This window comes from Imbroritus primus (assembly GCF_964332355.1).
Taxonomy (GTDB): Bacteria; Pseudomonadota; Gammaproteobacteria; order Burkholderiales; family Burkholderiaceae; genus Imbroritus; species Imbroritus primus.
In genome coordinates, this window is record NZ_OZ201294.1 from 226,533 (window position 1) to 318,117 (window position 91,585).

Consider the following 91,585-nt stretch of genomic DNA (forward strand, 5'->3'; position numbering starts at 1 on the left):
TCGGCATGCCGGCTTCGCCCAGGATGGAGGGGTTGACGAAAATGATGTAGGCCATCGTCAGGAAAGTGGTCAACCCGGCGAGTAGCTCGGTACGGATATCCGTATCGTGCGCCTTCAATTGAAACAGCCGCTCCAGTATCTGCATGATGACGCTTTCTCCCCTATCCCCCATCGCCATAAATATGCGCCCCGCGCAGCGGCAGTGGCGGAACCGGGATGGAAACGGTCACCCCGCACTCCATCCTGTCCCTGAAAGCCGTCTGCGCCGAGACGCGCCGGACGACCTACCACCACCGCGCAGCCGGTGCACGCCGCATCATACCGGAGAGCCGAGCGAATGTATGTTATCTAAACATCACTTATTGTCGCAGAACTGGGTACGCTCGGTGACCGTAAAGGCGTCGCGACGCAGAAACGGGTACGCCCCGCTCAGGCAGAACAGCGCGGCCGTCCGGACGTCACGGAGACATCACGCCGATTTTCCCGCTGCCGGCCATCCGATCACGCAGAAACAGGTACGCTTTTTCGCCATCCAGGCTGCCCGAAGGCCCGCAGAAACGGGTACGCCGTGAAATTTCCGACTCCCCGATACTGTCGCAGAAATGGGTACGGCTCTCGCACCCCCTCCAGCCCTCGCCCCTCGGCGTTTGGTACCCCATGCCTCCGAACACGCAGAAATGGGTACGCGCGCCACAGGAGTGAAACATCACGCACACCGGTGCATTTGCGGAAAGTGATGACTCGCATAATGTGACGAAGAATTGCATTCCACACCGTACCTATTTCTGCGTCACGCTGTATTCAGCCGCAGAAATAGGTACGCCTTGCTTGGAACGACCGGTCAGAACCACCGCAGAAATGGGTACGGTCGCTCTGCCCCCCAAGAGCACGCATGGCCCGCGGCCGGAGTCCACGCCGGACAGGGCCGGCACGATGTTCCGTTCGGCCATTCCTGTCAGTCGATCCGCTTTCCCTGGTTTGGTACGGCATCGCGGCGACGGGGCGTGGACGCAGAAACGGGTACGCATGCCAGGAGCCACAGCGCGCAGCGGGTTTGTCACACTGCGCATGCTGGGCGGAGACACGCGGAGGGCCACCATACCGTCCGCAGAAATGGGTACGCACCAAGCGCCGGAAAATCCGGGCAGCACGGGCGTCAGGCCGCGCCAGACAACGCAGAAACGGGTACGCCTTCCGGCGGACAAGGCTGTGCGTCCCTGCGGCGAGCCTGTGGACAAGTCTGTGGAAACCGCAGGTTATCCCCGCAGAATCTGGTTCAGCCCGGTCGCAGAATCGGGTTCGCCTATGCGCAGATTCGGGTTCGCCACAACGCAGAATCAGGTACGGGGCGCTGCAGAAACGGGTACGCAAAACAGCAATTAACCCTGCAAAATCATGGGATTGCGAGCGCTGTATACGGTTTACAAGTAGTTAACCACTAAAGGTATGTGTTAACCGGTAGTGAGGACCGGCTCAACGTGGACAACCGTACCGGTTGCCCACCCACGCCGGCCCGCGACGATCACGCAAGAGATCCAGCAATGATCAACCCCCAAGCAATGGCGCGGTTCTCGCCTGATCGTCAAAACCGTCAAGCGTACCCAATTCTGCGTGACAAGCCCTGAGGCTTCGCGTAAAAAGGCAAGGACTTCCATGACGGACCACCATGGCTACGAAACGATCTTCCACGGCTGATGCACTCGACCCGCAGGCTGTCGAGGCCACGTCGCCGGGTTCACGCATTATCGTGCCCGGCAAGACACCAGCGGTGCCTTCCGAGAAATTCCAGCGGCTGTTCGACGAGGCCCAGGCCATGGAACGCGAGGACGCATGGCAGACCGGCGAAGTGGGTTTTCTAAGCCGTGCCAGTGTCCAGGTCACCCTGCCCTACCGTGCACCCAAGGGCGCGCCGCCCGTGTGGACCCGGTCGAGCGGCAACGTCTCGCTGATGATCCAGCCAGGCTACTTCACCCAGCAACGCTCCGAAAAGGCCGCCAACGGCCGCCAGAAGCTGATTTCCGAAACTGTCTCGCTTGGTTACCCGTACGGCTCCTATCCGCGCCTGATGCTGGCGTGGATCGGCAAGGAAATCATGGCGAAAAAGAAGCGCGGCGAGTTCACCGGCACCATCGAGGATCGGCGCATTTCGCTCGGCAACTCCTTGTCCGAGTTCATGTACAACCTCGGCATTCCCATGGCCACCGGCGGCAAACGCGGCACCATGACACTGGTGCGGCAGCAGATGATCCGGCTGTTCTCCGCCACCATCGCCATCGTGCAGAACAAGTCCGCGCCCAACCACGAGCCACTGTCGCTCGATCGCGTCGGCTACTTGCTGGCCGACCAGCTGTCGACCTGGTGGGATCCCATGCAGCCCGGCCAGAGCGCAATGTTCGAGAGCTTCGTGGTGTTGTCCGAGCCGTTCTTCAATGAGCTGGTGAATCGTCCCGTGCCGGTCGACATGCGCGCGCTCAAGGCACTCAAACAGTCGCCGTTCGCGCTCGACGTGTACTCCTGGCTGACGTACCGCTTCTTCACCATCCAGCGCCGCACGGAAATCCCGTGGGAAGCCCTGCAGATGCAGTTCGGTACGGAAACCGAAAGCGAACGGAAATTCCGCGCGCTGTTCCGCAAGGCCCTCAAGGATGTGCTGATCGTGTACCCGGAAGCCAAGGTCGACGCCGATTCCTCCAAGGCGCTGATCCTGCAGCCATCACGCACCAGCGTGCGGAAATTGACCTGACGCCGGAGCCTGCCGTGGCTGTGGCGATGCGGTAGCCTGGTCTGGCCCGACGGATGATGGGCGAGCTGATATGCCCGGTGTTCATCGTCCTTCCGCAGTTTCTGCGGCTCGTGCGTCCCTGGTTCCCCGGTTTCCTCCCTTCTTCTCTTTCTCCTGCTTCACTGCGCTTTCGCCAGCCTGAGTCGATACAACCACCAGGTAGCTCAAGCATGTGGCATGTTGCCATGGGCGGTGCGCCGCCCGTCATTGCGCGTTGGAAAGCCAACTCCCATCCTCTTTTGCTGCAGGGCCTGTTCTTCTCCACTGACGTTCCAGTGACGTTGCGCACGATGGACACCGCTGATTCTGACATGTAGAAATTAAAATCAATAAATATTCTAATTTCAATCCACACTTTTCTGTTGTGCATGCGCGTCACTTTCAGCGCTGAAACCGTCTTTTTCTTGATGTAAAAAATCCATGTATATAAGATCCCGGAAATGATTGCGTCATTCTCGATCTATGCGCACTTTCAGCGCTGAAAGAAGGAGCCGTTATGCCAGCTCGAATCATCACCGTATTCAACCAAAAAGGCGGATGCGGCAAGACTACGTCCAGCATGCATCTGGCGGGAACATTGGGCTTGCGTGGATTTCGTACCATGCTGGTCGACATGGATGAACAGGGAACAGCGACCCGCTGGGCTTCTCAGGCGCCGGATGACGCGCCATTCCCTGCTTCCGTGATTGGTCTCGCGCCCTCGGGCGGGGCCATGCACCGCGAGGTCCGCAAGTTCGTTAACGATTACGATTTCATCGTGGTGGATTGCCCGCCGGCGGTGCACTCCCCTGCGCCGTCGAGCGCCTTGCTGATCTCCGACCTGGCGATCATCCCCGTAGTACCGTCGCCGCCAGACCTGTGGGCGGCGGTCGCCGCCAAGACGCTTGCGCAGCATGCGCAAGTACAGAACGAAACCCTGCAGATTCGTGTGTTGGCCAATATGGTGCAGCGTCGGGTGTCGCTCGCCAAGCAAGCAATTGAAATTCTTGGAGAGGATGCCGATTTCAAACTGATGGATGCCATGATTGGCTCACGTTCCGCTTTTCGTGAATGCCAGGCCATCGGTTGCACGGTCCATGGCATTGGTGGCGCGAAAGAAGCTGCCCAGGAAGTCGATGCTGTCGTCGATGAAGTGTTGGAATTGCTGGGAATGGAGGGGGCAAAACGTGGCAACTAAAGCAAAAAATCTGAAAGCAGGCATGCTTGCCGGCATGGTCGCTGAAAAAAGCCGTGCGACCGAACCACTGGATCGCTTTGCCCGGGCCGAACAAGTGATTGTCGAGCGTCCTGGTGGCCTCCTGGCGCCGCCCGTGGCCGCTTTGGCTCCTCAGGCGCCAGCCTCCGCACCTGCCCAGCCGCCGGCGGCTACCGGGGCCGATAGCCGCGCGGGGGCTGCTTCTACCTCCGTCGTAACCGCGGGTTTCAGCGCTGAAAGTCCAGCGTCGGGAACCGGGACGCGCCGCCTGGAGCGGATTCCGCTGGCTTGCCTGCTAGACAACCCCCTGAATGCCCGGCGCATCTATGATCCGGAGGTGGTGCAGGACCGCGCCGCCTCCATTGCCACTCACGGCCAGAAGACCCCTGGCCTGGCCACGCCGGTTCCGGGGCGCGCGGGCTATTACTACCTGATTGATGGCCACTACCGCAAGCGCGCGCTGCTCGCTGCGAACAAGACCGAGATGGAGTGTTTCGTCGAGATCGACGTCGGCGACCTGGATCTCTACCGGCTCTCGTTTCTGCTGAACGAACAGCGTTCCGGCCAGTCGGCGCTCGACAACGCGATTGCCTGGCGACAGTTGATCGATGAAAACAAAATTTCCAAAGAAGAAGAAATATCGGAATTGACTGGTATTTCCGCCGGAACGGTGAGCAAGACGCTCGCTTTGCTGCGGCTGCCGGACTCGGTGCTCGATGTCATGAAGGAAAAGCCGGCGGCCATCGGCATTGCCGCGGGCTATGAGCTGACGCTGTACTTCAAGCTGAAAGGGGAGGAGCCCACGCGTGAACTGGCGCAGCGCATCGTTAACGATGGCCTGTCGAGCCGCGAGGTGGAGGCGATTCGCCGCCAGGCGCAAGAGGGTCGGACGCGCAAGGTCAAGGAAATCAGCCGCCAGTACAAGATTCGCTCGGAGCAGGGCGAAGTGCTGGGAACCATCAAGGAGTGGGATTCAGGGCGGGTGGTGCTCGATATCCACGTGGCGGAGCGCGGCGCGCGAACCGAGCTGGTGTCGGCGCTAAAGGCGCGGTTTGCCGTCGATGGAAGCTGATCGAAGGCGTGTGGAGGGGGCAAGCGGGCACGCCGGCAGGGCCGGCGTGAAACAATTGCAAAAAACAGCTGTCTCTCGACATCCGCATGAATAAAGGGTTTCCCGGTGATATGCGGTATTGTTTCACGCGTTGGCGGGCGAAACTGCGTAATCTTTCCAGCCTGTCCGCCATCTGTCAGCCCCGGCACGAGCCGAAGCCGGCGATGTGTAATGAATGTGACAAAAATGGCGTAACTTTTACGTAAAGGTGACGCATGAGTTCCTCCGGAAGTGCAGTGGACCTGCTGCGGGTCGAGATCGAGCAGATGAAGGCGGACGGCGCACGCCGTGCCGAGTTGTCGTTGCATGCTTGCCAGCGGCTGTTTTTCGACGTCGGTGTACGGCCGACGGTCGCCAATGTGCGCGAGGCGACCGCAACCGGCAGCGCAGGCGATATTGCGCGTGACATCGAGGCGTTCTGGCAGCGGTTGCGCCAGCAGGGGCAGTGCGCTGTGGAGGGCGTACCCGCGCCGCTACAACGGCGTGCGGGCGAACTGGTCTCGGGGTTGTATGGTGCGGCGCTGGCCGAGGCGCGCAGTACCCATGCAACCGAGCTGGCTCGCGCCGAAGCGGCCGCGCAACATGCCATGGCACGGCAGTGGGAGCTGGAAAACGAAGTCGATGCCTTGCGTCGGCAGTGCGCGGAGCAGGGTGCGCGGCTTGCGTCCGGCAGTCTCGATGCACAGCGCGATGAAGCGCTACACAGCGTGCTCGCGCAATATGCCGAAGGAGAGAAGGCCGCATTGTCCGCGCAGTTGCAGGCGGCCCAGGCCGATAACGGCGTGCTGCGCGAGCAGGTTGCGGCGCTGCAGGCGGAACTGGCGAGCCGCGCCGTGGAATATGCCGCGCATCTCAAGGATGCGCTCGCTTCGGCGGAGGCGCGGGTCCGTCCCTTGCTGGTCGAGCTTGACAGCCTGCGTCAGCGGGTCGCGGCTGCCGACCGCGAGACACGCGAGGCGCCGCGGCGCGAATTCGAATGGATGCAGCAATTGAACCAGGCCCGCATGCTTGCGGCCCAGGCGCGCCAGGAAGTAGAGCAGGCGCGTGCCGAGGCAGAGCGTCTGCGCCAGGCGGCGTTGGCGAGTCGAACGGATACCGGGGGTGATGGCCGGCGTGAGAGCGTACCCCCGGCACTCGGCCATCTGGTGGCGAACCTGATCCGGCAGGGCGTGCTGTCACGGGAGACGGTCGGTCCGCTGGGCCGCGCGCTCGATGCCTATATCGACGCCGGCATGCCATGCCCGCAGTGCACCTCGGATGAAACCGATCTCGCCATGGTTGGCCAGCAGGTGGAGTTTACGTGTGCGGCCTGTGGCCATCAGTCTGGTGTACATGCCACGCGCGCACTGGCGCTCGTGCACTTCGTCGGGTGCGACGCGTTGGTCGGCTGATACAACCGCTTACGACCGTCTACCGCCTTTTTCCTCGCGCCGCTGCTCAGTCGTCGGGCGGTGTATCCAGCGGCGGATTACGTTGCGCGAGCGGCGCGAGCATGGCGGCGCCGATCTCATGCTGCCCGCCGGCTCGTAGTGCCTCACCTGCGCCGCGCACATCCTCGGCATCCTTGTTCTGGCTCAGCTTAAGCTTGCCGACCAACTGCGTGATCTCGATCTCGATGCCGACAATCGACGCGAGCATCGCATCGAGGTAATCCCGGGGGGCGTCGGTCATCTTCCACGGCTGTGGCTGCGCGGCCTCATGCGTGCGTGTGAGCCGGCCGACGACGCCACGTACGTATTTCTCGTCGTCGCGGATCGTGATGCGGCCGTGCGCATGCACGACCCGGTAGTTCCAGGTCGGAACCTGGCGATGCGCAACATGTTTGCTTGGGTACCAGTTCGGGGACACATAGGCGTCGCCGGCGCGAAAAATTACCAGCACTTCATCCCCATCGGTCACCGCTTGCCAAAGCGGATTGGCGCGCGCCACATGGGCGTGCAGCACGCCAGGCGCTTGCGCGCGCGTCTCCAGCGCGAACGGCAGGTGGTTGGCATCCAGTCCGCCGTCACCGCATGTCACCAGGCTGCCGAACGGATATTGCACGATCAGTTCGTGCAGTGCTGCGATGTCGTTTTCCGAGAAATGGGCAGGCAGATACATGATGACTCCGGATGGCTCGATGGCGTTGCTCACGTGCGCTGCGTGGTACGCATGCATTCCGGATGGTAGCAGTCCGGCCTGGCCAAGGGTGCGATGCGCCCGCCGGATGGCGGCGATAGCATTGCCAATGTGGCATCTCCCCGGCAGGCACGGCAGCGAGGGCATTTTCAGATTTGGCGGGCTCGACCAGTGGCGCCGGCCTGAGCCGGTGTAAAGATTGCATGACCCTTGTCATTTCCGGACGCTGCGGCGCGCGCTCTGCCTTGACGCGCCTGGCCGGATGACGCGCGGGCGCATGAAACCACGCGGATCTACCAGAAAGACGGCGCATTGGCGCGGCTCTTGCGTATCAGCAGTGAGAGCGGCGTGCATGGAAGTAACGCATGCCGGCCCCAACCACACTGAACAAGGAGTCCGCCCATGACCATGCAAAGACCCACCTATGGCACTGATTCCGCCAACCAGAATGCCAACCAGGGCGCTACCATCGTCGGCCAGACCGCTCCCAATATCTCCGGACCGGGGCCAGCCATCATGGCCGCCGATACGCTCGAGAACAACAAGGTCATCGGTCCGGCTGGCGAAGATCTCGGCAATATCGAGCACATCATGCTGGATGTCGGCAGCGGTCGGATCGCCTACGCCGTGCTGTCGTTCGGCGGCTTTCTCGGCATCGGTGAAAAGCTGTTTGCCGTACCGTGGAGTGCACTGACGCTGGATACGCGTCACAAGTGTTTCGTCCTCGGCATCGAGAAGAGCCGACTGAAGGATGCACCGGGATTCGACAAAGACCACTGGCCCGCGATGGCTGATGCGCGCTGGGCCACCAGCATCCACGACTATTACCAGGCCTCGCCGTACTGGAGCAGCACAGCGGCTGGGCGTGTGGTATCCGACCATCATTGAGCGCGTGCGTGCACGAGTGTTGGCCACGCGGTTTCGTCGGCGCGAAAACCGAACCTCCATCCGGGCATCTGGATAGATGTCGACCCCGGAAAGCAGCCACCTAACACTCAAGACGCCTGCAGGAAGCGCAAGGAGATCGTCATGCCACTCAAAGAAGGCAAAAGCCGCAAGACCATTAGCGGCAACATCGAGAAGCTCGTGCACGAGTACGACAGGGACGGGCATGTCGCCAACAGCCGGCCGGCATCACGCAAGCGTGCGGTGAAGCAGGCCGTCGCCATTGCGCTCAACAAGGCTGGCGTGAGCCGTAAGCAAAAGGCGGCTCGACGCAAGCGCCGCTGACGCGCGTCGGACCGTCCAGAAGTTTGAACAGGAGACCGTCATGTCACACATCATTGCCGGCCGCTTCAATACTTTCCCTGCGGCCCAGAAAGCAGCCCGCTCGTTACGGGCCCGCGGCTTTTCCACGAACAAGCTGTCGCTGTTCTTCGTCAACCCCGCCGGCCAGCACGCGCGCTTCCCGATCGGCGGCGATATGTATGCCGATGCCGGTGCGCGGCATGCCGGCAGCGGCGCCTTCACCGGCGTCATCGTCGGGGCGCTGGCCGGTGGTGCGCTTGGCGGGCTGGTGTATCTGTCCGGCGTCGTCAACAGCTTCCAGTATCCGGTGCTTGTGCCGCTCTTCGCGGCCGGCCTCGGGGCTTACCTGGGCTCGCTGGCCGGCGGCCTGCGGCGCACGCGCGATCCAGCCGTGGGGCGTGAGCGCGATGCCGGCGTGATGCTCGCCGTGCAAGTCGACGATGCCGGTACCCGAGGCACCGCAGCCGACGTGCTACGCGCCAGCGGTGCGATGGATATCGAGGATGCTGAAGGCGAGTGGCGCGCCGGTGAATGGCAGGACTTCGATCCACGGACCGGTCCGGAGCCCGGCGCCGCCAGGGCTGCGGTTGCCACCGCCCCCGCTCCCGCCACCGCTGCGGATGCTGCCCGTGCCACTACTGTAGCGCGCCACCAGACGGCAGAGGCGGAAGAAAGGGCAGGAATGGCCGAGCGCAGGCCAGGCCAACAGATGCGGCGCGACCAGCCGGGCGCTATCCGTGGCGATGCGGCTGGCGCGTTTCCGCCAGGTGTCGAAGGGGAGGCGCTGCGTGATCCCGGCAATGCCACGCCGGATGTGCCGCCAACCGACAACCGCAGTTGATCGAGCTGAGTTGCGCGGTGCGTGCCGCGCGCAGTTTCCGTGTAATGCGAACCAATGGAGGAACCCATCATGGCCAGCAATAAAACCGTATCCGTGCTGAATGATCTGATCGAAGTGTCGAAGGATGGCGAACAAGGCTTTCGCAAGGCCGCCGAAGACACCAAGACCGTGCAGCTGAAAAGCACTTTCCTGGAATGTGCCGACGATATTTCGCGCGGCATCGCCGAGTTGCAGTCGGCCGTCACCACGTTCGGCGGGCGGCCCGAAACCGGCGGCTCGGTGGCAGGCGCCCTGCATCGTGGCTGGATCGATATGAAATCAGCTGTGGTCGACCGTACCGATCTTGCCATCCTCGAAGAAGCGGAACGCGGAGAAGACGTCGCCAAGCGGCGCTATACCGATGCGCTCAATGAAGACGATATCGATCTCAGTGCGCGCAGTCTGATCGAGCGCCAGTATCAGGGCGTGTTGCGCAACCACGAGCGCGTGCGCGAACTGCGCAATCGCTATCGCACGCTTTGATGGCATCCCCGTCACCCACGGGCCTTCTTGAACAGGAGATCATCATGCGCTCGACTCGAACCTTTCGCACCATCCTCTTCGCCGCAACCCACGCGGCGGCGCTGGGCGGCCTATTGATGGCAGCCCCCGCGCAGGCCCTCGACACCCGCCTGCACGGCGGGAGCATCATCTTCGTGGCGGACAACTCCGCACCTGCCCAGCCTGGCGCGACCACGGCACCATCGGCAGGCAAGAGTGCCCAGCCCGTCAGCGACAGCGTCATCACCGTCAAGGTCAAGGCTGAACTCGCCGCGGCGAAGGGCCTGGAATCGCGTCACATTAGTGTCAAGACCGTCAACGGCACCGTGCATCTGACAGGCTCGGTGCCTACCGAGGCGCAGCGCACGCAGGCCATCCAGACCGTGCGTGGCATCGAAGGCGTGTCGTCGGTCTCCGATGGTCTGACGGTGGGCGGCAAGTCGTAGCGTCGCACTGCCGCCGGAATGCCTGCATGAGGACCTTCGCCTTGCCGGCGGAGGTCTTCATGTTCGGGTATCGGGCATGCCTGGTTCGGTGCCGGCGCTCGCGGGTACCAGTACGGCGACCGGCAGGTCCGCCAGCACGGCGGACAGCAACAGCGTTGGGCCCGGATGATGCGTGCCCGTCAGATAATCGACCCAGGCGCCGCCCGGCGCTGGCGGCACCGCCACGCAAGTATCCTCCCAGCGTCGCGCCGGCACGCATGGCTGCATACAATCTTCCAGCAGGCTGGCAGCCAGTCGCGTGCCGATGGCGATAGCCAGGTGCTGCCCATGCCCACGCACAAAAGCCAGCACGCGGGCAGCATGCGCTCCATCCGCTTCCAGCGGCTGCAGTGCACGGGTATCGAAGATTGCCGCATGGGTACGCCGCATTTCAAGCAAGGTGCGGATCAGCTGCTGTTTGATACGCCCGTCGCGCCAACCGGCTTGCAACCTCGCCCAGTCGGGCGCAATGCTCTGCTCCGCCGGCGCCGCGCTGTGGAACTGGATGCGCAACTGGTCATAATCGACCGCGCCGCGATTGTCCGGGTCGACCAGCGTGAAATCCCAGGTTTCCGTCCCTTGGTAGCGATCCGGCACACCTGGCAGGCAATGCTGCAGCCATGTCTGTGTCAGGCTGTTCAGCGCCCCCGCCACGCTGAGGCGCTGCGCCAGCGCGGCGATGTGGTCGAGGCCGCTGTCCTGCAATGCATTCAAACATGCATCCGCTGACGCCTCATATGCCAGATCGGGATGTGACCAGTCGCCATGCCGGCCCGCCTCGCGAATCGCCTTGCGCTGCCACGCGCGGATGCGCGCCAGAAAGGCGTCTCGCGCGTCCGTCTGCAACGTCGGGTCCGCCAGTTCCAGCGGCCACGCGCCCACGAGCGCCTGATACAGCATCAGCCGGTCCGCCTCGTCCGGTGCTTCGCCTGCCATCCTGCCGATGGAGTCTGCTTGCACGCTGCGGCGACCTTCCAGCCTCGCCACGTGGCTACGCCAAAGCTGCGGCAGCTCGCTGATCACGGCCAGCCGCATGCGCGTGTCCTCGCCGCGCTTGTGGTCGTGTGTGGCAGTGGCCAGCATGGCATGCGGAAAGCGCCGCGCGCGCGCCTGTGCGCGGGCCAGAAAGACATCGGGCGACAGCGCCGGTGCGCACGGTGACGTGCCCACTTCATTGCGGGAGAGCAAGGTACCGTCGCGGTAGAACAGCGTGTCTTCGATCGCCTTGGCAGAAACTGGCGGCATGGTTTGCTGCAGCCGCGCCTGCGCGGCACAGGCGGCGGGCTGGTCTGGACGCGCCTCCTGCAGGACGCGCACGATGAAGGCGAGGGCCGCCCAGTCATCGCGGCGCAGCCGGGTTCGCGCGGCGACCGCAGCTTGCCGCAATCGCCGGCGATCGGCGCAACGTCCGCGGCTTGCGGATCGTGCTGTGAAGTAAGTGCGATATACCTGCATCTGCGCCAGCAGTTCCGCCACGGCGCGCGCCAGGGCAGGGCCCGTCAGGTCGCGCGCCCTGGGGTCTTCACGCGCAGCGTGCTCCAGCGCACGAGTGGCACGCCGCCATTCCGTGACCAGCGCCTCGGTCACCAAGGCGTGCCGCGTCGCGACGATCTGCGCCGTGCCGCCGGGCCGCGTGCCCGAGCGGCTGGCCCACATGTCACGCAGGCGCTCGATGCCGTGCGCATCGTGCAGCACCGCGCCGATCTCGCTCATCGCATCGTAGCCGGTGGTGCCATCGACCTGCCAGTCCGCGGGCAGGTGTTCATCCTCGGCCAGGATTTTTTCCACCACGATCCATGGCCGCATGACGTCGCTGCCGGTACCGCTTTGCGCGCGCGGCGCCACGGCATCAAGGCGCGCCCGCAGCCGTCGGCAATAACCGGCGGGATCGGCCAGCCCATCCACATGGTCCACCCGCACGCCGTCGATCAGCCCCTGCCGCATCAGCGATAACACCAGCGCGTGCGTCGCCTCGAAGACCGCCTCGCGTTCGACGCACACGCCGACCAGTTCGCTCACCTCGAAGAAACGCCGCCAGTTCAGCATGTCGCGTGCCGTGCGCCACCACGCAACCCGATAGTGCTGCCGCTCGAGCAGCGCATGCAGCGCATTCCGGCCAGCGCGTGTGCGCGGATCGCAGGCCGCTTCGCGGGCGGCTGGCGACAGCGGCTCCAAGATGCCGAGACTGTCGTCCGCCAGTGGCAGCGGCACCTCGCCGCACATCACCGCGGGCCGCACGGCCTCATCGTGCACAAGGCGGAGCGTGCCGTGCCGCAATGCCTGCGGATACGGGCGTGCCAGGATGGGCAGCAGCACCTTGCCATGCAGCGCCGGTTCGGGTGGCTGCCAGTCGATATCAAAAAAAGAAGCGTAAGCACTGTGCCGGCCGTGTCGCAGCACGTCGCGCCACCACGCATTGTGGACCGGGCATGCGGCCATATGGTTGGGCACGATGTCAAGAATGAGGCCCAAACCATGCGCTCGCGCGGCATGGGCCAGCGCCCGGAACCCGGCCGGGCCCCCGAGTTCTGGATTGATGCGTTGAACGTCCGTCACGTCGTAGCCGTGCATGGAACCTGGGCGCGCGCAGAAGATCGGCGACAGATACAGATGGCTGATACCCAGCGCCGCATAATAGTCGAGCTGCGCCCGTGCATCGCTGAAGGTGAACCCGCGATGCAGTTGCAGCCGCAGCGTGGCACGCGGAATCATGGTGCCGTGCCGGGCGGCAGGGTCTGCCCGGTACGCAGCGCCGCGATACGGCGCTGCACATCGTCATTGGCGAATAGCGCAGCCACGGTCACCGGCATGCGCCGCCGCCAGTTGGGATGCTGTTCGACCGTGCCCGGCAGATTGGGTTGCTCGGAAAGCCCGAGCAGGTCTTCCAGGGGTGCGAGGCGCAACGGACCAGGCGTGCGCCCGAGGAATGCAAGGATCGCTTCGAGCGGGGCAGTGTCGGGCGGAGGTCCCGCATCGACCAGTCCCGCCCCGGCCAGCACGCGCCAGAGCCCGTTGCGGTCTGCCTCGCGCAAGCCGCGCAACTGCGGTTCGCTTTCATGCGGGGCGAGCAGGCCGAGGTGGATGCGCCAGTCAAGATCGCGGCCCTTCCACCAGCCCACGACCGTCGGCAGGTCGTGCGTCGTGGTCGTGGCAAGCGCATCGGCGGACCAGCGCGCTGGTGCGCGAAAGGCGGGCGCGGCATCCAGTGCGGCGGCTGGATGCGGCGGTACAGTGCCAGCGCTGCTGGGTGGAGCAGATGGCGCATCGGTTGCAGGCGTGGCCGCTGTTGCTTCGCGCTGGAACCACAGCACATCGATGCCGAGCATGCCAGCGTGTTGCCGCGCATGCTCGAAGCTGTGCGGCACCGTACCGAGATTCTCGCCGATGACGATGGCACGGTGCCGCCACGATTCCAGCGCGATCAGCCGCAGCAAGGTCTCGCGTGGATAACGCAGGTAAACGCCGCGGTCGGGCGGCAGTCCATCGGGCACGAGCCACATGCGCGCCAGGCCCAGCGCGTGGTCGATGCGCAGGCCGCCGGCATGGCGCAGCGCGGCGCGCAGAATCTCCAGGAAGGCGCGGTAGCCGTGGCGCGCCAAACCAGAGGGTGACAATGCCGATATCCCCCAGTTCTGTCCCAGCGGATTGACCTGATCGGGCGGTGCGCCCACGGCGATGCCGGTGAGGATCTCCTCGCGTCGCCACCAGGCATGGCTGCCGCGTCCATCGGTGCCAACCGCGAGATCGGCGATCAGGCCGATAGCCATACCGGCCGCGCGGGCGCGCGACTGCGCGCGGGCCAGACTGGCATCGGCCAGCCACTGCGCGAACAGCTGAAAGTCGATCTCGCCAGTGTGTGTCTCCAGGCAGGCGGCATCGCGCCAACAGTCGGCTGGCGGCCATGTCTCGGCCATGCCATGCTGTCGCGCGTCGCGCTGCATTGCCTCGAAGCAGGCATGGGCCAGTAGCGCATTCCCGTGATCTGCGCCGCGCTTGAGAAAATCCGCAAAGTCTTCGTGTGCCGCCGGCGTCAGGTAGTGGGCACGGCGCGCATGTAGCCAGCGCAGCACGGCATCGCGCGCCATGGCCACGGTCGGCCAGTCGATGCAGCTTGCCTCATCCAATGCCGCGAAGCGCGCTTCGAGACCGAGCGCATGGACTGCCGCGCGCCAGGCATCTTCACCCAAGCACGCGGCCGGGTCGGCATACAAGGGGTTGAGAAACAGGCGGCTCGAGGGCGCGTAAGGACTGTAGCGCTCGGGATGCTCCGTAAAGCCGGCATGCACCGGATTGATGGCCACGGCCGCCGCACCGTGCGCCGCAGCCTGCTCGCACAGTGTGGCGAGCGCGCCGAAGTCGCCGATGCCGCCGGGCCGTGCGCCGCGCAGGCTATAGACCTGCACGCCGATGCCCCATGCCGGCGAGGGATGTTGGATGTGCATGGCGCCTGACGCTGCGTGCAAGGCATCCGCCACGCCGAAGCAGCGGGGCGGGGCGACCGCCAGCACACACTCGACCGCCTGTCCGGTGGCGTCTGCGTGCACGGTGAGATGGTGGTAACCCCAGGGCAATGGCGCGTCCAGCCACCAATTGCCCGCGGCATCGCGGCGCAGTGCGCCATGCACATGCTGGCCGTCTTCGCGCACGATGTCGAACGTGATGCCGGTCGCGGCGGTGCCTGTCAACGCCGCAGGCACTGCCAGCGGTTGCCCCGCCACCGCGGTCACCAGGGCGGGTGGGTCGCACGACGCGTCCGCTGGCAACTGCGCCAGCATGCGCTGCAGGACTTCGTCATCGACGGTGCGCGGGCAGCCCTGCGCATCGTGCCAGTGCACCAGCAGGCCGGCCTGCCGCGCTTGCGTTTGCAATGGGGTAAGTGCTGTGGTGGTGCGAGTCATGCACGGACTCCCGTGAGCGGATGTGCGGTGTCCACCGTGGCGGCATCGTGCAGCCACGCCAGTAGCGTATATCCGTCCAGCCGTCCATCGCACAGCGCCGGATATGCAGGCTCCTGACTGGCGAACAGCAGGGTGCCCGGTTCGTTCACCGGCGTCACGGCAAGCGCCTCGCCCCCCAGATTCAGCCACAGTGACAAGGTACTGCCGTCGCCGAGGGGCCAGCTGACCTGCAGTGCGAGATCGGACAGGACCGTGGCCGTACCGGTGCGCGCACCCGCCAGGCGCGGCACCAGTTGCGTGTGGCGAAGCGCCAGCAGGCGTGTGTACCAGGCGGCCCAGTCGTTGTCGTCGAACACCGGACAGGCTGCCGCGAAGGTGTCGGGTGCATTGGGATCGGGCAGCGTCGCGTGCGCGCCGTCGGCCGCAGCGTCGTCTGCAAAGCCTGCCATGCCGGCAAATTCGCGCTGCCGGCCCGCGCGTACTGCTTCGGCGAGGGCTGGCGGATGATCGGTGAAATACCGGAACGGCGCCTTGCTGCCGCTCTCCTCACCCATGAAGAGCAAGGGAATCTGCGGAGCAAGACAGTGCAGCGCGACAGCGCAACGCAACGCACGCGGATCGGCAAGTTGCAACAGGCGTTCGCCGTGGGCACGGTTACCGATCTGGTCGTGGTTCTGCAGAAAGGAGACAAAGGATGTCGGCGGCAGGCCGGTGCTGAGCGTGCCGCGCAGCACGCCGCGATAGGCGGAGGCTTCGCCCTGGTAGGCAAAGCCCTCGGCCAGGGCGCGCGCCAAATGTGCAATCGGCGCGTGCATGCCACCGCTTGCACCCGCATAGTCGCCATAGTAGCCATGCGTTTCGCCGGTCAGCAGCACATGCAGCGCATGGTGGAAATCGTCGTTCCACTGCGCCGTGAAGCCATCGCGCAGCAGTGTCGCATCGTTGTTGTCGTTTTCCGCGATCAGATGGATGTGCCGCTCGCGCCCCGGACCTTCGTGTACTGCCTTGGCGACCTCGTGCAGCCAGCCGGCGTCTTCCATCGCATGCACCGCATCGAAACGCAGGCCATCGAGATGGAATGCTTCGAGCCAGTAGAGCACATTCTCGGTAAAGAAGCGGCGTACCTCCGGCTGGCGGAAATCGATGGCGGGACCCCACGGCGTGGGCCGGTCGGCGCGGAAAAAACAGCTTGCCAGCCGCGGCCAGACATTACCCTCGGGGCCGAAGTGGTTGTACACCACATCAAGCAGCACCATCATGCCGAGGCCGTGCGCGGTATCGATCAACGCGCGCAGCGCGTCCGGTGGACCGTAACTGCATTCCGGCGCGAATGGCAGGACGCCGTCGTAGCCCCAGTTGCGCGCTCCGGGAAATTCGGCCACCGGCATTAACTCAACCGCCGTGATGCCGAGCCGCGCGAGGCGTGGCAACTGCGCGGCCGCTGCCGAGAAGCCGCCGAGAATGCCGACATGCAGCTCATAGACCACCGCTTCATGCCATGGCCGCCCACGCCAGCCAGGATGACGCCATGTGTAGCGCTGTGGATCGACCACCACGCTGGGGCTGTGTACGTCGCCAGCCTGCGCACGCGAGGCGGGGTCCGGCAGCGTCGTGCCATCGCCCAGGCGGAACCAGTAGCGCGCCTCGGGACATGCCGGCGTGATGACTTCGTACCAGCCATCCTCGAGGGCGGTCATCGCCAACGGCCCCATGCCCAGCAATTCCAGCCGCACGGCAAGGCCCTGGGCGGCTGCCTCGGGCGCCCACAGGCGAAAGCGCACGCGCCCATCCTTCAGTCGGGTCGGGCCGAAGTGCCAGTCGTGCGTCATGCCGCCGGCTCCGTCTGGCCATCCGGTGCGCTTTCCGCCAGCAGCAGCGCCGCGGCATGCGCACCGAGCACATAGTGCTGGCCTTCTACGCGCCGGCCGCCGACGGGCTGGTTGTGCGCTGGTCCGCTCGTCTGTCCATGCCCTGGCCCTGCAATCTCTTGGCTGCTGTCCGCCAGCACGCGCCACGCCAAGGCCGGGGCGGGCAGCAGGAAGTCGACGGCCTCCTCTCCGGCGTTGAGCAGGAGCAGCGTCACCTGAGGCGCACCCGAGGGTGTGCGCGCCGCCCTTCGCATCACCAGCGTGCGGCCGGCCGGATCTGCCCACTGCTCATCGTTGAGCGGACCATGCCAGTCGAACCAGCTGAGATCGGGCAGGTCAGGCGCGATCGTCACATGGCCGTGGGCGAAGCGCGGTTCGGCGTAGGCCTGCAGCCGCGCGCGGATGGCCAGCAACTGCGCAACGTAGGCGGTGAGCGCCTGCCCCTCGGGCGAGGCCGCTGCCTGCCAGTCGAGCCACGAGAGAGCGTTGTCCTGACAGTAGGCGTTGTTGTTGCCGTGCTGCGTGCGGCCCCATTCGTCACCGGCCGTCAGCATTGGGGTCCCGTGCGCCAGCAGCAGCGTGGTCAGCAGCGCGCGCTGCACGCTGGCGCGCGTGGTGCGGATGGCAGGATCGTCCGTGGGACCTTCGATGTCGCCGTGCGGGCTCCAGTTGGCACTGGCGTTGTCGTCGGTGCCGTCGCGGTTGTCCTCGCCGTTGTCCTCGTTGTGCTTGCCGGCGTAGCTGACCAGATCGGCCAGCGTGAAGCCGTCGTGCGCCGTGATGAAGTTGACTGATGACCAGGGCTTGCGATGGCGATGATCGAACAGGTCGGCCGATCCGGCCAGCCGCGCGGCCAGCGCACCGCGCTGATGATCGTCGCCGCGCCAGAAGCGCCGCGCCGTATCGCGGAACTGGTCGTTCCACTCGGCAAAGCCAGGCGGATGGCGGCCCACCTGGTAACCGCCGGGACCCAGGTCCCACGGTTCGGAGATCAGCTTGACGCGTGCCAGTACGGGATCCTGCAGCAGGGCATCGAAAAAACCCGCGCCCGGATCGAAGCCATGCGCCTCGCGGCCCAGCGTACTGCCGAGATCGAAGCGGAAACCGTCCACATGGAACACCTCGACCCAATAGCGCAGCGAATCGAGCACCATCTGCAGCACGCGCGGATGCGCCAGGTCGAGCGTGTTGCCGCAGCCGGTATCGTTGATGTAGTAGCGCGCGTCGTCGGGCATCAGGCGGTAATAGCTGGCGTTATCGATGCCGCGCCACGACAGCGTGGGTCCCAGCTCATTGCCTTCGCAGGTATGGTTGTAAACCACGTCGAGCAGTACCTCGATGCCGGCCGCATGCAGGCGGCGGATTGCGACCTTCAGTTCGTTGCGCTGGTCGCCGGAAAGATAGGCAGGCTCGGGCGCGAAATAGGCCAGCGTGTTGTAGCCCCAGTAGTTACGCAAGCCGCGCTGCAGCAGCACGCGGTCCTGCAGGAACGCCTGGACCGGCAGCAGTTCCAGCGTGGTGATGCCGAGCCGCTGCAGGTGTGCCACAAAGCCCGGGTCGGCGAGCGCCGCGAAGGTGCCGCGCACATGCGGCAGCAGGTCTTCGCGCTGCATGCTGAGCCCCTTGAGGTGGGCCTCGTAGATCACGGTGCGCGCCCAGGGCGTGGCGGGGGGGCGGTCATCGCCCCAGTGGAAGCTGTCATCGACCACCACCGCCTTCGGCATCATCGGTGCACTGTCGCGGCGGTCGAACGACAGGTCGCCACGCGGACTCTGCAAGCGATAGCCGAACAGGCCGTCGCCCCATTGCAGCGGTTTGCTGAGCTGCCGCGCATACGGATCGAGCAGCAGCTTGTTCGGGTTGAAGCGGTGGCCATGCAAGGGCTCGTACGGCCCGTGGACGCGATAGCCATACTGCAGCCCCGGTTCGCCGGTCGGCAGGTAGCCGTGCCAGATCTCGTCCGTGCATTCCGGCAGCGGCAGGCGGCACAGTTCCTTGCGCCCATTGGCGGAGAACAGGCACAGCTCCACCCGGGTGGCGTGCGCCGAGAACAGCGCGAAGTTGATGCCGAGCCCGTCCCAGTGTGCCCCAAGGGGGTAGGGCAGGCCGGGCGACAGGCGATCGGGAAGTGTAAGGGGCACAGTGCGCTCCTGCGTCAGGCGGGGGTGAGGATAAGTGTCGCCAAGGGCGGCAGCGTCAGCGTTAGCGAGGCAGGCCAGCCATGTGATGGCTGCGCTACTGCCTGCGCGCCGCCCTGGTTGCCGAGATTGCTGCCGCCGTAGCACGCTGCATCGGTGTTCAGGCGTTCTTGCCACGGGCCGGCCTGCGGTACACCGACGCGGTAGCCGGGGCGTGGCACCGGCGTGAGATTGCTGATGGCGAGGACTGGCGCCTCGTTGGCTGCCGCAAGGCGCAGGAAGGCCAGTACGCTATTGTGCGAGTCGTCCCCGACCACCCAGCGGAACCCTTCCTGCACCGCATCCAGCCTGTGCAGCGCCGGCAGTTGTGCATATAGCCGGTTGAGGTCGCGTACCAGCGACTGCACGCCGGCATGGGCTGGCATATCGAGGAGTTGCCAGTCGAGCGCGGTGTCGTGATTCCACTCGCGTTCCTGCGCAAGTTCGCCGCCCATGAACAGCAGCTTCTTGCCCGGATGCGCCCACATGAACGCGAGATAAGCGCGCAGGTTGGCGAAGCGCTGCCACGTATCGCCCGGCATCTTGCCGAGCAGCGAGCCTTTGCCGTGCACCACCTCGTCGTGCGACAACGGCAGCACGAAAGCCTCGGACCATGCGTAGACCAGGCCGAACGTCATGTTGTGGTGATGCCAGGTGCGATGCACGGGGTCGTGCGCCATATAGCGCAGGGTGTCGTGCATCCAGCCCATGTTCCACTTGAAGGTGAAGCCCAGGCCGCCGCTGTCGGTGGGTGCTGTCACGCCGGGCCAGGCTGTCGATTCCTCGGCGATGGTCATGGCGCCCGGGCAGCGCGCCTGCACTTCGGTGTTCAGCGTACGCAGGAAATCGATGGCCTCGAGGTTCTCGCGTCCCCCATGGCGATTGGGAATCCATGCGTTCGGCGCGCGACTGTAGTCGCGGTACAGCATTGACGCCACCGCGTCCACGCGCAGGCCATCGATATGGAAATGCTCCAGCCAGTGCAGTGCGCTGGCCAGCAGAAAGCCGCGCACCTCGTTGCGGCCGAGGTTGTAGATCAGCGTGTTCCAGTCCTGGTGCAGGCCCTCGCGGGGGTCGGCATGTTCATACAAAGCGGTGCCATCAAAGCGCGCCAGGCCGTGCGGGTCGGTCGGAAAATGCGCTGGCACCCAGTCCAGGATCACGCCAAGGTTGGCAGCGTGGCAGCGATCGACGAATCGCGCGAATGCCTGCGGCGGGCCAAAGCGCGCGCTTGGCGCGAACAGCGAGAGCGGCTGGTAGCCCCACGAGCCGCCAAACGGATGCTCGGTGATCGGCAACAGTTCGAGATGCGTGAAGCCGAGATCCTGAACGTAAGGAATCAGGCGGTCGCCGAGCGCATCCCACGACAGCGTGCCGCCATCTGCCGTGCGCTGCCACGACCCGGCATGCACCTCGTAGATCGACAGCGGCTCGGCGTGCGGATCCTGCGCGGCGCGCCGCTGCATCCAGGCCGCGTCATGCCATGCAAAAGGCGGAGCGGTCTCGCCGGGGCGCGTGATCACCGACGCGGTGGCGGGCGGCATTTCCGTCATGCGCGCCAGCGGGTCGGCCTTGTCTGGCAGCAGCTCACCATACACAGCGCGTACGGCGAACTTGTAGCGGCAGCCGGGCCGCGCTCCCCAGGCTCCCGGTACGAACAGTTCCCACACGCCTGCGCCGTGACGCAGGCGCATGGGATGACGGGCTGCGTGCCATCCATTGAAATCGCCGAGTACGGCAACCGCGCTGGCATTGGGCGCCCACACCGCGAAGCGCACGCCGGGCACGCCGTCCACGCTCATCGCCTGCGCTCCCAGCGCTTGCGCCAGCTCGAAATGCCGGCCCTCGCCGAACAGGTGCAGATCCATGTCGCCAAGCAAGGTGGCGAACGCGTACGGATCGGGTCCGCGCTGCTGGCTGCCGTCGGACCAGGCGACGGTCAGGTCATAGCGGCGCGCGCCGGGCAGCTGCGAGGTCCGCCAGGCCGCATCCACGGCCGTGGGCAGCAACAGGCTGAACACATCGTTACGCCCGAGCTTCGTCATCGCCATGCGCGTGCCGCCGCACTCGACCCAGGCATGTGCAGCGCCGGGCAGGCATGCACGGATGCGAGTGCGTGTGCCTTCGCCATGATTTTCCTGCCGCGGACCGAGCAGCGCGAACGGATCTCCGTGCCGGCCCTGCAGCAGCGCGGCGAGGGTCGCCGTGTCGAGCGGGTCGGCCGGAGCGTCAGACATCGTCGTGCTCCGCGACATCTGTCAGCTTGCGTGCCAGGCGCGCCAGGCCGGCCAGTGGCAGGTCGATCCAGTGTTCCCGATTGGCGGCTTCGTAGCCGACCTCGTAGGCCGCGCGCTCCAGTTGGAACAGGTCCACCAGCGCATGGAACTGCTCCGGCGTGACCCATGCGTGCGGCGCCTCGGCCGCCGTCTCGAGATAGGCATTCAGGAAGCTCTCCGTGGCGACGCTGCGGAAGCAGGTCAGCAGCGCATCGCGGCGCTGCGCCAGGGCCGGCGGCAGGGCCGCGACCAGCGGTTCCTGGTGTGTGCCGAGCGTGGCTGCCGCATAGTCGAACGAACGCAGCATGCCCGCCACGTCGCGCAGCGGCGAAGTCTTGCGGCGCCGTTCGGCTAGCGGCTTGCCTGGCTCGCCTTCGAAATCGACGAGTGCGACATCGTTCTGCACGACCAGTGTCTGCCCCAGGTGAAAATCGCCATGCACACGGGTTTGCAGGCTGCCGGGCGCCGCCGCGGCGAGCACGCGCAGGCTCGCCGGCAACTGCGGGCGCAGCGCCTGCAGCAGCGCGATGTCCTCCGCCATGCGCGCGGCGTTCGGATGGTCGTCAAAGCGCGAACCGGCCAGCTGCGCGAGTGCGCCATCCACCGCGGCCACCACGGTATCGGCCCATCCATGTGTGTCGTTCTCCGTTACCGGCACCGGATCGAAGGCAGGGTCGTCGCTCGGCTGCGCGAGCACCGCATGCAGTTGTGCCAGTCGCTGTCCGAGCATGGCGGCGATCGGTACATAGCCGCCGAGCGCCTCGCGGCAACCTTCGTCGGACTCCAGTGCGGGCAGGACCTCGTCCAGCGTGCGCGCCAGGTAGTCGAGCGTCCATTGCCAGCCGTCACCCTGATTAAGCAGGTACGATTGCAGCAGCATCAGCGTATGCGGCGTGCCTTGGGGATCCACACGCACCACTTCACCGAGAAGTTGCGCACAACTGGCATAGCCATGGCGGGTGAGGTAGCGCGTCATTTCGGCTTCCGGATGGATGCCGCCGGTAATGCGCCGTACCAGCTTCAGGATGGCGACGTTGCCGTAGCTCAGCGAACTGTTGGACTGTTCCGCCGCGACCCACGCTACCGTCTCCGCGCCGGCAGCATCCAGTTGCGCCGGGTCGGCTTCGGCGCGGAAGAGGATCTGGCCATCTTCCGTGTCGATCGTGCGTTGCGTGCGGAATGCCTGCAGCACGCCGCGCGCAAACGCTTCAAGGGTGAAGGCATCGGTCACCAGGCCGACCCGGCTGCCGGTGCGCGCGCGCGCCAGCGACAGCATGCCGGGCAGTTGCGGTGCGCTGTCGCTGTCGTCCGCATCCCACAGCAGGCCGAGCGGTAGTTGGTACCGCAGTGTGCGTCCCGCCACCTGTACATCGATCTCGCTGAGCAGGCAGGGGTGCTGCACCCCATCCACGAATGGCACAGCATAGGCCACGCGCACGGCGTCGAGCGCCCCGTCCTTGGCGGAAAACCATCTGCGCCGGCGCAGATACTCCGGCAGTGCTTCGCGCGCCAGCGTGTCGCGTGCATGGGCGTTGAGCAGCGGTGTGCCGCGTAGCACCAGCGTGATCTGCTCGGCCATCGGCTCGGGTGGGCCGACGTGCCACGCCGGCGGTTCGGCAGTATCGCTGAGGACGAACCAGTAGAAGCCGTACGGCGGCAGCGTCAGCAGGTAAGTCAGCTGGCCGATGGCGGGAAAGGAGTTGGCGCCGAGCATTTCCACCGGTACGCGCCCCGCAAACTCCGCCAGGTCGAGTTCCACCGCCTGGTGGACGCGCGACAGATTGGCCACGCACAGGATGTGTTCCTCACCATGGTCATCGCCATAGGTGCGCAGGTAGGCGAGGATCTTGCGGTTGCGCGGATACAGGAAGCGCAGCGAGCCGCGCCCAAAGGCGCGATGCTGGCGGCGCAAAGCGAGCATGCGCCGCACCCAGTTGAGCAGGGAATGCGGGTCGCGCTGCTGCGCCTCCACGTTCACTGCCTCGAAGCCATATAGCGGCCCTTGCAGCGGCGGCAGTACGAGGCGTTCGGGATCCGCGCGCGAGAAGCCGCCGTTGCGGTCGGGCGACCACTGCATCGGCGTGCGCACGCCATCGCGGTCGCCCAGGTGGATGTTGTCGCCCATGCCGATCTCGTCGCCGTAGTAGAGCACGGGCGTGCCGGGCATCGAGAACAGCAGGCTGTTCATCAGTTCGATGCGCCGCCGGTCGCGCTCCATCAGCGGCGACAGGCGGCGGCGGATGCCGAGGTTAATGCGCGCCCGGCGCTCGGTGGCATACACTTCCCACAGATAGTCGCGTTCGCGGCTGGTCACCATCTCCAGCGTCAGTTCATCATGGTTGCGCAGGAAGATCGCCCACTGGCAGTTGGACGGAATATCGGGCGTCTGCCGCATGATGTCCGTGATCGGAAAGCGGTCCTCGCGCGCAATCGCCATGTACATGCGCGGCATCAGCGGAAAGTGGAAGGCCATGTGGCACTCGTCGCCCGGCGAGTCGTCATCCTTGCGGTGGCCGGTGCTGCCCTCGGCGCCATCTTCCGCAGGGCTGCCATCGTGGCCGCCGAAGTACTGTTGCGCATCTTCCGGCCACATGTTCGCCTCGGCCAGCAGCAGCCGGCCGTGGTAGTCGGCGTCGAGCGCTGCGCGGATGCGGCGGATCACCGCGTGTGTTTCCGGCAGGTTCTCGTTGCTGGTGCCTTCGCGTTCGACCAGGTACGGTACGGCATCGAGGCGTAGGCCATCGACGCCCATGTCGAGCCAGAAACGCATGACCGACAGCACCGCGCGCAGTACCGGGGGATGATCGAAATTGAGATCGGGCTGGTGCGCATAGAAGCGGTGCCAGTAATACTGCTCGGCTACGGGGTCCCAGCTCCAGTTGGATTTTTCGGTATCGCAGAAGATGATGCGCGTGCCGGCATAGGCGTGGTCGCTGTCCGACCACACATAAAAATTGCGCGCCGATGTGCCCTTGCGCGCCGCGCGTGCCCGCTGGAACCACGGATGCTGGTCCGAGGTGTGGTTGATTACCAGTTCGGTGATGACGCGCAGGCCGCGCGCATGCGCTTCGCGGATGAAGTGGCGCACCTCGGCCAGCGTCCCGTACTCCGGGTGCACGCTGCGGTAGTCGGCGATGTCGTAGCCATCGTCGCGGCGCGGCGAAGGATAGAAGGGCAGAAGCCATACCGTATCGACGCCAAGCTGGACCAGATAGTCGAGCTTCTCCAGCAGGCCGGCGAAATCGCCCACGCCGTCGCCGTTGGCGTCGTAAAACGACTTGATATGCAGTTGGTAAATGACGGCATCCTTGTACCAGAGCGGATCGGATGGCGTGCCTGGGGATGCGCTCATGTGGCCTCCGGTCGGGTCAGCTGCCAGACGGCGTATGGCAGCCCGGCGGGATCGAGATGCACCGGCTGCCAGCGGCCCTGCCAGGTGAAGCGGTGGCCGCGCAGCAGATCGGTCACGGCCAGCGCTCCATCGTCCGGCAGTCCCCATTCCCACAACGGCAGTTCGAGCGTGCAGCTGCGCGCGGCCTGCGGATCGAGGTTGATCGCCACTAGCAGTACATCGTCGCCAAATGGCTGGCCGGGCGCGGCGCTGTCCGGCACGTATCGCAGGAAGGCCAGCACCGCGTCGTTGTCAGCCGCGCAGAAGCGCAGGCCAAGGTGGTTCTGCAAGGCGGGATGGTTGGCGCGCAGCGCATTGAGGCGCGTGATCTCGCGTACGATATGGCCCGGATGGTTCCAGTCGCGCGCGCGCAGTTCGTACTTCTCGGAGTCGAGGTACTCTTCTTTCACCACGCCGTTTACTGTCAGGGGCGCGTACTCGCACAGCTCGTAGCCGCTGACCATGCCCCACAGCCCGGACAGCAGCGTCGCCAGCGCCGCGCGGATCAGGAAGGCGGACCGCTCGCCGCCGTGCAGGAAATAGGGATTGATGTCTGGCGTGTTGACGAAGAAGTGCGGCCGGTAGAACTCGCGCAAAGGGCTTTGCGTCAGCTCCGTCATGTACTCCATCAGCTCGCGCTTGTGCGTGCGCCACGTGAAATAGGTGTACGACTGCGCAAAGCCGATCTTGGCAAGGCGCGCCATCATGCGCGGCCGCGTGAATGCCTCGGCGAGGAAGATTGCTTCCGGGTGCACGGCGCGCACGCTGGCGATCAGCCAGGCCCAGAACGGCAGCGGCTTGGTGTGCGGATTGTCGACGCGGAAGAGCCGCACGCCATGGCGGATCCAGAACATCACCACTTCGCGCAAGGCCAGCCAGAGCGCAGGGGCGGCCGTGCCTTCCGCGCTGTCTGTATAGAAATCGACGTTGACGATATCCTCGTATTTCTTCGGCGGATTCTCCGCATAGCGCAACGAGCCGTCCGGCCGGTAGGAGAACCATTCCGGGTGGTCGCGCAGCCATGGGTGGTCCGGTGAGCACTGGATGGCGAAATCGAGAGCGATCTCCAGGCCCGCGTCCGCAGCTGCCGCGCGCAGCCGTGCGAAGTCCTCGAAGGTGCCAAGCTGCGGATGCAGGGCGTCGTGCCCGCCTTCCTCGGCGCCGATGGCATAGGGACTGCCGGGATCGCCAGGGCGCGCCTGCAGGCTGTTGTTGCGGCCTTTCCGATGGGTGCGGCCGATCGGGTGGATGGGCGGAAAGTACAGTACCGTGAACCCCATGTCCCGGATCGCCGGCAGGCGCGCGATAACATCGTCGAAGGTACCGTGCCGCTGCGGTTCGTTGCTTTGCGAGCGCGGAAACAGTTCGTACCAGCTGCCGTAGCGCGCCGCCAGGCGGTCAGCCTCGACCGGCATGGCCACGGGATGGCGGGTGACGAACGGCCGGCCCCCTGCCGCGCGCATGGCTTCCGCCGTGCCGGGGGCAAGTAGGAGTTCGAGCCGCTGCTGCGGATGATCGGCAGTCTCCGCCAGCTGTGCGGCCACCGCGTGAATCGCGAGCGTGATATCGCCCGCCGCCCGGGTGGCCACCTCCTGCACGAGGCGGGCGCCCTCCTCGATCTCGAGCGTGATGCCGACATTGGCCGCACGCTTCTTCTGGATCTCGTCGCGCCATGTCGCATAGGCATCGCGCCACGCTTCGATCGTGAACTCATGACGGCCCAGCGCCGTCAGCGGAAACCGGGCAGTCCAGGCGTCGTTGCCGAGCGGCGTCATCGGCGTTTCCCGCCAGCTGCTCATGCCCGGTGCGCGCCACAGCATGACCACTGCCAGCTGGTCATGGCCATCCATCCACACATCAGCGCGCACTTCGACTTCTTCACCGACCACGCGCCGTACCGCAAAGGCGCCGCCGTCGACATTAGGCGTGACGTTCTCGATGGCGATGCGAGGCGCTTGCAGCGCAGCCTCTACGCTCTGCCGCAGATGGGCCTGCACGGCCGCGCCAACTTCCGTGTCCATGGCGTGGACGTCAATGACGTGCGTGTCGATGGCCTGCGTGCGCGCTGCATCGCCCACGGGGCGGAAGAAGCGGATATCCGCCGGCGGCAGCAATAGCGTGGCGCTGGCGTCGAGCGGCGCGATGTCAACGGGCGTACCCGGCACGCCCGGGCTGCCACGGGCGGGCAGCAAGTAGCCGGCGCCCTGTGCCAGGCCGCCGAGCACGCGTGCGGCGCCGAGCGAGGCAAGCTGATCGTTGTCAGGGTTGATGACGACGGCGAGCGCCCCGGCTTCACCGGAGTCGCGCACGCACACCGTCAGGGACGCCTCCGCGCCGCTCAGCATGCGCAACTGACAGGGTGGCGCACAGGGGTTGGCGGCATGCCAGGCGTTGGCGTGGATCACCTCGTGGCTGAGGTCAAAGCGTTCGTCGAGGGATGTCGCTTCGGCCTGATGCGCACGCTGGCCGGAACGCGCCTGTACTCCGTGTTCGAAGCCGGCCGGTACGAGCAGATCGTCGCCCAGTGCGGCAGCGGCCCAGAGCGCACGACGGGCCACCAGCACATCGTGCGGCAGGGCATCGGGCAGCGCCGCACACGCTCCGATGCGGCCGAGGGGACGCAGCCGCAGGAATTCTTCGGCAAGCCATGCGCTGCGGTAGTCCCACCACGGGAGGGAACAGAACACGACATCGAAACGGGCGGCGTGGAGGCCCAGCAGCTCCTCGGGTGTGAGGCCTGGCGTCCAGGCAAGGCACTGCGGGACGTGCGGCACTGCGGCGGCGCTTGCTCTAGCAGCGCGGATTTCCGTGAGGACTTCGGCCCACTGCATGCCGTCAAGACGCGCCGGTTGCAGAAAGCGCAGGCCCGCCGCCCCCGCGCGCACCAGTGCGCAGGCCTCGTCCAGCCATGCCTGCCCGGTATGCAGGGGAACCGCCACGTCGAAGACACAGCCGATCCCGTGCCCCGCGCTACGTGCGCACAGGGACGCCGGATCGATGGATGCCACCGACTGCGCATCGAGTAACACATGGCCGAAGCCAAGATGGGCGGCATGCGTGATGCCGCGCGTGATCGCGCCTTCCCTTTCTCTATGGTCCAGTCCGGCTGACGGCGCGGCCATGTCGGCAGGCGTGGCGGCCAGCTGACAGATCCGCATGCGACTGGCTGGATCGGGGCAGGGCATGGCTGATGACCTCCGTGGGCGGGATGGGTGGGGCACGCGCGGTAGCAGCGCGGCCCACGCACGTTTGTCTCGTACCGGTAGCGAAGGGCGTGCCAGCATGTGCGCTCGCATGGACATTGGGGCGGGCCCGCGCGCGGGTGCGGTGGCTGTAAAACTTACATGGCCACATGCAAGAAAAGCTGCCGCGCACCGGGCCCCCACGCGGTTTCAGGGGAGGTGATGTCAGACAGACACCGGCATCGGCGCGCCCGGGGGCTTCCTACAATGGATGCGTTGCTTCTATCTTGTCGGCGGATGCCCGGATCGGCAGCGGGGGCTGCATACCATGGCGGTTCCTGGTGCTGCCTTCGTGCGTCCACGTCGCGTTCCTGTGTGTATTCTTTTCCGGTCATGTCCATGCCCCATCTCCTGATCGTCGACGATGACGCAAGCATTTGCGAAACACTTTCCGATATCGCCGCGGACGAAGGCTTTACATGCGCCGTCGCTGGCACCTTGCGCGATGCCTGTCTGCAGATCGGCTGGCAGCAGCCGCACGCGGTGCTGGTGGATCTCACGCTGCCAGATGGCTCCGGCATGGAACTGTTCAATGAAGTGGGCGCAGCGGGCACGCAAGTGATCGTCATGACCGGAGATGCCACCGTCGATACCGCCGTCAAGGCATTGCGGCACGGTGCGACCGATTACCTGGTCAAGCCGCTCAGCGCGTACCAGGTGCGCGCCCTGCTGCGCCGTGCCGCCCAGCAGTGCAGCGCCGTATCCGAACGTGCACCGGCAACGCTCACGACAGCAGCTGTGGCCAGTGCAACCGCTGCTGTCGGCGCGGGCGGTCTGGTGGGCACGTCACCCGCGATGCTGCAGGTCTACGAGCAGATCAACAAGGTCGCGCCTACCGAGGCGACCGTGCTGCTGATCGGCGAAAGCGGAACCGGCAAGGAGCTGGCCGCGCAGACCATCCATCGGCTCTCCGCGCGGGCGCGGCATAACTTCATTGCCGTCAACTGCGGCGCCATCTCGCCGCACCTGATCGAGTCAGAGATGTTCGGCCACGAGCGCGGCAGCTTCACCGGCGCGGAACGCCAGCACAAAGGTTATTTCGAACGTGCCGATGGCGGTACGCTGTTTCTCGACGAAATCACCGAGATGCCGCTCGAGTTGCAGGTGAAGCTGCTGCGCGTGTTGGAAAGCGGCGGCTTCATGCGCGTTGGGACCAATCGCGAGCTGCGCTCCGACGTGCGCGTGCTGGCCGCCACCAACCGCAACCCCGAGGAAGCGGTGGCCGAAGGCAAGCTGCGCGCCGATCTGTATCACCGGCTCAACGTGTTTCCCATCGAACTGCCGCCCCTGCGCGAACGCGGCGACGATGTCCAGGCCATCGCCCAGATGCTGCTCGACCTGCTCAACCGCGAACATGGCACCCAGCGGCGCTTTGCGCCCGAGGTGCTGGAAAGCATGCGCCTGCATACCTGGCCAGGCAATGTGCGCGAGCTGCGCAACTTCGTGCAGCGCGCCTACATCATGTCTGACGACGACATCATCCGCGAGACGCAGGTGCCGGTCGCCATGGAGGTGGTGCACAGCGCACCGGGCACCGTGGTATCCGTGCCCGTTGGCATGTCACTGGCGGATGCCGATCGTGAACTGATCTTTGCCACGCTCGAGCAATGTGCGGGCGTCAAGAAACACGCTGCCGAAATCCTCGGTATCAGTCTCAAGACGCTCTACAACCGGCTCGAGGAATATGCCGCACGCGGCGAGTATCCGCCACGCGGCAGGTCGACGGCGGCAGAGAATGCTGGCGATGCCGGAGAACCGCCCGCACCGGCCTGAGGCGCTGGCAGGCCAGGTTAGGCTGCGTCGCTCGGTGCCATGGCACGCGGGCGGCCCCATTCGCGTTGAGCCGTAGCCGACTGCTCGGCGTCACGCAGCAACGGCACGGGTACCGGCTTGACATGCCAGATGCGTGCGCAGTACTCGCGGATCGCCCGGTCCGATGAAAAATAGCCCGAGCGCGCCACGGACAGGATCGACATGCGCTGCCACGCTGCCTGATCGAGGAAGGCAGCCGACGTTTGCCCCTGCGCCGTGACATACGAGTCGAAATCGGCCAGCAGCAGATAAGGATCGTGCTGCAGCAGGTTGCCTGCGATCGGTTCGAACAGGGTCGGATCGCCCCTCGAGAAAAAGCCCTGCTGCACCAGGTCGATGACCGCGCGCAGTTCCGGATTGCGCGCGTAGTAGGCCGCCGGACGATAGCCATCGGCGCGCAGGGCGGCGACCTCAGCCGCGGTCAGGCCAAAGGCGAAGAACTGTTCGGCGCCGATGGCATCGCGCAGTTCGATGTTGGCGCCGTCAAGTGTGCCGATGTTCAATGCGCCATTCATGGCGAACTTCATGTTGCCGGTGCCCGAGGCTTCCTTGCCAGCCAGCGAGATCTGTTCCGACAGGTCGGCCGCAGGATAGATGCGTTGCCCGAACCCCACGTTGAAGTTGGGCAGGAAAGCCACCTTGAGGCGGTCGCGTACCTGGGGATCGCGGTTGATCACGTCGGCCACCGAAGTGATGAAGCGGATCATCAGTTTGGCGTAGTGGTAGCCTGGCGCGGCCTTGCCGGCGAAGAGAAAGGTACGCGGCACGATCTCGGCATGCGGATCGGACTTGATGCGGTGATACAGCGCGATGATGTGCAGCACGGCCAGGTGCTGGCGCTTGTATTCATGGATGCGCTTGACCATCACATCGAACATCGATGCCGGATCGACCACCACGCCGGTCTGCTGGCGGATCAGCACCGCCAGGTCGGCCTTGTTGGCCTGGTGCGCGGCGTGCCAGCGCTCGCGGAAGCCGGCATCGTCGGCATGGATCTCCAGCGCGCGCGTCTGTTCGAGATCAGTGACCCAGCCGTCGCCGATGGCATCGGTCATCAGCCGTGCCAGTCGCGGATTCGATAGTGCCAGCCAGCGGCGCGGCGTGACGCCATTCGTGATGCTTTCGAATTTCTCCGGCCAGACGGCATTGAAATCGCGCAGCACGTCCTCGCGCATCAGCTTGGCATGCAGGTCGGCCACGCCATTGATGGTATGGCTGCCGACACAGGCGAGATGCGCCATACGCACGGCGCGCGGGCCGCTTTCGTCGATCAGCGAGAGCCGTGCCGCACGGTCGCCATGCCCGTAGTCGCGGATGCGTACTTCTTCCAGGAAGCGCGTGTTGATCTCGTAGATGATCTCAAGGTGGCGCGGCAGAATGGTTTCGAACAGTTCCAGTGGCCAGCATTCGAGGGCTTCCGGCAGCAGGGTGTGATTGGTATAGGCGAAGGCATGGCGCGTGACATGCCAGGCCGTATCCCACGGTACCAGATGCTCGTCCACCAGCAGGCGCATCAGCTCAGCAATGCCGATGGCCGGATGGGTATCGTTGAGCTGCACGGCGAATTGTTCGTGAAAGCACGTCACCGGCATCTGGTGCAACTCGAGGATGCGCAGCATGTCCTGCAGCGAGCAGGCGACGAAAAAGTACTGCTGCTCCAGTCGCAACGCCTTGCCCTGGTAGGTTTCATCGTTCGGGTAGAGCACCTTGGTGAGGTTCTCCGAGGTCACCTTGCGATTCACTGCGCCCAGATAATCGCCACGATTGAACACATCGAAATCGAACGCCTCGGTGGCCTCCGCGCGCCACAGGCGCAAGGTGTTGACGGTATTGACGCGGTAGCCGAGGATCGGCGAATCGAAAGGCACACCCATCACGCTCTTGCCCGGCACCCAGCGTACCCGGTAGTGGCCGCGGTCATCGGTGTAGTGCTCGGTGTGCCCGCCGAGCTTGACCTCGACGGCCCAGTCGGAGCGCTGGATTTCCCACGGATTGCCGTTGCGCAGCCAGGTGTCGGTGTTTTCCACCTGCATGCCGTCGATGATGCTCTGCTGGAAGATGCCGTACTCGTAGCGGATGCCGTAGCCGATGGCGGGAATCTCCAGCGTCGCCAGCGAATCCATGAAGCATGCGGCCAGCCGCCCCAGGCCGCCATTGCCAAGGCCCGGCTCGGCTTCCTGCGCCAGTAGCATATCGAGGTCCAGCCCGAGTTCGCGCATCGCCTCGCGCACCTCGTCCTGGATACCGAGGTTCAGCAGGTTGTTGCCCAGATGCGGACCCAGCAGGAATTCCGCCGACAGGTAGGCGACGGTACGGGCCGGTGTGCTGAGATGCTTTTCGCCAGTGCTGATCCAGCGCTGCACCATGCGGTCGCGTACCGTATGCGCGAGTGCCTGGAACAGGTCGTTCTGGTTGGCCAGCCCCGGCAGCTTGGCCTGCGTATAGAACACATGGTCGAGAAAGGCGCGCCGGATCGGCGTGCGGGCCAGTGAGGTGCGGGTATTGTCGGTCGCGGCGACGGGCGAGGTATTCGCGGCCATGCGTGGCTCCTGCGTCGGGAAGGGTGAGCGGATCGTCATGCGCTGGGGCGGAGCGGCTGCCTCCAGCGTAGGCAAGGTTGGACGGCAGAAGCAAGCTGCCGTTCCGATGTCGAAAGTGATGCTGCACACTGGTAAGAATTACATGCCGTGCCCGCTTGATCGTGCATCGGACCATTGCGCGGCAAGGTTCGGCCGGCTGGCGCGCAACTTGCGTAATGCAGGAGGCGGACCGCCTCGCTGCCTAGGCGGAATCCACCGACTGCGCCTGACGCGGAGCCGGGGATGTTGTCCGCTGTGAAGTCCAGATCAAGGAGCCGACATGCACAAAGCCAAGACTTCTCCGCAGCATGCCAAGAACCGGACGCGGCCGTATGTGCCGCCCAAGGTTGACGACGACACGCCGACCTATCAAGAGGCCGTCGACGAGTCGCTCGAAATGACGTTCCCCGCAAGCGATCCGATTTCGCCGAGTGCGGCCATGCACGCCGAAGAGCGGGTGCGTACCGAGCGCGACAAGACCGACTGGAAACTCTCGCCGGGCAGCGAGAACCAGCCAGTCGGGACGACGCCTGCTGCGCAGCGCACAGGCAAGACCGACAAGAGCGCCGCGCACGCCAGCCATGGCGAGACGAAAACCGCCAGCGTGTCGACCAAGGGAGCGGTGAAAGGCGCAACAAAAAGCGCTGGGAAAACGCCTGAGAAGGGCGCCGTAAAAGGGCCCGTGAAGCGCCCGACCCATTGAGGGCCGGCGTTCGCCGGTGGCCGCGCGTGGGTATGCTCATGCGTCGGCCATCAGGCGCACATGCCGTACCGCGAGTGTGGTGCGTGCGGCGTTGAAGGTGTCCCATAGCGCGGCGTGTTCTTCGAGGTGACGCATAGCGTTACCGATGTGGAAGTGCGCGCCCCGCAGATCGGTTTTGCCGTCGAGGGCGTTCCAGGCCAGCGGCATGGCGACGGGGGCGCCAGCGCGGGCGCGCACCGCGTACGGCACGATGGCGGTATTACCTGCGCTATTGCGCAGGTAATCGATAAAGATACGCCCATGACGCCGGGACTTGGACATCGACGCCGTGAAACGCTCCGGCATCAGCCCGCTCAGGTGCTGGGCCAGTCCCCGTGCAAATGTCTTGACCTCCTCCCACGAGCGACCACGCCGCAGCGGCACGACCACGTGCAGTCCCTTGCCGCCTGTGCTGCGCAGGAACGATGGCAGCTCGAATTCTTCCAGGGTCCCGCGCACCAATCGGGCGGCATCGGCGATGACGCGCCAGCTCAGCGCCGGATCGGGATCGAGATCGAAAGTGATCTGATCGGGCCGGTCGAGGCGGGGCAGGGTCGCACCCCACTGATGCAGCTCGATGACGCCGTGCTGTACCAGTGCGACGATGCCGGCCTCGCTTTGTACCGCGATGTAAGGCGCATCTTCGCCCGGCACATCGACGCGCATCAGCCCCTCAGGCAGGGTTTGCGCAAGTGCCCAGTGCTTCTGGAAGAAACAGGTACGCTGCGTGCCTTCGGGGCAGCGCATGAGCGAGAGCGGCCGGCCATGCAGCCATGGCAGCATCCAGCCGGCGACACCTGCGTAGTAGCGCGCCAGCTCACCCTTGGTGAAACCTGCATCGGGAAACACCACGCGCTCGGCATGCGTGATGCGCACCCCGTGCCATGCTGCTGTATCAGCGGATGAGGCAGAACTGCGTCCGCTTTGCCTGGGGCGCTTGGCGGGTTGAGCGAGCTGGCTTGCGGACATGGTCGCTTCCTCCTCGATCTCGTTGGCGGCCTTGTCGGGGCGCAAGCCGGCAAATGCGGCCTGACGCAGCAGCCGGTCGGTGGTCCAGCCAGTGTAGGTCACTTCCGCGACCAGTACCGGGCGGGTCCAGTGCACCTGTTCGCCGGCCAGGCGGGGTGGCGGTGCGAATGGGCTGCGCGCGCGCCGCTCGCGTACGAGCCGCTGGTGCAAGGCGCTCAGCTGCGCGCGGCTGAAACCACTGCCGACACGGCCCACATAGCGCAGCGTGGCGGGTTTGCCGGAGGACCGTGCCCATACGCCGAGCAACAGCGCGCCAAGATGGATGCGCTGGCCTTTGGGTTCGGTCCACCCGCCGATCACGAACTCCGCGCGGGGCCGGCACTTGATCTTGATCCACGCTGTGGTGCGCCGGCCGCTATACGCGGCATCATGCTGCTTGCCAATCACGCCTTCGAGATGGAGCGCACACGCCGCTGCCCAGACGGTTGGGCCGTCTCCGGGTAGCTCCGTACTCAGCTGGACGTGCGGCGGCAGCGCGGGAGCCAGGGATTCGAGGACGGCCCGGCGCTGCGACAGCGGCAACGATCGCAGGTCACGGCCGTCCCACCAGGGGATGTCGAAGAGCACGTAGTGCAGACGGCTGGCATCGCTGTCCGCTGGTCCTTCGGCGCTGAGCATGGCCTGCAGGGCGCCGAAGCTGCTATGACCGTGCGCATCGAACACGACGAGCTCACCATCGAGCCAGCCGCCGGCGGGCAGCGCGCGGGCCAGGCCCTCTGCTAGCGCTGCCAGAGCCGGGGTGCGATGTTCCCACGCGAGACCATTGCGGCTCAGTAGCTGGGCCTTGCCATCGTGGATACGGCATAGCATGCGGTAGCCGTCGTATTTGATTTCGTAGCGCCAGCCCGGCGTTTCGGGCGGTGCATCGACCAGGGTCGCCAGTTGCGGCGCGAGCGTCGCCGGGGGCGCAGCGGTGGCGTGTCTCCGCTTGCGTGATGGGGCCGCGAGCGCTGCCGGCGCGTGTTCAGCATCGTGCCCGGGCAAGGCAAAGGCGTCGGCAGTCTTGCGCAACAGCCACTGCGTGTCCTTGCCGCTGGTGCGCACCAGTATCCAGTCGCCTGCCAGTCGCCCGCCAAGCAGGCGAAAGCGCAGGCGACCCCGCTGCAGCCCGGCATGGGCATCGTCTAGCGGTTGCCAGGTGCCACGGTCCCAGATACGGACTTGCCCAGCGCCGTACTGGCCGGCAGGAATTTCGCCCTCGAAGCTCTCATAGCCGAGCGGATGGTCTTCGACCTGCACCGCCAGCCGCTTCACAGTGGGATCGAGACTGGGCCCCTTCGGCACCGCCCAGCTTTTCAGCACACCGTCGAGTTCGAGGCGAAAGTCATAGTGCAGGTGGCTGGCATGATGTCGCTGTACGACATAGCAGCCGTCGGCATGCGCGCGGCGCGCCGCCCGGCCCGCCGGTTCGGGTGTCTTGTGGAAATCGCGGCGGGCGCGATAGCGCTGCAGCGCGTCCTTTGCGCTCATGCCGCCGACGCCCGTTTGCGGCGCGTGCTCTCCGCCCCGGCCTTGCGCGGCCGCTTGCTGGACGTGGTCTTGGCGGTGGCGGTCTTGCGCGTGGCGCTCTTGGTGCGCGTGCCGGATTTGCCCTGGCGTTGTGCGATGCTGCTGCGAATGAGGTCCATCATGTCGATGATGTCGGCACTCTTGCGCGGCGCGGTGTCGGCCGGCGGGGTGTCGGCCACGGTGTGGGTCTGCCCGGCCGCGATGCGGCGCTCGATGCGTTTCATCAGGTCGGCGCGGTACGTGTCGTGATACTGATCGGGTGACCACGACTCCGCCATGTCTTCCACCAGCTTGGCCGCCATGCCGACCTCGCGGGCGGTAACGCCGGTGCCGCGCGTACCGCTGGCCGGCAGGTCGAGTTCGTCGACGGGCAATATCTCCTCGGCAAAACGCATGGTGTTGAGGACCAGGACCTGATCGCTGACCAGGACCGCGGCGAGGTGCTGGCGCGCGCGAATCACCACCAGCGCCAGCGCGGCATATCCGGTACGGCGCATGGTTTCGCGCAGCAGCGCATAGCCTTTGGCACCATGCCGGTCCGGCTCCAGGTAGTAGGGCGTCTCGAAGAAGTAGGGTGGAATCTCCGCAGCCTGCACGAAGCTGACGATATCGACGGTCTGCGTGGCCTCGACATTGGCCTGGATGAAATCCTCTTCGGTCAGCAGCACATACTCGCCCTTGCTGTACTGGTAACCCTTGGCGATATGCGCCGATTCGACCGGCTTGCCGGTGCGTTTGTTGATGCGCTGGTACCCGACCGGCGCCATGTCGCGCCGGTCGATCCAGTCAAGGTCGATGGTGTTGCTGTGCGACGCGGGCTTGAGCACCACGGGAATGGTGACCAGGCCGAATGAAATCGCACCGCGCCAGATGATGCGGGACATCCTGCTCTCGTCTACCTGTCACATCACGCGCGTTTGGGCGGCGGCGGTGGCACGTCGCCTGGCGGCGGATCATTGACGGGTTCGTGGGTGTCCGGAATCGGCACCGGCGGCTCGGGGATCTCGGGGCGTGGCGGCGCCTGGTCGGGCTCGGGAGTAATGTGCATGTCAGTTTTCCTCAAGGCGGACATCCTGCGCCGCGCTGGTAGTGGACGAAACGGTGCGGGCAGCCGCTTCATGCCGGCAGACCACCACCGTGCCTTCGCCATCCGCCGCCAGGAAATCGCGGTACAACAGGGCGGCCGCGATCGCCGGGTGGAGGGTCGCGAGCGTCTCGCGGTCCGGTAGCCGGGCGTCCTGATCCAGGTCGCCGCAGTACAGCACGAGCAGGCTGCCGGCCGGCCACTGCATCTCGGTGCCGGTCACACCGTTCGGGCTGGCGGAAGGCTGCACGTAGCGTTCCGTGTCGGGGGTGTCGATCAGGGCACGGATGCCGCCGCCCCCGGCGAAGCACAGGTGATCGCCCTGCGTATCGAGGGTGGCGACGCCGAGTGCAACGTCTTCGTGCAGGTTGCTGCCGAGAGCGCTGCGTACGCGCTCCGCGATGATGGCCGGCGTGGCGGCCCCGCAGGCGCCGGCGGCACGGTGCGCGGCCGTCGTGAGCTGGTGGGCGTCCGGCCCGTGGCCCAAGCCGTGCAGCAGGGTCAGGTTGAAGCCGCCAGGTGGCATGAATTCGATATGCCACGGCTGGCACCGGGTCACTTCCTGGGCACGCGGCACGCAGATGGCGCCGACCGCGATATCCGCCGCGACAGGACTGAAACGTTCCGAGGGCGGCACCACCATGCGCGCGATATGCCCTCGCCCCGGCGTGCAGTGCAGCGTGAACGCTTCGGCGATCGGCGCGAGCAGTGCGAGGCCGGCTCCCTCGTCAGGGGCATAGCGTTCGAGCGCGAGGACTTCGATGCGTGGCGCTGCCAGACCGCTGACTTCTTCGCGCAGCGGACGGATCAGCAATTCGCCACGGTCTCCAAGGCGGCTCAGCAGGCACGCAGCCGCGCTGGCGACGGTGTCATCGAGGCGCTCGCTGGCACGCTCGCTGAACCCGCAGCGTATCGCGAGCTGCATGGCAGCGTGCCGCACGGCGTCGATGTCCTGGCGGTCGGCAATCAGGGTTCGAAATTGCATGGGAATGGCGGCATGAAATTGGTCGACGAAGCCGGTGAAGACAGCGTCGGGTCGGTATTGAAAGAGCCGTCGAAGCAGCGGTCCGGTATGGGAAGCGCGCGACTACAGCCGGCCCATCAATACCAGCACGAGAATGATCAGCAAGACCAGTCCGAGCCCGCCGCTTGGCCAGTAACCCCACCCGGAGCTATAAGGCCACGATGGCAGCGCAGCGACCAGCAATACGATCAGAACGATCAACAGGATGGTTCCAGTTGCCATGATGCGTCTCCTCTTTATGAAAGCATGGGAACCGGCCTGGCCGACTCCCATGCAGTGCAGTCAAGTGGATGTAGCGCCCGGCCGGGGCGTTACATACATGCCTTTACTTGTTGTAGCGCGCCTTGACGTCGCTCATGCACTTGTCCTTGGCATCGCCCGACATGGCATCGCACTTTTCCTTGTCGGCCTTGTAGCGCGCATCGCTCACGTCCTTGTTGACCTCGCGACGGGTCTCGGCTACATCAGCTGACGAGCCGCTAGCTTTTTCCTTCGTTACCTTGGCGGCGCCGAGGGCCTGTTCATGCGCGGCCTTGGCCTCCTTCACGCACACATCCTTCTCGTTGCCCTTCTTGTCGTCGCAGCGTTCCTTGGCCACTTTGTAGTCGCCATCGGCCTTTTCCTTCTGGACCTTGGCCTGGGCCTTGGGCGTGCCGTCACGGGTGGCTTCTGCTTCGGCCTTGGCGACATCGCGGTCGCGCTTGGCTTCGGCTTCGCAGACGTCCTTGGCGTTCGAACTTAGCGCCTTGCATTTTTCCTTCGCCGCCTTGTAATTCGCATTAGCCTGCTTGACCGCGGCATCGTAGCCGCTCGCCGCAGCAGGCTGTGCAGCCGTGTTGGCACCGGGTGTCATCTGTGCCAGCGCGGCGCCACCGGGAACGGCGATCATTGCGGCACATGCTGTTGCAGTCAGCCATTGCTTCATCATTCTGCTCTCCTTGTTGTGAATGGATCGATGGTGTGGGGTTGGCATCTCGGACCCACCGTTGACCACGTTTCAAGGCTACTGAGGTCATCGGGGTTCCGGCAGTGCCCACGTTCCGATAGCTGCGTCGGACATTTCCGACAGAAGTGGTGTGTGGTGCGCATCGTGCCGCGCCCTGTACCTCATTCGTTTTCCACCGGCGGTTCGCTCCAGGCCGGATCGTCGCCGCGTTTTACCGAGGGCGGCTCACCGTTCTCGTCCGGTACATTGGCTTCGCGTGGGTAGGGCGGCGCGGGCGGCCGAGTCGCCGGATCCTCCGGAACGGATGAATCGCGCTTGCCAGGTGGTGTCGCCATGGCGGGACTCCTCATGTCAGTTGTCGGAGTTGTTCTCGCACGATGCATGCCAGTCCCCCAGCAGGGTCAGCAGGCGACGTTCGTCCTGGCGCAGGCCGCTGCGGCGGTGCAGGGCGCATGCGGAGAGCGTCCCGCCACTGTAGGCGGAGAGCACGGCGGGATGCACATAGCATTTTCTACATACCGCCACGGTATTGCGGAGCTGGCGGGCGACTTCGCGAATCGCGGCGGTGATGGTGCGTGCGGCGTCACGGCCGTGGGCAGGCGGACCCGGCCGTTTGCGCAGGTAACCGAGGGCGAGCACGCTGCCCGCCCAGGTCCGGAAGTCCTTGGCGGTGAAGTCGCTACCCATGATGGATTGCAGGTAGGCATTGACGTCGGTGGAGCCAACTTCGTGCGCGATACCATCGGCATCGCAATACTTGAAAAGCTGCTGCCCAGGCAGCTCGGCGCATGACCGGACGATGCGCGCTACGCGCGTGTCGCTCAGGAGCACATCGTGCTGCACGCCGCTCTTGCCGGTGAACTGCATGCGGATCCGGCTGCCGTGCAGTTTCATGTGCCGGCGTTGCAGCGTGGTGATGCCATAGCTGCGGTTCTGGCGGGCATAGCGGCGGTTGCCCACGCGCACCAAGGTCTGGTCCAGCAGGTAGACCACGGCCGCCAGTACTGTGTCCCGCGCCAGTGGATGGCCGCGCAGATCCCGTGCTACCTTGGTGCGCAGCCGTGGCAGCGCCATGCCGAAAGCATGCAGGCGCGCGTACTTGTCGCGCTCGCGCAGCGCGATCCAGGCATCGTGATAGCGATACTGCTTGCGGCCGCGCTGATCGATGCCGGTGGCCTGCAGATGGCCGCGCGGATCGCGGCAGATCCACACGGATTCATAGGCAGGCGGCAAGGCAAGGCTGCGGATACGCGCTAGCGTGGCCGCATGCCGTACCCGCACGCCATCGTCGAGGTAGATGAATCCGCGCGCCCCGTTACGGCGGCGCACGATACCCGGCACGGTGTCGTCGATGTAGCGAAGCCCGGCGTCCTGTGCCGCCGCACGCGCCTCGCCGGCGGCGTCACGCAATGGTGCTGGCATGTGATCCAGGGCAGCAGGCGGGATTGGCGTGGCGCAGGGCTTGTATCGGATCTCGAATCATTGCGTGTCGCTCCGCTCGTTGCGATGTGCATGGCGCCGCAAGGCGCTACAACTGGCGCATTGCGGACCCGGACGGCGCGCTGCAGCCACTCCATGCGGCAGTTCCCTGGATGGCCGCCGACGCCTAGCCCGGGCGGGAGATGCGAATGGCATGCCAGGGGCGGGGCGTGATGTGGCGCCTTCGACAGCTGCGTCCGATATGGCCGTTCCCGGATATGGCTGTGTAAAAACTACGTGTGACAGTGCGTTTTTGACAGTCTCCTGGCTGACACGACCGACGCCCTTTTTATCGACGCGCGAGGAGAACGCAGCAGGCGCACGCAGCACCGTGCGATGCCAGACTGCCAGCCGCCCGCGGTGGGGACGGCTGGCATGCGTTTCGCGTCATATGCCGGCAAGTGCCGCCAGGAGACCGATATGCCCGATCGCCTTCCCGGACATGGCTTGGGGTTGCCCGTGGTGATGCCATACCGCCCAGACGCGTGCGCTGCCGCCAGTCACGAGATCGCGACCCATCAGCGGATCGCGCAGAAGGTGGCGCAGTTACTGGGACGCAGGCTGCAGGACCCGCCTGAGGATCTCGTGCAATGGCGTGCGGAACACGGCGCGGCAGGTGGTAGCCCCTATTACGTACCGTTCGATACGCTCGAGGTCGCTGTCGCAACCGCGCTCGGCATCCAAGGCGTGCCCGATCTGTTCGGTGGCGTGGTGCCGCATGCCTTTGTTGCGACCAAGGTGATCACGCATCCTGTGTGGTCGCCTGACGCGGCTGCTCCGGCGGGGTGGTGCCGGACGATGGGTGGGCTGATTGAGGACGTGGTCTTGCCAGGTTACAGCGCTTTCGCCGTCGCCGATGCGCGCCGCGCAGGGCGTCTGCTGCTGCGCGAGGGGCGGGTGCGGGTCAAGGCGCCCATGGACAAGGGCGGCCTGGGCCAGCAGGTCATCCGGGACGCCCATGCCCTGGACGCCTGCCTGGCACCGCTGGAGGACACACTGGCGACCACGGGCGTGGTGCTGGAACGTGATATGGATCACGTGCGCACCTGCAGTGTGGGCCAGATCATTCTGGAAGGCGTTTGCCTGTCGTATCACGGCACGCAGTGCCTGACGCCTGACAATCTGGGCGGCAGGGTGTACGGCGGGTCGTCGCTGCAAGTCGTGCGGGGTGACTTCGATGCGGTGCTGCACCTGCCGCTCGACCCGCAGACACGGCGCGCCGTGGTCCAGGCATGCCGTTATCACCAGGCGGCGCAGGAATGCTATCCGGGTCTGTACGCATCGCGTTGCAACTATGACGTGCTGCAAGGCGAAACGGCCGGCGGGGTCTGGCAGAGCGGCGTGCTTGAACAGTCATGGCGCGTGGGTGGCGCGACCGGTGCGGAGCTTGCGGCATTCGCCTACCTGCGCGAACACCCGGAGGTGGCGCAGGTACGGGCGGTGACTTGCGAGATCTATGGACGCGCGGTTGCGTCGACGCCAGTGCCGCGGGATGCCGTGATCTATTTCGACGGAGACGATGGCAGCGTGGGCCCGCTGCTCAAGTATGCGAGGGTAGAGACCGATGCCGGGCCATGATTATGTGGTGCAGATCCCGACCGATGGCGAGCGTATCGAAGGCACGCTGGTGACGCCGGCCCGGCAGGTGCCGGGCGTGTTGTTCGTGCACGGCTGGGGTGGCAGCCGCCAGCAGTATCTGGCGCGGGCGCGGCAGGTCGCCGAGCTCGGCTGCATCTGCCTGACCTTCGACCTGACAGGGCATGCGGGTACCTTGCCCCAATTCGAGACGGTTACGCGTGAGCGCAATCTCAGCGATGTACTTGGCGCTTACGACACACTGGTCAGCCAGCGCATGGTGGATCCGGCATGCGTGGCGGTGGTGGGCAGCAGCTATGGCGGTTATCTCGCCGCCATCCTAAGCACCCTCCGGCCAGTGCGCTGGCTGGCGCTGCGTGCGCCGGCGCTGTACATGGACCGCGGTTGGGAGCTGCCCAAGCTGCAGTTGCACACCACGCAGGATCTGGTGGCCTATCGCCGCACCACGGTGCCGCCGCAGTCGAACCGTGCCTTGCGGGCCTGCGTTGCGTTTGGCGGCGATGCCCTGGTCATCGAATCCGAGGAAGATTCCATCGTGCCGCATGCCGCCGTCAACAGCTATATCGAGGCGTTCGTCCATGCGCGTTCGCTGACCTACCGCGTGATCGCCGCCGCCGATCATGGCTTGAGCGACGTCAAGCACCAGCATACCTACAGCACCCTGCTGCTCAACTGGCTGAGCGAAATGGTCAGCGGCGCCAACATCGCCGGCGCGACGTCCGCCCCCCTGCCGGAGGCGCATGCCGATGCGATCCCGGAGACGCCAGTTCCCCAGCAGGCCGATCCCATTGCCGAGCACGTCAAGGAGTGAACCATGCCACAAGAGACCACACTGCCACCCCAGCACCAGGCACAGCAGCCCGGCCGCGAACATGCCATGCAGCCGCAACCCGAGAGCGGGGCACGGGACTATGTGGGACACGGTCTGCTCACAGGCAAGACTGCCTTGATCACCGGGGGCGACAGCGGTATCGGCCGCGCCGTGGCCATTGCTTTTGCGCGCGAAGGCGCGGATGTGGCGGTGGCGTATCTGGAAGAACATGCGGATGCGCAGGAGACCGCGCGACTGGTAGAAGCGGCGGGGCGGCAATGCCTGCCGCTGCCCGGTGATCTCGGCATCCGCGCCCATGCGCAAGCGGTGGTGGAAACCACGCTGGCCAGCTTCGGACACATCGACATCCTGGTCAACAATGCCGCCGAACAGCACCCGCGCGAGGCGCTCGAGGACATCGACGAGGCCCAGCTGGAGGCAACATTTCGCACCAATGTCTTTGCGATGTTCCACGTCACGCAGGCGGCATTGCCAGGCATGTCTGCCGGCAGCGTGATCCTGAATACCACTTCGGTGACGGCTTATCGTGGCAGCAAGCATTTGCTTGACTATGCTGCTACCAAGGGGGCAATCGTGGCGTGGACGCGCTCGCTGGCGCTGCAGGTGGTGGAGCGCGGCATCCGTGTCAACGGCGTGGCGCCGGGCCCGATCTGGACTCCGCTGATCCCGTCGACCTTTCCGCCCGAGCATGTCGCTACCTTCGGCAAGGACACGCCGATGGGCCGTCCGGGCCAACCGGAAGAGGTGGCGGGGGGGTTCGTGTTCCTGGCATCCGAGGCGGCGAGTTATATCACTGGGCAGATTCTGCACATTAACGGCGGCGAGGTCATCAATGGGTAGCGGCGGTGCGTACGCCGTTGATCCAATGACTTGCCATTACCACTCAAGGAGCGTGACATGTCATCCCATCGACCCGTCCACACCGGACATGAACTGAGCCGCGCACGTGCACACGAGGGCGCACGCGGCGACCGTGCACCGACACCGAGCGGGCAGACCTTGCAGGAATTGATGCCCGACCTGCAGTTTCCGGCCACCCGCGAGGCGATTCTCGATTGCGCGCGGCGGCAGAATGTTGAGCGCCACCTGAGGGCTCAACTGGAACGCTTGCCGGACCAGCCGTATCCCGATGCCATCGACATCGCTCGTGCATTGAGCCAGGTTGGTTAAAGCCCGACCAGTGGCGGTGCATATCCGCACAGGCCATGGCCGGGATACATTGCTTCGAGCTCAGTGGATGCCTTGCGAAGGTTGCGAGATGTCCTTCAGCGCTTCGCTGGTGCCTTGGGCGTCATCGCTTTTCACGGCCAGGTCGCCGAGCGAGACCATGCCAACCAGCTGATGGTCGCGGTCCACGACAGGAATCCGCCGGACCTGGTGTTCGGCCATCTTGCGGCAGGCATCCTCGATGGCATCGTCCTCGGTACACCACAGCGGGTCGCTCGACATGGCGTCGCCCACCCGTGTCTTGGCAGGATCATGGCCGGCGGCGGTACAGCGCACCGTGATGTCGCGGTCGGTGACGATGCCTGTGAGGCGGCGACCATCGCATACCGGCAGGGACCCGACATCGAGCTGCTGCATCAGTTGCGCGGCCCGCTGGATCGACTCGTCGGTCGACAGGTACGCGGGCTTGGAACTCATGACATCGCGCAGGATGTGCGGTGTCGCGCCTGTCGTGTTCGTCGTGCGTGAGTTGCTTGAAGCATGTGGTTGCTGTTTCATGGCGGATCCTCCGGAATCGTTCGGGTGGGTCGGGGAGCGGTGATGGCGCAGCGCATGTGCGGGAAAGCAGAAGCGTGCAGTATGGTCTTGCAGCCTCATGCAATCCTTACGCGGCGATGCAAAAAATGCCATGTCGCCATGCCGGATACGCGCCTTGCGGCGCGACGGTCGACACAAAACAGAAAAAAGCGAAAACGATGCCAGTGTGATTGCCGTCTGCCAGGCTCCGGCAAGCGGGCAGTCGGGTCAGGCGCGCCGCAGGTCCAGCGTCAGGTAGTGATCGACCGCGCGGGACAGCGCCCAGTTCGCGGCCGCGGTGCGGACAGTATTGCGTGTGCCATGGAAGCGGACGGTTTCGGAAAATGCATGGGTTTGGTCACCCAGGTGGAACAGCCAGGCGAAGCATTGGGTGCCCGCGGGGGTCGGTCCGTCGCCATTGCCGTCGGCAACGCCGGTGTTGGCAATCGCCAGCGTGACATCGGCCAGCGCCATGACGCCGCGGGCCATGGCGCATGACACAGGTTCGCTGGTGAGTCCGTGCCGGGCGATGAGGTCAGGCGCAACGCCGAGCAGGCCGGTCTTGACGGCGGGAGCATAGGCAACGATTGCGCATTGCAGGACCGAGCCACAGCCTGGCACATCGGCAATGCGCGCGGCAATCAGCCCGGCGGTACACGATTCGGCGGTGGCAAGGCGCAGGCGGTGGGAGGCGAAGAAGTGGGCGATGTCGTGCAAGGATCGCATGGCAGCAGGCATGGAGACGGCGAGAAGATGGAAACATCGAACGAGGTGCTTCCGGCCTCGCATGTTTCATGCCTGTGTCCCCGGCCTCTGCCCGGGACTCACTCGCCGCTTACGCAGAAAAATGTTCCAGCCGATAGCCGTGCGAGAACACGGGAGAGATGCGCAGTCCGTTCTGCGGCCGAAAGCCGAGCTTGCTGCGCAGGGCGGAAAGGCAGGATTCGAGTCCCACCGGACGCGGGCTGTACATGGCGATGGTCGCCTCGAACGTGGCACGGGGCACGATGCGCCCGAAGTTGCTGAGCAGGAGGCGCGCGACTTCGTACTCCACGCGATCGAGATCCACCGCCGTGCCGTGCAGCGTGATGTACGGCTGTTCTGGCTGGAGGCGATAGCCGTCGACCTCGATGGGCGTGCCAGCCGGCGGAGGGAATGGCGGTCGCGTCAGCAGGGCTGCGATGCGGGCGAGCAGGACAGTGGGGCGGATGGGCTTCACCAGATAATCATCTGCACCGGCGGCGAGCCCACTGATGATGTCTTCCTCGAGCGAGCGGCTGGTCACGAACATGAGCGGTAGCGCCGGGTCGTCGCGCCGGATGTACTCGACCACGTCCCGACCCGACATGCCGGGCAGCTCCCAGTCGACCAGCAGCAGCGCGCATTGCCGATGCAGTCCCGCCGCCAGCAGGCTTTCGCCGGATGGCACGGCACTGCAGCGGTATCTGGCGCCGCCGAGAATCTGCTGGACCCAGAGTGTCTGGGCAGGATCGTCTTCGAGAAGGACAATGTGCGCGGCGTCAACGCTCACGAGTGGTGCGGCTCCTGTTCAGTGTCCGCGTGCCGGGGGCGATGTGTGCCGGACGCAGCGGTGCAAAAGGCATGGGCCGCATACAGAGTATCAGGAATCGTGGAACTGTACGTACTGCATCCGGATCAGGGCCGCCATCCTGTTGGCCACGGCGGCCGGCGTGTAGTAGTAGCGCACGCTACCGAGAATCATGCAGAAGTAGCAGCGCCGTCCCACTTGCCGCCGCACCTGGGTCGGCGCGCTGCCGAGGTCCTCGGACAGCACGGTTTCGACCTTGCGGATAAAGATCACCATGGGCGCCAGCAGCAGGCCCGCGGCAAGCATGGCGGAAAGCGTCAGCAACACAATATACAGCGTATCCATACGACCCCCAGACGAAAGAGTCCCGTACTCAAGAAAAACGCCGTGGCCGCGCATCGCGCGGAGTCTGGCGTACTGTACTGCGCCTCGTTATCTTCGTTATGTCAGGACCGGGCCATCTGGGGTTGCCGTGGGGGCCGGGTTCCCTATTCGAAGTTATAGGCATACGCCGCATTCAGGCGCGGCGAACGTCTCGAGGTAACGCTTGGCAGATCGCCCACCGGCTGTGCCACGCCGAGGTCGAGCTGGTAGTGCTTGCTGTCCGAGATGCGCACGCCCACGCCCACCGACGCGATACGCGTCGAGAATCCGCCGGGCCCGTTGATGTAGGCACGTGCGGTGTCGGCCAGCACGTAGGGCTGCACCATGCGGACATAGGTGTAGGGCAAGGGAATGCGCTTGTTGATTTCGATCGACAGCCCCCAGCCCTTGTCGCCGGCGATGTCCCCGGCGCGATAGCCCATACCGAAGAAGCGCCCGCCGAAGCTCATCTGCTCCGAGCTGGGGAGTGGATCCCGACTGTACTGAACCGCACCTGACAGCACTATCCCGAAATCGGAGGACAGCGCGTGTGCTTGCGTGATGGTCAGCCGTGTGCGGAAAAACTCGAGTTCCGCGCCGGAATTCCGCTTGCGTGCGCCCAGGGCGTCAACGCCCTTGTACAGGCCGAGCGTGACGGAGCGGGACAGCTTTTCGCGATTCTCGTTGTAGCTGGCTTCGGCGTGCACCACGCGCGAATCGGTGGTGATTTCCGCGCGCGCGCCAGTGCCGCGCTGTGTGAAGCGTTCGAAAGTATTGGCGCCGTAGACGCCACCGGTCAGCGTGAGATCCTGCTGGTTGTTGAGCAGTACCGGATAGCTGAGCGCGGCGCCGACGCGCTGGGTTTCCGTGCGGTAACGCTCTTCGAAGCCGATCGACTGCAGCCATGGGCTGCGCGGGGACCCCTTGAAGGCAGAGGCGTTGACCTGCAGTTTCATGCCTTCCGTGCCGATCGGCTGGGCGACGCTGAGGGCGTAATACGATTCCTTGTCGGGGCCGCGCGGGAACAGGGCGGAGGCGGTAACCTGCTCGGCCAGCGGCGTCAGCCCCTGCGCCGTGGCCGTGGCGATGGCGCGCACGCCGGGATCGCGGAATTCCGCCGCGACATTGAAGCTGTAGGGTTTGCGCTTGACTTCCAGCACCATCTCGCTGGCCCCGTCGGTTGCGCGTGGCGGGTGGACGGTGGCCGCCACGCTCATGCCCGGCAGCAGGCCGAGGACGCGCGTATACCGCTCGAAGTCGTCGCGGCGCAATGGCTTGCTGCGCTGCAGGACAGCCGCGATCTCGCGGATCTTGTCCTCCGAACGCCCGGCATTGCCGTTGACCGTCACCTTGTCCACATAACCTTCCACGACGGTGATCAGGACGATGCCCTGATCGAAATTCTGCGCCGGCACGAACGCGAACGACAGAGGATAGCCGGCATCCTGGTACATCTGGGTCACCGTCGCCGCCTGCTTGATCAGGTCGCCAATGGTGACCTCGCGGCCCGCCATCGGGGCAAACTGCGCGGCAACCTTGTCGAAGGGTAGCGATTGCACGCCTTCGATACGGAAGCGGGTCGGCGTGAGACGTGTGTTCAGTTGCTGTTGCAGCGCCGGCGTCGGCCGCTGGATCTGGACATCGATCCCCGGGGCGAGCGCTGGCGTGGGGCGTGCGGCGGGCAGTGTGTCGGCAGGGTTGCCGACCGCCGGCGATGGCGGCCTGGCGAGCTGTGCGTGTGCCGAACCTGCTGTCAGTGCCATGGCCAGCGCGATGCTCGCGCCATGGCTGTTCCCCCGTGTGAAACCCACGTCTATCTCCCGTTTGCTTTCAACTGTTCATCCTGGCCGGATCTTTGTCCGGTTCAGGCTGCGCAGCAGGCCTGTGGGCCCGCTGCGCGTGGGTGGATCAGCGACGTCCGAGCAGGCCGCCCACCAGGCCGGTTACCGGGGCCAGCAGCCCGCCGGTAGTCGTGCCCGTGCCACCGGTCGTACCGCCTGTGGCACCCCCGGTCACGCCCCCGACCAGATTGGTGACAGGCGCCAGAACACCACCGTTGGCGCCGCCGGCTGCGCCCGTCAAGCCGCCCACCAGGTTGGTGACAGGTGCGAGCACGCCGCCATTCGTACCGCCTGTCAGGCCGCCGACCAGGTTGGTCACTGGGGCCAGTGCACCGCCATTGGCGCCGCCTGTGGCGCTCGTCAGCCCGCTGACGAGACCCGTGACCGGGGCCAGCAGGCCGCCGTTGGCGCCACTACCGCCAGCCAGGCCGCCAGTCAGGCCGCCCACCAGGCCGGTGACAGGTGCCAGCAAGCCCCCATTGGCGCTACCGTTCCCGCCGCCGAGCAGACCGCCGACGACATTGCCGCTACCCGGCTGACCATTCAGCAGGCCGCCCAGGGTCTGCACCGCAACGCCCGTGGCAGACACCGGATCGCCTAGCTCGGCGGCCACCGGTGCGCCGGAAGTCGTCAGCGTCTTGCCGAGCGAGTTGACCACCCCGCCCGCCTGCTGGAGCAGCCCGTTTACCGGCTGACCCAGACCGGTCGCCGCGCCGAGCTGCTGCGTGGTATCGGTCAGCGTCGTGGTAATCGGAACAATTGTCTTGCTAAGCGAAGACGTCAGTTGTTCCACCGGACCGGTACCGACCACCTGGGCGAGCGTGCTACCCGCGCTCGATACGGTTTCCCCCACGCCGACGACCAAGCCACCCACCGGCGAGGTCACCGCATTCAGCGGTGCGAGCGGGCCGGTGCCCACCGACTGCACCAGCTTACCGGCACTGGTCACGATATTGCCGGTGTCGTTGACCCCGCCGCCCACTACGCCGGTGAGCGTGACGCCCACAGGGTTCTCGATCACGCCAATTTGTCCAAGACCGTCTTTCAATGCATCGCCGACGCCCGCCACGGTCTGGCCCGTCGACGAGACGACGCCGCCGAGTGCGGCGGTGGTCTGCGGCGAGACGATCGGCAAGGCGGTAGTACCCAGGGTGCTACCGGCATCGGAAATGGCTTTGCCGGTTTCCGAAACAACATTACCGAGCGCGCCGGTGGTTTCCCCCAAGGGAGTCGGCTTTTTATTATCCGGGTTATCTCCACCGCAATTAGTGGTACAGCCGGGCGGCGGCATGCTCGGGGTGTTATCACCGCCCCCAATACTACCGGAGCCGCTGCCGCTCGAGCAACCCGCAAACAATACCAGAGAAGCCAGTGCCGCAGAAGCGGTGGCAGAAAGGCCGAATTTTTTTTGAGTTTTACCCATGATAGTCCCCGTTGTTAAAAAGAGATGCTTCCGTAGAACACCTTTTTGGCGGAATGCAGGGGACGATCTGCAAACGCTGTGCCAGCAATTTAACGACGTTACAAATTTCGGAAAATGCTGGAAATCGGGGGTGGAATAACCATGTCGAAGCTAATGTGGGCGCGGCCTGGCCGGTAATCTGGATTTCAGGGAGGTCGGACATATTGCAGGACTTTTTTCTCCTGGAGCGTTACGAAGATGTTTCGTGTTACGTAACGTGGGGTAACAAAAGTGATCTTTGAACATCCCCTCGGCAAGCCCTCGACATTGTGCGGGGGTTGGCGAGATCAGAAATAAAAGTCTTTTAAATCAATGAACTAGATAAGAATACAGAAATAAGAATTTTTAAAATCTGATCTTCAAGATATTTTTATCAGAGCGCTGACGCCCTTTCCGAGCCAACTTGGTAGCCTGGCCCACATTTTGCTGTGAAAGCCGGCGATGCAAGTTTCCTGTGATATTGCGCTGCGGGAAAAGAAATACCCAACGAGAGTGGGGTATTTCCTTGTATGGATGAGCTGCTCTTCGGTTTGCAGGCACGTGGGTGCGTCCCGTCGCCCACGTGCCTTTTTATTTATTCGGGATTGCACAGGCATATGTGATCACATACATAACCGCGAATGCGGGTTTACCACGTCAGCTATCTATTTTATCCCTCTAAAGTAGGGTGTGGCGCGCAACAGGGGGTTGTCAAACGACTAAGAGGCAGTATTATTTAAAAAAATATAAAAATTCGGGAAGGTGGAAAAAAGTTCACCACGCTTCCCGATCTGCTGTACTTGCGCGTTTTCGTCCGCAATAGGCGGGCCTTTCTTGCCGTTGGCTGCTATCTAAATCGGGGGTTTATCATGAAAAAAGCCGTGTCGGAGTTTCTGCGTCGTGACGAAGGCGCAAGTGCTGTCGAGTATGGCCTGATCGCAGGCCTGATTGCTGCGGTGATTATTACTGCCGTTAGCGGTATCGGTACGCAGCTGCTGGCCAAGTTCAATGCGATCCTGGTGGCACTGGGCGGGACAGCTTCGTAAGTCCCGGCACATCTCTCGCAAGTCGCTTCAACATGTTGGCCTGGACGCAGGCGGCAACAGCCGCCTGCGCGCTTGCTGCGATCTGGTATGACGTCCGATACCGGCGTGCCCCGAACGGCCTGGTGCTGCTGACCGCTGCGCTGGCGGCATTGCTGCTGTTCGTCAGCCAGCCGCTCTGGCCCGGTCTGACATGGCATATGGCGGTACTTTCCGCCTTGGTCGGCCTGGCCGTGTTCGCGTTGTTCTATGCGCTCGGCTGGATGGGTGCGGGAGACGCCAAGTTTTTTGCCGTCACGGGTCTGCTGGCCGGACCGGTTGGTCTGGGTATCGTCTGGGTCGTGGCATCCTTGCTCGGCGGGCTCCATGCGCTGGCGATTACGCTGGGGGGGCGCACGCTCCAGGCGGCGCGCGGGCGCGGCATACCGTACGCCGCCTACATGGGCTGCGGCATCTTGTTGTTGTTGTGGCTGCGGCCCGGGATCGAGGCCGCACAACATTGATCGAACCGATTTGAACGGGCCGAACAGAAACGCATAAGGGGGCACCGCGTGATCACGCGACGACGGGAAGCCGCCACTGGGGTATTTGCCTGGCAACACCGCCACCAGCGCGGCATTGCTGCACTGGAACTGGCATTGGCGTTGCCGGTCCTGCTGGCCGTGGTGCTCGGCATCATTTTCTATGGGCTGGTGTTCGTCATTCAGCAGGCGCTGACCATGGCTGCCATGGAGGGGTCGCGCGCGGCCCTGCAGTTCCAGCCGACGTTGACGGCGCGCGTCAGCGCCGCCGAAGCCACGGCACGTGGAGCGTTGCCGCCGTTCATCAGCAACCGCATGGCCAGCGGCGATGTGGCGGCCACGTCCGCCCCATGCACTGCACCGGCCGGATTCCAATGTGTGACCGTCCAGCTGCGATTCAACCTGACCGGCGGCGCCACGCCATTCCTGCCCAATATTGTTTTCGTTCCCTTGCCGGCGCAATTGCAGGCCAGGGCTACCAGCCAGCTCGGCACCGATTAACCGTACATGGCGCCCGCCAGCATGGGGCTGGCGCCGCACCCTGATTGACGACAACTACCATGACCAGCCAGCACATCAAGATCATCGCCGCCGTCCTGCTGTTCTTCGCTGCCCTCCTGGGTTTCGGCGCGTGGTACGCCGCGCGCGCGCCCAAGCCTGCCGCCAGCGCCGCACCGCAGACGGCGAACCAGCACCATGCGGTGGTTGTGACGGTGGAGGCGCTGCCGGCGGGCGTGCCCATTACCGCCAGCCAGTTGAAGCTGGTCGAGTTGCCGATCCGTCCTGAAGGTTCTTTTGCGCAGGTCACCGAGGTGGTCGGGCGGGCGCCAGTCGTGAGCCTGGGCGTTGGCGTGCCGCTGATCGACGCGCAACTCGCCACGGGACTGGCAACACAGGTGGAAGAGGGCCAGCGCGCCGTGGCAGTGAATGTCGATGAAATGATCGGGGTGGGCAATCGCATCGCGCCCGGGGATTTCGTCGATGTGTTCTTCCTGCTCAAGCGCGATGACCGGGAGATTGCCGGCACGCAGGCGCGTCTGCTGCTTTCCCGCCTACGGGTACTGACGTATGGCCCGCAGTCCATCAGCCAGGCGGCGTCGCAACCGCCGGACGGCGCGGCAGGGCGGCGCGCCGAGCCTATCCGCACGGCCGTGCTGGCGGTGCCGGTCGATGACGTCAACGAACTATTGGTTGCGCAGCAGGCCGGCCATCTGATGCTGGCCTTGCGCAATCCGGCGGATGCGGCCGAGCCCACTGCCGGGCGCTTTGCGCCACCGTCGCCTGTCCGGACCCCGGTCGCCGGGCAACCGCCGTCGCGCGAGCCACTTGACAGGGCAGCCGCAGGCGTGGCGCTCGTCGGCATGGCCGGCTCGGTTGCCACACGCAGCGTCGTGCCGCCGGTCGCACCGGTCGCGCCGGCTGTGCGGCCGACCGGCACCGCACCATCCGCCGCAACGATCGAAGTCATCCGCGCAGGCAAGCGGAGTGTTGAATGACTCGATCTGCCCGACCGTCGTTTCCATGTGAACCCGTCACCATGCTCATGAAAGTTCTACGGCTCATTGCTTGTACTGCCTGCCTCGTCTCTGCCGCCGCCATGGCGCAGCCCGCCGCCACGGAACGCGCGCCGCAGAACGTCAGCCTGCTCACCGGCGCGCAGCAGACACTGAACCTGGGGCGGCCGCTAGAACGCGTGGCGATCGGTAATCCCGAAGTCGCGGATGCCTTGCTGCTCAAGAACGGTGGCGTGACGAGCAGCCTGCTGCTGGTCGGCAAGAAGACGGGCGATACCAGCGTGATTGTCTGGCCGCGCGGCGGCGCGCCGCTGCAGTATCAGGTGCGCGTAGATGGCGCGGCGCCGATCGCCGCGAGCAACACCGTACAGGTGGACGTGAAGGTGGTGGAGTTCAGCAAGACCGTGCTGAAAGAAGCCGGATTCAACCTGTTTCTCAGCCGCTCGGGTTTTGCCTTCGGCAGCTTTGCGCCAGGCAGCCTGCGCAGCTATGAGATGTCCGGCGCGCCGGCTCGCAGACCGTCCCTGTCGGTCGACACGACTTCCCCCATCAGCAGCGCCTTCAATCTGGTGGCAGGCATCAGCGGCGGTATCTTCAGCAACCTGAGCCTGCTGGAGGCGAACGGCATGGCACGCGTGCTGGCGGAGCCAACGCTGGTTGCGCTGTCCGGCCAGAACGCGACCTTCCTCGCGGGCGGCGAGATTCCGATTCCCGTGCCGCAGGCCTTCGGCACCACCACCATCGAATACAAGCAGTTCGGTATTGGCCTGACAGTGACGCCAACCGTGCTCGGGCCCAACCGGATCGCCCTCAAGGTCGCGCCCGAGGCCAGCGACCTTGATGCAACGCGCGGCATCGTGCTGAACGGAGCGTCCGTCCCTGCCATCATCACCCGCCGCGCCGACACCACGGTTGAGCTGGGCGATGGAGAGAGCTTCATCATCGGCGGGCTGGTGAGCCGCAATACGCTCTCGAACGTCGACAAGGTGCCGCTGCTGGGCGATCTGCCGATCCTCGGTACGTTTTTCAAGCGTCTCAATTTTCATCAGGAAGACCGCGAGCTGATGATCGTGGTGACGCCGCACCTGGTCAAGCCAATCGCGCGCGACGCCCCGGTGATGCGCGCGCTGCCGGGCGACGGCAAGACGACGGCCGAGCCGTGGACGTGGCGGACCTTCGTCCTCGGCGGGGCCGCGCAGGAAGCCGCCCCGGGATTTTCTCGATAAGAGGCGCAGTTCCATATGAAAGTCCCTGCCTTTCTCCTGAACACGGCGTCCTCCGAGCTGCGGGCCTGGCTCGGGACGACGCTGCATGATCTCGGCACGCTCGCGGTATGCCCCGGCACGGCGGAGTTTGTCGAACAGGTCAGCGTGGTCAATCCCCGCGTAGTGTTCCTGTCTTTCATGGATGCCCAGGCCGACGAGTCGGCGCAGCTTGCCGAGCGCCTCCTGGCCCTGTATCCCGACCTGCCGCTGATTGCCGTGGGCACGACGCAGGATGCCAGCATGGTGGTGCGCGCCATGCGTTGCGGCGCGCGCGACTTCATCGATATCGGCGGCGCGCCGGCCGATGCCGTGCAGGCCGTCCGGCGGGTGTCCCACGAGGCGGAAAAAACCGAGCCCGGACGCAGTGGCCGCGTGACCGCGATCATCGGCGCGCGCGTGGGCGTGGGCACCACCACGCTGGCGATCAACCTCGCGGTGCACATGCGCCGCCAGCTGCGTCGCCAGGGCGATGACGAACTGCTGCTCATGGACATGGGGTTGCCGGCGCGCGACGGTTCTTTGGACATGAATCTGTCGCCCAATTTCAGTTTCGCCGATGCCGTGCGCAATGTGCGGCGTTTCGACAAGGTGTTTGCGCAGACCGCGCTGGCACGGCATGGCAGCGGTGTCGCCGTGCTGCCGCTGCCAGCCGCGCTGGCCGACATGAAGGACGTGTCCTATGCGGAGGCGCTCGGGCTGATGAATCGCCTGCGCAGCTTCTTCGAGCGGCAGATTGTCGATCTGGGCGGATTCAATAATATGGATTTCACGGCCCACCTGCTCAAGGCAGCCGATGAAGTCCTGCTCGTGGCGGACCAGAGCGTGGGCGCCATCGTTTCCGCGGCGGAGCTGTTGCAGGAGCTCAAGAAGCGGGAAGTTGAAACCAACGGGATTCACCTTGTCATCTCGAAATATGACGCGCGGCTGGGCGTCGATGCCGCGGCAATTGCCGAGCGGCTGGAGCTGCGCTCCGTTCTTACCGTTCCCGACCGGCGCGAAGCGTTGACGCTTTCGGCTAACCAGGGCGCGGTGCTGGCGGAACAGGCGCCGGCCGATCCGTATGTCCGGGCCCTGAATCCCCTGTGTGCGGCGCTTGGCTATCGCATGGCGGAAACACGGGAAGGACTGAAGGCCAAACTGTCGCGCCATCTGCCCAACCTGCTGCGCCAATCCTTCTCCGGAAACTGATGTATGAATCCGCCCATTGAATTTGCCGACCAGGGCCCGCCCTCCACATCCTTTGCGGCGACGCAGGAATTCCAGGACATCAAGGAGTCCGCGCACGAGCACCTGCTGACACGCGTGGAAGAGCTCGGGGCCGAGTTTGGACGCTGGTCCGCCGCTGCCATCAAGCGTTTCGTCGACCTTGAGGTGGAAGGCTATATCCGCCTCAAGCGCATTCCGGTGAACGAGGCGGAGATCCGCCAGGTCGCCGAAGCGCTGACCAAGGAGCTGGCGGGTTTCGGCCCGATCGAGGACCTGCTGAACGATGCGGCGGTCGAGGACATTCTTGTCAATGGCCATCTCGACGTGTACGTGTCGCGCTTCGGGCGACTCGAGCGCATGCCCGTGCGCTTTACCGATCAAGGCCACCTGCTACGTATCGTGCGCCGCATCCTGGCACCGATCGGCCGGCGGCTCGACGAATCGAACCCGATGGTCGATGCGCGCCTGCCGGACGGCGGCCGCATCAACGTCATCATTCCGCCGCTGGCCTTGCAGGGTCCCATCGTCTCGATCCGCAAGTTCCGCAAGGATCCACTGCGGCCAGAAGACCTGCTTTCGCTTGGCACCATGAATGCCGAGATTGCCGAGTTGCTCGAGGCGGCGGTCAAGGCGCGCTGCAATATCCTCGTCAGCGGCGGCACCAGTTCGGGCAAGACGTCCCTGCTCAACGCCCTGGCCACGCACGTGCCGGACACGGAGCGCGTCATCACCATCGAAGACACCGCCGAGCTGTCGCTCAACCATCCCCATGTGGTGCGTCTCGAAAGCCGGCCTGGCGGCTTCGAGGGCACGGGCGTCGTGTCGATCCGCGACCTGCTGCGCAACAGCCTGCGCATGCGGCCGGACCGCATCATCGTCGGCGAAGTGCGCGGCGGCGAGGTGCTGGAAATGCTGCAGGCCATGAGCACAGGGCACGACGGCTCGATGGGCACGATCCACGCCAGTTCGCCGCGCGAATGCCTGTACCGGCTGGAAATGCTGGCCGGCTTCGCCGGTTTCCAGGGCAGCGAGGTCAGCCTGCGCCGGCAGATCGCCAACGCCATCGATTTCATCGTACAGATCGGCCGCCTGTCGAGCGGCAAGCGCCGCATCCTGTCGGTCACCGAGATCACTGGCTTGGGCGACAACATCGTGTCGATGCAGGAACTGTATCGCTACGAACCGCTCATCAATGCCGATGGCGAGGAGATGGACCGCTGGACATCGCTCGGCATCAAGCCGCATTCGCCCAAGCTGGCGCGCATGCGTCCCACCACCTCCATGTTCGATACGCGCTTCGATGTCTAGTATCGCCATGCTCCTCTTCGGCGGCGTGCTGTTCCTCTCCGGTGCGGCACTGTGGCTGTTGGCGGTGGCGCGCACGCGCATGGCGCGCGAGCAGGCCAGCGCCTTCATCGACGAGCAGGCGCGCGCCGTGCAGGCGCGTTATACAGAGACGCCGGTACCGCAGCGCAAGGCCGTGCCGGACATCATGCGCGCCTGGCACGATCTGCTGGCCCGCGCGGACATCGTGCCGGGACGGCGCTTCTACCTGCTGAGCGCCGCGCCGCTCGCGCTGGTGATCTTGCTCGCATGGTGGATGGGCGGCGGACTGGCGGCAGTGGTGACGCTGCTGCTCGGATTGCTGATTGCGCTGTTCTGGATCTGGAAGCGCGCCGACCGTAGCGGCGTACGCCTGCGGCTGCAGCTTCCGACCTTTCTCGATGGCGTGCTGCGCATGATCACCATCGGCAGCAGCATCCCCGCCGCCTTCCAGAGTGCCGCCACTGCGACCGAAGCGCCGCTGCGCACCTGCCTGGCAAAGGTCGTCCAGTTGCAGCGCGCCGGCACCGACCTGGACCAGGCCATGTTCCAGATTGCGCGCCAGTACCGCATTGAGGAACTGGTACTGCTGGCGGCCGTGCTGCGCATGTCGCAGCGCTATGGCGGCCGCGCCGACATCGTCATGGAACGTACCGCCGCCTTCATGCGCGATCGCGAACAGGCGCAGCGCGACCTGCTCGCGCTCTCGTCGGAAACCCGCCTGTCGGCCTGGGTGCTGGGCCTGCTGCCGGTCATCCTGTGCGGCTTTATCATCCTTTCCAATCCCGGCTACGTGTTCTCGATGTGGGCCGATCCCACCGGACGCACGCTACTCTGTGGCGCAGTCGGTTTGCAGGTGCTGGGAGCGGCGCTGCTCTATCGTCTCAGCAGGGCGGTGTGACCATGAGTGCGACGCTTGCCTGGTTGAGCCTGATTTTCCTGAGCGCCGCGGGTGGCCTGCTGCTGGGCATGTGGCTCGTGCCCATCCTGCGCAGGCGACGTGTGGCACGCACGCTCGACAGCGCCCTGGCGCGCCAGGGCGGCGCGGAAGCAGACATGCCGCAGCGCGCGCAGACCCTTAACCAATCGGTCTCACGTCTTGGGGAACGGTTGGGTGAGCGGGTCGGCGCGCACTGGATCGATAGCCGCATCGGGCATCACCTGGTGACCGCGGAGGATGTGCAGCTGCTGCACAGCGCCGGCTTCTACGGGCCCCGCCCTCGCGCTACCTTTGCTGCCATCCGCGCATTGTTGCCGTTGCTGCTGATGATGCTGGCGCTGCTGTTCGAGGCAGGGTCCGGGCAGCGGCTGTTGCTGGCATTCAGCGGCTTCGCCGTTGGCTTTCTGCTGCCCAAGTGGCTGTTGCGCCAGCGCGTGGTGCGGCGCACGCGTGCGGTGGAAGAGGAATTGCCGATCCTGGTGGATCTGCTGCGCCTGCTGCAGGGCGTGGGTCTCAGCATCGACCAGAGCTTGCAGGTGATCGCCACCGAGTTCAGCCCGATGCTGCGCGTGCTGGGGCCGGAACTGACGCGCGCCAACCAGCAATTCGCGAGTGGCCGTACGCGCGAGGCAACTCTGCAGCGCCTGGCAGCATTGTTCGCAGACGAGGACCTGAAAAGCCTCATGCAGATGCTGATGCAGGTCGACAAGTTTGGCGGCGCGGTCCAGGAGCCGCTGCGGCTGTTCGGCACGCGGCTTCAGGAAACGCGGCGCGCGCGGCTGAAAGACCGTGTCGGGAAGCTGACCGTCAAGATGACCCTGGTGATGATTGTGACGCTGCTGCCGGCCATCCTGATCGTCACTGCTGGCCCTGGTTTCCTGAGCGTGCTGCGGGCGCTGGGAGGATAGCGGGATGAAAGTGCGGAGAATGACCATGACGACACCCTGGCTGGGAACCGCATGCCTGGCGCTGCTGCTGGGCGGCTGCGGCAGCCTGCTGACGACCAATGACCTGCAGAGCCGCCAGGCCGACGCCGAAATCGAGATGGCCAAGCGCCGCCTGGCGAGCGAGCGTGCCGAGATCGACAACCCGGCGATGTACCGCGCGTTGATCGAGAAGATGCAGACCGAAGGCCTGTACTTTGCCTCGCTGGCCCATATCGATGCCTATGAGCAGCGCTTTGGCATGACCGACGAACTGGCCCTGCGGCGCGCCGATGCGCAGCGTGCGACGGGCCAGGATGCCCTGGCGGACGCCGGCTACCGCAAGTTGCTGGCCTCGCCGGTGGCGGCGCAGGCGTGGCACGGGCTTGGACTGCTGGCCGGCGGCAACGGTCGTTTCCCCGAAGCCATCACGGCGTTGCGTGAAGCCGCCCAGCGCGATCCGACCAATGCGTTGATGTCCAGTGACCTCGGTTATGCGCTGATGCGCAGCGGCGCGGTCGAAGCGGCGCGTGTGCCGGTGCTGCGTGCCGGAGAACTGGCGCCGCAGAATCGCAACGTCCTGAGCAATATCGCACTGTATCTGCTGGCCAGCGGTGACGCGCCGCGCGCCGAGGCCATGATGCAGCAGCTCGCCTTTCCCGAGACCACACAGCAGGCCGTGCGCCGCGATGCGCTGGCGATCCGGCTGGCCGGGCAACGTGCACCCGCTGCATCGGCCGTCCCGGATGGCGGCGGCAAGGCACCGGCCGTGTCCGGCCCGGGCGTGGCCGGCAAGCAGCAGGGTCGCGTGCTGGAGCGGTTCGCCGCCGGCATGCCGCATGCACAGCCCCAGTAACCGAACGGCATGGAGATCATCCGATGGCATATCTATCCTACCCATCTTTCCTGCGGCGCCAGGCTTGCAGCATCCTGCTGGCGGGGCTTGCCACCCTCTGCGTGCCTGTGGCCGCGTGGGCCGAGCAGGCCTTGACGCCGCCCGTGGGCGAGACCACGCGCGCCGCGCTGGCCGTCCAGCGCAACGGCACCCAGGCCGGCCAGCCGGTGCAGGTCAGTGGCGAACAGGCGGCACTCAGCCGCAAACGTTATCTCGACAGCTTCTCGCATCCGATTCCGCCGACCTTCCAGTCGACCGCCGCGGGTGCGGGCGGCATGCCCAATTCCAGCCAGGGCAACGCGCGGCGATGAGATTCCAGGGCCGACCCCTTCGTGCGGTTCGGCGTACCGCCCAGCGCGGCGCGACGGCCGTGATGGCGGCGCTCGTGACCAGTACGGTGGCCCTCACGGCCCTGGTGTCGGTGGATGTCGGCTACCTGTTTTTCCAGCAGCGCAAGCTCCAGAATATTGCAGACATGGCGGCCATGGCCGCCGTACAGAGTATCCCCGGCCGTGTGAGTGTGGCTGCGGCCAGCGCCGCCGCCAACGGGTTCGTGGCGGCCGGCGCGGCGGATCGTGTCACGCCGACCGCAGGCTACTGGGATCCTGCACTGACGCCGACGGCGCCGCACTTCAGCAGCATCGTTCCCGCCACCGCGGTGGCCAACGCCGTGCAAGTCGAGGCGCGGAAGGAAAACGGCACGTTCTTCGCCGGCGTGATCGCCGCGCTGAGTGGCAACAGCCGGCCGCTCCTGCACGCCACGGCGATTGCCCGCGTGGATACCACCCTCGGCTTTTCGCTCGGAACCGGCGTAGCGCGTCTTTCCGATGCGGGGCCGTTGAACCGCACGCTGTCAGCCTTGCTGGGCACGACAGTTAATCTCGATCTGGCGTCGTACCAGGGTCTCGCGGACAGCGCGATCAGGCTCGGCGACCTGATGACCGAACTGGGGGTAGGCACGGTCGATGACCTGATCAACCTGGACGCCCGATTGCCACGCCTGCTCGATGCCGCGCTGACGGTTGCCGCGCGGGAGAATCTGCTGCGCGGCTCGCTGGCCACGGCCGGTGCGGCGTCAGCCCTGGCTGGAGGCGTGCGCGACCTCGCGGTGCGCGTTGCCACCAACGCGGGCGACAGCGCCGCCAGCGTCCTGTCGATTGCTGCGCTGCTCGGTAACAAGGAGTCGGCTGCCGATGCCGCCATCAATCTGCTCGATCTGCTCACCACCGCGGCGCAGGTCGCGAATGCGAGGGCCGGTATCCAGATCGACAACCTGGGTATCGACCTGGGGCCGCTGGCCTCGGTAATGGTCAGCACCCGCATTGTCACGCCGCCGGTGATGGCCATCGGTCCAGCGGGCAAGGTCCAGATCGGGCCACGCGCCGGTCAATGGTATGCCGTTGCGCACTCCGCCGCGGCACGCGTGCGACTGGTGATCAAGGTGCTCAACGTCGGAGTTGCGGGCGTCACGCTACCCGTCGAGATCGAGGTCGCACCGGGCACGGCCTGGGCGGCGGATGCGCAGTGTGCGGTGCCGCGTACCAACTCAAGCGTCAGTATCGGCGTCGATACCGGGATTGCCACGGCCTGTATCGCACAACTGCCGGCCATCGGCACGACCTACACATGTTCGGCGCTGCCCAAGGCACGTATCCTCACTTTGCTGATCGCTGGCATTGACGCCAAGATCAGTTTGCCGTTGACTGCCACGACGCAGACCGTCACGTTCTCCGGCAGCGAAATTGGCACGACCAAGACCGTTGGTACGAACGGCGTTGGTCAGGCGCTGGCGAATGCGCTGTTCGGGTCGGGTTCGGTCGCGCTCGACGTCGTCGCGCTGGGTATTCCGCTGCCGCTAGTGGGCGATGTGATCGGCACGGTGCTGCGCCCGGCGCTGTATCCCGTCCTGCTGGCGCTCGATCCGATCCTGCAGCCCGTGCTGGCGCTGCTGGGCGTGCAGATTGGCATCAGCGATGTGAAGCTGGAGTCCATCTCCTGCAACCGGCCGGTGCTGGTGTTCTGAGAACCGTTTTATTGATGATGTTGAAAGGACATGAAAGCTGATCGCTTGGCTTACGAAGCGCTGGAACTCTACGTGTGGGAAGGCAAGCACGATATCGCCGATCGTGTGGCGCGCTTCATGGCGCCGTTCGGCGTCGAGGTCATTCGCGCTGGCGGCATCGATTTCCTGCCGCCCGAACCACGCCTGAAACCGAGCGTGGCGGTGATCAGCGTATCGGTCATCGACCAGGGCAACTTCACCGCGCTCGACTGGGAAGGCGCGCAAGGCATGCCGGTGATCTGGGTTGCCCAGCCGCAGCGCAATGTCGATCCGGGCCGTTATCCGCCGGAATATGCGCATATCCTCCAGCACGATTTCACGGGCGCCGACCTGCAGGCGCAGTTACGCAAGCTGCTGCCGGACCTGAACGCGCCCGCGCCCGAAAAGCCGCAGAACGATCTCGTGGCCGCGTCGCCTGCCATGCGCGATCTGCTGGAAAGCGTCGATACCTTCGCTGATTGCGACAGCTCAGTGATGCTGTATGGCGAAACGGGTGTCGGCAAGGAGCGCATTGCCCGGCTGTTTCATGAGCGTAACCGTACGTATGGCACAGGTCCCTTCGTGGGCGTGAATTGCGGTGCGATTCCGGACGGTCTGTTCGAGTCGCTGTTCTTTGGCCACGCGAAGGGCGCCTTCACGGGTGCGCAGTTCGCGCATCGCGGCTACTTCGAGCAGGCTACGGGCGGCACGCTATTTCTCGACGAAATCGGCGACCTGCCGCTATACCAGCAGGTCAAGCTGCTGCGCGTCATCGAGGAAATGGCATTGACGCGCCTTGGCGCGACCGTTCCCGTCAAGCTTGACTTCCGGCTCGTGGCCGCAACCAACAAGGATCTGCGCGGCGCGGTCGCAGAGGGCAAGTTCCGCGCAGACCTGTACTTCCGTCTGGCCGTGATCGAGCTGCAGATCCCGACGCTGGAGGAGCGCGGTGCGGAAGAAAAAGTCGCGCTGATGCAATCCTTCATGCGTGGGGTGATGGGCGAAGCGGAGTATGCCGCCTTGCCGCCGATGCCGGACTGGCTGCATGGCGCCATCGGTAGCGCCTACTTTGCCGGTAACGTACGCGAGCTGCGCAACCTGGCCGAGCGCCTGAGCATCCTTGTGCGCCAGGCCGGTACATGGGATGCGCGCCGCATGCGGCCGCTGTTCAACCATCTGCGGCCCGACAGCTTTGAACCGGCGCCGCGTTCGCTGGCGGTGTCGCCCGCCAGTGCAGAACGGCAACGGATCATCGCAGCCCTTGACGCGAACAGCTGGCGACGGCAGGATACAGCCGCGAGTCTCGGTATCAGCCGTAAAGTGCTGTGGGAAAAAATGCGCAAGTTCCAGATCGCCGATGCCGAATCGGACGTGCGCGAACTCGAATAATATCCAGGTCAACCCTTGTCTATGAGACCCCTATGAGTCTTCTGCACCGCAACCATCGTGCATGCCTGCGCGCCTTGCCTGCCGCAGCTGCGCTGGCCATGGCGCTTGCCGCTCCCCAACTGCATGCGCAGATCGCGCCGGCTGCTGCAACACCCGCTGCCGCCACGCCTCCCGCTGCACCGGTTGCCCCTGCGGCTGGCGGAACCGTGCATGAACTGCAGCAGCTGATCCAGTCGCAGAAACTGGTCGAGATGCGCACCGCCTATAACGGCAACTTCGGTACCAGCATGCTGTATCACCCGGAGAAGATGACCTTCTACGTGGCGATGTTCCAGCAGAAGAATTTCTGGCGCGTGGTCAAGACCACGTCCAGGGTGCGCGCCGATGCCGTGTTTCGCGACTTCAACCGCGAGACCGATACGATGGCCCAGGCCGAGCTGAAGATCATCCAGCTCGACGCACAGAAGGACATGGCGGAGAAATCCATCGCCGAGAGCGAAGCCCGGCTGCGTGGCCTGGAAGCTGATCTGGCCATCCAGCGCCAGCAGGAACAGCAGGCACGTGCCCTGCAGCAGGCCGCCAACGAACAGGCCAAGGCCCTCGATGTCGAGCAGCGCGCCATGCGCATGCGTCTGAACGAACTGCAGCGCCGCATCGACACGCTCGAGGCGCAGACCAACGCAGTGCAAGGCAAGAAGCGCTGAATGAAAACGGGCCGGTCATGCCGGCCCGAGGTTCCGCGATGCGCTCCGGTACACGCCTGAGTTGCGCTGTATCCATCTCCTTGTTTAGCAAGGGATTATGGGCGCAGAAACGGGTACGCCCCACGATCAGAAGGGGCGCTCCCCAACGGATATCAAACGTACATTGACGTGTATCCGCAGGTGCGGGGAATCAGCCGCGCAAGGCCGCGCTGATCTGTTCCGCGAGTTCGGCCAGTCGCGCTTCATCGCCTTCCACGCGACCGTGCGGGCGCAGCCCATGCGCTTCCTGCATCGGGATGATATGGAAATGAAAATGCGGAACCGTCTGGCCGGCGGCGGCGCCATTGAACTGCGCCAGGCGGATGCCCGGCGCCTGCGTGACCTGGCGCACGGCGGCGGCAACGCGCTTGGTGACGCGTGCCACGGCCTCGAGCGAGGCTTCCGACAGTTCGAACAGCGTTTCTGCCGCTTCGCGCGGAATCACCAGCACATGCCCATCGGCCTGCGGAAAGCGATCCATGATGCAGATGACCTGGTCATCCTCGTACACCCGTAGTGCAGGCAGTTCGTTGCGCAGGATGCGCGCGAAAATGTTCTGGGGATCATAGCCGGCCACGAAACGCTCCTTCTTGAAAGCATGTGCCGATTATAGCCGCCATGCGGCCTGCCGGATCATGCCGTGGCGCGCTCGCCGAGCCGGCGGATGGCCGCCGCGGCGAGCGGCGTGAGCCCGAGTGCCTCGGCTTCCGCCAGGCGCTGCTGGATGGTGTCGCGCATGCGCGGGTCCCAGGAGCGCTTGATATGCGAGGAGACTTCCTGCGTGGCGTATTCCTTGTCGGGGTAGATCTCGAAGTAGCCCCCGATCTGGTTGGCCATCTTGACGAGCGATGCGAGGTCCATGGTCGGTTCCGTCGTGGTCGGTGGTATCCGGTTCGCCGGATACGTCAGGTGTAATAGGAAAAACGTCCGGCGCGCGCAAAGCCGACCAGCGCCACATTGGCCTCGGCCGCCACGCGCACGGCGTAAGCCGTTGGTGCGGAGACGGCGGCGAGCAGGCTGATGCCCTGGCTCGCGGCTTTCTGCACCATCTCGACGCTGGCGCGGCTGGTGACCGCGACGAAGCCTGCCGTCAGGTCGATGCTGGAGTGCGCGAGGGCGCCGATCAGCTTGTCGAGCGCATTGTGGCGGCCGACATCCTCGCGGGCGAGCAGCAGGTTGCCGTCGAGATCGGCCCAGGCCGCGGCATGGGCGCCGCCGGTCAGGGTGTGCAGGGGCTGGTGCGCCGGCAGTTCGGTCATGGCGCGCAGGATGACATCGTCATGCACGCGCACGCGCTGCGCCAGTGGCGCCGGATGGCGGACCGCCGCCTCCAGGCTCTCGACGCCGCACAGCCCGCAGCCGGTGCGGCCGGTCAGGTTGCGGCGCCGCGCCTTGAGGGCGGCAAAGCGTGCCGATGCGATCTCGATCTGCACTTCCACGCCCAGTTCGCCGGGCTGCACCACGATGTCGTAGATTTCGCGGCGCTGTGCGACGATGCCCTCGGTCAGCGAGAAGCCCAGTGCAAAATCCTCGAGATCGGCCGGCGTGGCCAGCATCACGGCGTGCGACACGCCGTTGTAGACCAGCGCCACCGGCACTTCCTCGGCGACGATGTCCATGCCGTCGAGCCGACCTTCACGGTTGACCTGCACCGTGCGGTACGTCACGTGTGTGCGCCGTTCCTGCGGCGGCACGCTGTCGTGCCCGGGCAGGTCGGTGGCGTGGGCGCGGGCCAGCATGTCAGGCCTGCACCTTGTCGTGTTTCTTGCCACCCTGGCTGTCGCGCTGCGGCAGGAAGCGCAGCTGCGCCTCGGTAAAGCTGCGATGGCGCTGTTGCCACTCCGCCGGCTGCGTCACCGGCAGCACCTGCACGGCCGTTACCTTGTATTCGGGGCAGTTGGTGGCCCAGTCCGAGTTGTCGGTGGTGATCACGTTCGCGCCCGACTCGGGAAAGTGGAAGGTGGTGTACACCACGCCCGGCTGCATGCGCTCGGTGATGGTGGCGCGCAGTACCGTCTCGCCGGCGCGGCTCGCAATACCGACCCAGTCGCCTTCAGTAATGCCGCGTTCCTCGGCATCGTGCGGATGAATTTCCAGCCGGTCCTCGCCGTGCCACATTGAGTTGGCGGTGCGCCGCGTCTGCGCGCCGACGTTGTATTGGGAGAGGATGCGACCCGTGGTCAGGATCAGCGGATAACGCGCGTTGACGCGTTCTTCCGTCGGCACATACTGCGTGGGCATGAAGCGGCCCTTGCCGCGTACGAAGGCATCGATGTGCATGATTGGCGTGCCTTGCGGTGCAGCTTCGTTGCATGGCCACTGGATGCTGCCGAGTTCCTCGAGGCGCGCGTAGCTCACGCCATGGAAGGTCGGCGTCAGGCGGGCAATCTCGTCCATGATCTCGGACGGGTCGCGATACTGCATCGGATAGCCGAGCGCGTTGGCGAGCGCCTGCGTCACCTCCCAGTCCGCATAGCCGGCCAGCGGCGGCATCACCTTGCGTACGCGCGAGATGCGCCGCTCGGCGTTGGTGAAGGTACCGTCCTTTTCCAGGAAGCTCGAACCCGGCAGGAAGATATGCGCGAACTTGGCGGTCTCGTTCAGGAACAGGTCCTGCACGATCACGCATTCCATGGCGCGTAGCGCCGCCTCCACATGCTGGGTGTTGGGATCGGACTGGACGATGTCCTCGCCTTCGATGTACATGCCGCGATAACTGCCATCGAGCGCGGCCTCGAACATGTTGGGAATGCGCAGGCCCGGTTCGGCATCGAGCGTCACGCCCCATGCGGCTTCGAACTGCTGGCGCACGGTGCTGTCCGACACGTGGCGGTAGCCCGGCAGCTCGTGCGGGAACGAGCCCATGTCGCACGAGCCCTGCACATTGTTCTGGCCGCGCAGCGGGTTCACGCCCACGCCCATGCGGCCGACGTTGCCGGTGGCCATGGCGAGGTTGGCGATGCCCATCACTGTGGTCGAACCCTGGCTGTGTTCGGTCACGCCAAGCCCGTAGTAGATGGCTGCGTTGCCGCCCGTGGCATACAGGCGCGCCGCCTGCCGCACGGCTTCGGCCGGCACGCCGGTCACCGCTTCGGTTGCTTCGGGAGAGTTCTCGGGCTGCGCGACGAAGGTGCGCCACATCTCGAACGAGGGCAGCTCGCAGCGTTCCCGTACGAAGGCCTCGTCGACCAGCCCCTCGGTGACGATCACGTGCGCCAGCGCATTGACGATGGCGACGTTGGTGCCGGGCATCAGCTTCAGATGATGGTCAGCTGCAACGTGCGGCGTCTTTACCAGCTCGATCGAACGCGGGTCGACCACGATCAGCCTGGCGCCCTCGCGGATCCGGCGCTTGAGTTGCGAGCCGAACACCGGGTGGCCCTCGGTCGGGTTGGCGCCGATCACCATGATGACATCGGCTTCCATCACCGAATCGAAAGTCTGCGTGCCGGCCGATTCGCCGAGCGTCTGCTTCAGGCCATAGCCGGTTGGCGAGTGGCACACGCGGGCGCAGGTGTCGACGTTGTTGTTGCCGAATACGGCGCGCACCAGTTTCTGTACCAGATAGGTTTCTTCATTCGTGCAGCGCGACGACGTGATGCCGCCGATGGCGCCGCGGCCATGCTTGGCCTGAATGCGCCGCAGCTCGGAGGCGGCATGGCTGAGCGCTTCTTCCCACGACACCTCGCGCCATGGTTCGTCGATGCTGGCGCGGATCATGGGCGACGTGATGCGGTCTGCGTGGGTGGCATAGCCCCACGCGAAGCGGCCCTTCACGCAGGAATGGCCGTGATTCGCTCCGCCATCCTTGTGCGGCACCATGCGCACGACTTCATTGCCTTTCACTTCCGCCTTGAACGAGCAGCCCACGCCGCAGTAGGCGCAGGTCGTGACCACGCTCTTCTCGGCCTGGCCTTTCTCGATCACGGTCTTTTCCATCAGCGTGGCCGTCGGGCACGCCTGCACGCAGGCGCCGCACGACACGCATTCCGATTCCATGAACGGCTGGCTTTCACCGGGCGACACGCGCGATTCGAAGCCGCGCCCGGAAATCGTCAGCGCGAACGTGCCCTGCGTTTCCTCGCAGGCGCGCACGCAGCGGTTGCAGACAATGCATTTGGACGGGTCGTAGGTGAAATAGGGGTTCGACTCGTCCTTGCACATCGCGCTGGCGCTGTCGAAGTGGTTCGCGCCCTCCATGCCGTAGCGCACCTCGCGCAGGCCCACCACGCCGGCCATGTCCTGCAGCTCGCAGTTGCCGTTGGCGCCGCAGGTCAGGCAGTCGAGCGGATGGTCGGAGATATACAGTTCCATCACCCCACGGCGCAGCTCGGCCAGCTTGCTGCTTTGCGTGCGTACCCGCATGCCGGGTTCGACCAGCGTCGTGCAGGAGGCGGGATAACCGCGCCGGCCTTCGATCTCGACGAGGCACAGGCGGCACGAGCCGAACGGTTCGAGGCTGTCGGTGGCGCACAGCTTGGGAATGGCGTTGCCGAGTTCCTGCGCGGCGCGCATCACCGAGGTGCCGGCGGGGACGGATACTTCGAGTCCGTCGATGGTCAGGCTCACCAGCTGCTCGGACTGCCGCGCCGGGGTACCGTAGTCTGTTTCTCGGGCAAGTGACATGGATGTCTCCCTGAAATCTTGAGTGCGTCAGGCGGCCCGTTCGGTGCCGAAGTCTTCCGCGAAATGATTGAGCGCCGACAGCACGGGGAAGGGCGCCATGCCACCGAGAGCGCACAGCGAGCCGGCCAGCATGGTGTCGCACAGGGAGCGCAGCAGGACCACGTTCTTTTCGCGCTCTTCGTCGGCCACGATGCGGTCGATGACTTCCACGCCGCGCGTCGAGCCGATCCGGCACGGCGTGCACTTGCCGCACGATTCGGCGGCGCAGAATTCCATTGCATAGCGCGCCATGTGTGCCATGTCGACGGTATCGTCGAAGGCCACCAGGCCGCCATGGCCGACCATGGCCTGGATGGCGGCATAGGCTTCGTAATCGAGCGGCACGTCGAACTGGCTCTCCGGCACGTAGGCGCCGAGCGGCCCACCGACCTGCACGGCGCGGATCGGCCGGCCCGAGGCGGAGCCGCCGCCGTAGTCGTACAACAACTCGCGCAGCGTCACGCCGAAGGCTTTTTCGACCAGCCCGCCGTGCTTCAGATTGCCTGTCAGCTGGAACGGCAGCGTCCCGCGCGAACGGCCCATGCCGTAGTTCTGGTAGAACGCCGCGCCTTTGTCGAGGATGATCGGCACCGAGGCAAAGGTCATCACGTTGTTGATGACCGTGGGCTTGCCGAACAGGCCCTGCAACGCCGGCAATGGCGGCTTGAAGCGCACGATGCCGCGCTTGCCTTCGAGGCTTTCCAGCAGGGAGGTTTCCTCGCCGCAGATATACGCGCCTGCCCCCATGCGGACTTCCAGTTCGAAGGCGTGGCCCGAGCCAAGTACGTCCACGCCCAGATAGCCGCCGGCACGGGCGCGTTCGATGGCGGCGCGCAGTGCCTTCACGCTGTGCGGGTATTCCGAGCGGACGTAGATGTAGCCCTGAGTCGCACCCACCGCGAGGCCGGCGATGGTCATGCCTTCGATGAGGCAGTACGGATCGCCTTCCATCAACATGCGGTCGGAGAAGGTGCCCGAATCGCCTTCGTCGGCATTGCACACGATGTACTTCTGCGCAGCCTGCGCATTCAGGACCGTGTTCCACTTGATGCCGGTCGGAAAAGCCGCGCCACCGCGTCCGCGCAGGCCGGAGTCGGTGACGGCGCGCACGATGTCCGCGCCTGCCATGGCGAGGGCATTGCGCAGGCCGCGATAACCGCCATGTGCGGTGTAATCGTCGAGCGACAGCGGATCGATGATGCCGACGCGTGCGAAGGTCAGGCGTTCCTGTTTCTTCAGGTAGGGCAGTTCCTCGGTCAGGCCGAGGCACAGCGGGTGCTGGCAGTCCGTGCCTTGGGTCAGGAAGCCGGCGTCGAACAGCGCCGCGACATCCTGCGGCCTGACCGGACCGAAGGCCACCCGTCCCGCCGGCGTTTCCACCTCGACCAGCGGCTCCAGCCAGAACATGCCGCGCGAACCGTTGCGCACCATCTCGATGGCGGCGCCACGCTGTTCAGCCTCGCGCTGCAGCGCCTGGGCGACGCGTTCCGCACCGAGCGACAGTGCGCTCGAATCGATGGGGACGTAGATGCGGGTCATGATGCCTCCCGGGTTGTGCCGCGCAGTTCCTGCAGGTAGGCATCGAAGGTTGCGGTATCGACGCGGCCGACGACTTCGTCATCCACCACCATCGACGGGCCGCAAGCGCAATTGCCGAGGCAGTACACCGGTTCCAGCGTCACGGCGTGGTCGGCCGAGGTCTCGTGATAATCGCAGCCAAGCATGTGCTTGGCATGCGCTTCGAGCGCTGCCGCCCCCATCGACTGGCAGGCCTCGGCGCGGCAGATCTGCACCACATGGCGACCGGGCGCGTGGCGGCGGAAATGATGATAGAAGCTGATCACGCCGTGCACTTCGGCGCGTGACAGGTTCAGCGTCGAGGCAATCACTGCGACGGCTTCGTCCGGCACGTAGCGGAATTCATCCTGCAAGGCATGCAGCATGGGCAGCAGGGCCCCCGGCATCTGCCGGTGCGCCTGGGCGATTTCCCAGATGCGCTGCACGCGCGCCTGGGCCTGGGGGGACTGTGGAGCATTCACGTTCGTCTCCTGCTCGCAATGCTTGCGATGACGCCTGCAATGGCTTCTAATAGGAATTCAATTGCATAAGTTGCACAAAGTGCCCCTATGCTTTGATTGGCAAGGTATCATTGGCACTCTGCTCGCCACAATATGAATTTTTATGCCTAAGCCGTGGATTACTGTCGAACCTGGCTGGCGGCTGCGCAATACTGCCGGCCAGGAGCTCGATCCGTTGCTGTTCCGCATCCTCCAGGCCATCAACGACACCGGCAAGCTCACCGAGTCGGCCGTGCGGGTCGGCTATTCCTATCGGCATTGCTGGAACCTGATCCACCAGTGGTCGGCGTTTTTCGGTGTGCCGCTGGTCGAGCTGAGCAAAGGCAAGGGCGCACGGCTGACGCCGCTGGGCGAGAAACTGGCCTGGGCGGCGGAGCGCGTGCAGGCACGCCTCGGTCCGCAACTCGAGAACCTGGCGGTCGAGCTGGACCGCGAGATCAATGTGGCGATTTCCGACAGCAAACCGACGCTGCGCCTGCATGCCAGCCATGGCTATGCCGTGGCGTTGCTGCCCGAGTTGTTCGCACAGATCGGCACGGCCCGGCTGGAACTGCAATACCTGGGATCGCTCGACGCCATGGCGTCAATGGCGCGGGGCAACTGCGAACTGTGCGGCTTTCATTTGCCGCTCAACTTGCCGTGCGGGGAGCTGATGACGCGCGTGCACAAATTCCTCAAGCCACGCTCGCATCGACTGGTGCGTCTGGTCACCCGGACGCAGGGCCTGTACCTGGGACAGGGCAACCCTGCCGGGGTCCAATCACTGGCGGACCTGACACGGCCCGAGGTGCGTTTCGTCAATCGTCAGCACAACTCCGGCACGCGCATTCTGCTCGACCTGTTGCTCGAGCATGGCGGGATTGCCTCGCAGCACATCACGGGTTACGAGCAGGTGGAATTCACGCATGCCGCCGTGGCTGCCTTTGTGGCGAGCGGCATGGCGAACGTGGGCTTTGGCGTGGAAGCGGCGGCGAGCCGTTTCAAGCTCGATTTCCTCCCGGTGGCCAAGGAGGCCTACATGCTTGCCTGCCGCACCGATACGCTCGAGCAGCCAGCCATGCAGCAGCTGCTTGGCATACTGCGCGGGCCGGAGTTTCCCGCGCAGGTCAGCGGACTGGCCGGCTACAGTGCGGAGCGTGCGGGTGAGGTGCTGCGCGTGGATGCGCTGGAAGCGGTGCTGGCCGGCCAGGGTTGAAGGCGGCGCGCCGCGTGTGCGGAGCACGCGGCGTCATGCTTGCGCAATGAGTTGTAGTGGGGCACTGACGCGTGTGCCTCAGTCGTCCGCCAGGCGGAAGGCATCCGCCATGCGCTCCTGTTCACGGCCAGATAACCCGAGGCCGCTCGCGATGACGCGCCATTGCCGGACGATGGCGCGGAACGTATCGATGATCTCGTCGGCGTCGGCCAGCGCCAGCCGGAAGTATCCGGCCACCTCGCGCGCGAGGTCGAGATCGAGTGCGTTGTCCGCTTCGGTGATATTCAGTTTCAGACCGTCGGCGGCGGGCACGGGATTCATGTCATAGGCTTGCGCGAGCCGCCATCCCCGGCCGGGTACCAGGATGAATCCATGGTTGCGCAGATGGTCGTCCGTGTTCGAGACCAGAAGGTTGAAGACGATGCGCGACCAGAGCTCGCGTAGGTCGGCGTTGGTCTGTGCGCCATGCCGCATCAGCACTTCGGCCAGTTCCAGATAGCTTGCGCCCGTCGAGGCATCGTCCCCATCGGCATGGCCGGTCATGGTCATCGCGGATGCAAAGTGCAGGCGCTGGCCGTGTTCCGTGCGGTCGAAGCGCCGCACCAGAAAGCAATGATGCTCACTCGCGAACTTGCGCGCCTCGGCCGTCGCCACACGCAGGCCGCATCCAAGCGCCAACGCATTGACCACCATTTCCCAGCCGCCCACATCGTAGGTGTCGCGCGCACTCGGAAACTTGGCGATATACAGGCGTCCGTGCGCATCGGCGACGCTGGCCTTGGGCCGCGCACCGCCGAGCGAGCCGCCGGGGGCGATCAGCATGCGCAGCCATTCCTGTCCTTCCAGCGCGGTATTGTTCGCGTCCTCTTCCAGCGCGTGGCTGGCACGTTCGAGCGCGCGGATTTCGGTGAAGGGCGGGGCGGCCACATCGATGCGGTCGTCCAGGAATGCGCCACGGTCGGCAAGCTTGTAACGCAGCGCGCCAACCCGATACAGGTCGTGCACACCCAGCAGGAAATCGGACTCGTACAGCCGCGTGCCGCGCGGCTGCAGGCCGGCGCGCATGTCACGTTCGAGGCGCCGTTCCATGAGCATGCGTCCCCAGCGGTCCGGGCTTGAATCGGCGAAGGCGCCGAAGGTGTCATGCGGCGGTACGGGGTACTGCGGGCCCTCGAACAGCCCGATGGCCGGATCGAACTGCAGGCGACCCAGTCCGGCATGCTTTAGCGCCGCCACATCGTATTCGAACTCGAACAGTTCCTGCGTGCGCGTTCGCCGGCTGTGCAGGTACCCGAGCCGCATCGGCTCGGGCAGGCCATCCCAGTCGGCATACACGCCGATCATCGTCATGACGATTCCTGCTTGTTCTGCTTGCGGCGGGGCGGCGGCTTGAGCAACGCTGCGAGGTCGGCCGCTGTCTTGCCGGCTGGCTGCGATGCCTTCGCGGTGGCCGAATGTGTTTCCTGCGCAGTGGCAGGCATATCGCTTTCATCGCGCTGCCTGATCTCGAGCGCGGTCGAACGTTGCGTTGTCTCACCCGGCAAGGCGTAACGGCCTGCGGTACTGGAGCGTGGCGCATCGCTGCGTGCAGGCATGCCGCGCTGCACGAGACGTGCGTCCTGCAACTGACGGCCAACGTCGTCGGTCGCACCCATTCTGGCCAGATCCTTTTCCAGGCCCAGTACCTGCATCACCGACAGGTATGCGCCCATGGTGACGCCCGAACTGCCCGACTCCAGCGAACGGAGGGTCATCGGCGACATGCCGGCGCGCTCGGCGACCTGCTTGGCCGTCAACTTGCGGCGCAGGCGTGCGAGTTTCAGCCGCTCACCAAACTCGGTGAGCAACTGGTTGGTCGCGGGGAGCAGTGGCGCGGTTTTCTGAGCCATGGATAGTATTCTGGCATTATTTATGTATTAGCGCCAGAATATTAGCATATGTCCAGATTGCTGCATCTCTAGATGCGTAAAAGTGATTTAACTGTACTATTGTGCCAATATTTTTTGTATTTTGTGAAAATAATGCCAGAATATTGGCATTACTGCTGTCGCGTGTCTCTGCGAGATAGGGGCGTAAAGCAGCGGGGGAGGGAAGGAAGCGGGAAAAGAAGACGGTAAGGGGACAGAGAGGAAGCGAGCGCAGGTACGGGCCGAGGCAGCACAGCGCGCACGGCACGGCAGGCAGTGCGCCCGCCGTGCCGGGTGGCTCAGGATCAGCCCGCCACCGGCCGCACGCGGCTGGCTGCCAGCTTCGCGCGCTTGCGGGCCTGCTCCGTATCGTCACCGTTGGCCACGGCCACGCCCATGCGGCGCTTGACGAAACTCTCGGGTTTGCCGAATAGCCGCACATCCGATTCCGGTACCTGCAGCGCCTCGGCCACGCCTTCGAAGGCAATGCCGGCTTGGTCCATGCCGCCGTAGATGACCGCCGACGCCGCCGGGCGGCGCAGCGACGGATCCACCGGCAGGCCAAGAATCGCGCGTGCGTGAAGTTCGAACTCGGACGAGCGTTGTGACGCGAGTGTCACGAGGCCGGTATCGTGCGGACGCGGGCTGACTTCCGAGAACCACACCTGATCGCCCTTGACGAACAGTTCCACGCCGAAGATGCCGCGTCCGCCGAGCGCCGCCGTGACCTTGCCGGCCACGTCGCGGGCGGCGGCCAGCGCCGCTGGGGCCATGGCCTGCGGCTGCCACGATTCGACATAGTCACCGCTGACCTGCAGATGGCCGATCGGCTCACAGTAGGCGGTCTGCACGGTGCCGTCCGCGCCGACCGCACGCACGGTCAGCAGCGTGATTTCGTATTCAAAGTCGATGAATCCCTCGACGATCACGCGCGCTTCGCGCACGCGGCCGCCGGCCAGCGCATAGTCCCATGCGGTCTGCACGTCTTCAGGGCCACGCAGCACCGATTGGCCTTTACCCGACGACGACATCACCGGTTTGACCACGCATGGGTAGCCGATGCCGCTGTCGATGGCGGCCTGCAGTTCTTCGAGCGAATCGGCAAACGCGTAGGGCGAGGTCGGCAGGCCCAGCTCCTCGGCCGCCAGGCGGCGGATGCCCTCGCGGTTCATCGTGAGTTGCGTGGCGCGCGCCGTGGGGATGACTTCGGCGATACCTTCGCGTTCGACATCCGCCAGCACCTGCGTGGCAATCGCTTCGATCTCCGGCACGATCAGGTGCGGACGCTCCTGTTCGATGACGGCACGCAGTGCGTCGGCATCCGTCATCGACACGACATGGGCGCGGTGCGCCACCTGCATGCCCGGTGCATCGGCATAGCGGTCCACGGCAATCACTTCGACGCCGAAGCGCTGCAGCGCGATGATGACTTCCTTGCCGAGTTCACCTGCGCCGAGCAGCATGACTTTGGTGGCGGAAGGGCTGAGCGGGGTACCGAGGCGGGAGAAGCGGGGGAGAAAAGCGTTGGTCATGGCGGGCGAATCACATTGGGGGAAATAACGGGTCCGGCGAAGACGCATGCCGCGCCGGAGCTGCGATGATACTGCGAAATCGGCGGCCTTCCCTGTTCCAGTACGGGGTTGCGCGCACTGCGGGCGTTGCCGCGTGTGCGGAACACCTGGGCCGCTGCTCCGGAAAGGACATGGGTGGTAAGCGGTAGCGTCCCGCCTGCAGGCGGGACCCACGGCGTTTACAACTTTCTTATACCCCGTGTGCGCTTTCATACGCACTCCTTACCGCGCGCTCCCTAGACTGCAGACACCGTAACTCCCTCAGTGTGTCTGCATGGATATCTTCTACCTCGCGGCGCTGGCCGCCTTCATGGTTCTGGTTGTTGCGCTCGTGCGCGGTTGCCAGCGTCTTGCCGTATCGGGAGAACGGTCATGACCTGGATCAATCTTGCGGCCGCCCTCGCGGCTGGCGGGCTCCTCGTCTATCTGGTGGCCAGCCTGCTGCGCGCGGAGGATCTGTGATGTCTCTATTTGGAGCCTCTCTCCTGCTGCTCGCAGTGTTCCTCGCGGTGCTCCTGTTGCTGGCGCAACCGCTGGGCCGTTATCTCGCCAGTGTGATGGACAGCGGCGATGACCCGCGCATGCGCCTGTTGCGCTGGGGCGCGCCCATCGAGCGCTTACTGTACCGACTGTGCGGCATACGGCGCGATATCGAGATGGACTGGCGTGCCTATGCCTTGGCCATCCTGCTCTTCAATCTGCTTGGCGCGCTGGTCGTGTATGCCTTGCAGCGCCTGCAGGTCTGGCTGCCCCTCAATCCGCAGGGGTTAGCGAATGTCAGCCCGGATTCGGCTTTCAACACGGCCGTCAGCTTCGCCACCAATACCAACTGGCAGGGCTATGGCGGCGAATCCACCATGAGCTATCTCACGCAGATGGCCGGTCTGGCCGTGCAGAACTTCCTGTCCGCCGCCACCGGTATCGCCGTGGTGATCGCGCTGATCCGTGGTCTCACGCGCCGTTCCGCTGCGACCCTTGGGAATGCCTGGGTCGACCTGACGCGTGCCACGCTCTATGTGCTGCTGCCGCTGGCGATCGTGCTGGCGTTGTTCCTGGTGAGCCAGGGCGTCATTCAGAACTTCGATGCGTATCAGGCGATCACGCCGCTGCAGGCTGACGCGGGAACCACGCAGCTCCTGCCGATGGGGCCGGTGGCCTCGCAGGAAGCGATCAAGCTGCTCGGTACCAACGGCGGGGGCTTTTTCAATGCCAACTCGGCGCATCCATTCGAGAACCCCACGCCGCTGACCAACTTCGTGCAGATGCTGGCGATCTTCATCATTCCGGCGGCCTTGTGCCATGCCTTCGGCCACATGGCGGGCGACCCCCGCCAGGGCTGGGCCGTGCTGGCCGCCATGACGGCGCTGTTCGCCGTGCTCGCACTCGGCACGATGTATTTCGAGCAGCAGGGCAACCCGGTGCTGGCCAGTCTCGGCGTCGATCAGCACAGTACGGCGCTGCAGCCGGGCGGGAACATGGAAGGCAAGGAAGCGCGCTTCGGCATCGCCGGCTCCGCGCTGTTCGCCGCCGTGACGACGGCTGCCTCGTGTGGCGCGGTCAATACCATGCACGACTCCTTCACGCCGCTCGGCGGCATGATGCCGCTGGCGCTGATGCAGCTGGGCGAAGTCGTCTTCGGCGGCGTGGGTTCCGGGCTGTACGGCATGCTGATTTTTGCCATGCTCGCGGTGTTCATGGCCGGACTGATGATCGGCCGCACGCCCGCCTATCTCGGCAAGAAGATCGAAGCCTTCGAGATGAAGATGATCGCGCTGGTCATTCTCGTCACCCCGGTGCTCGTGCTTGCCGGCACGGCGCTCGCCGTGAGCGTGCAGGCCGGCCAGGCCGGCGTCGCCAATCCGGGGGCGCACGGCTTCAGCGAAATCCTCTATGCCCTCACGTCCGCTGCCAACAACAATGGCAGCGCCTTCGCCGGCTTGTCTGCCAACACGCCGTTCTACAACGTGCTGACGGCCGTTGCCATGTGGTTCGGCCGCTTCGCCGTCATCGTCCCGGTACTTGCGCTTGCCGGCGCGCTCGCGGCCAAGCAGCGCCTCGCTGACAGCCCGGGCGCCATGCCGACCCACGGGCCGCTGTTCGTGGTGCTGCTGATCGGCACAGTGTTGCTGGTCGGCCTGCTCAACTACGTCCCGGCGCTGGCGCTCGGTCCGGTCGTCGAACACCTGCAAGTGTGGATGGCGCATTGAGCGCAGGAGAACACAAAATGAAACCGTTGCATCTTCCGCCTGCTTCAGAACTTGCGGAGCGTACGCAGGCGCATACCCATCCACGCCGTACCTTCGGCCTGTTCGATCCGGCGCTGCTCGGTCCGGCCTGCATCGATGCATGGCGCAAGCTCGGCCCGCGTGCACAGTGGCGCAATCCCGTGATGTTCGTCGTGTATATCGGCAGCCTGCTGACCACGGCGCTGTGGATCCATGCGCTGTCCAGCGGACAATCGGGCGGCTTTATTCTGGCCTTGTCCCTGTGGCTGTGGTTCACGGTGCTGTTTGCCAACTTTGCCGAGTCGCTCGCCGAGGGCCGCAGCAAGGCGCAGGCCGCATCGCTGCGCGGGGCGCGCAAGTCGATCATGGCCAAGAAGCTGCGCGCGCCGCGCCATGATGCGCCGGGCGAGCTGGTAATGGCCGAGGACCTGCGCAAGGGCGATGTCGTCCGCATCGACGCGGGCGACATGATCCCCGCCGATGGCGAGGTGATCGAAGGCGTGGCCTCGGTGGATGAATCGGCTATCACCGGCGAATCGGCGCCCGTGATCCGCGAATCGGGCGGCGATTTTTCGTCCGTCACCGGCGGCACGCGCGTGCTGTCCGACTGGCTCGTGGTGCGCGTCACGGCCGATCCGGGCGAGACCTTTCTCGACCGCATGATTGCCATGGTGGAAGGCGCCAAGCGCCAGAAGACCCCCAACGAAATCGCGCTGACCATCCTGCTGGTGGCGCTGACCATCATCTTCCTGGTCGTCACCGTCACGCTCCTGCCATTCTCGGTATTCGGCGTTCAGGTAGCTGGCGCCGGCACGCCCGTGGCGTTGCCGGTGCTCATTGCGCTGCTCGTGTGCCTGATCCCGACCACCATCGCCGGGCTGCTCTCGGCCATTGGCGTGGCGGGCATGAGCCGCATGATGCAGGCCAATGTCATTGCCACCTCCGGCCGGGCGGTGGAAGCGGCAGGCGACGTCGATGTGCTGCTGCTCGACAAGACCGGCACGATCACCCTCGGCAATCGCCAGGCAGCTGCCTTTCTGCCCGCGCCGGAGGTCAGCGAGGAGCGGCTGGCCGATGCCGCGCAGTTCGCATCGCTGGCGGATGAAACACCGGAAGGCCGCTCCATCGTCGTGCTGGCCAAGCAACGCTTCCAGTTGCGCGAGCGCGATCTGCAGACAGTCGAGACGCACTTCCTGCCGTTCTCCGCGCAGACGCGCATGAGCGGCGTGGACCTGGCAGGCCGTGCCATCCGCAAGGGTGCGGGCGATGCCGTGCGCCGTTATGTGGAAGAGCAGGGCGGTGCGTTTCCGTCCGCCGTCGAACAGGCCGTGGAAGCCGTGGCGCGGCGCGGTGGCACGCCGCTGGTGGTGGCCGAGGGCAAGCAGGTGCTGGGCGTGGTCGAGCTCAAGGACGTAGTCAAGGGCGGCATCAAGGAACGCTTCGCCGAACTGCGCCGCATGGGGATCCGCACGGTCATGATCACCGGTGACAACCGCCTGACTGCCGCGGCTATTGCCGCCGAGGCCGGGGTTGACGACTTCCTCGCCGAGGCCACGCCAGAGGCCAAGCTAGCGCTGATCCGCCAGTACCAGGGTGAAGGCCGGCTGGTGGCGATGACCGGCGACGGCACCAACGATGCACCCGCGTTGGCGCAGGCCGATGTGGCGGTCGCCATGAACAGCGGCACGCAGGCGGCCAAGGAGGCGGGCAATATGGTCGACCTGGACTCCAACCCGACCAAACTGATCGAGGTCGTGGAAACCGGCAAGCAGATGCTGATGACGCGCGGCGCGCTCACCACCTTTAGCATTGCCAACGACATCGCCAAGTACTTCGCCATCATTCCGGCGGCATTCGTTAGCACCTATCCCCAGCTGGCGGCGCTCAACGTCATGGGATTGACAAGCCCGGACTCCGCAATTCTCTCGGCCATCATCTTCAACGCGCTGATCATCATCGTGCTGATTCCGCTGGCGCTCAAGGGCGTGCGCTATCGCGCGCTCGGTGCGGCAACGCTGCTGCGACGCAACCTGCTGGTCTACGGTCTCGGCGGCATCGTCGCACCGTTCGTCGGCATCAAGCTGATCGACATGGCGCTGGCCGCGCTAGGGCTGGCATGAGGAGCATGACGATGCATACCGATACAAACACCACCACGACGGTTACCACCATGAAGACCCTGTTGCGTCCGGCAATGAGCCTGCTGTTGCTGCTCACGCTGATCACCGGGCTCGCGTATCCCGCACTGCTGACCGGTGCCGCGCACCTGCTGTTCCCGGCACAGGCCAGCGGCAGCCTGGTGCGTCACGAGGGCCGCGTCATCGGCTCATCGCTGATCGGGCAGTCCTTTACCGCACCCGGTTACTTCTGGGGCCGGCCATCGGCCACCGCTAACCGGCCTTACGATGCCGGCGCGTCCGGCGGCAGCAACCAGGGGCCGAGCAACCCTGCGCTGACGGAAGCCGTACAGGCTCGCATCCAGGCACTGCGCGCCGCAGATCCCGCCAACACCGCGCCGGTGCCGGTGGACCTGATCACTGCCTCGGGCAGCGGCCTTGATCCGGATATCAGCATTGCCGCTGCACGCTACCAGGCGGCGCGGGTGGCAGGTGCGCGCGGCATGCCACTGGAACATGTGCAGGCCCTGATCGACCGACATGCCGAAGAGCGACAGTTCGGCTTTCTGGGCGAGCCGCGCGTCAACGTGCTGGCGCTGAATCTCGAACTTGACCGCGCGCCTTCGCGCTGACCCGGCGTGCCGGTGTACACCATGGCCTTGCGTTCCGGCGTGCCGTTCAGCAGTCCCTGCCGGAGCGCTTCAATCTGCTATCGTTTGATGTGATGAGCGACGCCCGTCCCGATCCCGATCAATTGCTGGCCCGCCTGCACGATGAGGCGGCCCGCGCCACCCGTGGCAAGCTGAAGATCTTCTTTGGCGCGTCGGCGGGCGTGGGCAAGACGTATGGCATGCTCGCCGCGGCGCGCATGCAGCGCGAGCAGGGTGTCGACGTTGTCGTCGGCATCGTCGAAACCCATGGCCGTGCCGAGACCGAGGCGGCGCTGGCGGGCTTCGAGCAGCTCCCGCGCAGATCCCACGAATATCGCGGCCGCGCGCTTGCGGAATTCGATCTCGACGGCGCGCTGGCGCGCAAGCCGGCGTTGATCCTGGTCGATGAGCTGGCCCACACCAATGTGGCCGGCTCGCGCCACCCCAAGCGCTGGCAGGACGTGGAGGAACTGCTGGCCGCCGGCATCGACGTGTACACCACCGTCAACGTCCAGCATCTCGATAGCCTCAACGACGTGGTCGGCGGCATCACCGGCATCCGCGTGCGGGAGACCGTGCCGGATCGCGTCTTCGACCTGGCCGACAGCGTGGTGCTGATCGACCTGCCGCCCGACGAACTGCTGCAGCGGCTCAAGGAAGGCAAGGTTTATCTGCCGGACCAGGCCGAGCAGGCCATCCAGCGCTTTTTCCGCAAGGGCAATCTGCTGGCCTTGCGCGAGCTGGCCCTGCGCCGCACCGCTGATCGTGTGGATGGCGACATGCTGCAGTACCGGCGCGAGCAATCCGTCTCCTCGGTCTGGCAGACGCGCGACTCGCAGCTCGTATGCATCGGCCCCGGCACCGAGGGCGAGCGGCTGGTACGCCGCGCCGCGCGGCAGGCGGCCCAGCTCGACGCCCCATGGCATGCCGTGTATGTGGAAACGCCAGCCTTGCAGCGGCTCGGCGCGGGCCGACGCAAGGCCATTCTCACCGCCCTGCAGCTGGCCAGCGACATGGACGCGGAAACTGCCGTGCTGGCCGATGCCGATCCGGTGCAGGCCATCACCCGCTACGCGCGCGAGCACAATCTCGCTCGCCTGCTGGTCGGCGCATCCATCCCCCATGCGTGGGCCTTCTGGCGTACGCCGTTCGCGACCCGGCTGGCGCGCCATGCCCCCGATCTCGATGTGATACAGGCGGCGCGTGACGATGCTGTGGCGCGCCCGGCTGCACTGCCGCTGTCCGAGCCTGGCCAGCGCTTCGCCGCGTGGCGTGCGCCGGCTTCGGCGTGGCTCGCCAGCGTGGGGGCCTGCGCCGTAGCAGCTGCGTTGGGCGGGCTGCTGCATCCTGCTGTCGAACTCACCAATATTGGCATGCTGTTCCTGCTGGCCGTGGTGCTGGTGGGCGTGCGCTACGGGCGCGGTCCGGCCGTGCTGGCGGCGTTTCTCGGCGTGGCGGCGTTCGACTTCCTGTTTGTCTCGCCGCAATTTTCCTTCGCGGTGTCAGATGCTCAATATCTCGTGACCTTCGCGGTGATGCTGAGCGTCGGCCTGATCACCGGTCAGCTGACCGCCGGCCTCAAATACCAGGCGCGCGTCGCCACGCACCGCGAGGCGCGCATGCGCGCCCTCTATGAAATGTCGCGCGAACTGTCCGGCGCACTGTTGCCCGAGCAGATCGCCGAGATCTGCGCCCGCTTTGTCGGGCAGACGCTCGATGCCCGTCCGGCGCTATTGCTGGCCGACGCTGGCGACCGCCTGCGGCCGCCGCTCTATGGCCACCTGGGCGGCCAGGATGGCACTGACGGTCCGATGGTCGACATGGGCATTGCGCAATGGGCCTTCGACCACGGCGAACCCGCCGGTGCCGGCACCGATACGCTGCCGGCCGCGCCACTGCTGTATCAACCCCTGCGTGCGCCGATGAACGTGCGCGGCGTGCTCGCGCTGGAATTCAAGGATCCGCGCCGCTTGCTGGCACCGGAACAGCGTCGCCTGCTCGACACCCTGAGCAGTCTGGTGGCGATTGCCCTGGAGCGCGTGCACTACGTGCAGGTGGCGCAGGATACGACCGTGCAGATGGAGTCCGAGCAGCTGCGCAACTCCCTGCTGGCGGCGCTGTCGCACGACTTGCGCACACCGCTCACCGCACTGGTGGGCGAGGCCGAGGTGTTGGCCAATGCGCTGGCCAATACACCCTCGCCTGATACGCAAGCGCCTGACACCAGACTGCGCGACACCGCGCGCGCGATCCGCGACCAGGCCATGCGCCTTGGCGCGCTGGTCAACAACCTGCTCGACATGGCACGCCTGCAGGCCGGTCACGTGCAGCTCAACCTGCAATGGCAGCCGCTCGAAGAAGTGGTCGGCAGCGCGCTCACGCTGGCCGCGCCATTGCTCGGCGCACGCACGGTAACGGTCGATCTGCCGCCCGCGCTGCCCTTCCTGGAGTTCGACGCGATCCTGATGGAGCGTGTGTTCTACAACCTGTTCGAGAATGCCGGCAAGTACACACCTGCCGGCAGCCGCATCGCGCTTAGCGCCCGTGTCGCCGGCGACTGGATGGAGATTCGTGTTACCGACAACGGCCCTGGCCTGCCGCGTGGCCGCGAGGAAGCCGTCTTCGAGAAATTCACGCGCGGGGCACGGGAAACGCCCGTCTCGGGTGTTGGCCTGGGGCTGGCGATCTGCCGGGCGATCGTCGAGGCGCATCATGGCCGCATCCGCGCGGAGAACCGGCCTGAAGGCGGCGTATGCTTCGTCATCACGCTGCCCCTCGGCTCCCCGCCGGCGATGGACCCCGAGGGCGAACCGCTGCGGCCCATGCCAGGAGATGATGCGCCATGAACGACGCCGCACCGCTGATCCTGATCATCGAAGACGACGCGCCCATCCGGCGCGTGCTGCACAGCGCCCTCGCGGCCGAAGGCTTCCGGCTGGTCGAGGCCGAGACCATGCAGCGCGGCCTGATTGAAGCGGGGAGCCACAAGCCCGACCTGGTCATCCTCGATCTCGGCCTGCCCGATGGCAACGGCGTGGATTTCCTGCGCAGCCTGCGCGCCTGGTCGGCCATGCCGGTGATCGTACTGTCGGCACGCACGCTCGAGCATGACAAGATCGACGCCCTCGATGCCGGTGCCGACGACTACCTCACCAAGCCGTTCGGCGCGGGCGAACTGCTGGCGCGCGTGCGTGCCCAACTGCGCCGGCACCATCGCGTCGCAGAAGAAGCCGTGGTCGCCTTCGGCGACGTGCAGGTCGATCTCGTGCACCGGCAGGTGCTACGCGGCGGCGTGCCCGTGGCGCTCACGCCGGTCGAGTACCGCCTGCTGACCGTGCTGCTGCGCCACGCCGGCAAGGTGCTGACGCACCGCCAGCTATTGCAGGAAGTGTGGGGGCCGGGCCATGTGGATCGTAGCCACTATGTGCGTCTCTATGTCGGCTACCTGCGCCGCAAGCTCGAGGCCGACCCCGCACGGCCTGCGCACCTCGTCACGGAAACCGGGGTGGGGTATCGCTTCGTGCCATGACGATATTGTGATCTGTACGCCTCTCGGATAGGCGTTTGCCCAACCGGGCAAGGCCACTTCGCGTTATGATTCCGGTTCTCCAATATTCAGAACAGGTCGGACGGGCGCGGCTCCGGACGGGCAGTACGGTACAACAAGGGACATCATGCAGCAGGCAGAGCGAGGCGTATTCGATTTGCGCCGTGGACAACCGGTGTTGCTCACCGCCGAGGAAGACGCCGCCGGCGCCGCGCGGCCGGCCTTGCTGGTCGCGGCGGTGGAAGCCCTGCGCCGCGACACGCGCGCCGCGCTGGAAGCCGATGCCGGAACGCCCGCCGTGCTGCTGCTGACTGCCCAGCGAGCCGCCATGCTCGGCCTGCAGCCGCCTTCCGGCCTGGGCAGCATCGCCATTACGCTGCCGGCCGACATGCCGTTCGACGCGCTGCTGGCGCTGGCTGGGGCGGTGCACGCGCCGCTGCCCGGCAATACCGCCACCTTGCCGGTACGTCTTGCCACCGCGCAGGAAGATGCCGCGCTGGTGCTGGCCAAGGCTGGCCGCATCCTGCCGGCGCTGCTGGCGAGCGAGGTCCCCGCGACCCGCCCCGCAGCCCTGCAAGCCAAGCTCGACGACCAGAGCATCCTTACCGTCGGCGCGCTCAGCGCCCGTCGCATGAGCGCCGCCTCGGCCCTCGACCTCAAGCTGATCAGCGAAGCGCCCGTGCCGCTGGCCGATGCCGAGAACGCCCGCTTCATGCTGTTCCGCGAGCCCAATGGCCTGCTCGAACACGTGGCCGTGGTGATCGGCGATCACCAGGACTGGTCCGGCATCGTGCCGGTGCGTCTGCACTCCGCCTGCCTCACCGGCGACCTGTTCGGCAGCCTGCGCTGCGATTGCGGCGAACAGCTGCGCAACAGCGTGCGCGACATTGCCGCCGATGGCGGTGGCGTGCTGCTGTATCTCGCCCAGGAAGGGCGCGGCATCGGCCTCGCCAACAAGCTGCGCGCCTACACCCTGCAGGACACTGGCCTCGACACCATCGACGCTGACCGCACACTGGGCTTCCGCGACGACGAACGCCGCTACGAGGCCGCCGTCGCCATGCTGCGCGCCATCGGCATCAGCCACGTGCAGCTGCACACCAACAATCCCACCAAGATCCGCGCGCTCGAACAGGCCGGCATCCAGGTCGCCGTGCGCAAACCCGTGCTGACCAAGCCGCACGCCTACAACCAGCGCTACCTCAATACCAAGGCCGAACGCGCCGGGCACATGCTCGAACCGGCCCTGCAGCCGGCCGACGAGGACATCTGAGGAACTTCAGGGCAGGGCGGCCACGCATTGCCCTGCGCCGCGCTCACCCGTCGACTGCCGCATGCGCCTCCACCAGGCACTGCTGAAACAGCAATGACGCCCGCGACGGCTGCGGCGCGCGCCGCAGCAGGCTGACGAAGCTGCACAGGTAATAGAACAGCGCCGGCTTGATCGCCTGCATCTGGCCGTTCTGCACAAAACTCGCCGCATAGTGGTCCGGCAAAAATCCCAGATAGCGTCCCGACAGGATCAGCGTGGCAATCGCCTCCTGGTCCGAGCCCGTGGCGTGGCGCGTCAGTTTTTCGCGGTGGCTCAGTTCCATGTTTGGCGAGTGGTAGCCCAGGCCCGCAAAATGGTGCTGGCGCAAATCGTCCCAGTCGAGCCCCGCGTGGTCCTGCCCGAACAGCGGATGCCGCTGCCCGCAGTACAGCAGCATGGTTTCGCCGAACAGCGCGGTATACAGCAGGCTGCGTGATTCGCGGTGCGCCGGGATAATGCCCACGTGCACGCTGCCGTCGATCAGCCCGCGCTCGATGGCATTGATCGATGCCACTTTCAGGTTCAGGCTCACATCCGGCGCGCGCTCCGAGAACAGCGCAATCGCCTTGGCGATGCGCGCCGCCGGGTTGGTGGCCGTCTTGTCGAACAGCGCCAGCTGCAGTTCGCCGCCCATGCGCAGGTGGATCTCGTCCACGCTGCTGCGGAACGTTTCCACCGAGGCCAGCAGGTGCAGCGTCTGCTCGTAGATAGCCTGGCCCTCGTTGGTCAGCATGAAGCCGCCGCGCCCCCGGCGGCACAGCACCATGCCCAGGCGCGTTTCCAGGTCCTTGATATGCCGGCTCACCGTGGAAATGCCAATGTTCAGCTCCAGCTCGGCCGCCGCCATTCCGCCGCATTCCACCACGCTCTTGAAGACGCGCAGCAGGCGCAGATCCATGTCGCTGACCTGGCCCAGCACAGCCCGGGTCTTGGGAGAAGTTACTTGCATAAACCGTCAAGTAAAGAGTGATATTTGTCCATTCACAAGATTATCGGGACGGACAACAATCTGCAATACTGAATTGACCCGCGCCTACCCGGAGACCGACATGACCGCGACCCATCTGGACGTTCTCGATACCGCCCACGATCGCAGCTGGTACGAAGCCCACTGGATGCCCTTTACCGGCAACCGCAATTTCAAGAACGACCCGCGCATGATTGTCTCCGCGCAGGGGGCGTACTTTACCGACATCGACGGCCGCAAGGTCTTCGACAGCCTCTCCGGCCTGTGGTGTACCGGTCTCGGCCATGCCCGCCCCGAGATCACCGAAGCCGTGAGCCGCCAGATCGCCAAGCTCGACTACGCACCCGGCTTCCAGTTTGGCCATCCGCTGTCCTTCGAACTCGCCAACAAGCTCAAAGACCTCACGCCTGACGGCCTCGACTACGTGTTCTTCGTCAACTCCGGTTCCGAAGCCGCCGACACCGCCCTCAAGATGGCCCGCGCCTACTGGCGCACCAAGGGGCAGGCCGGCAAGACCCGCATCATCGGCCGCGAGAAGGGCTATCACGGCGTGAACTACGGCGGCGTCTCCGTCGGCGGCATTGCCGCCAACCGCAAGATGTTCGGCCAGGGCATCGAAGCCGACTTCCTGCCACACACCCAGCTCGCCAGCAACGCCTTCACGCGCGGCCTGCCGGACAATGGCGCCGAACTCGCCGAGCGCCTGCTCGACATCATCAACCTGCACGACGCCTCGACCATCGCCGCCGTCATCGTCGAACCGTTCTCCGGTTCCGGTGGCGTGGTGGTGCCGCCCAAGGGCTACCTCAAGCGCCTGCGCGAGATCTGCACCGCGCACAACATCCTGATGATCTTTGACGAAGTGATTTCCGGCTTTGGCCGCTCCGGCGCGTTTACCGGCGCCGAAGCCATGGGCGTGACGCCCGACATCATGACTGCCGCCAAGCAGATCACCAACGGCACCCAGCCGCTCGGCGCGGTGATGGCCACCAAGGACATCTACGACACCTTCATGGCCGCCGGCGGCCCGGAGTACATGGTCGAATTCGCCCATGGCTACACCTACTCCGCCCACCCCGTGGCCTGCGCCGCCGGCCTCGCCGCGCTCGACGTGCTGGTGAAGGAAGACATGATCGGCCGCGTCAAGGCGCTCGCCCCGTATTTTGAAGACCGCGTGCACAGCCTCAAGGGCGTGAAGTACGTCAGCGACATCCGCAACTACGGCCTCGCCGCCGCGCTCACCATCGCCCCCGCACCGGGCGAGCCGGCGCGCCGCCCGTACGAGATCTCCATGGCCTGCTGGAAGAAAGGCTTCTACGTGCGCTACGGCGGCGATACCATTCAGCTGGCCCCGCCGTTCATCGCGACGGAAAAGGAAATCGACAACCTCGTCAACGCACTTGGCGAAGCCATCGGCGCACTCGACTGAGCACAACGCCGAGCGCCACACGCCCACGCCACAACACGACAACCGCATCACGATATTGCAGAGACACTCATGAACGATTCGACCAAGCAAGTCGCCACCGTCGGCCACTGGATCAACGGCGAAGCCGCCATCGGCGGCAACCGTGCACAACCGGTCTACGATCCCGCCACCGGCCGCGCCACCAAGCAGGTATCGCTCGCCGACAAGGCCACCGTGGAAAGCGCCATCGCCGCCGCGCAGGCGGCCTACCCGGCTTGGCGCAACACGCCGCCCATCAAGCGCGCCCGCGTCATGAGCAAGCTCAAGACCCTGCTCGAAGAACACGCCGATGAAATCGCCGCGCTCATCACCTCCGAAAACGGCAAGGTACTAGCCGATGCGCACGGCGAACTGCAGCGCGGCATCGAGAACGTCGAATACGCCAGCTACGCCACCGAACTGCTCAAGGGCGAACACAGCCGCAACGTTGGCCCCGGCATCGACTCGTGGAGCGAATTCCAGGCGCTTGGCGTGGTGGCCGGCATCACGCCGTTCAACTTCCCCGTGATGGTGCCGCTGTGGATGTGGCCCATGGCCGTGGTGTGCGGCAACACCTTCGTGCTCAAGCCCTCCGAGCGCACCCCGTCGTCCACGCTGCGCATCGCCCAGCTCGCGCTCGAAGCCGGCCTGCCGCCCGGCGTGCTCAACGTGGTTAACGGCGACAAGGAAGCCGTCGACACCCTGTTGACTGACCCGCGTGTGAAGGCTGCCAGCTTCGTCGGCTCCACGCCCATCGCCGAATACATCTACACCACCGGTTGCGCCAACGGCAAACGCGTGCAGGCCCTCGGCGGCGCCAAGAACTTCGCTGTCGTCATGCCCGACGCCGATATTCCCAACGCCGTGAGCGCGCTCATGGGCGCCGCCTACGGTTCGTGCGGCGAACGCTGCATGGCCATTCCGCTGGTTGCCTGTATCGGTGATGCAACCGCCGACGCCGTCATCGCCGGCCTGTCTGCCGAAATCGCCAAGATGAAAGTCGGCCCCGGCAACGACAATGGCAACGACATGGGTCCGCTCGTCACCAAGCCGCACTTCGAGAAAGTCCGCAGCTTCATCGAGGCGGGGGAAAAAGAAGGCGCCAAGCTCGTCGTCGACGGCCGCAACGTCAAGGTCGCCGGCCACGAAGAAGGCTACTACCTTGGCCCGTGCCTGTTCGACAACGTCAAGCCCGGCATGTCCATCTACCAGAATGAAATCTTCGGGCCCGTGCTTGGCATCATCCGTGCCAAGACCCTGCAAGAAGCCATGGACATGATCGACGCCCACGAATACGGCAACGGCACCTGCGTCTTCACCCGCGACGGCGAAGCCGCCCGTTACTTCACCGACCACATCCAGGTCGGCATGGTCGGCGTCAACGTGCCGCTGCCGGTACCTGTTGCCTACCACTCCTTCGGTGGCTGGAAGCGCTCCCTGTTCGGCGACCTCCACGCCTACGGCCCCGACGGCGTGCGCTTCTACACCAAACGCAAGACCATCACGCAACGCTGGCCGTCCGCCGGCGTGCGCGAAGGGGCGGTGTTCAGCTTTCCGTCAAGCCGCTGACCCGCCTGCACCACCGCAGTACCCGTAGCATGCCGTCCCCACGCCACCGGTTGGTGGCGTGGGGTTTTTTATGTTTCATCTTCGATACATGCCGGGCGCATGTCAGCACATCTCCGGCACATTCCCGCGCCTTCCAGCACATGGTTTTCCCTGTATTGCCGCCAGCCGGCAACCTATACTTTTCCCACACACATTCCGGTACGCAAAAGGGGTCAGCCGCCTAACCCTGCGCGGCGCGCCGGACCTATTGTGCTTGAGGTTGTGACGCATTCACCGGAGGACACTTTCACACCGCGCCAGGCATAGACGGCTCATATAAGAAGTCTTGTAAGAAATCACACCGTCAAGGAGGTGTGTCATGAGCAATTTGCCCAGTAGTGCCATCGACGATCTCAAGGCCGCTGCACGCGGTCAGGTCCTCACACCAGGCGATGCCGGCTACGACGACGCGCGCAAGATCTGGAACGCCATGATCGACCGACGACCGGCCGTGATCATCCGATGCGCCGGCGCGGCCGACGTGTGCAAGGCCGTCAACTTTTCCCGCGAACACAACCTGATCGTCGCCGTGCGCGGAGGCGGCCACAACATCGCCGGCACCGCCGTCTGCGACGATGGGGTCATGATCGACATGACCCCGATGAGATCGGTGCGGATCAACCCCTGGAGCGCCACCGCCTATGTCGAACCGGGCGTGACCCTTGCCGATGTCGATGGCGAAGCACAGGCCTTCGGCCTCGCCGTACCGCTGGGCGTCAACTCCACCACCGGCGTCGCAGGCCTCACCCTCGGCGGCGGGTTTGGGTGGCTCAGCCGCAGATACGGCATGACCATCGACAACCTGCTCTCCGTCGACATCGTCACCGCCGACGGCACACTCCAGCACGCCAGCGAACAGGAAAACCCCGACCTGTTCTGGGCCATTCGCGGCGGCGGCGGAAATTTTGGGGTTGTCACCCTGTTCGAATTCAAGCTGCACCCCGTCGGCCCCATCATTTATGGCGGACTCGTCGTGCTGCCGCTCGACCAGGCCAGGGACGCCCTGGTGAAATACCGCACCGAACTCCAGACCATGCCCGACGAACTGGCCGTATGGGCCGTCCTCCGACTCGCGCCGCCGCTGCCGTTTCTACCGCCAGCGGTACACGGCAAACCCATGGTCGCATTCGCCATCTGCTACACCGGCGACCCGCAAGACGGCCCAGCCGCCGTCGACGCCATCCGCAAGCTCGGCACACCCTATGGCGAACACCTCGGCCCCATGCCCTACACCGCATGGCAAAAAGCCTTCGACCCGCTGCTCACCCCCGGCGCCCGCAACTACTGGAAATCGCACAACATCGAAACACTGCAGGATGGGCTGATCGACGTCCTGGTCAACGCCGTCGAAAGCCTGCCATCACCCCAATGCGAGATTTTCCTGGGCTGCATCGGCGGCGCAACCATGCGCGTACCGCCTACCGCCATGGCCTATCCGCACCGGTCCACACAGTTCGCCATGAACGTGCACGGCCGCTGGGATGACCACAAAGACGATGCCAACTGCATTGCATGGTCACGCAAGGTCTTTCAGGATGCGAAGCCGTACTCACAGGGCGGCGTGTACGTGAACTTCATGACGGAGGAAGAATCCGGCCGGGTTGGGGCGGCGTATGGGCCGAATTTTGATCGGTTGGTGGAGGTGAAGAAGCGGTACGATCCGGGGAATTTGTTTCGGCATAATCAGAATATTCGGCCGGTGTAGTGGGAGCCTCGCTTCCTCCAAGCCACTGATTGCCTGTAGTACAAAACCCCTACACCCACTAGTTGGCGGGTGTGGGGGTTTTGTTGATGGCACCCCGTAGCCGCAATTACTCCTGTATGAAGCATAATGACAACTCGTCCAGAGGGAGCGAAATGGCAAACGACAGGCTGGCGGTATTGATTGATGCAGACAATGCGCAAGCTGCCTGTCTGCCAGACCTCCTCTCGGAGGTTGCGCGCTATGGCACGGCAACAGTCAAGCGGGCCTATGGTGACTGGACGACTCCAAACCTCAAAGCGTGGAAAGAAACACTACATAAGCACGCGGTTCAGCCTATCCAGCAGTTTCGCTACACCCAGGGCAAGAACGCCACCGACTCGGCGCTCATTATCGACGCCATGGACCTTCTCTACACCGGGCATCTACATGGCTTCTGCCTAGTATCCAGTGACAGTGATTTTACCCGGTTAGCGACTCGTTTGAGAGAGTCGGGATCAGCCGTGTATGGCTTTGGCGAAAAAAAGACGCCGGAGCCCTTCGTAGCGGCTTGCGACAAATTCATCTACACAGAGATATTGAGACCGCAGGCTGCTGCAACATCAGAGCAGGGTGATGACGTGAGCCGAGAGAGGACCGCTACACCAGCGTTGGGTTCCGCTGATGGGTTACAGGTCTCTTTGAGGCAGGCCATCGAATCTAGCGCAAAAGAGAATGGATGGGCTCCCATGAGTACCGTTGGCTCGATGATGCAGAAGATTGATCCGGCCTTCGATGCTCGGAACTATGGATATTCGAAGTTTGGTGTTTTGGTACGTGCGCAGTCTTTTACGGAAGTGAAGGAACTGCCTACTGGGGATGGATCTACTTCGGTGCTTTATGTGCGCCTTAGGTAGTGCGGTAGTCGGCAATTCGAGGCGCTGGTAGAAATTGGATAAAAAAAGCGCGAGGGCCTTCACCCGCGACGGCGAAGTCGCCCGCTACTTCACTGACCACATCCATGTCGGCGTGGTCGGCGTCACACACTGGCCTTCCGCCGACGAACGCGGG

The 91,585-nt window shown here is 65.2% G+C and carries 75 protein-coding genes (1 of these 75 running past the window's edge); 41 read left to right on the forward strand and 34 right to left on the reverse strand.

Translation table 11 applies throughout. The annotated features are described in order from the left end of the window. Positions 1–145 carry the 5' portion of an NCS2 family permease gene (locus tag ACQ3C8_RS16015; protein ID WP_009523511.1) on the reverse strand. The gene continues 1,157 nt to the left of window position 1, outside the view, so 145 of the gene's 1,302 nt are visible here — the first part of the coding sequence; its start codon is at positions 143–145; its stop codon lies beyond the left edge, outside the window. A gap of 1,521 nt (positions 146–1,666) precedes the next feature. On the opposite strand from ACQ3C8_RS16015, the gene ACQ3C8_RS16020 reads away from it, so the two are divergent. From ACQ3C8_RS16020 to ACQ3C8_RS16035, 4 genes are all read left to right on the forward strand, one after another. Continuing rightward, complete coding sequence (locus ACQ3C8_RS16020) at positions 1,667–2,743, forward strand: replication protein RepA (protein WP_009523512.1); 1,077 nt, start codon at positions 1,667–1,669, stop codon at positions 2,741–2,743. A 535-nt stretch (positions 2,744–3,278) separates the two neighbouring features. Then, positions 3,279–3,959, forward strand: coding sequence for an AAA family ATPase (locus tag ACQ3C8_RS16025; RefSeq protein WP_428853139.1), 681 nt, complete (start codon positions 3,279–3,281; stop codon positions 3,957–3,959). After that, on the forward strand, positions 3,949–5,049 hold the full coding sequence (locus ACQ3C8_RS16030; protein ID WP_428853140.1) for a ParB/RepB/Spo0J family partition protein: 1,101 nt from the start codon (positions 3,949–3,951) through the stop codon (positions 5,047–5,049). Before ACQ3C8_RS16025 ends, ACQ3C8_RS16030 begins: the two co-directional genes overlap by 11 nt. Positions 5,050–5,303: 254 nt before the next feature. After that, a complete protein-coding gene (locus tag ACQ3C8_RS16035; protein ID WP_428853141.1) occupies positions 5,304–6,479 on the forward strand; it encodes a DNA-binding protein in 1,176 nt (391 codons plus the stop codon). Between the two features lie 46 nt (positions 6,480–6,525). Here the strand turns inward: ACQ3C8_RS16035 and ACQ3C8_RS16040 are convergent, their stop codons facing one another. After that, positions 6,526–7,188, reverse strand: a complete 663-nt coding sequence (locus ACQ3C8_RS16040) for an FMN-binding negative transcriptional regulator (protein ID WP_428853142.1) — start codon at positions 7,186–7,188, stop codon at positions 6,526–6,528. Positions 7,189–7,608: 420 nt separating this feature from the next. On the opposite strand from ACQ3C8_RS16040, the gene ACQ3C8_RS16045 reads away from it, so the two are divergent. The 5 genes from ACQ3C8_RS16045 (at position 7,609) to ACQ3C8_RS16065 (ending at position 10,281) form a co-directional block, all read left to right on the forward strand. Beyond that, positions 7,609–8,094, forward strand: a complete 486-nt coding sequence (locus tag ACQ3C8_RS16045; protein ID WP_009523518.1) for a PRC-barrel domain-containing protein — start codon at positions 7,609–7,611, stop codon at positions 8,092–8,094. Between the two features lie 141 nt (positions 8,095–8,235). Further along, positions 8,236–8,436 (forward strand): hypothetical protein, encoded by a 201-nt coding sequence (locus tag ACQ3C8_RS16050; protein WP_428853143.1) that lies wholly within the window; start codon positions 8,236–8,238, stop codon positions 8,434–8,436. A gap of 40 nt (positions 8,437–8,476) precedes the next feature. Next, complete coding sequence (locus ACQ3C8_RS16055; RefSeq protein ID WP_428853144.1) at positions 8,477–9,295, forward strand: hypothetical protein; 819 nt, start codon at positions 8,477–8,479, stop codon at positions 9,293–9,295. A 69-nt stretch (positions 9,296–9,364) separates the two neighbouring features. Beyond that, positions 9,365–9,817, forward strand: coding sequence for a PA2169 family four-helix-bundle protein (locus ACQ3C8_RS16060; RefSeq protein ID WP_009523520.1), 453 nt, complete (start codon positions 9,365–9,367; stop codon positions 9,815–9,817). A 44-nt stretch (positions 9,818–9,861) separates the two neighbouring features. Next, positions 9,862–10,281 (forward strand): BON domain-containing protein, encoded by a 420-nt coding sequence (locus ACQ3C8_RS16065; RefSeq protein ID WP_009523521.1) that lies wholly within the window; start codon positions 9,862–9,864, stop codon positions 10,279–10,281. A gap of 57 nt (positions 10,282–10,338) precedes the next feature. Here ACQ3C8_RS16065 and treY read toward each other — a convergent pair whose 3' ends face one another. The 7 genes from treY to ACQ3C8_RS16100 are packed head-to-tail and all read right to left on the reverse strand — an operon-like array spanning position 10,339 to position 28,088. After that, the gene (treY, locus tag ACQ3C8_RS16070; RefSeq protein ID WP_428853145.1) at positions 10,339–13,032 is read right to left on the reverse strand and encodes a malto-oligosyltrehalose synthase; all 2,694 of its coding nucleotides are present in this window, start codon (positions 13,030–13,032) and stop codon (positions 10,339–10,341) included. Then, positions 13,029–15,218, reverse strand: coding sequence for a 4-alpha-glucanotransferase (gene malQ, locus ACQ3C8_RS16075; RefSeq protein WP_428853146.1), 2,190 nt, complete (start codon positions 15,216–15,218; stop codon positions 13,029–13,031). The genes treY and malQ overlap by 4 nt, the downstream gene beginning before the upstream one ends. Then, on the reverse strand, positions 15,215–17,047 hold the full coding sequence (treZ, locus tag ACQ3C8_RS16080; RefSeq protein WP_428853147.1) for a malto-oligosyltrehalose trehalohydrolase: 1,833 nt from the start codon (positions 17,045–17,047) through the stop codon (positions 15,215–15,217). Before treZ ends, malQ begins: the two co-directional genes overlap by 4 nt. Next, positions 17,044–19,227, reverse strand: coding sequence for a glycogen debranching protein GlgX (gene glgX, locus ACQ3C8_RS16085; RefSeq protein WP_428853148.1), 2,184 nt, complete (start codon positions 19,225–19,227; stop codon positions 17,044–17,046). The genes treZ and glgX overlap by 4 nt, the downstream gene beginning before the upstream one ends. A 14-nt stretch (positions 19,228–19,241) precedes the next feature. Further along, positions 19,242–21,500, reverse strand: coding sequence for a 1,4-alpha-glucan branching protein GlgB (gene glgB / locus ACQ3C8_RS16090; protein ID WP_428853149.1), 2,259 nt, complete (start codon positions 21,498–21,500; stop codon positions 19,242–19,244). Next, on the reverse strand, positions 21,493–24,891 hold the full coding sequence (treS, locus tag ACQ3C8_RS16095) for a maltose alpha-D-glucosyltransferase (RefSeq protein ID WP_428853150.1): 3,399 nt from the start codon (positions 24,889–24,891) through the stop codon (positions 21,493–21,495). The genes glgB and treS overlap by 8 nt, the downstream gene beginning before the upstream one ends. Further along, positions 24,888–28,088, reverse strand: coding sequence for an alpha-1,4-glucan--maltose-1-phosphate maltosyltransferase (locus ACQ3C8_RS16100; protein WP_428853151.1), 3,201 nt, complete (start codon positions 28,086–28,088; stop codon positions 24,888–24,890). Before ACQ3C8_RS16100 ends, treS begins: the two co-directional genes overlap by 4 nt. 423 nt (positions 28,089–28,511) lie before the next feature. Between ACQ3C8_RS16100 and ACQ3C8_RS16105 the strand changes: the two genes are divergently transcribed. Then, complete coding sequence (locus ACQ3C8_RS16105) at positions 28,512–29,945, forward strand: sigma-54-dependent transcriptional regulator (protein WP_428853152.1); 1,434 nt, start codon at positions 28,512–28,514, stop codon at positions 29,943–29,945. A 17-nt stretch (positions 29,946–29,962) separates the two neighbouring features. Here the strand turns inward: ACQ3C8_RS16105 and ACQ3C8_RS16110 are convergent, their stop codons facing one another. After that, positions 29,963–32,524, reverse strand: coding sequence for a glycogen/starch/alpha-glucan phosphorylase (locus ACQ3C8_RS16110; protein WP_428853153.1), 2,562 nt, complete (start codon positions 32,522–32,524; stop codon positions 29,963–29,965). A gap of 319 nt (positions 32,525–32,843) precedes the next feature. Between ACQ3C8_RS16110 and ACQ3C8_RS16115 the strand changes: the two genes are divergently transcribed. Then, on the forward strand, positions 32,844–33,266 hold the full coding sequence (locus ACQ3C8_RS16115) for a hypothetical protein (protein WP_428853154.1): 423 nt from the start codon (positions 32,844–32,846) through the stop codon (positions 33,264–33,266). Between the two features lie 36 nt (positions 33,267–33,302). Here ACQ3C8_RS16115 and ligD read toward each other — a convergent pair whose 3' ends face one another. The 8 genes from ligD to ACQ3C8_RS16155 all read right to left on the reverse strand — a co-directional run bounded on the left by ligD (position 33,303) and on the right by ACQ3C8_RS16155 (position 40,319). After that, positions 33,303–35,804 (reverse strand): DNA ligase D, encoded by a 2,502-nt coding sequence (ligD, locus tag ACQ3C8_RS16120; RefSeq protein WP_428853155.1) that lies wholly within the window; start codon positions 35,802–35,804, stop codon positions 33,303–33,305. Beyond that, positions 35,801–36,727 carry a Ku protein gene (locus tag ACQ3C8_RS16125; RefSeq protein WP_428853156.1) on the reverse strand — a complete coding sequence of 309 codons (927 nt, stop codon included), beginning with the start codon at positions 36,725–36,727 and terminating at the stop codon, positions 35,801–35,803. The genes ligD and ACQ3C8_RS16125 overlap by 4 nt, the downstream gene beginning before the upstream one ends. Before the next feature lie 23 nt (positions 36,728–36,750). Beyond that, positions 36,751–36,891 (reverse strand): hypothetical protein, encoded by a 141-nt coding sequence (locus ACQ3C8_RS16130; RefSeq protein WP_009523534.1) that lies wholly within the window; start codon positions 36,889–36,891, stop codon positions 36,751–36,753. Between the two features lies 1 nt (position 36,892). Further along, on the reverse strand, positions 36,893–37,912 hold the full coding sequence (locus tag ACQ3C8_RS16135; RefSeq protein ID WP_428853157.1) for a hypothetical protein: 1,020 nt from the start codon (positions 37,910–37,912) through the stop codon (positions 36,893–36,895). Positions 37,913–38,014: 102 nt separating this feature from the next. Beyond that, positions 38,015–38,173, reverse strand: a complete 159-nt coding sequence (locus ACQ3C8_RS16140; RefSeq protein ID WP_009523536.1) for a DUF3309 family protein — start codon at positions 38,171–38,173, stop codon at positions 38,015–38,017. Between the two features lie 103 nt (positions 38,174–38,276). After that, on the reverse strand, positions 38,277–38,879 hold the full coding sequence (locus ACQ3C8_RS16145; protein WP_037030620.1) for a hypothetical protein: 603 nt from the start codon (positions 38,877–38,879) through the stop codon (positions 38,277–38,279). Positions 38,880–39,058: 179 nt separating this feature from the next. Beyond that, positions 39,059–39,232: a hypothetical protein gene (locus ACQ3C8_RS16150; RefSeq protein WP_009523538.1), complete on the reverse strand. Its 174-nt coding sequence runs from the start codon at positions 39,230–39,232 to the stop codon at positions 39,059–39,061. A 16-nt stretch (positions 39,233–39,248) separates the two neighbouring features. Continuing rightward, positions 39,249–40,319 carry a DNA topoisomerase IB gene (locus ACQ3C8_RS16155; RefSeq protein WP_428853158.1) on the reverse strand — a complete coding sequence of 357 codons (1,071 nt, stop codon included), beginning with the start codon at positions 40,317–40,319 and terminating at the stop codon, positions 39,249–39,251. Positions 40,320–40,796: 477 nt separating this feature from the next. Here ACQ3C8_RS16155 and ACQ3C8_RS16160 point away from each other — a divergent pair, with 477 nt between their 5' ends. The 4 genes from ACQ3C8_RS16160 to ACQ3C8_RS16175 are packed head-to-tail and all read left to right on the forward strand — an operon-like array spanning position 40,797 to position 43,974. After that, positions 40,797–41,954, forward strand: a complete 1,158-nt coding sequence (locus ACQ3C8_RS16160) for a DUF3182 family protein (protein ID WP_428853159.1) — start codon at positions 40,797–40,799, stop codon at positions 41,952–41,954. After that, positions 41,941–42,783 carry an alpha/beta hydrolase family protein gene (locus ACQ3C8_RS16165; protein WP_428853160.1) on the forward strand — a complete coding sequence of 281 codons (843 nt, stop codon included), beginning with the start codon at positions 41,941–41,943 and terminating at the stop codon, positions 42,781–42,783. The genes ACQ3C8_RS16160 and ACQ3C8_RS16165 overlap by 14 nt, the downstream gene beginning before the upstream one ends. Before the next feature lie 3 nt (positions 42,784–42,786). After that, entirely contained in the window at positions 42,787–43,644 is an 858-nt protein-coding gene (locus tag ACQ3C8_RS16170; RefSeq protein WP_428853161.1) for an SDR family oxidoreductase, read from the forward strand. A gap of 57 nt (positions 43,645–43,701) precedes the next feature. Continuing rightward, complete coding sequence (locus ACQ3C8_RS16175; protein ID WP_428853162.1) at positions 43,702–43,974, forward strand: DUF2795 domain-containing protein; 273 nt, start codon at positions 43,702–43,704, stop codon at positions 43,972–43,974. Positions 43,975–44,034: 60 nt separating this feature from the next. Here ACQ3C8_RS16175 and ACQ3C8_RS16180 read toward each other — a convergent pair whose 3' ends face one another. The 6 genes from ACQ3C8_RS16180 to ACQ3C8_RS16205 all read right to left on the reverse strand — a co-directional run bounded on the left by ACQ3C8_RS16180 (position 44,035) and on the right by ACQ3C8_RS16205 (position 49,723). Then, positions 44,035–44,529, reverse strand: coding sequence for a CBS domain-containing protein (locus ACQ3C8_RS16180; protein WP_428853163.1), 495 nt, complete (start codon positions 44,527–44,529; stop codon positions 44,035–44,037). Positions 44,530–44,775: 246 nt separating this feature from the next. Beyond that, positions 44,776–45,273: a CinA family protein gene (locus ACQ3C8_RS16185; protein ID WP_428853164.1), complete on the reverse strand. Its 498-nt coding sequence runs from the start codon at positions 45,271–45,273 to the stop codon at positions 44,776–44,778. Positions 45,274–45,382: 109 nt separating this feature from the next. After that, the gene (locus ACQ3C8_RS16190) at positions 45,383–46,078 is read right to left on the reverse strand and encodes a response regulator transcription factor (RefSeq protein ID WP_428853165.1); all 696 of its coding nucleotides are present in this window, start codon (positions 46,076–46,078) and stop codon (positions 45,383–45,385) included. Positions 46,079–46,168: 90 nt separating this feature from the next. Continuing rightward, on the reverse strand, positions 46,169–46,441 hold the full coding sequence (locus ACQ3C8_RS16195; protein ID WP_009523547.1) for a hypothetical protein: 273 nt from the start codon (positions 46,439–46,441) through the stop codon (positions 46,169–46,171). 143 nt (positions 46,442–46,584) lie between these two features. Continuing rightward, complete coding sequence (locus tag ACQ3C8_RS16200; RefSeq protein ID WP_428853288.1) at positions 46,585–48,222, reverse strand: ShlB/FhaC/HecB family hemolysin secretion/activation protein; 1,638 nt, start codon at positions 48,220–48,222, stop codon at positions 46,585–46,587. Between the two features lie 145 nt (positions 48,223–48,367). Continuing rightward, on the reverse strand, positions 48,368–49,723 hold the full coding sequence (locus tag ACQ3C8_RS16205) for a collagen-like triple helix repeat-containing protein (RefSeq protein WP_428853166.1): 1,356 nt from the start codon (positions 49,721–49,723) through the stop codon (positions 48,368–48,370). Positions 49,724–50,610: 887 nt separating this feature from the next. Here ACQ3C8_RS16205 and ACQ3C8_RS16210 point away from each other — a divergent pair. The 14 genes from ACQ3C8_RS16210 to ACQ3C8_RS16275 all read left to right on the forward strand — a co-directional run bounded on the left by ACQ3C8_RS16210 (position 50,611) and on the right by ACQ3C8_RS16275 (position 63,505). Then, on the forward strand, positions 50,611–50,787 hold the full coding sequence (locus ACQ3C8_RS16210; RefSeq protein WP_009523550.1) for a Flp family type IVb pilin: 177 nt from the start codon (positions 50,611–50,613) through the stop codon (positions 50,785–50,787). A gap of 32 nt (positions 50,788–50,819) precedes the next feature. Then, positions 50,820–51,287: an A24 family peptidase gene (locus tag ACQ3C8_RS16215; RefSeq protein ID WP_428853167.1), complete on the forward strand. Its 468-nt coding sequence runs from the start codon at positions 50,820–50,822 to the stop codon at positions 51,285–51,287. Positions 51,288–51,440: 153 nt separating this feature from the next. Then, the gene (locus tag ACQ3C8_RS16220) at positions 51,441–51,806 is read left to right on the forward strand and encodes a hypothetical protein (RefSeq protein ID WP_428853289.1); all 366 of its coding nucleotides are present in this window, start codon (positions 51,441–51,443) and stop codon (positions 51,804–51,806) included. 59 nt (positions 51,807–51,865) lie between these two features. Then, entirely contained in the window at positions 51,866–52,801 is a 936-nt protein-coding gene (cpaB, locus tag ACQ3C8_RS16225; RefSeq protein WP_009523553.1) for a Flp pilus assembly protein CpaB, read from the forward strand. A gap of 41 nt (positions 52,802–52,842) precedes the next feature. Continuing rightward, positions 52,843–54,045, forward strand: a complete 1,203-nt coding sequence (locus ACQ3C8_RS16230) for a type II and III secretion system protein family protein (RefSeq protein WP_428853168.1) — start codon at positions 52,843–52,845, stop codon at positions 54,043–54,045. Between the two features lie 15 nt (positions 54,046–54,060). After that, entirely contained in the window at positions 54,061–55,272 is a 1,212-nt protein-coding gene (locus ACQ3C8_RS16235; RefSeq protein WP_009523555.1) for an AAA family ATPase, read from the forward strand. 3 nt (positions 55,273–55,275) lie between these two features. Further along, complete coding sequence (locus ACQ3C8_RS16240; protein ID WP_009523556.1) at positions 55,276–56,598, forward strand: CpaF family protein; 1,323 nt, start codon at positions 55,276–55,278, stop codon at positions 56,596–56,598. Then, entirely contained in the window at positions 56,591–57,514 is a 924-nt protein-coding gene (locus tag ACQ3C8_RS16245; protein WP_428853169.1) for a type II secretion system F family protein, read from the forward strand. Before ACQ3C8_RS16240 ends, ACQ3C8_RS16245 begins: the two co-directional genes overlap by 8 nt. 2 nt (positions 57,515–57,516) lie before the next feature. Continuing rightward, positions 57,517–58,461, forward strand: coding sequence for a type II secretion system F family protein (locus ACQ3C8_RS16250; protein ID WP_428853170.1), 945 nt, complete (start codon positions 57,517–57,519; stop codon positions 58,459–58,461). Between the two features lie 25 nt (positions 58,462–58,486). Further along, on the forward strand, positions 58,487–59,332 hold the full coding sequence (locus tag ACQ3C8_RS16255; protein WP_428853171.1) for a tetratricopeptide repeat protein: 846 nt from the start codon (positions 58,487–58,489) through the stop codon (positions 59,330–59,332). A 23-nt stretch (positions 59,333–59,355) separates the two neighbouring features. Further along, the gene (locus tag ACQ3C8_RS16260) at positions 59,356–59,682 is read left to right on the forward strand and encodes a DUF3613 domain-containing protein (protein ID WP_009523560.1); all 327 of its coding nucleotides are present in this window, start codon (positions 59,356–59,358) and stop codon (positions 59,680–59,682) included. A gap of 74 nt (positions 59,683–59,756) precedes the next feature. Then, a complete protein-coding gene (locus ACQ3C8_RS16265; RefSeq protein WP_428853172.1) occupies positions 59,757–61,394 on the forward strand; it encodes a TadG family pilus assembly protein in 1,638 nt (545 codons plus the stop codon). A 30-nt stretch (positions 61,395–61,424) separates the two neighbouring features. Beyond that, positions 61,425–62,801 (forward strand): sigma 54-interacting transcriptional regulator, encoded by a 1,377-nt coding sequence (locus tag ACQ3C8_RS16270; RefSeq protein ID WP_428853173.1) that lies wholly within the window; start codon positions 61,425–61,427, stop codon positions 62,799–62,801. A gap of 32 nt (positions 62,802–62,833) precedes the next feature. Further along, positions 62,834–63,505, forward strand: a complete 672-nt coding sequence (locus tag ACQ3C8_RS16275) for a DUF2968 domain-containing protein (RefSeq protein WP_428853174.1) — start codon at positions 62,834–62,836, stop codon at positions 63,503–63,505. Positions 63,506–63,695: 190 nt separating this feature from the next. On the opposite strand, the gene ACQ3C8_RS16280 is transcribed toward ACQ3C8_RS16275, so the two are convergent. Genes ACQ3C8_RS16280 through ACQ3C8_RS16305 form a run of 6 tightly spaced genes read right to left on the reverse strand, consistent with a single transcriptional unit; the run spans position 63,696 to position 70,248 of the window. Then, complete coding sequence (locus ACQ3C8_RS16280; RefSeq protein ID WP_009523564.1) at positions 63,696–64,121, reverse strand: HIT family protein; 426 nt, start codon at positions 64,119–64,121, stop codon at positions 63,696–63,698. A 56-nt stretch (positions 64,122–64,177) separates the two neighbouring features. Continuing rightward, positions 64,178–64,405 (reverse strand): formate dehydrogenase subunit delta, encoded by a 228-nt coding sequence (locus ACQ3C8_RS16285; protein ID WP_428853175.1) that lies wholly within the window; start codon positions 64,403–64,405, stop codon positions 64,178–64,180. Positions 64,406–64,449: 44 nt separating this feature from the next. Next, a complete protein-coding gene (gene fdhD / locus ACQ3C8_RS16290) occupies positions 64,450–65,283 on the reverse strand; it encodes a formate dehydrogenase accessory sulfurtransferase FdhD (RefSeq protein ID WP_428853176.1) in 834 nt (277 codons plus the stop codon). Position 65,284: 1 nt separating this feature from the next. Next, positions 65,285–68,170, reverse strand: coding sequence for a formate dehydrogenase subunit alpha (fdhF, locus tag ACQ3C8_RS16295; protein WP_428853177.1), 2,886 nt, complete (start codon positions 68,168–68,170; stop codon positions 65,285–65,287). A gap of 27 nt (positions 68,171–68,197) precedes the next feature. Next, positions 68,198–69,748 carry a formate dehydrogenase beta subunit gene (locus ACQ3C8_RS16300; RefSeq protein ID WP_428853178.1) on the reverse strand — a complete coding sequence of 517 codons (1,551 nt, stop codon included), beginning with the start codon at positions 69,746–69,748 and terminating at the stop codon, positions 68,198–68,200. Beyond that, on the reverse strand, positions 69,745–70,248 hold the full coding sequence (locus ACQ3C8_RS16305; protein ID WP_428853179.1) for a formate dehydrogenase subunit gamma: 504 nt from the start codon (positions 70,246–70,248) through the stop codon (positions 69,745–69,747). The genes ACQ3C8_RS16300 and ACQ3C8_RS16305 overlap by 4 nt, the downstream gene beginning before the upstream one ends. Before the next feature lie 142 nt (positions 70,249–70,390). Here ACQ3C8_RS16305 and ACQ3C8_RS16310 point away from each other — a divergent pair, with 142 nt between their 5' ends. After that, positions 70,391–71,482, forward strand: a complete 1,092-nt coding sequence (locus ACQ3C8_RS16310) for a substrate-binding domain-containing protein (RefSeq protein WP_428853180.1) — start codon at positions 70,391–70,393, stop codon at positions 71,480–71,482. A gap of 78 nt (positions 71,483–71,560) precedes the next feature. Here ACQ3C8_RS16310 and ACQ3C8_RS16315 read toward each other — a convergent pair whose 3' ends face one another. The 3 genes from ACQ3C8_RS16315 to purT form a co-directional block, all read right to left on the reverse strand. After that, positions 71,561–72,832, reverse strand: a complete 1,272-nt coding sequence (locus ACQ3C8_RS16315; protein ID WP_428853181.1) for a type II toxin-antitoxin system HipA family toxin — start codon at positions 72,830–72,832, stop codon at positions 71,561–71,563. After that, entirely contained in the window at positions 72,829–73,371 is a 543-nt protein-coding gene (locus ACQ3C8_RS16320) for a helix-turn-helix domain-containing protein (RefSeq protein ID WP_428853182.1), read from the reverse strand. The genes ACQ3C8_RS16315 and ACQ3C8_RS16320 overlap by 4 nt, the downstream gene beginning before the upstream one ends. Before the next feature lie 323 nt (positions 73,372–73,694). Then, positions 73,695–74,921: a formate-dependent phosphoribosylglycinamide formyltransferase gene (gene purT, locus ACQ3C8_RS16325; protein ID WP_428853183.1), complete on the reverse strand. Its 1,227-nt coding sequence runs from the start codon at positions 74,919–74,921 to the stop codon at positions 73,695–73,697. A 411-nt stretch (positions 74,922–75,332) separates the two neighbouring features. On the opposite strand from purT, the gene ACQ3C8_RS16330 reads away from it, so the two are divergent. The 7 genes from ACQ3C8_RS16330 (at position 75,333) to ribA (ending at position 84,772) form a co-directional block, all read left to right on the forward strand. Further along, positions 75,333–75,422 carry a potassium-transporting ATPase subunit F gene (locus ACQ3C8_RS16330; RefSeq protein WP_009523574.1) on the forward strand — a complete coding sequence of 30 codons (90 nt, stop codon included), beginning with the start codon at positions 75,333–75,335 and terminating at the stop codon, positions 75,420–75,422. Then, positions 75,422–77,167 (forward strand): potassium-transporting ATPase subunit KdpA, encoded by a 1,746-nt coding sequence (gene kdpA, locus ACQ3C8_RS16335; RefSeq protein WP_428853184.1) that lies wholly within the window; start codon positions 75,422–75,424, stop codon positions 77,165–77,167. Before ACQ3C8_RS16330 ends, kdpA begins: the two co-directional genes overlap by 1 nt. A 17-nt stretch (positions 77,168–77,184) precedes the next feature. Next, on the forward strand, positions 77,185–79,305 hold the full coding sequence (gene kdpB, locus ACQ3C8_RS16340) for a potassium-transporting ATPase subunit KdpB (RefSeq protein WP_428853185.1): 2,121 nt from the start codon (positions 77,185–77,187) through the stop codon (positions 79,303–79,305). Between the two features lie 50 nt (positions 79,306–79,355). Continuing rightward, a complete protein-coding gene (kdpC, locus tag ACQ3C8_RS16345; RefSeq protein WP_428853290.1) occupies positions 79,356–79,934 on the forward strand; it encodes a potassium-transporting ATPase subunit KdpC in 579 nt (192 codons plus the stop codon). Between the two features lie 92 nt (positions 79,935–80,026). Continuing rightward, positions 80,027–82,798, forward strand: coding sequence for a two-component system sensor histidine kinase KdpD (kdpD, locus tag ACQ3C8_RS16350; RefSeq protein WP_428853186.1), 2,772 nt, complete (start codon positions 80,027–80,029; stop codon positions 82,796–82,798). Further along, the gene (gene kdpE / locus ACQ3C8_RS16355) at positions 82,795–83,481 is read left to right on the forward strand and encodes a two-component system response regulator KdpE (protein WP_428853187.1); all 687 of its coding nucleotides are present in this window, start codon (positions 82,795–82,797) and stop codon (positions 83,479–83,481) included. The genes kdpD and kdpE overlap by 4 nt, the downstream gene beginning before the upstream one ends. Positions 83,482–83,626: 145 nt before the next feature. Continuing rightward, positions 83,627–84,772, forward strand: coding sequence for a GTP cyclohydrolase II RibA (gene ribA / locus ACQ3C8_RS16360; RefSeq protein ID WP_428853188.1), 1,146 nt, complete (start codon positions 83,627–83,629; stop codon positions 84,770–84,772). Positions 84,773–84,815: 43 nt separating this feature from the next. On the opposite strand, the gene ACQ3C8_RS16365 is transcribed toward ribA, so the two are convergent. Further along, on the reverse strand, positions 84,816–85,760 hold the full coding sequence (locus ACQ3C8_RS16365; protein ID WP_428853189.1) for a LysR family transcriptional regulator: 945 nt from the start codon (positions 85,758–85,760) through the stop codon (positions 84,816–84,818). 100 nt (positions 85,761–85,860) lie between these two features. Between ACQ3C8_RS16365 and ACQ3C8_RS16370 the strand changes: the two genes are divergently transcribed. The 4 genes from ACQ3C8_RS16370 (at position 85,861) to ACQ3C8_RS16385 (ending at position 91,431) form a co-directional block, all read left to right on the forward strand. Then, on the forward strand, positions 85,861–87,207 hold the full coding sequence (locus ACQ3C8_RS16370) for an aspartate aminotransferase family protein (protein ID WP_428853190.1): 1,347 nt from the start codon (positions 85,861–85,863) through the stop codon (positions 87,205–87,207). A gap of 69 nt (positions 87,208–87,276) precedes the next feature. After that, positions 87,277–88,794 carry a CoA-acylating methylmalonate-semialdehyde dehydrogenase gene (locus ACQ3C8_RS16375; RefSeq protein WP_428853191.1) on the forward strand — a complete coding sequence of 506 codons (1,518 nt, stop codon included), beginning with the start codon at positions 87,277–87,279 and terminating at the stop codon, positions 88,792–88,794. A gap of 358 nt (positions 88,795–89,152) precedes the next feature. Then, the gene (locus ACQ3C8_RS16380) at positions 89,153–90,538 is read left to right on the forward strand and encodes an FAD-binding oxidoreductase (RefSeq protein ID WP_428853192.1); all 1,386 of its coding nucleotides are present in this window, start codon (positions 89,153–89,155) and stop codon (positions 90,536–90,538) included. 116 nt (positions 90,539–90,654) lie between these two features. Further along, positions 90,655–91,431, forward strand: a complete 777-nt coding sequence (locus tag ACQ3C8_RS16385; protein WP_428853193.1) for an NYN domain-containing protein — start codon at positions 90,655–90,657, stop codon at positions 91,429–91,431. The last annotated feature ends 154 nt before the right edge of the window (positions 91,432–91,585 follow it).

Coding starts and splice junctions, on each gene's coding strand:
- ACQ3C8_RS16055 (WP_428853144.1), top strand. CDS start 8,477: ATGTCACACATCATTGCCGGCCGCTTCAATACTTTCCCTGCGGCCCAG.
- ACQ3C8_RS16365 (WP_428853189.1), bottom strand. CDS start 85,760: ATGCAAGTAACTTCTCCCAAGACCCGGGCTGTGCTGGGCCAGGTCAGC.
- fdhD (WP_428853176.1), bottom strand. CDS start 65,283: ATGCTGGCCCGCGCCCACGCCACCGACCTGCCCGGGCACGACAGCGTG.
- ACQ3C8_RS16255 (WP_428853171.1), top strand. CDS start 58,487: ATGACGACACCCTGGCTGGGAACCGCATGCCTGGCGCTGCTGCTGGGC.
- treZ (WP_428853147.1), bottom strand. CDS start 17,047: ATGACGCACGACTGGCACTTCGGCCCGACCCGACTGAAGGATGGGCGC.
- kdpA (WP_428853184.1), top strand. CDS start 75,422: ATGTCTCTATTTGGAGCCTCTCTCCTGCTGCTCGCAGTGTTCCTCGCG.
- ACQ3C8_RS16045 (WP_009523518.1), top strand. CDS start 7,609: ATGACCATGCAAAGACCCACCTATGGCACTGATTCCGCCAACCAGAAT.
- ACQ3C8_RS16165 (WP_428853160.1), top strand. CDS start 41,941: ATGCCGGGCCATGATTATGTGGTGCAGATCCCGACCGATGGCGAGCGT.
- malQ (WP_428853146.1), bottom strand. CDS start 15,218: ATGACTCGCACCACCACAGCACTTACCCCATTGCAAACGCAAGCGCGG.
- ACQ3C8_RS16205 (WP_428853166.1), bottom strand. CDS start 49,723: ATGGGTAAAACTCAAAAAAAATTCGGCCTTTCTGCCACCGCTTCTGCG.
- ACQ3C8_RS16145 (WP_037030620.1), bottom strand. CDS start 38,879: ATGATGAAGCAATGGCTGACTGCAACAGCATGTGCCGCAATGATCGCC.
- ACQ3C8_RS16250 (WP_428853170.1), top strand. CDS start 57,517: ATGAGTGCGACGCTTGCCTGGTTGAGCCTGATTTTCCTGAGCGCCGCG.
- ACQ3C8_RS16245 (WP_428853169.1), top strand. CDS start 56,591: ATGTCTAGTATCGCCATGCTCCTCTTCGGCGGCGTGCTGTTCCTCTCC.
- ACQ3C8_RS16270 (WP_428853173.1), top strand. CDS start 61,425: ATGAAAGCTGATCGCTTGGCTTACGAAGCGCTGGAACTCTACGTGTGG.
- ACQ3C8_RS16050 (WP_428853143.1), top strand. CDS start 8,236: ATGCCACTCAAAGAAGGCAAAAGCCGCAAGACCATTAGCGGCAACATC.
- ACQ3C8_RS16200 (WP_428853288.1), bottom strand. CDS start 48,222: ATGGCACTGACAGCAGGTTCGGCACACGCACAGCTCGCCAGGCCGCCA.
- treS (WP_428853150.1), bottom strand. CDS start 24,891: ATGAGCGCATCCCCAGGCACGCCATCCGATCCGCTCTGGTACAAGGAT.
- ACQ3C8_RS16020 (WP_009523512.1), top strand. CDS start 1,667: ATGGCTACGAAACGATCTTCCACGGCTGATGCACTCGACCCGCAGGCT.
- ACQ3C8_RS16065 (WP_009523521.1), top strand. CDS start 9,862: ATGCGCTCGACTCGAACCTTTCGCACCATCCTCTTCGCCGCAACCCAC.
- ACQ3C8_RS16170 (WP_428853161.1), top strand. CDS start 42,787: ATGCCACAAGAGACCACACTGCCACCCCAGCACCAGGCACAGCAGCCC.
- cpaB (WP_009523553.1), top strand. CDS start 51,866: ATGACCAGCCAGCACATCAAGATCATCGCCGCCGTCCTGCTGTTCTTC.
- ACQ3C8_RS16175 (WP_428853162.1), top strand. CDS start 43,702: ATGTCATCCCATCGACCCGTCCACACCGGACATGAACTGAGCCGCGCA.
- ACQ3C8_RS16060 (WP_009523520.1), top strand. CDS start 9,365: ATGGCCAGCAATAAAACCGTATCCGTGCTGAATGATCTGATCGAAGTG.
- ACQ3C8_RS16210 (WP_009523550.1), top strand. CDS start 50,611: ATGAAAAAAGCCGTGTCGGAGTTTCTGCGTCGTGACGAAGGCGCAAGT.
- ACQ3C8_RS16105 (WP_428853152.1), top strand. CDS start 28,512: ATGCCCCATCTCCTGATCGTCGACGATGACGCAAGCATTTGCGAAACA.
- treY (WP_428853145.1), bottom strand. CDS start 13,032: ATGATTCCGCGTGCCACGCTGCGGCTGCAACTGCATCGCGGGTTCACC.
- ribA (WP_428853188.1), top strand. CDS start 83,627: ATGCAGCAGGCAGAGCGAGGCGTATTCGATTTGCGCCGTGGACAACCG.
- ACQ3C8_RS16110 (WP_428853153.1), bottom strand. CDS start 32,524: ATGGCCGCGAATACCTCGCCCGTCGCCGCGACCGACAATACCCGCACC.
- ACQ3C8_RS16240 (WP_009523556.1), top strand. CDS start 55,276: ATGAATCCGCCCATTGAATTTGCCGACCAGGGCCCGCCCTCCACATCC.
- ACQ3C8_RS16320 (WP_428853182.1), bottom strand. CDS start 73,371: ATGGCTCAGAAAACCGCGCCACTGCTCCCCGCGACCAACCAGTTGCTC.
- ACQ3C8_RS16115 (WP_428853154.1), top strand. CDS start 32,844: ATGCACAAAGCCAAGACTTCTCCGCAGCATGCCAAGAACCGGACGCGG.
- ACQ3C8_RS16100 (WP_428853151.1), bottom strand. CDS start 28,088: ATGCGGATCTGTCAGCTGGCCGCCACGCCTGCCGACATGGCCGCGCCG.
- ACQ3C8_RS16315 (WP_428853181.1), bottom strand. CDS start 72,832: ATGACGATGATCGGCGTGTATGCCGACTGGGATGGCCTGCCCGAGCCG.
- ACQ3C8_RS16275 (WP_428853174.1), top strand. CDS start 62,834: ATGAGTCTTCTGCACCGCAACCATCGTGCATGCCTGCGCGCCTTGCCT.
- ACQ3C8_RS16260 (WP_009523560.1), top strand. CDS start 59,356: ATGGCATATCTATCCTACCCATCTTTCCTGCGGCGCCAGGCTTGCAGC.
- ACQ3C8_RS16195 (WP_009523547.1), bottom strand. CDS start 46,441: ATGGATACGCTGTATATTGTGTTGCTGACGCTTTCCGCCATGCTTGCC.
- ACQ3C8_RS16140 (WP_009523536.1), bottom strand. CDS start 38,173: ATGGCAACTGGAACCATCCTGTTGATCGTTCTGATCGTATTGCTGGTC.
- ACQ3C8_RS16180 (WP_428853163.1), bottom strand. CDS start 44,529: ATGAAACAGCAACCACATGCTTCAAGCAACTCACGCACGACGAACACG.
- purT (WP_428853183.1), bottom strand. CDS start 74,921: ATGACCAACGCTTTTCTCCCCCGCTTCTCCCGCCTCGGTACCCCGCTC.
- ACQ3C8_RS16150 (WP_009523538.1), bottom strand. CDS start 39,232: ATGGCGACACCACCTGGCAAGCGCGATTCATCCGTTCCGGAGGATCCG.
- ACQ3C8_RS16215 (WP_428853167.1), top strand. CDS start 50,820: ATGTTGGCCTGGACGCAGGCGGCAACAGCCGCCTGCGCGCTTGCTGCG.
- ACQ3C8_RS16330 (WP_009523574.1), top strand. CDS start 75,333: ATGACCTGGATCAATCTTGCGGCCGCCCTCGCGGCTGGCGGGCTCCTC.
- ACQ3C8_RS16370 (WP_428853190.1), top strand. CDS start 85,861: ATGACCGCGACCCATCTGGACGTTCTCGATACCGCCCACGATCGCAGC.
- ACQ3C8_RS16310 (WP_428853180.1), top strand. CDS start 70,391: ATGCCTAAGCCGTGGATTACTGTCGAACCTGGCTGGCGGCTGCGCAAT.
- ACQ3C8_RS16185 (WP_428853164.1), bottom strand. CDS start 45,273: ATGCGATCCTTGCACGACATCGCCCACTTCTTCGCCTCCCACCGCCTG.
- kdpD (WP_428853186.1), top strand. CDS start 80,027: ATGAGCGACGCCCGTCCCGATCCCGATCAATTGCTGGCCCGCCTGCAC.
- ACQ3C8_RS16385 (WP_428853193.1), top strand. CDS start 90,655: ATGAAGCATAATGACAACTCGTCCAGAGGGAGCGAAATGGCAAACGAC.
- ACQ3C8_RS16155 (WP_428853158.1), bottom strand. CDS start 40,319: ATGCCAGCACCATTGCGTGACGCCGCCGGCGAGGCGCGTGCGGCGGCA.
- ACQ3C8_RS16160 (WP_428853159.1), top strand. CDS start 40,797: ATGCCCGATCGCCTTCCCGGACATGGCTTGGGGTTGCCCGTGGTGATG.
- ACQ3C8_RS16300 (WP_428853178.1), bottom strand. CDS start 69,748: ATGACCCGCATCTACGTCCCCATCGATTCGAGCGCACTGTCGCTCGGT.
- ACQ3C8_RS16025 (WP_428853139.1), top strand. CDS start 3,279: ATGCCAGCTCGAATCATCACCGTATTCAACCAAAAAGGCGGATGCGGC.
- ligD (WP_428853155.1), bottom strand. CDS start 35,804: ATGAGCGCAAAGGACGCGCTGCAGCGCTATCGCGCCCGCCGCGATTTC.
- ACQ3C8_RS16135 (WP_428853157.1), bottom strand. CDS start 37,912: ATGCAATTTCGAACCCTGATTGCCGACCGCCAGGACATCGACGCCGTG.
- ACQ3C8_RS16235 (WP_009523555.1), top strand. CDS start 54,061: ATGAAAGTCCCTGCCTTTCTCCTGAACACGGCGTCCTCCGAGCTGCGG.
- ACQ3C8_RS16035 (WP_428853141.1), top strand. CDS start 5,304: ATGAGTTCCTCCGGAAGTGCAGTGGACCTGCTGCGGGTCGAGATCGAG.
- ACQ3C8_RS16285 (WP_428853175.1), bottom strand. CDS start 64,405: ATGGACCTCGCATCGCTCGTCAAGATGGCCAACCAGATCGGGGGCTAC.
- ACQ3C8_RS16230 (WP_428853168.1), top strand. CDS start 52,843: ATGCTCATGAAAGTTCTACGGCTCATTGCTTGTACTGCCTGCCTCGTC.
- ACQ3C8_RS16040 (WP_428853142.1), bottom strand. CDS start 7,188: ATGTATCTGCCTGCCCATTTCTCGGAAAACGACATCGCAGCACTGCAC.
- glgB (WP_428853149.1), bottom strand. CDS start 21,500: ATGTCTGACGCTCCGGCCGACCCGCTCGACACGGCGACCCTCGCCGCG.
- ACQ3C8_RS16380 (WP_428853192.1), top strand. CDS start 89,153: ATGAGCAATTTGCCCAGTAGTGCCATCGACGATCTCAAGGCCGCTGCA.
- kdpB (WP_428853185.1), top strand. CDS start 77,185: ATGAAACCGTTGCATCTTCCGCCTGCTTCAGAACTTGCGGAGCGTACG.
- kdpC (WP_428853290.1), top strand. CDS start 79,356: ATGAAGACCCTGTTGCGTCCGGCAATGAGCCTGCTGTTGCTGCTCACG.
- kdpE (WP_428853187.1), top strand. CDS start 82,795: ATGAACGACGCCGCACCGCTGATCCTGATCATCGAAGACGACGCGCCC.
- fdhF (WP_428853177.1), bottom strand. CDS start 68,170: ATGTCACTTGCCCGAGAAACAGACTACGGTACCCCGGCGCGGCAGTCC.
- ACQ3C8_RS16125 (WP_428853156.1), bottom strand. CDS start 36,727: ATGTCCCGCATCATCTGGCGCGGTGCGATTTCATTCGGCCTGGTCACC.
- ACQ3C8_RS16130 (WP_009523534.1), bottom strand. CDS start 36,891: ATGCACATTACTCCCGAGCCCGACCAGGCGCCGCCACGCCCCGAGATC.
- ACQ3C8_RS16375 (WP_428853191.1), top strand. CDS start 87,277: ATGAACGATTCGACCAAGCAAGTCGCCACCGTCGGCCACTGGATCAAC.